Annotated in this window: 65 protein-coding genes and 2 tRNA genes; 47 read left to right on the plus strand and 20 right to left on the minus strand. The window is 39.8% G+C overall.

Going from position 1 to position 92,364, the window contains the following annotated elements:
• Positions 1-227: 227 nt before the first annotated feature.
• The 6 genes from MXE38_RS01910 (at position 228) to MXE38_RS01935 (ending at position 11,667) form a co-directional block, all read left to right on the plus strand.
• Positions 228-1,670 (plus strand): hypothetical protein, encoded by a 1,443-nt coding sequence (locus tag MXE38_RS01910; RefSeq protein WP_246910557.1) that lies wholly within the window; start codon positions 228-230, stop codon positions 1,668-1,670.
• A gap of 35 nt (positions 1,671-1,705) precedes the next feature.
• The gene (gene prmA, locus MXE38_RS01915) at positions 1,706-2,587 is read left to right on the plus strand and encodes a 50S ribosomal protein L11 methyltransferase (RefSeq protein WP_246910560.1); all 882 of its coding nucleotides are present in this window, start codon (positions 1,706-1,708) and stop codon (positions 2,585-2,587) included.
• Positions 2,588-2,837: 250 nt separating this feature from the next.
• Positions 2,838-5,129, plus strand: coding sequence for a hypothetical protein (locus tag MXE38_RS01920; RefSeq protein ID WP_246910563.1), 2,292 nt, complete (start codon positions 2,838-2,840; stop codon positions 5,127-5,129).
• 328 nt (positions 5,130-5,457) lie between these two features.
• Positions 5,458-6,801, plus strand: coding sequence for an ATP-binding protein (locus tag MXE38_RS01925; protein WP_246910566.1), 1,344 nt, complete (start codon positions 5,458-5,460; stop codon positions 6,799-6,801).
• A 94-nt stretch (positions 6,802-6,895) separates the two neighbouring features.
• On the plus strand, positions 6,896-9,103 hold the full coding sequence (locus tag MXE38_RS01930; RefSeq protein ID WP_246910569.1) for a DEAD/DEAH box helicase: 2,208 nt from the start codon (positions 6,896-6,898) through the stop codon (positions 9,101-9,103).
• 101 nt (positions 9,104-9,204) lie between these two features.
• Entirely contained in the window at positions 9,205-11,667 is a 2,463-nt protein-coding gene (locus MXE38_RS01935) for a DHH family phosphoesterase (RefSeq protein WP_246910571.1), read from the plus strand.
• Between the two features lie 67 nt (positions 11,668-11,734).
• Here MXE38_RS01935 and ppgK read toward each other — a convergent pair whose 3' ends face one another.
• A complete protein-coding gene (ppgK, locus tag MXE38_RS01940; protein ID WP_246910574.1) occupies positions 11,735-12,490 on the minus strand; it encodes a polyphosphate--glucose phosphotransferase in 756 nt (251 codons plus the stop codon).
• Between the two features lie 413 nt (positions 12,491-12,903).
• Here ppgK and MXE38_RS01945 point away from each other — a divergent pair, with 413 nt between their 5' ends.
• The 10 genes from MXE38_RS01945 to MXE38_RS01990 all read left to right on the plus strand — a co-directional run bounded on the left by MXE38_RS01945 (position 12,904) and on the right by MXE38_RS01990 (position 27,816).
• Positions 12,904-14,520 (plus strand): NAD(P)H-hydrate dehydratase, encoded by a 1,617-nt coding sequence (locus tag MXE38_RS01945; RefSeq protein ID WP_246910576.1) that lies wholly within the window; start codon positions 12,904-12,906, stop codon positions 14,518-14,520.
• A gap of 236 nt (positions 14,521-14,756) precedes the next feature.
• A complete protein-coding gene (tsaE, locus tag MXE38_RS01950; RefSeq protein ID WP_246910578.1) occupies positions 14,757-15,245 on the plus strand; it encodes a tRNA (adenosine(37)-N6)-threonylcarbamoyltransferase complex ATPase subunit type 1 TsaE in 489 nt (162 codons plus the stop codon).
• 403 nt (positions 15,246-15,648) lie between these two features.
• Positions 15,649-17,268: an N-acetylmuramoyl-L-alanine amidase gene (locus MXE38_RS01955; protein ID WP_246910580.1), complete on the plus strand. Its 1,620-nt coding sequence runs from the start codon at positions 15,649-15,651 to the stop codon at positions 17,266-17,268.
• A 234-nt stretch (positions 17,269-17,502) separates the two neighbouring features.
• Positions 17,503-20,256 (plus strand): DNA mismatch repair endonuclease MutL, encoded by a 2,754-nt coding sequence (mutL, locus tag MXE38_RS01960; protein ID WP_246910583.1) that lies wholly within the window; start codon positions 17,503-17,505, stop codon positions 20,254-20,256.
• A gap of 75 nt (positions 20,257-20,331) precedes the next feature.
• The gene (gene miaA / locus MXE38_RS01965) at positions 20,332-21,309 is read left to right on the plus strand and encodes a tRNA (adenosine(37)-N6)-dimethylallyltransferase MiaA (RefSeq protein WP_246910585.1); all 978 of its coding nucleotides are present in this window, start codon (positions 20,332-20,334) and stop codon (positions 21,307-21,309) included.
• 62 nt (positions 21,310-21,371) lie between these two features.
• Entirely contained in the window at positions 21,372-21,869 is a 498-nt protein-coding gene (locus MXE38_RS01970; RefSeq protein WP_246910587.1) for a hypothetical protein, read from the plus strand.
• 43 nt (positions 21,870-21,912) lie between these two features.
• The gene (hflX, locus tag MXE38_RS01975; protein WP_246910590.1) at positions 21,913-23,262 is read left to right on the plus strand and encodes a ribosome rescue GTPase HflX; all 1,350 of its coding nucleotides are present in this window, start codon (positions 21,913-21,915) and stop codon (positions 23,260-23,262) included.
• Between the two features lie 425 nt (positions 23,263-23,687).
• The gene (gene hflK / locus MXE38_RS01980; RefSeq protein ID WP_246910592.1) at positions 23,688-24,965 is read left to right on the plus strand and encodes an FtsH protease activity modulator HflK; all 1,278 of its coding nucleotides are present in this window, start codon (positions 23,688-23,690) and stop codon (positions 24,963-24,965) included.
• A gap of 2 nt (positions 24,966-24,967) precedes the next feature.
• Positions 24,968-26,044 (plus strand): protease modulator HflC, encoded by a 1,077-nt coding sequence (gene hflC, locus MXE38_RS01985; RefSeq protein WP_246910594.1) that lies wholly within the window; start codon positions 24,968-24,970, stop codon positions 26,042-26,044.
• Between the two features lie 473 nt (positions 26,045-26,517).
• Positions 26,518-27,816 (plus strand): adenylosuccinate synthase, encoded by a 1,299-nt coding sequence (locus tag MXE38_RS01990; RefSeq protein ID WP_246910596.1) that lies wholly within the window; start codon positions 26,518-26,520, stop codon positions 27,814-27,816.
• Between the two features lie 244 nt (positions 27,817-28,060).
• On the opposite strand, the gene MXE38_RS01995 is transcribed toward MXE38_RS01990, so the two are convergent.
• Positions 28,061-29,050 (minus strand): polyprenyl synthetase family protein, encoded by a 990-nt coding sequence (locus MXE38_RS01995; RefSeq protein WP_246910598.1) that lies wholly within the window; start codon positions 29,048-29,050, stop codon positions 28,061-28,063.
• Positions 29,051-29,673: 623 nt separating this feature from the next.
• On the opposite strand from MXE38_RS01995, the gene rplU reads away from it, so the two are divergent.
• The 4 genes from rplU (at position 29,674) to MXE38_RS02015 (ending at position 32,509) form a co-directional block, all read left to right on the plus strand.
• Positions 29,674-29,985: a 50S ribosomal protein L21 gene (gene rplU, locus MXE38_RS02000; RefSeq protein WP_246910600.1), complete on the plus strand. Its 312-nt coding sequence runs from the start codon at positions 29,674-29,676 to the stop codon at positions 29,983-29,985.
• A gap of 12 nt (positions 29,986-29,997) precedes the next feature.
• Positions 29,998-30,264, plus strand: coding sequence for a 50S ribosomal protein L27 (rpmA, locus tag MXE38_RS02005; protein WP_246910602.1), 267 nt, complete (start codon positions 29,998-30,000; stop codon positions 30,262-30,264).
• A gap of 162 nt (positions 30,265-30,426) precedes the next feature.
• Positions 30,427-31,626 carry an Obg family GTPase CgtA gene (gene cgtA / locus MXE38_RS02010; RefSeq protein ID WP_246910604.1) on the plus strand — a complete coding sequence of 400 codons (1,200 nt, stop codon included), beginning with the start codon at positions 30,427-30,429 and terminating at the stop codon, positions 31,624-31,626.
• A 142-nt stretch (positions 31,627-31,768) separates the two neighbouring features.
• Positions 31,769-32,509 carry a dihydrofolate reductase gene (locus MXE38_RS02015; RefSeq protein WP_246910606.1) on the plus strand — a complete coding sequence of 247 codons (741 nt, stop codon included), beginning with the start codon at positions 31,769-31,771 and terminating at the stop codon, positions 32,507-32,509.
• 172 nt (positions 32,510-32,681) lie between these two features.
• On the opposite strand, the gene MXE38_RS02020 is transcribed toward MXE38_RS02015, so the two are convergent.
• Positions 32,682-33,524, minus strand: coding sequence for a symmetrical bis(5'-nucleosyl)-tetraphosphatase (locus MXE38_RS02020; RefSeq protein ID WP_246910608.1), 843 nt, complete (start codon positions 33,522-33,524; stop codon positions 32,682-32,684).
• A gap of 532 nt (positions 33,525-34,056) precedes the next feature.
• Here MXE38_RS02020 and dnaG point away from each other — a divergent pair.
• Both dnaG and MXE38_RS02030 read left to right on the plus strand, forming a co-directional pair.
• Complete coding sequence (dnaG, locus tag MXE38_RS02025; protein ID WP_246910612.1) at positions 34,057-36,891, plus strand: DNA primase; 2,835 nt, start codon at positions 34,057-34,059, stop codon at positions 36,889-36,891.
• A gap of 144 nt (positions 36,892-37,035) precedes the next feature.
• Positions 37,036-37,112 (plus strand) — tRNA-Ile (locus MXE38_RS02030).
• A gap of 108 nt (positions 37,113-37,220) precedes the next feature.
• On the opposite strand, the gene MXE38_RS02035 is transcribed toward MXE38_RS02030, so the two are convergent.
• Positions 37,221-37,739 carry a YMGG-like glycine zipper-containing protein gene (locus tag MXE38_RS02035; RefSeq protein ID WP_246910615.1) on the minus strand — a complete coding sequence of 173 codons (519 nt, stop codon included), beginning with the start codon at positions 37,737-37,739 and terminating at the stop codon, positions 37,221-37,223.
• Between the two features lie 156 nt (positions 37,740-37,895).
• On the opposite strand from MXE38_RS02035, the gene rlmD reads away from it, so the two are divergent.
• Both rlmD and MXE38_RS02045 read left to right on the plus strand, forming a co-directional pair.
• Complete coding sequence (rlmD, locus tag MXE38_RS02040) at positions 37,896-39,353, plus strand: 23S rRNA (uracil(1939)-C(5))-methyltransferase RlmD (RefSeq protein WP_246910617.1); 1,458 nt, start codon at positions 37,896-37,898, stop codon at positions 39,351-39,353.
• A gap of 220 nt (positions 39,354-39,573) precedes the next feature.
• On the plus strand, positions 39,574-40,080 hold the full coding sequence (locus MXE38_RS02045) for a nitroreductase family protein (RefSeq protein ID WP_246910620.1): 507 nt from the start codon (positions 39,574-39,576) through the stop codon (positions 40,078-40,080).
• Between the two features lie 79 nt (positions 40,081-40,159).
• Here the strand turns inward: MXE38_RS02045 and pyrI are convergent, their stop codons facing one another.
• Positions 40,160-40,657: an aspartate carbamoyltransferase regulatory subunit gene (gene pyrI / locus MXE38_RS02050; protein ID WP_246910623.1), complete on the minus strand. Its 498-nt coding sequence runs from the start codon at positions 40,655-40,657 to the stop codon at positions 40,160-40,162.
• A gap of 1 nt (position 40,658) precedes the next feature.
• Positions 40,659-41,585 carry an aspartate carbamoyltransferase gene (pyrB, locus tag MXE38_RS02055; protein WP_246910626.1) on the minus strand — a complete coding sequence of 309 codons (927 nt, stop codon included), beginning with the start codon at positions 41,583-41,585 and terminating at the stop codon, positions 40,659-40,661.
• Positions 41,586-41,859: 274 nt separating this feature from the next.
• On the opposite strand from pyrB, the gene MXE38_RS02060 reads away from it, so the two are divergent.
• The 5 genes from MXE38_RS02060 (at position 41,860) to rimI (ending at position 46,654) form a co-directional block, all read left to right on the plus strand.
• Positions 41,860-41,935, plus strand: a tRNA-Trp gene (locus tag MXE38_RS02060).
• A 433-nt stretch (positions 41,936-42,368) separates the two neighbouring features.
• Positions 42,369-43,355, plus strand: a complete 987-nt coding sequence (locus MXE38_RS02065) for an MBL fold metallo-hydrolase (RefSeq protein WP_246910628.1) — start codon at positions 42,369-42,371, stop codon at positions 43,353-43,355.
• 86 nt (positions 43,356-43,441) lie between these two features.
• A complete protein-coding gene (locus MXE38_RS02070; RefSeq protein ID WP_246910630.1) occupies positions 43,442-43,822 on the plus strand; it encodes a VOC family protein in 381 nt (126 codons plus the stop codon).
• Positions 43,823-43,994: 172 nt separating this feature from the next.
• Positions 43,995-46,100 (plus strand): hypothetical protein, encoded by a 2,106-nt coding sequence (locus tag MXE38_RS02075; protein ID WP_246910710.1) that lies wholly within the window; start codon positions 43,995-43,997, stop codon positions 46,098-46,100.
• 32 nt (positions 46,101-46,132) lie between these two features.
• Positions 46,133-46,654, plus strand: a complete 522-nt coding sequence (rimI, locus tag MXE38_RS02080) for a ribosomal protein S18-alanine N-acetyltransferase (protein ID WP_246910632.1) — start codon at positions 46,133-46,135, stop codon at positions 46,652-46,654.
• Between the two features lie 204 nt (positions 46,655-46,858).
• Here rimI and MXE38_RS02085 read toward each other — a convergent pair whose 3' ends face one another.
• From MXE38_RS02085 to MXE38_RS02095, 3 genes are all read right to left on the minus strand, one after another.
• Positions 46,859-47,437: a hypothetical protein gene (locus tag MXE38_RS02085; RefSeq protein WP_246910634.1), complete on the minus strand. Its 579-nt coding sequence runs from the start codon at positions 47,435-47,437 to the stop codon at positions 46,859-46,861.
• A gap of 15 nt (positions 47,438-47,452) precedes the next feature.
• A complete protein-coding gene (locus tag MXE38_RS02090; RefSeq protein ID WP_246910636.1) occupies positions 47,453-47,950 on the minus strand; it encodes a hypothetical protein in 498 nt (165 codons plus the stop codon).
• A gap of 177 nt (positions 47,951-48,127) precedes the next feature.
• The gene (locus MXE38_RS02095; RefSeq protein WP_246910638.1) at positions 48,128-51,940 is read right to left on the minus strand and encodes a vWA domain-containing protein; all 3,813 of its coding nucleotides are present in this window, start codon (positions 51,938-51,940) and stop codon (positions 48,128-48,130) included.
• Positions 51,941-52,447: 507 nt separating this feature from the next.
• Here MXE38_RS02095 and MXE38_RS02100 point away from each other — a divergent pair.
• Both MXE38_RS02100 and MXE38_RS02105 read left to right on the plus strand, forming a co-directional pair.
• Positions 52,448-54,517 (plus strand): DUF3413 domain-containing protein, encoded by a 2,070-nt coding sequence (locus MXE38_RS02100; RefSeq protein WP_246910640.1) that lies wholly within the window; start codon positions 52,448-52,450, stop codon positions 54,515-54,517.
• Between the two features lie 22 nt (positions 54,518-54,539).
• Positions 54,540-55,370, plus strand: a complete 831-nt coding sequence (locus MXE38_RS02105) for a tetratricopeptide repeat protein (protein ID WP_246910643.1) — start codon at positions 54,540-54,542, stop codon at positions 55,368-55,370.
• A 185-nt stretch (positions 55,371-55,555) separates the two neighbouring features.
• Here MXE38_RS02105 and MXE38_RS02110 read toward each other — a convergent pair whose 3' ends face one another.
• The gene (locus tag MXE38_RS02110) at positions 55,556-57,355 is read right to left on the minus strand and encodes an AI-2E family transporter (RefSeq protein WP_246910646.1); all 1,800 of its coding nucleotides are present in this window, start codon (positions 57,353-57,355) and stop codon (positions 55,556-55,558) included.
• Positions 57,356-57,831: 476 nt separating this feature from the next.
• On the opposite strand from MXE38_RS02110, the gene MXE38_RS02115 reads away from it, so the two are divergent.
• Positions 57,832-59,331, plus strand: coding sequence for a M48 family metalloprotease (locus tag MXE38_RS02115; RefSeq protein ID WP_246910649.1), 1,500 nt, complete (start codon positions 57,832-57,834; stop codon positions 59,329-59,331).
• 68 nt (positions 59,332-59,399) lie between these two features.
• Here MXE38_RS02115 and MXE38_RS02120 read toward each other — a convergent pair whose 3' ends face one another.
• The gene (locus MXE38_RS02120) at positions 59,400-61,091 is read right to left on the minus strand and encodes a DUF2066 domain-containing protein (RefSeq protein WP_246910652.1); all 1,692 of its coding nucleotides are present in this window, start codon (positions 61,089-61,091) and stop codon (positions 59,400-59,402) included.
• A gap of 358 nt (positions 61,092-61,449) precedes the next feature.
• On the opposite strand from MXE38_RS02120, the gene purM reads away from it, so the two are divergent.
• From purM to MXE38_RS02135, 3 genes are all read left to right on the plus strand, one after another.
• On the plus strand, positions 61,450-62,508 hold the full coding sequence (purM, locus tag MXE38_RS02125; RefSeq protein ID WP_246910655.1) for a phosphoribosylformylglycinamidine cyclo-ligase: 1,059 nt from the start codon (positions 61,450-61,452) through the stop codon (positions 62,506-62,508).
• A gap of 116 nt (positions 62,509-62,624) precedes the next feature.
• Positions 62,625-63,086, plus strand: coding sequence for a hypothetical protein (locus tag MXE38_RS02130; protein WP_246910657.1), 462 nt, complete (start codon positions 62,625-62,627; stop codon positions 63,084-63,086).
• A gap of 77 nt (positions 63,087-63,163) precedes the next feature.
• Positions 63,164-63,988, plus strand: coding sequence for a hypothetical protein (locus tag MXE38_RS02135; protein WP_246910660.1), 825 nt, complete (start codon positions 63,164-63,166; stop codon positions 63,986-63,988).
• Between the two features lie 58 nt (positions 63,989-64,046).
• On the opposite strand, the gene MXE38_RS02140 is transcribed toward MXE38_RS02135, so the two are convergent.
• The 3 genes from MXE38_RS02140 to dnaQ form a co-directional block, all read right to left on the minus strand.
• On the minus strand, positions 64,047-65,315 hold the full coding sequence (locus tag MXE38_RS02140; RefSeq protein WP_246910663.1) for a sugar ABC transporter substrate-binding protein: 1,269 nt from the start codon (positions 65,313-65,315) through the stop codon (positions 64,047-64,049).
• Between the two features lie 398 nt (positions 65,316-65,713).
• Entirely contained in the window at positions 65,714-66,307 is a 594-nt protein-coding gene (gene gmhA / locus MXE38_RS02145; protein WP_246910706.1) for a D-sedoheptulose 7-phosphate isomerase, read from the minus strand.
• A gap of 36 nt (positions 66,308-66,343) precedes the next feature.
• Complete coding sequence (dnaQ, locus tag MXE38_RS02150; RefSeq protein ID WP_246910665.1) at positions 66,344-67,267, minus strand: DNA polymerase III subunit epsilon; 924 nt, start codon at positions 67,265-67,267, stop codon at positions 66,344-66,346.
• Between the two features lie 885 nt (positions 67,268-68,152).
• On the opposite strand from dnaQ, the gene rnhA reads away from it, so the two are divergent.
• Together rnhA and MXE38_RS02160 are read left to right on the plus strand one after the other, a co-directional pair.
• Positions 68,153-68,617, plus strand: coding sequence for a ribonuclease HI (gene rnhA / locus MXE38_RS02155; RefSeq protein WP_246910667.1), 465 nt, complete (start codon positions 68,153-68,155; stop codon positions 68,615-68,617).
• 522 nt (positions 68,618-69,139) lie between these two features.
• Positions 69,140-70,240, plus strand: a complete 1,101-nt coding sequence (locus MXE38_RS02160; RefSeq protein ID WP_246910669.1) for a lytic transglycosylase domain-containing protein — start codon at positions 69,140-69,142, stop codon at positions 70,238-70,240.
• Positions 70,241-70,298: 58 nt separating this feature from the next.
• Here MXE38_RS02160 and MXE38_RS02165 read toward each other — a convergent pair whose 3' ends face one another.
• The 3 genes from MXE38_RS02165 to MXE38_RS02175 form a co-directional block, all read right to left on the minus strand.
• Entirely contained in the window at positions 70,299-71,318 is a 1,020-nt protein-coding gene (locus tag MXE38_RS02165; protein WP_246910671.1) for a LysR family transcriptional regulator, read from the minus strand.
• 314 nt (positions 71,319-71,632) lie between these two features.
• Positions 71,633-73,798: an NAD-dependent DNA ligase LigA gene (gene ligA / locus MXE38_RS02170; RefSeq protein ID WP_246910673.1), complete on the minus strand. Its 2,166-nt coding sequence runs from the start codon at positions 73,796-73,798 to the stop codon at positions 71,633-71,635.
• Positions 73,799-74,052: 254 nt separating this feature from the next.
• Positions 74,053-74,949, minus strand: a complete 897-nt coding sequence (locus MXE38_RS02175) for a cell division protein ZipA C-terminal FtsZ-binding domain-containing protein (protein WP_246910674.1) — start codon at positions 74,947-74,949, stop codon at positions 74,053-74,055.
• A gap of 564 nt (positions 74,950-75,513) precedes the next feature.
• On the opposite strand from MXE38_RS02175, the gene cysZ reads away from it, so the two are divergent.
• From cysZ to MXE38_RS02195, 4 genes are all read left to right on the plus strand, one after another.
• Entirely contained in the window at positions 75,514-76,302 is a 789-nt protein-coding gene (cysZ, locus tag MXE38_RS02180; protein WP_246910676.1) for a sulfate transporter CysZ, read from the plus strand.
• A gap of 99 nt (positions 76,303-76,401) precedes the next feature.
• Complete coding sequence (locus tag MXE38_RS02185; protein ID WP_246910679.1) at positions 76,402-78,183, plus strand: putative PEP-binding protein; 1,782 nt, start codon at positions 76,402-76,404, stop codon at positions 78,181-78,183.
• A gap of 152 nt (positions 78,184-78,335) precedes the next feature.
• On the plus strand, positions 78,336-78,872 hold the full coding sequence (locus MXE38_RS02190; RefSeq protein WP_246910682.1) for a glucose PTS transporter subunit IIA: 537 nt from the start codon (positions 78,336-78,338) through the stop codon (positions 78,870-78,872).
• A 289-nt stretch (positions 78,873-79,161) separates the two neighbouring features.
• The gene (locus MXE38_RS02195) at positions 79,162-79,356 is read left to right on the plus strand and encodes a hypothetical protein (RefSeq protein WP_246910685.1); all 195 of its coding nucleotides are present in this window, start codon (positions 79,162-79,164) and stop codon (positions 79,354-79,356) included.
• 94 nt (positions 79,357-79,450) lie between these two features.
• On the opposite strand, the gene pntB is transcribed toward MXE38_RS02195, so the two are convergent.
• Together pntB and MXE38_RS02205 are read right to left on the minus strand one after the other, a co-directional pair.
• Complete coding sequence (gene pntB, locus MXE38_RS02200; protein WP_246910687.1) at positions 79,451-80,956, minus strand: Re/Si-specific NAD(P)(+) transhydrogenase subunit beta; 1,506 nt, start codon at positions 80,954-80,956, stop codon at positions 79,451-79,453.
• A gap of 20 nt (positions 80,957-80,976) precedes the next feature.
• Complete coding sequence (locus tag MXE38_RS02205; protein ID WP_246910689.1) at positions 80,977-82,515, minus strand: Re/Si-specific NAD(P)(+) transhydrogenase subunit alpha; 1,539 nt, start codon at positions 82,513-82,515, stop codon at positions 80,977-80,979.
• Between the two features lie 805 nt (positions 82,516-83,320).
• Between MXE38_RS02205 and queA the strand changes: the two genes are divergently transcribed.
• The 5 genes from queA (at position 83,321) to secF (ending at position 89,456) form a co-directional block, all read left to right on the plus strand.
• Complete coding sequence (queA, locus tag MXE38_RS02210) at positions 83,321-84,421, plus strand: tRNA preQ1(34) S-adenosylmethionine ribosyltransferase-isomerase QueA (protein WP_246910709.1); 1,101 nt, start codon at positions 83,321-83,323, stop codon at positions 84,419-84,421.
• A 38-nt stretch (positions 84,422-84,459) separates the two neighbouring features.
• The gene (gene tgt, locus MXE38_RS02215; protein ID WP_246910691.1) at positions 84,460-85,575 is read left to right on the plus strand and encodes a tRNA guanosine(34) transglycosylase Tgt; all 1,116 of its coding nucleotides are present in this window, start codon (positions 84,460-84,462) and stop codon (positions 85,573-85,575) included.
• A gap of 514 nt (positions 85,576-86,089) precedes the next feature.
• Complete coding sequence (gene yajC, locus MXE38_RS02220; protein ID WP_246910693.1) at positions 86,090-86,422, plus strand: preprotein translocase subunit YajC; 333 nt, start codon at positions 86,090-86,092, stop codon at positions 86,420-86,422.
• A gap of 197 nt (positions 86,423-86,619) precedes the next feature.
• On the plus strand, positions 86,620-88,500 hold the full coding sequence (gene secD / locus MXE38_RS02225) for a protein translocase subunit SecD (RefSeq protein ID WP_246910695.1): 1,881 nt from the start codon (positions 86,620-86,622) through the stop codon (positions 88,498-88,500).
• An 11-nt stretch (positions 88,501-88,511) separates the two neighbouring features.
• Positions 88,512-89,456 carry a protein translocase subunit SecF gene (gene secF, locus MXE38_RS02230; protein ID WP_246910698.1) on the plus strand — a complete coding sequence of 315 codons (945 nt, stop codon included), beginning with the start codon at positions 88,512-88,514 and terminating at the stop codon, positions 89,454-89,456.
• Positions 89,457-89,544: 88 nt separating this feature from the next.
• Here the strand turns inward: secF and smpB are convergent, their stop codons facing one another.
• Positions 89,545-90,021 carry an SsrA-binding protein SmpB gene (gene smpB, locus MXE38_RS02235; protein WP_246910700.1) on the minus strand — a complete coding sequence of 159 codons (477 nt, stop codon included), beginning with the start codon at positions 90,019-90,021 and terminating at the stop codon, positions 89,545-89,547.
• Positions 90,022-90,444: 423 nt separating this feature from the next.
• On the opposite strand from smpB, the gene MXE38_RS02240 reads away from it, so the two are divergent.
• Positions 90,445-92,211, plus strand: coding sequence for a methyl-accepting chemotaxis protein (locus tag MXE38_RS02240; protein ID WP_246910703.1), 1,767 nt, complete (start codon positions 90,445-90,447; stop codon positions 92,209-92,211).
• Positions 92,212-92,364 lie beyond the last annotated feature (153 nt).

Consider the following 92,364-nt stretch of genomic DNA (forward strand, 5'->3'; position numbering starts at 1 on the left):
AGAAGTGAAATGTAGTCACGCCGATGGTAGTGCAACGTACGATTGTGCGAGAGTAGGTCATCGCCAGGCTTAATTTTTCTAAGACAAGGCCCCTTGAGAAAAACTCAAGGGGCCTTGTTGCATTTGTGCATCCTACTTTTTAGACTGGTATAATCGTAGAGCACGTGTCAGTAGGACATTAGGGCTTATTAGATATCTTAAACACCTAATGATTAGGGATCAGCATAGTGGGCATTTTTCAACCATACAATTACAAACAGCGTAGTATTTTGATTTTACTACCGCTTATGTTGTTAGCTATTTGTACTTGGGCTCTTAATCCCATTAATACTCCTGAGTTAGCTCTTAATCAAAGAGATGTATTGCTATTAGCTGCACGTATCTTCTTTCCTGGTCTCTTTGCTATTGCCGTAGCTTTAGTAGTTCCTACTTTTGATCGTCTATTTCAGCTAACCACTGTTACTATAGTTTATGTGTTATCACTATTGCTGACTTTGTCGAGCAATATAAGTGTGATTAACAGTCCTATTATTTGTGTGTTGTCAGCCGTATCTACCTTACTTGCCATGCTGCCATACTCATCTTTTGAGCAAGATAGATTTGCAGGTCAATCAAGACGTTTATTTTTAACTTTATTCTTTGTAGTCTTATTGCCTGTTGTGACGCTGTTAGCTTTATCAGTAATTGTTAAGCAGTTTAATATTTTTATCTTATATACCTTAGAAGATAAATTTGGAGAGGGGCTTCTAAGTGTTATTTATGTTCCTATGTACTTGATGCTGCAATCTGTTGGTTTGCATGATTTGGTAGGACATTTAATTACTTTCAATTATAAAAACAACATGGTAACAGCTTTTGTTAATACTATTATTGTATGTAACATTTTTGCTCTACCTGCTACCATTTTCTTTCGCTCTTTATTTACCAAGAAGCACATTAATCTCTTTTTAACTTTGTTAGTAGTAGTGTGTATTCTTACCAGCTCTATAGGAGCATGTGTATCACTGATCTTATTGCTGTTAGTGATATTTTATCCAGGAGCCTTTGGTGCACTGCTCATTACTAGCATGTCTTGTTTTTTACTGTCTTATTATTTGCATATCCCAGCTATTACCTCAGTAGAAAACCTCTATTTACCTGATGTTAACTTTAATAGCACTAGAGAGTTTTTCACTGAGGGAAATCATAACTTTGGAATGCTTGCTGCTTTTGCTGTTATTGTTCCTTGTATTATCATTGAATTGTCTATGGTATTAAGTAGAGAGAACCTGCTTGATAAGAAAAGAAAGATTCGCTCTATTAATAGAGGCTATACTATCAATGCTAATAGTTCCCCAGAGTTAACTTTATTGGCTTTCCTACGCGCCTTAGGTGGTATTAGTAATATTGTTGATGTTGAGGAAGATGGCAGCTGGATTTATATTCAAGTAATTAATAATGATCAAGTGTCATTTACAGCTCTTAACACCTTAGGCATTAAAAAATTGCTAGTGGACAATGTTAATAATCTTTATTTATGTGATGTTGGAGATCAAAGCCATTTTCTTCATCAAAGATTAAGTAAATTCATTGAAAATAGCTTTACTGTAAGTGAAAAAGAAGTAGCTTTAAGTACCCCATTTAATATTGAGCCAATGCCTTATGCCAAGAAAGCTCAAAACAAAGATTAAATTATTTTTAGGTATTTTTAAATTCAGAGGTGGTCATGAACGACAATCAGGCATGGAAGCAGGTAACTTTGATAGCCAATGGTGATAAGGCCGAGGAAATCTCAGATATTCTGTTTTTCTTGGACGCCGTTTCTGTTACTTATCAGGACGCTAAAGATGATCCTATTTTAGAGCCTTTGCCTGGAGAGCAGCGCGTATGGCCTAATACCAAGGTAATAGGTTTATTTGAAAAAGGCACTGATACTGCCCCTGTAGTGTCCTATTTACAGCACCTTTATGGCGATAACTTCCCTATTGTTGCTCATGATTTAGAGGATCAAGATTGGGTAAGAGCTTGGATGGATAATTTCAAGCCTATTAAGTGCGGTAAGAATTTATGGATCACTCCTTCTTGGTGTGAGACCCAAGATGGTATCAATGTGATTTTAGACCCTGGTTTAGCTTTTGGTACTGGTACCCATCCTACTACTTTCTTATGTTTAGGCTTCCTTGATTCTTTAGAGAATTTATCCGAAAAGGAAGTACTTGATTATGGTTGCGGCTCAGGCATTTTAGCTATTAGTGCTTTAAAGTTAGGTGCTAAAAAGGCTTATGGTGTAGATATTGATCCTCAGGCATTAATTGCCAGTAAGGATAACGCTCAGCGTAATCAAGTTGAGGACAAGCTTGAGTTATTTGATGGTGCAAGTAAGCAGATACCACAATGCTCTATTGTAGTAGCTAATATCTTAGCTGGCCCATTAGCTCAATTAGAGCCAAATATTGCTGCTTTGTGTCAGAGCCAAGGTAAGTTAGCTTTATCTGGTATTTTAGAGTCACAAGCTCAAGAGGTTATTGATGCTTACTCTAAAGACTTTGATATTGAGTATACCAAGGTAAAAGAAGGCTGGGTTTTAATTGTAGCTACTAGAAAATAGCCCTAATAATAATTAATTCCTTGAAAAAGCGAGATAGCTCTTTGTTGTCTCGCTTTTTTGTTGCTAAGCTATAAAACCTAAGTCCAGTAAAGATAAGTAGTAGCCACAAGAGGCCCTCTTAACTGTTTACCCACTAGATTTGTTAAAGCTTAGTTAACATAAGATAGATAGCCGCCTGCCATCTCATGTTTATATGTTTTGTTTGCTATCTACGCTGATTATTAACTGCAGTCTAAAGGAAAGGAAGTAATTGAAAGTTCGCATTCTCGTGCTTAATAGCGATAGTTTAGCCGCACTTAGTGTTACTGATGAGCGCCTTAGTCATGGTTTTAAACATCATACTAATATTAACTCTATTACAGACTTCATCTTAAGTTCTAAATTCAACACTTTACTAAGTTTGCCTGCCGATTTAAGTCAGCACATTAACTTGCAAGATGAAGTGTTTAGCAATTGTGAGTTTTACTCAATAGACAATGAGGCTAACTTTGATTGTGCTTATGTAAAAGAGCACTTTGATGTGATTTTCTTCTTTTTACATGACAATCTAGAGGCTAATTTACGCTTAAATGAATCAGTACTTAATTTATTAAGTGATCCTAAGGGCCCAGACTTTTTTATCTTTAATTTACAGATAAGCAAGACAACTTGGGAGGCCTATCAATTAGAGCCTTATAATTATCAATATCGTGCTTTCAATTATTTTTTCCAGCAAGTACTGCCTTTAGCTAAGTTGGTTACTATTAGTAATAACCAAGAGCAGTACGCCAATAAAGAGCAGTATCTTAAGTTTTATCATCAGCTTAATTTAGCTGAGCCTAATTTTCATGAAACTTTGAATGCTTATTCTTTATTCAAGCCTATAAAAACAGCGCAAAGCTTAATAAATAGTCTCAAGGTGTTAACTGAGCATAAGAACTTCCATCCGCACAATATTGTATTAAACTCAGCTTTATTTAATCACCATCTTGTTTTTGGTATGTCTCCTTATGGGGCTAAGTTATTAAAACAAGTGCATGATTTATTTCCGCAGGCTAATTTAATCTTAGTGTTAGATAAGAGCTTTTACTCTTATATCAATAGCTTTAAAAAGTTACCATCCGAGCTCTTGGCTAAATCTAGTATCAGTGGTAGTGCTTTGTCTTACCAGCTTGGTAATAGTGCTGTTGCTTATTTAAATGAGGTAGTTGCCAATTTAATTAAGGTTGAGCTATTTAAAGAGCAAGATAATTTGCCGCCTTTTCCTGAGTCTTTAGATGGTTCTTTCTATGACCATGATCTAAACGAGAGCTTAAAAGAATATTCCAGCTTACTGCAACAAGCTTTTATCTGTGTGGACTATAGTGATTTTGCTAAGCTCAATGCAGATTTAGTAATTTCCGATAACTGCTATGCCTTAAGAGTAGCTTTAGCTCATGGTATTGCTTGTTTGCCTCTTAGTAATGATATTGATCAGTCTTTGGAGGTAAGTTATGAGGATTTTGCTATTTTTGATGCTAGCAAATTAGATTTCTTGGATTTGTTGTTGCCTCAAGCATCAATGTTTTATCCTAAGCTTAAAGAACAGGGCTTAATGAATTATTGTCCTGCCGTTGGGCATTATGGTGCACAAAATAACCATGCTTTGTTAGAGCAAGGATTAATTCCCAGCTTGTCTTTAACTAAGGTGTTATCCTCTAGTTTAAGTAAAGAGCTAGAGCTAATAGATCCTGTTAGCCCTATGGATGAGAGCTTAAATGAACTTAAGCATCACAGTAGCGTGTTGATAAGTAAATTAGCTGAATTTATAGAGAGTAAAGCTGAGCAAGATAGTGCGCTTAATAAGGTAGCTCAGCTATCAAACTATACCAATAGTCAGCGCTATCAATTGCAATGGCAGTTTTTACAATATTTATCAAGCAAGCGTAATAGTTTAAAAATATTAAGCTTTGGCTGTTCAAGAGGTCAGGAGCTTTGTGATTTAACCTGCTTGTTTGAAGATCAGCTTATTACTGGTGTTGATGTTAATTATGATGTATTAGCTGCTGCCAAACAGTTGCAAAGCAATCTTAAAACCTTGGCTCCCCAAGAGCCTCAAGGATATACCAAAGTATCTTATTTAGGGAGCTCAGCCTATTGGCGCTTAATGCACTCTAGTCAGCTGGAGTTAAGTGAGCAATTTGATATTGTTTGTGCCATGACTGTTTTATGCCGTCATCCTGAGACCGTAGGTATTGCCAACAGTAGTGAGGTTTATCCTTTTGAGGACTTTAACAAGCTGTTAACTATTATTGATAGCTTGGTAAAACAAGATGGTTTGCTATGTCTTTATAATGCTAACTATCGTCTTGAGGATAGTGCTTTATCTGACAAATATGTCAAAGTCTTTCCTTGTAATAGTGAGGAGCTTGATAACATGCCAAATCACTTAAAAGCATTATATGAAAGTAGTTCTTTGAGCGAAAAGATTGGTTATGTCAGCAAATTTGCCCCTAATGGGGAGCCTTTAAATGCCAGTGAGTTAGCTTCCATAGGAACTATTTTCTTAAAGGTCTCTTTGTAATTAATGGTCAAATATGTGAGAAACCTAGCAAAGTGAGCTTACAAGTACCTTTATACCTAGGTTCTTAAAGGGCATTGAAAAAAATATACCTAAAAAAATAGGCTATAATGTTAGACCCCCTAAGCATTTTGCTATAGGGGCTACATTACTTTTACTAAAGCATAGTGTATTAACATTATCTTTAATGAGTGCGCAAACAACCTAAAAGATCCTTTATATAATTTATCAAAGTGCTTTTGGGTATTTATAAGAACCATAGGTTTAGCAAAAAGTTTCATCTATATTTCATCATGGTGAACTTGGTTAACAGTCTTTAGGAGAGCTGAGAATGGCCAAAATTAGACCTCGTGAACGTGCAGCAATTATTCAATCATTGCGAGCTGGTGTTACTCCGAGAGTAGGTTTGGAGCATATTCAGGTAGGACGTGTTAATGAAGTAAAGGCTATGATTGAAGAGCTAGAGCGTGTTTGCTCTGGCGGTAGTACTTTTAAAGTGGTAGTAGGTGACTTTGGTGCTGGTAAAAGCTTCTTTTTACAGTTGGTACGCTATTTAGCCTTAGAAAAGGGCATGGTAGTAGTTAATGCCGATTTAGCCCCAGATCGTCGTTTACAGGCCTCAAGCGGTCAAGCTCGCTCTTTATATCAAGAATTAATGCGTAATATGGCTACCCGTGCTCATCCAGAGGGTAATGCCATTGTTTCAGTAGTAGAAAAGTTTATTACTACTCAAATTGCAGCAGCTCAAGAAAGCGGCGAGAGCGTTGAAAATGTCATTAAGAAGAAGCTCTATTCTTTATCAGAGCTAGTTGATGGCTTTGACTTTGCCGAAGTAATTGCTAAGTATTACCAAGGCTATGAAACTGGTAATGAAGACTTAAAGCAAGCTGCTATTCGTTATTTACGTGGTGAATACGCCACTAGAGTTGAGGCTCGCCAAGAGCTAGGCGTACGTGGCATTGTAACTGATAGCTCTATTTATGATCATTTAAAGCTCATGTCACGTTTTGTCTGCCATGCTGGTTATAAGGGCTTATTGGTTAACTTAGATGAAATGGTTAACCTTTATAAGTTACCATCAGCTCGCTCACGTAGCGCCAATTATGAGCAGATCTTACGTATCTTAAATGACTGCTTACAAGGTAGTGCTGAGAATATTGGCTTTATGCTAGGTGGTACTACTGACTTCTTATGCGACACCCGTAAGGGCTTATACAGTTATGAGGCCTTACGCTCACGTTTGGCAGAAAACACCTTTGCTCAGATAGCTAATGTAGTTGATTATCATGGCCCTGTATTAAAGTTGGCCAACCTCTCACCTGAGGAACTATTTGTACTCTTGTGCAATATTAGAAAGGTATTTGCTAACGGTGATGAGAGTAAGTATTTACTTCCAGATGAGGCTCTAACTGCTTTCTTACGTCATTGCTCGCAAAACATTGGTGAGGCTTACTTTAGAACTCCTCGTAACACTATTAAAGCCTTTGTGGACTTATTATCAGTATTAGAGCAAAACCCTGAAATTAAGTGGCAGTCACTTATCAGTAATATTAAGCTTGATAATGAGGTTGATCCTACTTTGGTTACCTTGCCAAATGATACTAAGGATCAAAATACTAGCTTATCATCGCTATCCAATCAGGATGATGATGAATTAGTAACCTTCCAACTTTAGCCTAATATAATTTAAGCTTTAGTCCTTAAATAGCAGAGGTAAAACTCTGCTATTAGTGATGGGTATTGTTGTTTGCTAATAAGAGGCTGTTGATATGGCAGAGGATTATCTAAAGCTCTTAGATCCTTTGATTTGTCGTTGGATTGGTCGTCAAGGATGGCGTGATTTACACCCTATCCAAAAAGCGGCTATTAAGCCAATTTTAGAGCATAAAGACGACGTTATTATCTCCGCATCAACAGCAGCAGGTAAAACTGAGGCTGCCTTTTTGCCTGTTCTAAGCTATATCAAGCGTAATGAACATCAATTAAAAGGTGTATCAGTTTTATATATTAGTCCGCTTAAAGCTCTGATTAATGATCAAGCTCGTCGCCTTATGGATATGGCCGAAGTAGTTGGCGTTAAGATTACTCCATGGCATGGTGATGTAGCTGTTAATAAAAAAGCTAATTTACTGAAAAACCCTTCTGGTATTGTCCTCATTACTCCTGAGTCTTTAGAGTCTTTGTTAATTAATCAAAAGGCTATCTTTCAGGAGGCTTTTAAGGATTTAAGCTACATTGTCATTGATGAGTTCCACGCTTTAATGGGTAAAGAGCGTGGTTATCAGTTGCAGTCTCAATTGCATAGAATTGAGAATCTTATTGTTAAGAGTCCAGTTCGCATTGCAATTTCCGCAACCTTTTCTAATGATATTGGCTCTGTTGCTTCTTATTTGCGTGCTAATAACGCTAAGATTAATTGCCAGATTGTTACCTCTTCTGCGCAAACTACTACTGCTTTAGCGGTAAAAATACTAGGCTATAACATCCCTAAAACTATGGATGAAGAGCCTCGTATTATTGCTCCTATTATGCATAGCGAAGCTATTGTGAAGGTGGCTCAAGATATCTATCGTTTATTAAGAGGTAAGAATAATTTAGTATTTACTAACTCTAGATCTGATACTGAGCAGCTAGCTAATAACTTAAGAGAGCTTTGCCATAAAAACATGGTGCCAGAGGAATTTTTCCCTCATCATGGTTCTTTATCAAAGGAATTGCGTGAAACTTTAGAGCATAGACTACAAGATGGTCGTCTGCCTACTACAGCTATTTGTACTTCTACTTTAGAGCTGGGTATTGATATTTCAGATGTGCAGTCTATTGCTCAATTTGCTCCACCGACTACAGTAGCCTCATTACGTCAGCGCTTAGGTAGATCTGGTCGTCGTGATGGTCGGGCGGTATTACGCTTATTTATTCCAGAGTATGATGCATCCATTAACCGTTTATCCTCCATGCTTTGTGAGGACACAGTATTAAGTGCAGCGACCATTAATTTACTGCTAAAACGTTGGTACGAGCCGCCATTAGCTCAAGAGTATGCTTTTTCTACTTTAATTCAGCAAACTCTATCGGTTATTGCCTCTTATGGTAGTGCCTCGGCTAAAAACCTTTATGAGCTTTTATGTAAAACTGGCCCATTTAGCATGACTACTCCTAGCATGTATGCCCAGTTACTAAGATCATTAGGTATGTCAGACTTGATTATCCAAATGCAAGATGGCACTTTAACCTTGGGCCTTGAGGGCGAGCGCTTAGTTTCCAATTACGAGTTCTTTGCTGCTTTTAATAATAATCGTGATTATAGAATTGACCATGATGGTAAAACCATTGGTCGTATCCCTCTGCTTAGCTCTTTGCAAGAAGATGAGACTTTCTTATTTGCAGGTAAAGCATGGAAAGTAGTTTATTTTAATGAGCAAAAACGAGTAATTGGCGTTAAGCCATCTCAAACTAAAACTAGTGGCTTGCCTTTATCTGGTGTAGGTGGTTTAGTGCATGATGCTATTCGTGAAGAAATGTATCGTATTTACCTATCAGGTGAGGTACCACCTTGCTTAGATAAACAAGCTATGGCTAATTTTGAGCAAGGCAGAAAGTATTTCTTTAACTATCATCTTGATGAGCAAGTGATGGTTAATGGCCCCTCTGGAGTGGCGCTTTTCCCTTGGAAGGGTGATCGCATTTTAGATACTTTGGTGTTGCTATTAAATAAGCAGTCCATTGGGGCTAATCGTTCTGGCTCTCATATTGAGCTGGAGTATGCTAGTTTAGATAACCTTAAAACAGCAGTAAACAATATCTTAATGGCAGGCGACATTGAGCCTCAAGAGCTTCTAAAAAAGGTCAAGAACCTTGATTGGGAGAAGTTTAACTGCTATTTACCGTTGGAGCTTAAGTACATTACTTATGCTCATACTCATTTAAATATTGCAGGAGCTCTAGAGTTTTTAGGGCGCTTAAAGCAAGAACTGTAAGCAAAGTTAATTACTTTTTTCATTCTTATAAGCTAAAGATATTCTTTAGGTTAAATTAATGATTTATATGTAATCACCATAATATTCTCAAGAGGACAGCCATGAAAATCATTAGACGCTCTAATGTAGATGACTCCCACTTAAACGCACTAGTGGCCGATCCTATTTTGCGTCAAATCTTGGCTCGTCGTGGAGTTAAGAATAATGATGATTTAGAGGTCAGCCTAAAAAGCATTTTTCCTCCTGATCGTTTGTTAGATATAGGAAAAGCTAGCAGTATTATTGCAGATGCCATTATTAATAAGAAAAGGGTTCTTATTGCTGGCGATTATGATATCGATGGCATGACTGGAACTGCTCTGGGGGTCAGATGCTTAAAAGCTTTTGGCTTAGATGAGCATTTGATTACTTATTATGTGCCATCTCGTTATGCTGACGGCTATGGCCTTAACATTAAAATTGTTGAGCGTGCTATAGCTTCTAAAGTTGATCTCATTGTTACTGTAGATAATGGCATTACCGCCTTTGATGCGGTAGATTTTGCTAAGCTCAATGGTATTAGTGTAGTAATTACTGATCACCATGAAGTGCAAGATCGCTTGCCTAATGCTGACGCTGTAGTTGACCCTAAGCGTAAGGGCGATACTTTTCAGTCAAAAAATCTTTGCGGCGCAGCTGTATTGTTTTATGTCATGTCAGCTACCCGTTCTCGCTTAATTGAACGTGGTTATTATCAATGTATTAAAGATTCACCTAGCATGGGCCAATTTCTAGATTTAGTAACTCTAGGAACTATTGGTGATGTGATGTCCTTTGATACCAATAATAGGCGCTTAATTAAGGCAGGTCTTAAGCGTATTAGTAAAGGAAGAACCATTCCTGGCATTCAGGCTTTACTCAGCTACCTTAAGATTGATCCTACCAAGATTAGAGTAAAGAACATTTCCCATGAGCTTTGCCCTCGTTTTAATGCCGCTACCAGAATTAAGATTGCACAAAACCCTGCAATCTTAAATTTGACCAATGACGATTACAATTTGGCTATGCTTTTTGCTCGCCAGTTGGACTTATGTAATAAGCGTCGTGCCGATCATGAAAAGATCATGTTAGCTCGAGCTTTTGAGCTTTATAAAGAAGAAAGATTACAATCTGAGCAACAATTAGCCCAAAGTAGCCAGGCCCAGGTAGATTTACAAGCTTTAGAAACTGCCTCAAAAGAAGCCAATAAAATTAACTCTAATGAGGCCTTAGTATTCTCTGATGAGGAGGATATAGCCGATGCGTACAATCAATTTGACCAGGTTCTTACCAATAGTGGCCATAATAATGATGATGCAGGTATTGTTTTATACGATGAAAGCTTCTTAAAGGGTGTCTCTGGCTTAGTTGCTAACCGTATGAAGGAGCGCTATAACAAACCATGTATTATCTTTAGCTCTGATAATAATAATATTGATGATAGCAATATTAATCTTATGGGGGTAATTGACAACAATGGTTCCCTGACCCCACCAGAGCTTGTAGATGAACATGGTTACAAGGCTACTTTGGACAGTCAAGCTGACCAATCAGTAAATCAAGTCAGCTCCAAAGACCAGCCTAACTCCCAAGATCCTGCCACTTCCCAAGAGCAAGCTGTGTCAAAAGACCCAGCCTTATCTATTAGTTCCAAGGATAGTGGTGAGCTGGGTGCTAATAGCGCTAGCGACAGCACCAGTGCTGGTGCAGGCGCAAGCGCTGGTGCCATTGCCAGTGCGGGCGCTATTGAGAAGGATAGTGCACTTACTCAGGAAACAAACGATGAGTTTGATTTTTTAGAGGATGGTGGTGATAGTGCTATTATTGGCAGCACAAATGAGCAATCTCAAGCTAGTGCCAATAAGAAAAAGATCAAAAAAGGCATTACTGTAGTTAGCAGTGCTAAGCTTGTTTCTGCCGCATCAGGGCCAAGTATGGTTAATGCTGATCAGGTAGAAAGCGAGCAAGATGTTGAGTACTTAGATGAGGGGGATATACCTTTAGTTGGCTCTGCCCGCTCTGTTAATGGCATTGATCTGATGAAGGTCTTTGAATATATCAAGAGTAAAGAGCCTAAGATCTTTGTAGCCTGTGGCGGACATGCTGTTGCAGCAGGTGCTACTATTAAATATCGAGATTTAGCTCGCTTTAAGACCTTATTTAGTCAAGGATGTGCTCACGCTTATCATAAGGCTGAGGAAGAAGAGGCCATTGTTAGTGAGTGTCAATTGCCTGATGCCTATTTATGCTTAGATTTTGCCCGTGACTTAGAGTATTTTGGCCCTTGGGGTAAGGACTTTGAGGAACCTATTTTTGATGGTGAATTTTTAGTAGATCAGGTCACCATTATTAAAAATAGACATCTTAAGGTGTTATTACGTACTAAGGACAATACTGTGGTGGAGGGTATTAAGTTTAGAGCTAACGCTAAAGAGCGCACCATGATACCTAATATCAAGGTCAAAGTTGTTTATACCTTGGGTATAGATCGTTTCTTTGCTAATGAGCGCTTAGTATTGCAAATTAGTAATATTGAGCCTGTTTAAGAACATTAAGGCTGTTAACATTTCATGCTAACAGCCTGATTTTTAATAGACAGGAAAACTAAATTAACTAAGCTTTCTTTTCTTTAAGACGACGCTCACAGTATAAAGCAGCGCCAATAATACCAGCTAAGTTGAGGGTTTCAGCTGGGATAACACGTGCTTGTTCTATCTTAATTTGATCAGAGAACTTTTCAAATTTCTTAGAAGCGCCACCACCTAAAATAAAGAGATCTGGCTGTACTAAGAATTCAATACGATTTAAGTATTCATTAAATCTCTTACCAAACTCCTTCCACTTGAGATCTAACTTTTCACGAGCAGCATCAGAGCAATAACGCTCAGCATCATCGCCATTGAGGATAATATGGCCCATTTCAAAGTTAGGAAGTAGTTCGCCCTTAAAGAACATAGCTGTGCCTAAGCCAGTGCCAATGGTAACAATTAACACTTTACCTTGTTCATTGCGACCAGCGCCAAAACACATTTCGGCAAGACCAGCTACATCAGCATCATTAGCGACAAAAACATCAGTGCCAAGCTCTTTTTGTAACAATTGTTCAACATGAACATTTACCCAGCTCTTATCAATATTGGCAGCAGTTAATACTTCGCCATTAATAACACGGGCTGGGAAGCCACAAGCAATAGGGCCTTTATAGCCAATGGTAGTAACTAATTCTTTAATAGTATCGGCTACAGCTTGAGGAGTAGATGGTTGAGGAGTTTTAATACGAACACGTTCAGTTAGGAGTTTGCCTGTATTTGTATCTACAATTGCTCCCTTGATGCCACTGCCACCAATATCAACACCTAAAAGTTCCATAATTTAGTCTCTCAAGCAAACTTTTTAACACTATTATTGGTAGCTTGTAAAACTTTGTTTAACCTTAACTACCAGTTAATTTAAAAGACACTAGCTTGCACTAGCAATCTAGCTCTAACTACTAATTATATATGGCTAATATTAAATTTAAGGTTGCTCTTAAGGGCAATCGTGCTCTAAATCACAAAACTACCATAGCATAGGCATTAGCTGCCAATCATAGTTATGAAAAACAAGTTAAAATTTATAAAGTTGCACCAAAAAAGCTAGTAGATCTACTTTTAGGCTAGATCCTTGCAATAGTATTACCCCCTTAGGCCTTTATTTTTGTTTGCTAGAGCACAGATAGATCTAAGTGCTTTAGGATAGAATCTTAGCTTATCAAGCTAGATCGTAATTTTTGGAGTTGGTTTATGTCTTCTCTACCGCATCACATTTTTACCTCACAAGAGATCCGTATTATGGAGCAGGAGCATGCTGCGGCCAATAATGGTCATTGCTATGATCTTATGGAAAAGGCAGGCCGTTGCGTATTTGAAGAAATGCGTAAGGTCAACTCCAAACCAAAAATGGTGTATGTGCTAGTAGGTAAAGGCAACAATGGTGGTGATGGTTATATTGTTGCGGCCTATTTGCTTAAATACCATATTCCTTATCGCCTCTTTGCTATTGGAACCCCACGTAAAGAGTCTGAGGCCTTTGCTGCTTATTCTTTCTTTTTAAAGTTAGGGGGCAAAGTTGAGCACGAACTGCCAAATCTAGTCACCGAAGCTCAAAATGGTAACAATCCTGATATTGTTATTGATGCCTTATTAGGTACAGGTTTAGATAGCGCTCCTCGTGAGCCTTTTGGTCAGTGGATTGATTTTATTAACAGCACTAAGGCTTATAAAATCTCTATTGATGTCCCATCAGGTGTTAATGCTGATACTGGTTATGTTTATGACAATAGCGTGGTAGCCGATAAGACTATTTGTATGATGGGCTTAAAGTCAGGCTTGCTAACCTCTGATGCGGTTGATTTCGTAGGTGAAATTGAAGTTAATAAGTTAGGGGTCGATGTTAATTCCTATCATGGAAAGCATCTCTCCTCAGAGATTGATGGCTGCTCCTATTTAAAAACTTATTTAATCACTTATGAGGAAATTATTTCTGACTTGCCAGTGCGTGCTTTGTCATCTAATAAGGGTGATGCTGGTAAATTATTATTAATCGGTGGTTCCTTAGGTTATGGTGGCGCTATTAATATTTGTGGCCATGGCGCTTTAAGAGCGGGCGCTGGTTTAATTAAGGTGGCTACCGATAAAGCTAATGTTGCCTCACTAAACGCCTCTCGTCCTGAGCTTATGACCGTAGATTTTAATAATTTAGACGAGGTACAAGCTGCTATAGAGTGGACTGATGTAATTGCTATTGGCCCTGGATTGGGACTTAATGAGCATTCAGAACAGCTCTTAGATATGGCGCTCAATGCTGATAAGCCTACAGTGGTTGATGCTGATGCTCTAACTATTATGTCTAAAAGAGATCTTTGCTTCTCTAAACATACCATTTTAACTCCTCACCCAGGCGAGGCAGCTCGCTTACTTGGTTGTAGCATTAGCCAGATTAATGAAGATCGTTATAAAGCTGTTTACGAGTTACAAAAACGTTGTGGCGGTGTGGTGTTATTAAAGGGAGCTGGTACTTTAATTTGCGATGGTAAGAGAATCAATGTAGTTAAAGAGGGCTCTCCTGCACTTTCATCAGGCGGCATGGGTGATATCTTAACTGGTGTCATTGGCTCTTTAAAAGCTCAAGGCCTAACTTTAATGCAAGCTGCCAGTGCTGGCGCTTGTGTTCATGGTCGTTCAGGAAGTTTATCTGGTGAAAATTGTGGCGTTATTGGTACTTTAGCCTGCGATTTATTGCCTTATATTCGCTATTTAGTAAATAAGCGTCCAGGATTAGCTGATTGTCATTATGAAAAGGTAGTATCACTAGCTGAGCGTGCCTCCTACATGCTTGCACAAAGCAAAGTGATGAGTTAAACCGCACCTCTTCGTGCCCATCCAAGCCCATCAGGGCTTGGCTTGGCAAGCATGGTAAGAGCCTGCCATGCCCTGCCATGCCCATCCTAGACAAGGCTAGATTGCCTTGGCAGCGCCAATGGCAAGGGTAGGTACCAAACCTGCTTACTTTTATAGACCATAATGGTAGCGAAATTCCGATTTAAACTTCATAAGCTTATAATAATCATTAGTTATTCGATGTTTATAAGGACAATATGCATAATCAAGTAACATTTACTTTAGCTGATGAAGAGGCAACCATTAACTTGGGAGCTAAGTTAGCAAACTTTTTACTTACTGCTTTAAATAAAGTTGAACAACGAGCTCTAAGTGTCAATTTAGAAGGTGACTTGGGTGCAGGTAAAACAACTTTAAGTCGTGGTCTCTTGCACTCATTAGGTTATGTAGGCACAGTTAAATCTCCTACCTATACTTTAGTAGAAAGCTATCAAGTGCCAGACCATAATCTTGAAGTATTTCATTTTGACTTGTATCGCCTCCTTGATCCTGAGGAGCTTGAGTTTATGGGCATTAGAGATTATTTTGCGAAAAAGGCTATTTGTTTAATTGAATGGCCTGATCGTGGTTTTGGTCTGTTGCCAGAGCCTGATTTAAAAATCACTATTTGCCATCAAAGTGAAGGTCGCCTGGTTACAATCAGCTCACAGATTTTTACTAAAGAGGAGCTAGACGCTTTAGTTTAGTTAAGTCTAGTAAGATTAAGATAGTTTGCTCAATTTAGGTAAGGCAAACTATCTTATTTGTCAAAATTTGAGAAAATCTCTTAAAATTAAAAATATATAATCAGTTAAGTTTTCTGTAATATTTGGGCTTTGATCAATCAAAAGTTGTGGCAACTATAGCTCATCTAATATTCTCATGATAGCTTTATTGTGGTTTTAACTAGCTATCTTTTCCAAAATTTTTATTACTTATTTTCACTGATGTAGCAAACCTGTTAGGGTAATACATTACATGGTTTTGGTTTTCTTACTAGTACGACACATAATCAATGCTAGTATATTAATTTGGTAAGGTTGGTTCATGGTATCAGCTCTTGTGCGCTTAATGCCCTTGGTAATGGGGCTGCTAGTGCTCCTTGGTTTTATGTCTACGGCTCAAGCTGATAACATCTTGAGAATACGAGCCTTCTCTAATGCTGATAAATCTCGTGTAGTATTAGATTTAGACTATAAGCCAAAATACTCCACTGCTTATGCAGATAAGGGCGATAGCTTTATTATCCGCCTTAATGATGTAACTAACTATAAAAGTGCACCTAATGCTCTTAGTATTGAAAAACGCTCGGTAATTAAGGGCTTTTCTAAAAATTTAAGTGGCAATGATGTGCGTTACATCTTTTCTTTAGCAGGAGCTGGCACCCCTAATGTTTTTGTTTTAGAGCCTATGAATGGCCAAAACTATCGCTTAGTAGTGGATTTTCCTCATACGGCCTCTGATCGTAATCCAAGCTCTAATGAAGAGGTAAAAGTTTTAAGTCAAAAAGATGCCTCTAAATTGGTAGGAACAGGTCAAGGTGCAGGTTTGCCTCCTGTTAATGTAATTACCATTGATGATGCTGATGCAGCGGAAAATTCGCTCTTAAATTCTTTGTCCTCTGTGGGATCAGATGGTATTAGAACTATGACTCCTGAGCAGGTTCAAACCTATCAGGAGCGTATTGAGCAAATTAATGCGCAAAAAGAGGCTCAAGCTGCTTTAGCTAATAAGAATAAAAATAACCAAACAACAGCTAAGCGTCCAGCCCAAGTAGAAGAGGAAGTGTTAGATACTCAAGCTCCACCGCCTCCTTTAACTCCTGTGGTACTCCCAACAGCTAATCCTTATGTGATTGCTATTGATGCTGGCCATGGTGGTAAGGATCCTGGTGCTATTGGTAAACGTGGCGTAAAAGAGAAAAATGTTACTTTAGCTGTGGCTACTCAATTAGCTAAATATGTAAATTCTAATCCTCGCTTTAAGGGCACCTTAATTCGCTCTAAAGATGTGTTTGTGGATTTAGATAAGCGCTCTGAAATCGCCCGCTCCCATAAGGCTGATATTTTAATTTCCATTCATGCTGACTCAGTAGCCTCTGGAAGCTCTGCTCGTGGCGCTTCGGTGTGGGTACTGTCTAATAATCGTGCTCAAAGAGAAAATAGCAAGGTGTTAAAAGGCGATAAGGGCCAGTTACTCTCAGGTGTATCAGAGGTCTTATCCTCTACAGATAAACAAAACCCTTATTTAGCAGCTACTATCTTATCGATGAGCTCTGATAATACCCGCTCTGAGGGTTATAACATGGGCCAAGAGATTTTAAATAAATTAGGCAAATTTACTAAATTACATAAAAAAGAGCCTATTCATGCCTCCTTGGCGGTACTAAAGTCACCTGATATTCCTTCTTTATTGATTGAAACAGGCTTTTTGTCCAATCCTTATGAAGAAATTCAGTTAAATCAGCCTAATTATCAAAAGCAGATTGCTTATTCTATCTATCAAGGCATTGTCGCATATTACGAAAAATATACTATTCAGCATATAAAGAGCCGCTATGAAAGTGCTATTCGTACAGGTGCAGCTAAGGTAGTAATTCACGAAGTGCAAAAAGGCGAGTCCTTATCGGTTATTGCTCAAAAATATAAAAAGACTGTTTCGTCCATTAAGCAGCATAACAGGCTTACTAGTGACAATATCCGTATTGGTCAAAAGTTAGTGATTCAATAGTAATTGCTAATACTAAGATAATTACCTCCAAGGCTCAGCAACTCACTGGGCCTTGTTGCTTTATAGCCAGAGAGCCCACCAAGCCCCGTCCAGGACAAGCATGACTTGTCCTGGGCGGTGCGAGGCTAAATCCATCTTAGCTAAGCTAAGATGAACTTAGGCAAAGCAAAGCTTAGGCAAAGCAAAGCTTTGCTCTTGAGAGTTTTAACATATGGGGCTCACAAGGAGAGCTTTATGTCTATTAAACGTTTATCTGTACAACTAGCAAATCAAATTGCAGCTGGCGAGGTAGTAGAGCGTCCTGCATCTGTTGTTAAAGAGTTGGTGGAAAATGCTGTAGATGCTAAAGCAAGCTCCATTATTGTGGAAATTAAAAATGCTGGTAAGCAGCTTATCAAGGTTACTGATAATGGCCACGGTATAGTAAAAGATGACTTACCTTTAGCGCTAGCTCCTCACGCTACCTCTAAAATAGCCTCCTTAGAGGACTTAGAGGCTATTATTACCTTAGGCTTTAGAGGTGAAGCTTTAGCCTCAATAGCATCAGTATCGCAATTAAGCTTAACGTCTAACACCAAAGATCAAGAGCATGGCTATCAAGTTTGTGTATCTGGTGCTGAGCAGCATCCTGTGATTGTTCCTGCCGCTCATGGCGTAGGTACTACCATAGAGGTTAAAGAGCTGTTTTTTAATACCCCAGCTCGCCGTCGCTTTTTAAAATCAGACAAAACTGAATTTAGTCATATTAAAGAGCTATTAGTACGCTTAGCTTTAGTTAATTTTGCTATCGAATTTAAGTTTATTAGCGATGGTAAAGTGGTATTTCAGGTACCAGCTCAAAATAAAAGTGCGCTACCAGATCGTATTAATAAATTATTAGGTAGTGAGTTTAAAGGGGCTAGTTGGGCTTTAGACAATACTGATCCTAATTTTATTAAAGCCTACCAAGCTCATATTAGTACTGAGTATCAGCCTTTTTACCTTAATCATGATTGCGATCCAAGTAAGATTAATGATCCTTTAGGAAGCAGCATTTTAAGTATTCATGGCATCTTACTTAAGCCTCAATCCTTTAGTAAAAGCAGTCCCGATAAGCTACTGACTTTTTTAAATGGTCGCTGTATTTCAGATAAAACCATTAATCATGCTTTAAGAGAGGCTTATTTAAACGCAGTTCAGCAAGATTTGGATTTTAAGCCAGCTATTAGAGGCGTGCTCTTTATGGAGTGCGATCCTTATAGTGTGGATGTTAATGTTCATCCTCGCAAAGATGAGGTGAGATTCCATAATCCTAATTTAATTCATGACTGCATTGTGGCCAATATTAAGGCTGTGATGGAGCTTCAACATGTTAATAAAGCCAATATAGCCTCAGGCACACTGGATATTGATTACACCAAGCTCTCAGACCCAGCTCCCGAGCCAGACCCAAGCACCAGCTTGGGCCAGGGCCAGGCCACTGGCCAGGGTCAGGCCCCTGGCCAAGCCCTTAGCCAGAGCCTGGGCCCAGATGCTTTTACTAAAGCGCAGGAGATAGATTTAGAGCTAGAGCCTGAGCTTGGTCCTGAGCAGGAGCAAGATTTAGAGCTGGAGGTTGAGCAAGATTCAGAGCTTAAGGCAGAGGACTTAAATACTACTGCTCTTGGTCATTATGCTTTTAATGCTGTGCAAACAAGCCCTGTAAATACAGCTATGGCTTTTGATCAGGGACACTATGGTAGTCAAAGACTTGGTTTAGACTATAGAAAGGACTTTACTAATAGTATTGCTCAATATTTACAAGCTACTAAGTATCAGACTAATAAGTTAGCAGGGCATGGCTATGGCAAGCTAGTAGACTTAGCCTCCTTACCTAGTGAGTCTCAAGAGCAAGAGCGCTGTGATAGTGCTAAAAAGCTAGTATCCTCTCATAGTGTGGTTGATTTTGCTTTATCTAAGCAACGCCAAGAGCCCTTATCCTTAGATAAGGTCTTACTAAGACAAGAGAGCCTGCGCCATCAAACCAATCTATCTGCCACTCATATAAACCATGATGAGCCCTCTAATAGTACTGATCATGTTAGTAGCGATGATTTAAGCGAAGCTCAAGGCCCTAGCCTTGCGCAGACCCCAGGCCCTAGCCAGGGCCGGGGCCGGGGCCTGGGCACAGACCATGGCCTGGGCCTTAGCCTGGGCACAGGGCAAGAGATAGAGCCTATCTCTAGTAGGCTACAAAGGGCAAAGGAGGGTGCTCCTGGGGATACCAGGGCGGCTAACAACATAGCGCTGATGGGGGCGGGCGCTAGTTTAGTAACGGGTACTAGCCCTTGGGCCGAGCAGGGCCTAAAAGAAATAGGCGTGCCTGTGGCTATGCCTATGGCTGGGCCTAAAGTTGAGGTAGGGGAAGTTGAGAGCTCATTTGTAGTTGAGGATATCAAATGTGAGTTTTTATCCTTGGTAACTGCTGATGTTCTTTTAATCAGTGTTGATCAGCGCTATTTTATGATTAGGGGCAGTGAACTTAATTATGAAATACTTAAGCGTAATTACCTTAATGAAGTTTTACAAAAGCAGGTTGATAGTTATCATTTAGAGCTGCCTTTTGCTCTTAAATGTGATGTTAATTTAGTAAAAGCCTGTAAGCAAAAAGAAGTGATAGCAGCAGCTAAGCGTTGTGGCTTTGTCCTTAAGTCTCAAGGTTCACGCTCTTGTGTGGAGCTGAGTGCTATTCCTAATATTATTGTAAAAAGTAATTTAGCTAAGATTGCGCTTGAGGCTTTAAGCTTGATTTGTCTTGCTTGTGAGGCCATTAATGAAGAGGGCAAAGCTCCTGAGCAGTTAGCAACTTTGCTCTCACGCTCTAAAAGCATGTCAGTAAATACCTCTTTAGATGGTGTGCAATTAATTGCTAAGCTCAATAAAGCCAGTGTTATTACGAACTTAATAAAGTATCATCATGCAAAAGAGCTTAATTTGCTATCTTTGGCCGTCAGTTTACTAAGAAGCTAATTCTTGCGCTAAACTATGAGATTTTTATAATGTACGGCACTATCTTTTGGCTCAAGAATATTAAGAGGATATTCCATGTTTGACGCTGTAGTGATTTTAGGCCCAACAGCATCGGGTAAAAGCGCCCTGTCTTTAGAGTTGGCTCGTAATTATAATTGTGAGATTATTTCTCTAGACTCTGCTTTAATCTACAAAGGCATGGACATTGGTAGCGCTAAGCCTAGTAAAGAGGAACTTAGTGTTTGTCCTCACCATTTGATTGATATTTGCGATCCTGCACAAAGCTACAGTGCGGCTAATTTTAGAGAAGACACTATCAGGCTGATTAATGAGATTAAACAGCGTGGAGCCTTACCTATTATTTGCGGCGGTACTATGATGTACTATAAGGCTTTAGTAGAGGGATTATCACCACTACCTAGTTCTACAGCAGAGGTCAGAGCCAAGGTTCAAAAGATAGCTGATGACAAGGGGTGGCCATATGTACACTCTTTGTTAAAAGATATTGACCCTGTTCAATATGAAAAGTTAGCGCCTAATGATAAGCAACGAGTAGCACGTGCCTTAGAGGTTTACTTTATGACAGGTAAGGCTATGAGTTCATTCTTTGGTGATAATAAAGACCAATGCCCGTTCAATCTTTTCGAAATTGTTTTGCTACCTCAGGATAATGATCGTAGTGCTTTGCGCGTCATGATTAAAGAGCGCTTTGAAAAGATGCTAGAGCAAGGTTTAGTAGATGAGGTACAAAAGCTCTTAGATAGAAAAGACCTCACTGATGATATGCCTGCTATGCGTGCAGTAGGTTATAGACAAGTTGCCATGTATTTACGTGGTGAAGTTAGTTATGAGCAAATGATTGAACTTAGTGTTATTGCCACAGCCCGCTTAGCCAAGCATCAAATGACTTGGCTTAGAGGTGGTCTTAAGGAAAATAACCATAGCGATAAGATAGTACGTCATTGTTTGGCTATTGAGGATAGTAACAAAACACAAAAGATGTTAGATCTTATTGCTCAAGAACAGTCATTTACCGTATTTAAGCAAGTTTAGTTGCTATAATTTTAGTTAAGGCACTTGGTCAGAGCTTTATTCTTTAGTAATGGTGGACCTATATGTCAGATACTTTCACTAAGAAAAATCAGGCCCAACTTTTAAAGCAAGAGACCTTTATTGTTTCGTCTTTACAATTGAATGAACAAGAAAATGCTATTCAAGATAGGGTTATATTAGCTAAATATATAGCAGATATTGAACTTGCTTTAATGTCAGAGGAGCAAGCCCTTTTTAATAAAAGAAAGGAAATTACTCCTGTTAATTTAGTTAACTCTTTGCAAGAGCTGATTGTAGACTGTCAAGAAATAGCGGTCATGGCTACTACTATGGCTCCCTTATGGAGCTTTGATAGAATCAAGTTTTTCTTGTTATCACTTGAAGAAATATTAGTTTTTGGCGATGCAAGTTTTAAACAAAATGGTGTATTTTTAAAGAAAATTATTTTAGCAGCGCAAGAGCGTTTTGATATGGCGGCCCTTGCCGATCTATTTTCTGGTGAGTGCCAATCATTGTTACGTTATTTGTTGAATCAAGTAAGTAACAAAAACAAAAAATGATGCTGGGAAGCATTAATCATTCTTTTATAGGAAAAAATAATTTATGGCAGAAAAGGAGTTTGAGCCTTTAGGCCCAACTATTTTAGTGCATGTGGAGTTACCACAAGCCAAAAACCAAGAAGATTTAGAAGAACTCCATCGCCTCGCCGAATCGGCAGGATCTAATATTTGTGATGCTATAGTCTGTCGTAGAGATGGCATTGAGCCTCGTACTTATATTGGATCAGGAAAAGTTACTGAGGTAGCAGATGCAGTTAAAGCACATGATGCTAAGGTAGTAATTTTTAATAGTCCTTTAACTCCAGCTCAAGAGCGTAATTTAGAAAAAGAGATTGGAGTAAGAGTGATGGATAGAGTTGCTCTTATTTTGGTTATCTTTGCTATGCGTGCTCGTACTTATGAGGGTAAGTTACAAGTTGAGTTAGCGCAATTGCGTTATGAGCAGGCCCGCTTAGTTCGTGGTTGGACTCACTTGGAGCGTCAAAAAGGTGGTTTTGGCCTTAGAGGTGGTCCTGGTGAAACTCAGATTGAGCTTGATCGTCGTGCTTTACGTGAGCGTATTAGTGCGATTAAAGAGGACTTGGAGGTTGTAGCCCGTCGCCGTGAGCAAAACCGACAAGAGCGTAAAAAGAATGCTGTACCTGTAGTTTCTTTTGTAGGCTACACCAATGCTGGTAAGTCAACTTTATTCAATCGTCTTACTAGCTCTAAAGTCTATGCAGCTGATCAGCTCTTTGCTACTTTGGATCCAACCTTGCGTAATATGGTGTTACCAACAGTAGGTAAAGTAGTATTTGCTGATACTGTAGGTTTTATTCGCCATTTGCCTCATGAATTAGTAGCTGCCTTTAGAGCTACTTTAGAAGAGACTATTCAATCAGATTTGCTCTTACATATTATTGATATTGCTGATCCTCGTATTGAAGACAATATTGAGGCGGTAAATGCAGTATTGGAGCAAATTAAAGCTGATCAAGTGCCAACTTTATTGGTATTTAACAAGTCAGATTTGAAGGACGATGTTGCTATTGGTATTGTCCGAGACGAGACTAATAAGCCTATTAGAGTTAATGTCTCAGCTAAAAATGGCTTAGGCCTAGATGATCTCTTAGCTGCTGTTAGTGAGTTACTAACTTTAGATCAATGTGAATTTGAGCTTAAGTTAGGTCACCAAGACGGTAAGTTAAGAGCAGCTTTATATGAGCTTAAAGCTCTAGAGGTTAAAGGCTATGATGAGCAGGGGCATGAATTGGTATCAGTTAAGCTCAAGCCATCAGATGCCGCTCGTATTGAAAAGCTCTCCTCAGGTCGCTTAAGTGCTTGTTTAATTAATCATCAAGGCACCCTTCCTTGGGTTCAAGAGGAAAGCTTTGACTTTGATGATATAGATTAGCCCAAAGCCAAAGCTCAAGACCCGTGCCCTGGCCTTGCCATGGCAATGGCCTGGGCTTGGGCTTGAGCCTTAGCTGATATTAGGCCCAATATCAGCTAGTGAGTGCTAGCTAAAAAAGCGCAAAGTTTAAAATTTTTGTCACTTAAAACAAGATTGTGATGCTAGTAATAGGATAAGCAGGTTTTATTTAAGTAGAATAAGCCCATTGTTTTGCTGAAAATACTAATTTTTCATGCAAAAATTAGTCTGCTAAGTCTAATTTAAGTGATTAGCGTTTAAAATTAACGATTAGCTTTCCAATAGAGCGCAATACAAGTTTTTTTTATTACGGCGTTTCGTTCCTATTTAGGTTAAATCAAAGCTTAGGTTTTGGTGTTAGCTTTAGTTAGGGCAGTGAGTGTTGCATGTTAGAAAACAATTCAAATATGGGATGGAATCCTCCAAGTCAGGGTCCTGATGGTTCAAAGGATTCTCGCCCACAAAATCAAGATCGCGATCCTTTGGGTGGCGAAAACCAAAATGACAATCCGTGGACCCGTCCTCGTCGTAACAACGAGAACGATGTTGGCCAATTCTTTAAGAAAGCTGAAAAGATTTTGTCCAATAAAAAAGGCGGCATGGGTGGCATGGGCGGTAATTTCAAGCCTAAAAATGGTGTTAAGGGCGTATTAACAGCAGTAGTGGCTGTTATGCTTGGTATTGCTATTTTTAATGGCTTTTATACCGTAAAAGAAGCTGAGCGTGGTGTAGTATTACGCTTTGGTAAGTTCTATGAGGTAGTAGATCCTGGTTTACAATGGAAAATTCCTGGTATTGACCAAGTTACTACTGTGGATATTGAGCAGGTTCGTTCTATTCAGTCCTCAGGCGCTATGCTTACTGAGGATGAGAACGTAGTAATTGTTGAAATGGATGTTCAATATCGTATTAGCGATCCTTTCCAATACTTATACTCTGTGACCAGCCCAGATAATTCCTTAATGGAAGCTACTGATAGTGCTTTACGCTATGTAGTAGGTCATACCTTAATGGATGATATCTTAACCTCAGGTCGTGAGCGTGTACGTCAAGATACACGTGAGTTGTTAATTTCCATTATTGAGCCATACAAAATGGGTCTAAGCATTGTGGATGTTAACTTCTTGCCTGCTCGTGCCCCTGATGAGGTTAAAGAAGCATTTGATGATGCTATTGCTGCTCAAGAGGACGAGCAACGCTTTAAGCGTGAAGCTGAGGCCTATGCTAATGAGGTTTTACCTCGTGCAGAAGGTCAAGTACAGCGTATTCGCCAACAAGCAGAGGCTTATCGCTCTCGTGTGGTCTTAGATGCCCAAGGTGAGGTAGCTCGTTTCGAGCAAATTCTACCTGAGTATGCTGCTGCCCCTGAGATCACTCGTACTCGTATTTATCTTGAGACTATGCAAGATGTATTAGGAAATTCCTCTAAGATTATTTTAGATACTCCAGAGGGATCTAATCCTGTTTTATACTTGCCTATGCCTCAAGGTAGTGGTGCTCCTACAAACAATAATGCTAAGGCCAGCACTCCTACACAAGTACCAGCTTATAGCGCACCAAGCACTTCAAGCTCTAGCACCCCATATTATTCATCTAACTCACAAAATAGTTCTAACACTACCACAACAGGTCGACGCAATGCAGATCGTCAAGTAGGTTATAGCTATTCCCAAGGAGGTAGATAATAATGCGTAGTTCTTCATTTAACTTAGCGATTACTGGCTTATTAATCGCTGGATTTTTAGCCTTTAACTCAGTATTTGTAATCTCTGAGGGTAATGTTGGTATCGTAACTCGTTTCGGTAAGGTATTACGTAATTCTGATTCTGAGTTAGCCGTATCTACTCCTGGCTTACACTTTAAAATTCCATTTATCGATAAAGTACGTGTCTTAGATGCTCGTATCCAAACTTTATCAGCTCGTGCCGATCGTTTCGTTACTGCTGAAAAGAAGGACTTAATTATCGATTCATATGTAAAGTGGCGTATTAGCGACCCATCAACTTTCTATTTGACCACTGCAGGTGGCAACATCATGCAGGCAGAAGAGTTATTACGCCGTCGTATTAATAACTCCTTACGTAGTCAGATTGGTCGTTTAACCATTCACGAGATTGTGTCTGGTCAAGAAAAGGCTGGTAGCTATGGTGAAATGGATAGTTCCTTTGACAGCGTCACTGATAAAAAGGACTTAGGTAAAACCTTAGCTACCCAAGTTACTAATGACGATACTTTAAAGGTAGACTCAGACAAGCTTAGCGACACTGCTAATGATGATGAAAATATTATTAGTAGCTCTAAGCGTGATCAAGTTATGCAAAATGCTTTGCGTGACTTAGGTAAGGGCTCTAATGAACTTGGTATTCAAATCGTTGATGTGCGTATCAAGCAAATTAACTTACCACCTGAGGTTTCCAACTCCATTTATCAGCGTATGAGAGCTGAGCGTGATGCAGTAGCTAAATTACACCGCTCTCAAGGCCGTCGTGAGGCTGAGACTATTAAGGCTCAAGCCGATCGTGAGGTAGCAGTTAAGATTGCAACTGCTGAGCGTGAAGCACGTCGCCTCATGGGTGAGGGTGATGCTGAGGCTACCCGTATTTATGCTGATGCCTATGGTCAAAATGCTGAGCTCTTTGATTTCTTACGCTCTATGGACGCTTACAAAAAGTCCATGTCTAAGGGTAATGATGTCTTAGTGCTTAAGCCAGATAGCGAGTTCTTCCGCTACTTTACTGACCCTAGCAATGCCAAATACAAGTAAAAGCTAGCTTTTATTAAACAAAAAGGCCGTATCGTTAAGATACGGCTTTTTTATTAACAATAGTGCGTTATTAAAAGGCAAGGGCTGTTAATTTTAGTGCGCAGCTAATCAAGCTTTGGCTAAACTATTAGCTTTTTGTAAATTTTAGGTGCAATTTGTTATAAGGAGCTTTGAAAAATTTTATTTATCAGCATACAATAAATAAAGCGTTTTGTTTGGTGAAAAAAACAAAGCGCTTTTTTTGTGCATATAGCTGACATAAGGAAGGGCCTGAAAGCTTGTCGTATTTAGACTTTTCCTTATGTCAGCTTAAAGCGTTAATACTAGTTCTACCTTACTTAAAGAGCCTGACAAATAGGCTAAACTAGGCTAGAATTAAAGTGTTTGCGTTGCGCAAATCAATAGGGTTTACATTAACTATTAAATAGTTAAGTAAAACTTTTTGTTTTCTTAATACCACCGAGAAAAATAACATGCCTAACAATGTTGTAGTACTTGGCACCCAATGGGGTGATGAGGGAAAGGGTAAGATCGCTGATTTGCTAACTAGCACTGCTGATATTGTAGTGAGAAGCCAAGGCGGTAACAATGCAGGTCATACCTTAGTGGTTGGCGACAAGAAAGTAGTTGTTCGCTTAGTTCCATCAGGCATTTTACACTCTTCTAGCCTGTGCTTAATTGGTTCAGGTGTAGTTGTTTCTCCTGATGCTTTATTTGGTGAAATTGAGGAGCTTAAGGCTTCTGGTATCACTGATGCTGAGCAGCGCATCAAGATTTCTGCTGGTTCTTCTTTATTATTACCAGTACACGTAGCTATTGATAAGGCCTCCGAGCTTAAGCGTGGCAAGAATGCTATTGGTACCACTGGTCGTGGTATTGGCCCTTGCTATGAGGATAAGGTAGCACGTCGTGGCTTACGTATTGGTGACCTCTATGATATGGAGGTATTTAAAGAGAAGTTAGCTGCCTTACTTGAGTACCGTAATTTTGCTCTTAAGAATTACTATGGTGCCCCTGAGGTTTCTTATGATGAAATCTTATCCCAAGTAATGGCTGTTCGTGACCGTCTCTTAGCCATGGTTGCTGACGTTTCTGCTATCTTAACTGAGGCTCGTGCTAACAATAAGAAGGTTTTATTTGAGGGTGCTCAAGGTACTTTCCTTGATATTGATTATGGTACTTACCCATTCGTAACCTCATCTAATACTGTAGCTGGCGGTTGCTGCACTGGTTCTGGCGCTGGTCCTCGTCACATTGAGTACGTATTAGGTATTTGCAAGGCCTATACTACTCGTGTAGGTGGCGGTCCATTCCCAACTGAGTTATTTGATGATATTGGTGAGGGTATTCGTGCTCGTGGTGCTGAGTTCGGTGCTGTTACTGGCCGTCCACGTCGTGTAGGTTGGTATGATGCTGTTGCTATGCGTCGTGCGGTAGCCATTAACTCCTTAAGTGGCTTAGCTCTCATGAAGATTGACGTTTTAGACGGCATGGATGAGCTTAAGATTTGTACCAAGTATCAATTAGCTGACGGTACTATTAGTGATTTACCTCCATTAGCTGCTTATGAGTATGCTAAGGTAACTCCAATTTACGAGACTATGCCAGGCTGGAGTGAGTCTACTGTTGGCATCACTAAGTTTGAGGATTTACCTGTTAACGCTCAAAACTATATTCGCCGCTTAGAAGAGTTAGCTACTATTCCTGTAGCCATTATCTCTACTGGCCCTGAGCGTGATCAAACCATTATGCTCAATGATCCAATGGCTTAATCAGATTTAAAATTCCAAATCGTTCTAAAAACAGGCGGCAAAAGACCCACATCTTTTACCGCCTATTTTTTTCCAAAAAGACCCCATCGTCCCCAGCACCTGCGCCAGCGCAGGCGTTGCCTGCACTGTGCCTACGCTGTGCGCAGGCTCTGGCGCATGTGGCGCTGGGCACAGCCCCAGTCTCTTGCTAAAAATAAGGCCCAAGCTTTTGATAGCTTGAGCCTTATTTTTTAGCTTTAATGCTTTAGTGAGCTCTATCTACAGCCTTGTGGCAGATGTAAATTAAGCTTTCTTTATAGCTAGAATCGCTGAGCACCTTGAGACAATCAATGGCTCTATCGGCTGCTTTCATGGCCTCTTGCTCGCAAATTTGCAAGGCATTGGTACGCTCAATAGCGGCTTTTACACCTGATAAATTAACCTCTTCAATGTCTTTTAATAATTGCTTACGCTCTTCATCGCTGTGGCAATTATTAATAGCAACTAAGACTGGTAAAGTAATACGATGATCGGCTAAATCAGTACCAGGGTCTTTGCCTAAAGCTTGAGCATCTGCGCTATAGTCAAGCATGTCATCTTTGATTTGGAAGGCAATACCTAGTTGGCGACCATATTCACGTAAAGGCTCAATTAAATTATTGTCCTCTTTAATAAAGATGGCAGGGGCTGAGGCTGCTAGCTCAAAGAGTACACCTGTTTTGGCATAAATGGTTTTGTAGTAGGTGTCTAAAGACAGATTGATATCGCCTTCGTTCTCGAGCTGATAAAGCTCTCCTACCACCAGCTGACTTAAGGTGTGGTTAAGGGCAATAATAATGTCAAAGTCGTGTGCTTTTTCTAATAAATTGAAGCAACGGGTAAACATATAATCGCCAGCTAAGACAGCAGCATGGTTACCATCAGTTTCATTTAAAGTTGGCTTGCCACGACGTAAAGGGGCCTTATCAATTACATCATCATGAATTAAAGTTGCTGCATGTAAGGTTTCAATGGCCGCACCAATATGACAGACCTTATCTAAATGTAGTTCTTTATTAAAGTGAGGTAATGCATAAGCGCTAAATAAAGTAATACGAGGTCTAACTCGCTTACCACCAGCATTGATCACATATTGGCACATAGCATTTACATGTGTTTCCAAGTGGTGATCAGTGTAAGTTGCGTTTAATAATTCCTCAACCCTATCTAGGCTTGGGCAGTCTAATTTGTTGCTCGCCTGAGAGTGTGCCGCCATACAACAATCCTTGAGAGTATATGGCACGTTTTTGAGCGCTGCCATCTCTAAATAAAACTATGAAATTTTAGTAGCCAAAAGATAGCTACTAGTCCTTGTACATCTAAATATGACGTTGAAAAAGTCTATATATTTTAGCATGTCTAGTATAAGTTTAACGGATCGCTCTTGCTTTGCTTTGGCTTTTAGGCTGCAATTTGTTTGCAACTGACAAATTACTGACTTGACTTATTAAATATTCAAACTTTGAACTAATACCATAGAAAAATAAATTTACTTATGCTATAATTTTGCGGTTTTGAAAGTCGATATATTTGACTTTTTATATACTGAGTGTGTAAAATATGCGCTCACTATATTTGACCTAACAAAAGGCCCTGATTCCATGCGAGTCAAGTTCTTGGTCGAAAGGCTAGATGGTTTGAGATTATTAAAAAACCATTAAACAACCTACGTTAAGCCTCTTAAAGCTTCGTTAAGAGGGTGCTCTTAAAGCTTTAACTTACAGAGTGTTTCGTCTTGGTTGCCATCCATTTACTTTACGTTTGGATGTACCTTTGTTAGTGATTGATGAATTGATTTGAGCGGGAGCACAAACTCCTGCGTTCAAACGGAGTTTGAGCATGTACGCAGTTATTTTTTGCGGTGGCAAACAGCACAAGGTCAGCGAGGGTGAAAAGCTTCGTGTTGATCTTTTAAACAAGGAAGCCGGCAGCACTGTCGAGTTAGACAAAGTGCTCTTAATTTCTGATGGCACCAACGTTAAGGTTGGCGCTCCATACATTGACGGTGCTAAGGTTACCGCCACTGTATTAGGCGAGGTTGCAGGCGAGAAGATTAAGATCGTTAAGTTCCGTCGTCGTAAGCACCATCAGAAGGTTACTGGCCACCGTCAGTGGTTTACCGAATTACAGATTACCGGTATTACCGGTTAGGAGTAAGAATCCATGGCACACAAGAAAGCCGGTGGTTCCGTTCGTAACGGTCGCGATTCCCAGGCCCAACGTCTTGGTGTAAAGCGTTATGCAGGTGAGTTAGTTAATGCAGGCAGCATCATTGTTCGTCAGCGTGGCACTCACTTCCACCCAGGTGCAAACGTAGGTATCGGCAAGGACGACACCTTATTTGCTAAGAAGACTGGTAAGGTTTCTTTCGTAACTCGTGGTCCTAAGGGTCGCAAGTACGTAACCATCATCGCTGAAGACGCTGCTTAGTCTTTATTGATGGTTAGCTCAAAGTTAATTTTGAGTAGAAACTGACAAAAGGCCTGCATCACCTCAAGGTGGCGCGGGCCTTTTGCGTATCATAGGCTTATGCTTATGAGCACGATTTGGAAGCTTTAAGCTCTCATTTTTTTCCAGAATCGAGGTTTTATCATGAAGTTTGTTGATGAGGCTACCATTCGCGTGGAAGCTGGTGACGGCGGCAATGGAGTCGTAAGCTTCCGTCGTGAAAAATATATCCCTAAGGGCGGCCCAGATGGTGGTGATGGTGGTGATGGCGGCAATGTATTTATGATTGCTGACAATAACCTTAATACCTTAGTTGACTATAAGTTCACTAAATTCTACAAAGCTGAGCGTGGTCAAAATGGTATGTCATCTGACTGTACTGGAGCCAAGGGCGCTGACATTATTTTAAAAGTGCCAGTAGGTACTCGTATTACTGATAAAGAGACTGGTGAGGTTTTAGGTGATCTTAGACATGAGGGTGACCTATTACGTGTAGCTAAAGGCGGTCACCATGGCTTTGGTAATACCCATTTTAAGAGCTCTACTAATCGTGCTCCTCGCCAAAAAACCAATGGTACTCCAGGTGAGAGACGTATTTTAGAGTTAGAGTTACTCTTAGTAGCTGACGTAGGTCTTTTAGGCCTGCCAAATGCTGGTAAATCTACTTTTATTCGCTCAGTCTCAGCAGCTCGTCCTAAGGTAGCTGATTATCCTTTCACTACTTTAGTACCTAATTTAGGTGTAGTTAAAACAGGTGATGGCGAAAGCTTTGTAATTGCTGATGTGCCAGGCTTAATTGAAGGCGCTGCTCAGGGTGCTGGTTTAGGCCACCGTTTCTTACGCCATTTAGAGCGCTGTCGTGTGCTTCTCCACTTAGTGGATGCTATGCCTGTAGATGGCTCTGATCCTGTAGAGAACGCCAAGGTTATTGAAAAAGAGCTCCAAGAATATGCTCATGACCTTTATGAAAAGCCACGTTGGTTAGTGGTTAATAAGGTTGACCTTTTAGAAGGTGGTGAGCAAGAGGCTCAAGAGTTAATTGAAAAGATCTCTAACTCTTTAGAAACTAAGCCAGAGCGTACCTTTATTATTTCAGCTTTACAAAAGCAGTACACTAATGAACTTACTCATGCCCTACAACAATTAGTAGATGAAGTTAAGCAAGCAGAGTTAGATGCTGAAAATAATAAGGATAAGAATGCCGCTGATGACTTCGTATGGACTGAGGGTGCTAAGCACCTTAAGGATCCAGTAAATGGAGCCTCTTTAGACGGCATGGATGACGATTTTGATGACTTCTATGATGATGAGGATGATGGCGTAGAAATCGTCTATCAGAAGTAAGTCCTAATAAGATCGCAATCTAAAATTTTTCAAAGTGCTAAGCATATTATGGATGTGCTTAGCACTTATATTTTTTTTGCATGCTTATAATTTATTTTTAGCCTGAAATTTTGTTGCGGGCACTTTAAGCCTAGGAGCTAGCGTGACTAATCAAGTAACTGAACCACCAAAGAATGTATTTCGCTTTTTACCAGCTAAAGACTGTACTTTATCCATGGTAGTAGCCATGGGTCTTGATAGAGCCATTGGCGAGCGTGGTACTATGCCTTGGTATTTACCAGCCGATCTTAAGCACTTCAAACAAGTTACTCTTCAAAGCTGTGTCATTATGGGAAGACGTACTTTTGAGTCTATTGGTCGTCCTTTGCCTATGCGCCGCAATATTGTGATTACCTCCAGCGCCCAATTAAAGGAACGCAATGATATTGAAGTAGCCTCTTCTTTTCAAGAAGCTCTATCCATGGCCAAAGATAAGCTTAAAGCTGCCGAGCACTATGATAATTTAAACTCTGACGTGCCTGTAGTTGACTGCGAGTATAACAAGATCTTTATTATTGGCGGAGCTGCGCTGTTTGAAGAGGGGTTAAAGGTAGTTAATGAGCTGATTATTACTAAGATTAGAGCCTCCTTCCCTTGTGCTGACACTCATTTTCCTGACTTTAACCAATATGGTTATTTCATTTTGCAAGAGCAAAAGCCTTTTGTGAATGACTATAAAGCTTTTTATTTCTGTAAAGCTGAGCAACCAAGTGGTTTTGCCCAAGAGATACCAGAATTTGATGAAGAAGAGGTTTTGGTAGATGAGCAGGATAATTTGATGAAGGTGGATAATATCCACAATGGCTTAGCCTTTAGCTATTTAACCTACGAGCGCATCAGCTAAGCCACAGCAGCGCTGCGCTGTGCGTAGCTTAGCTGCGCTTAGCTACGCTTGCTTGCTTGCGCCTTATGGGCCAAGGCTTTAACCTTAGCCCAAAGGAGCAAGCTAGCATATGCGCTAGTGCGCAAGCTTGCATGCTAGTGCGTAAGCACTAGCTTTAGCTTAGCTTAGCTTGCTAGATAGAGGCATAGCCTACTGATTTTACTGAGAAGAAATGGTCATCCTCAAAGCGCCAAGCAGTTAAGCGATCGCCCCAAACACATCCAGTATCGAGAGCTCTAATGTTGGTGACATTACATTTGGCATTTAAAGCAGCCCAATGACCGAATACGAGCTTATAGGGCTTATTTTTATAAACTATAGGCTGGCTTAGTTTAAACCATGGGGTAAGTCCCTGATTGGTTACTAAATCAGGATTAACTGCGCTATTTTTATAGTCTAAAGAGCAATCTTTATAACACAGGCGCATTCTAGTAAAGGCATTAAGAGCAAAACGCCAGCGGGCTAATCCATTATTGGATAAATCATAATTACGAGGCTCTTCGCTATACATATTGCGCAATAAGATTAAGCGTCTTACAGGATCTCTAAATACTCTTTGAATTTCTTTAGACTCTTTGCGCGCTTGTTTAATATCCCATAAAGGAAAAATACCTGCGTGAGCTACAGCTAAAGCTTTAGTATCATGCAATTGTAACAGGCTAGATTTTAAGAAAAATTCGACTATCTCTTCTCTTAATTTGGACTTTAAGATCACTTCAAGATTGTCTTTAGCACGAGCCTTGCTAATGCCATAATGCACCGCTAAAAAGTTAATATCATGATTACCTAGTACTGATTTTACACACTTGCCTAGCTTTAAAATTTCTTGCATAGTTTCAACTGGTAGTGGGCCACGACCAATGAGATCACCAGTTAAAATTAAGTCATCCTTATTCTCATCAAACTTGATGAGCTCTAATAATCTCATAAGCTCATCATGGCAGCCATGAATATCTCCTATGCAGTAAGTGGCCATTAAGTGCTCCTTAAACGTCTTATCATTCAATCGATATTTTGCAAGACAACAATAAATTACTAGGCATATAGCCTGATAATTCTGTTTTGAACAAAAGATGTAATGCTATTGTTGCATACTTGAAAGAAAGTATGTTTAAGGCTGGATAACTTTTTTTGCCATTTATTAAAATTGAGCAGCACTTACACATTGGCTTTTATTATATAAATACGATAAATATCAGCAAAACCCAGAAAATGTTGTCTAAATTTTGCGATAAATAATTAAAGCCGATAGTCTTTTTGCTACATTATAGTGAAGCTAATAGCATTGATTATTACAGGGTATAAGCACATATGAACTTAGAAAAGCTTATATGCGCTTGCACTCTTGCGCTTGCAAGCTTGTAAGCCTGCACTCTTGCGCACACAGGCACTCTGCTGCGCTTGCACTTTTGCGCACTTGCGCTTGCAAGATTGCGCACTTGCGCACTGGCACTTTGATGCTCTTATGCTGTTGGTAAAGATTGGTAAAGTTTTAGGAAGGTCTGATTATGCCATATATAGTCAAAGGCTTTACGCAGGAGAAGCTTATTCCTGCTGTAGATTTGGTTAAGCTTATCAACCAATATGTGCCCCTTAAAAAATCAGGAGCTAATTGGACAGCGTGCTGCCCTTTTCATAACGAAAAGACTCCATCCTTTTTCGTCAGCCCTTCACGTAATATGTTTAATTGCTTTGGCTGTGGTGAACATGGTAATGCTCTTGATTTCATTATGAAATATAAGAACATTGACTTTGTTGAGGCCGTTGAAGAGCTTGCTCATTATGCGGGCATTGAAGTAGAGTATGAGAAGTCAAACGGCAACTTTGTCAAAGCAGCTAGTGATAAAAATAAGAAGTTATATGAGCTCATGGATAGGGCTGCTCATTTCTTTACCAAGCAATTAGAGCTCAACCCTGCGGCAAAAGATTACTTTATCAATCAGCGTGGTCTTAGCGAGGAATTAATAGTTAAAGCTCGTTTAGGGTTTGCTCCTGATAGTTGGGACTATGTAGAGAAAGTTTTAATTCGCTCTCCAGAGGAGTATCAGCTTTGTGTTGACTTGGGCTTACAAACTGATCGCTTTGAGGAGGGGAAACATATAAAGCGCTCTTTCTTTAGAGGGCGTGTGATGTTTCCTATTTTTGATAAAAAGGGCCGCATTATAGCTTTTGGTGGTCGTGTCTTTAATCATGATTTTGGCCCTAAATACTTAAACTCTCCTGAAAGTCCTATCTTTAGAAAGCGTACTGAGCTATTTGGCTTATATGAGACCTTACAGGCCCATCGTAACCGCCCTGAAAAAATAGTAGTGGTTGAGGGCTATATGGATGCTATTGCCTTACGCCAAGCAGGTTTTGACTATGTAGTGGCCACTTTAGGTACAGCTATTACTCAGGTACATTTAAAAACTTTATTTCGCTTTACTGATAAAGTCATTTGTTGTTTTGATGGCGATGAGGCAGGTAAGGCTGCTACCTGGAGAGCTATTAAAGCTATTACTCCTGTTATTGATGATCCTAAAAAGGAAATACGCTTTATTAATCTGCCAGCAGGACACGATCCTGACACTTTAATTCGTGCTGAGGGTAAACAGGCCTTTGAAAAAGAGATCCAAATGTCTGTAAGCTACTCAGAGTGTATTTTGCTCCATGAGTCTATACTGATGGATGTTAGTGAGCCTAGCTCCCGTATTAAATTTATCAATAGCATTTTGTCTATTGTTAAGGCCATGAAGAGTCCTCCTCTTCAAATTGTTACCTTACAAATGTTGGCAGACTATGTAGGTATGACTCTCTCTACTGTGCAAGACATGTTCAACAACGATGCTATTGAGGCTAATAATGAGTTTATGCAAGCTGACAATGGTGAGGACTATGTTGCGCCTAGTGCTAGCTCCTCTAGAGATAGTTATGTAACTAAAGGTCGTACCAATCTACCAAAATGGGCAAACAAGGGTTCATCCCCATCATCCAAAATGGTGTCCTTTACTAAGCATAACAGTAACTATCAGGCCCAACATGACTATATTGACGAGCCTCTAAACACCAACAACCCTCGCTATAACAACGCTAACGCTCTGCCCCCATCTTATGGTCAGGGCAGCCCAATGGGCCACCAAGCTGGAGCCATAAGCCCAGAAGGAGCCATGCCTCCAGGGGCTTTTCCTCCTGGAGGCGCTAATATGTTTCCTCCTTATGAGCAAGACTTTCAAGGTCCAGGCCCTGTACAAGGCCCAGGCCAAGGCGTTGGCTTTGGTATGGCCCAGGGCATGGGCCAGGGCATGAACCAATCTTTTGGCCAAGGCACGACCCCTGGTATGCCCCATAGTATGGGGTCAGGCATGGGCCCTGGCATGGCTTCTAATCCTGGCTTTAACCCTCAGTTATGGCCTAATGGGGGAGCTGTAGATAATATTAGTCAAGGCAACACTCCTTGGGGAACTCCTGATTACTCGCAAGATCGTAACTATACTCAAGGCCGTCAGCTTAGTCCTCAAGAAATTAACCAAGAGGCGGTGCGCTTGAGCATTGCTCGTAACCAAAATAGTCCTGCTGGTGAGTATATGTCGCTAGGCCCTAATGGTGCGCCTTTAAATGCAGGCAATCAAATGCGTACCCAGGAGTTTACGGGTGAGTATTTTGAAGGAGGACGTGGCCCTCAAGGTAATTTGATGTATCAAAGTGAAGTTGGCCATCTCTATGAGGATGGAGGTGCTCAGCTAGCTGCGCCTAATCAAGTTGATCTCTATGAGATGAACGGCCCTAGCTTTACTTTAAGTAGACAAGAGCGTCTTGAGTATAAAAGTGTAGTGGGACTTAACTTTACAGGTGCAGATTTAGACAGTGAGAGCTATCGCTTAATCAGTTTTATCTTGCAGTATCCAACTATTGTTGCCAATTACTACAATGTATTCATTATTGATGAGATGTTGGCCTTGGCCAAAGAGCTTAGGATAGTAGAGTATCCTTGCTTACAAAGATTATTAACTTTGATTAAGAGTAAGCCTACTATTACTTGTGCTGGTATTGTTGAAGAATATAGAGGCACTGACTTTGAACCTTTATTTAGCTTGTTGATGAACATTGATGTTATTCAAAGTCAAAGTTCAAGTCCTGATGCAGGAGAGCTCAATGCTCAGTCTAAGGCTGAGTATTTGGCCAATTACATTTTTTATACCTTATCTGAGCCTTTTAAAAATCGCATCGACTATTTGCACCAAGCTATGTACAGCGGTAGCGAGCTGTCCGATAAAATGCTTGAGGAGATTCGAGCCTTAAAAAAGGTAGTTAATATGATATCAGCTCAAAGCCTAGCTAAGAACATCAGCGTTAACCCTAAATAGCATTACTAGTCCTGACCAAAAGCTAAAAGCTAAAAGCTAAAAGCTACAAGCTTTTGGTCAGGGGCTAAAAGAGCTTTGGTAGAGGGCAAATATATGTGTTTTTTTGTTTACCTATAAGAACTTTCATTGTATAATGCGCCCTGCGGCCCATTAGCTCAGTTGGTTAGAGCAAGCGACTCATAATCGCTGGGTCTCCCGTTCGATCCGGGAATGGGCCACCATCATCTGATATCTTATCTTGCTACTTAATCTTGAGCCTAAAAAAAACAGGCTATCTTTTCAAGATTAAGCCTGTCTTTTCAAATTCCCTTATTGTTAGATCTCAATATTTAGAGTTTACAATCTTTGTGGGCATTCTTCTCAGCAGTTCTATAGCTGCCATCATAATAAACTTGTACTTGTACAGTATTGTTGTTTTGGTTGATTAAGCGAACCTTAGAGCCTTTTTTGTAATAACAGGAGAAAGGTTGATCAACTAAAATAAATCCTTGATTAGTATTAACGGTTAAGCGAGCTCCATCAGTAGTACGATCCATAACTTTGGAACCAACTCCCGATAAGAGAGCACCTATACCTGCACCAATTAAAGTGCCTTTAGTATTACCACCTATAATCTGACCTGCAGCAGCACCAATAGCACCACCTACAATAGCGCTATTTTGAGTATTGTAATGGTCAAGATCGATAGTAATGTATTCAACATCAGTGATTACACCTTCAGTAAAGTAAGATACTTTACCTGCCGTACTGGTAGGATTAGTACAACCTGAGGTGATTAAGCTACCAGCAAGCACAGATGCTAATAATGTGCTGGATAATAATCTTTTGGATTTGAAAAGGTTAAGCATAAATTCTCCCAAATTAATTGAGACCATATACTGAAGACAAAATAGGTTGTCTAATTTTATTTAGGCTTTTTCAGGCCTGACCCTAAAATAACATAGTAAACTTAGCATTTACTAAGATAAATCATTTTAGAGCTCTTTCATTACAAAGAATTAATTATGGCTGATACAGTAGAACTAATAGTAACAAAGCTTTCTAAAAAAGGTGAGGGCATTGCCTTTTATCAAGATTGGGAAGTCTATATTCCTCAAGTATTATTAGGTGAAAAACTCCAAGTAGAGTTAGGTGAGCCTTTTGTGCAAGGATCGGCACGCCGTCCTGGTAAAGTAGTGCAAATACTTGAGCCATCTGTTCATAGAGTTAGTTCTTATCCTTGCTCTAAATTTGGTCTTTGTGGCGGCTGCCAATATATGCATGTTAACTATCAAGAACAATTGAGAGTAAAACAAGCTGATATTGCTCAGGCGGTTAACAGCGCAGTAAACAGCGCCGTAAACAACAGCGCAAGCAGCGCTGCTAAAAACTCTGCCAAGTTAGTAAACCTCAGTGCAGAAGATATTCCTATGGAGGCTGTTGGGGCACAAAACTGTCGCTCTAAGAGTATTAGATATTTTGCTAATGATAATGAATTGGGATTAATTCAAGGTTTTTACGCCTCTCGTAGTCATGATTTGGTTGCTATTGAAAGTTGTTGCCAAGAGGTAGATGGCTTTGCCCCTTGTGCCAGTTCTTTAACTAAGTTGTTAGCCTCTAAGGGGGTTAAAGCACAGGACAGTGGAGCTGGCGCTATTAAGACTGAGTCTTTAGATCCTTTTTATGTCAAAGCCTTACAATTAAGAAAAGCTGATAATGAGCTCATGGCTTTATTAATTGTGACTGGTGCCATTGCTGATAAGCATAAGAGCGCATTAAAAACTTGGGCACAAGAGCAAGGTTTAGGTTCATTTTATGTAGGCTATAACAATCAAAGTGGTAATAGCCTTTATTGTGAACAAGTAGAGCTAATCTATGGTCAAGAGCTCTTAGTTAAGAACTTATTAGGGCTAAACTACTATTTTGGCCCTCAGACCTTTATGCAAGTTAATTATGATATGACACAAAAGCTCTATTCTGAGGCTATTGAGCATTGTTATAAGCATAAAGCGCCTGAGAATAAAGCAGATGAAGTAGCCTTGGATTTGTGCTGTGGTGTAGGTACCATGACCTTAGCCTTGGCCCAACACTTTAAACAAGTAATTGGTGTTGAGATTGTTGATAGTGCTATTGAGTTGGCTCAAAAGAATGCCCTGTTAAACAATATTAACAATGTTTCCTTCATTGCCGCTGATATCAACAAAGTGTTGCCAAGCTTATTAAATAGCGCACAAAGAGCCAAAGTTAAAGCTGTGATTGCAGATCCATCCAGAGCTGGTTTGGGTGCTGATTGTGCTCGCTTAATAGGTAAAATTCCTGGCCCTTGTGCTGTAAGTTTAATTTTCTGCTCTTTAACTGCCCTTAAAAGAGACTTGCCTATTTTATTAAAGGCTGGATTTACTATTACTAAGGTTAAAGGCTTTGATATGTTTGCCAATACTAATCATATTGAAACCTTGGTCTGTTTAACCAAAAGCAAGTAGTGTTGCTTTTAGTATAAAAAAGCTGGTGTAAGACTAAAGTGTGAAATTGGTCGTGTCTTTGCTTTAGTTTGTAAGCTAAGATAATGATTATTTTGGATCTAGTCTATTGGGTTAGATCATTCTCTTTAATTTGATTATATAGGAGCCGTCCGCTACTATAGCCATGCTATGCTTAAGTGTCATACTTGCGCCCAGCTTGCTATAAAGGCGGCAATTATTTATGAACACCAATGATCTTTTTGCTGACCGCTATTCGTGCCGTAAATTTGCCGATACTCCTTTAGAGGCTTCTATTATAGAAGAGTTATTGCAAGCAGCACGTAGCGCCCCATCGGCTTGTAATGCTCAACCTTATTTCTTTTATGTATTAGGCCCTGAGGCTATGAATAAGGTTGAAAGTCTGAGATCGTGGTATCAAGCTCCCGTTGTGATCTTAGGTTGCTTAGATACAGAAAATTATGGCTGGCAAAGAGCCAGTGATGGTGCGCTATTTAGCTCTTTTGATCTTGGTTTAGCTATGAGCCAATTAGTGTTAAAGGCAACTGAGTTCAATTTAGGCTCTTGTTATATTGCTTCTTTTGACCCAGATGAGCTAAGTAAGGTCTTAGATCTGCCTGAAAAGCATGTCCCTTATATTGCTGTAGCTTTAGGTCATGCCAGCATGGGCCCTAGCGATAATCACTATTTAAGACAAAGCCCTGATAAATTATTTAAAATTTTGCCTTAATTGGTTAACTGCAAAAACAAAAAGAGCTGTACTTAATCTTAAGACAGCTCTTTTTGTTTGGTCAGTAATAAACTAATTATTACTTAGCAACAGCTAAATTGTTGTGGCTTAATACAACCTTACGGGCAAAGACACGCTCGCAGTAGTGGCAGCGCATCATTACCTTGCCATCTTCTTTAAAGATACGGAAACGTGGGGTAGCACCCTCTTCTACATGGGTAATGCAGTTAGAGTTAGGGCACTTGAAAGCACCTTTAATCTCAGATGGTAAACGAAGCTTGTACTTATCTACTACCTTATAGTCCTTAATGGAATTTACAGTAGCATCTGGAGCTAAGATAGCTAATTGCTCAGTCTCAGATGGAGAGAAGGTAACATCAGAAATCTTAATGATATCTTTGAAGTGATCTTCCATCTCACGAGAGCGAAGGTTAAAGCCTACAGTAATTTGATTGTGCTTACCTAAGAAGTTAAATAAGCGCAAAATATTCATTGCTTGACCTGGAGCAATGTGGTCAATTACAGTGCCGTTAGCAATAGCCTCAACTAATAACTTATCGTTGGTGGTCTCGCTCATTTTAGATCTCCTTGTTTAAGACTAAGGCTAATAAGGCCTGACGGGCGTAGACACCGTTCTTGGCTTGCTGGAAGTAGTAGGCGTGAGGGGTATCGTCTACATCTAAGGTAATTTCATCAATACGTGGGAGTGGGTGCAAGATCTTCATGTTGCTCTTGGCCTCAGAGAGCATAGACTTGCTTAAGATGAACTTAGAACGTAAGTTTTGATACTCAGTCTCGTCAAAACGCTCTTTTTGCACACGAGTCATATAGAGGATATCAACCTCAGGAATAACTTCCTCAATAGTCTCGTGAACAGAGAATTGAACATTGTGTTTCTTTAAGTGCTTGAGAATGTACTCAGGCATAGCTAAAGACTCAGGAGATACTAAGTAAATATGTACATTGTTGTACATACATAAAGCTTCAGCTAAGGAGTGTACAGTACGACCGTACTTGAGGTCACCAACAAAGGCAATCTTAAGGTTATCAACCTTACCTTGAGTCTCGGTAATGGTTAATAAGTCAAGAATAGTCTGTGATGGGTGTTGGTTGGCACCGTCACCAGCATTAATTACTGGTACTGGAGAAATATCAGCAGCTAAACGAGCAGCACCTTCTTTAGGATGACGCATTACTAAAGCATCAGTATAAGAGGTGATAATACGAATAGAGTCTGTTAAAGTCTCACCCTTCTTTCCTAAAGAAGTGTTGGAGGCATCGGCAAAGCCAATTACTTTACCACCTAAACGCTGAATGGCGGTTTCAAAAGACAAACGAGTTCTAGTGGAGCCTTCAAAAAAAGTTACACCAATGAGTTTGCCAGCGAGCAAGTCATTACGTGGATTAGCTTTTAAAGAAAGAGCAGTTTCAAGGACATGGTCAATATGATCGCGAGAAAACTCTGAAATTGAGATGATATCTTTTTGGAAGAGGGGATTGGTCATGGATAGTTTCCCTACTGTTGACAGTTTAACAGTGCGGAAACAGGCAAGGTGGGTTCTCAAGAACATCATTATGCGCTGTTCCTGAAAAACTCATTATACAGAAATCAGAGTGAAAAAAATTAGCTACAACAAAAATAAAGTTATGATCGTGATCAAAAGCGCATAGATACGGTATTGATAGCTCAACTTGTTCACTAGTATTAAAGTTTTTTAAGAATTTTTTAAAAAACACTTTACACTCAATATAAAGTTGTGCATAATATGCGCACATTGCAGGAGCGTAGTTCTAATGGTAGAGCAGCGGTCTCCAAAACCGACGGTTGAGGGTTCGAGTCCTTCCGCTCCTGCCAATTAATAAATTGCCCCTTAATTGGGGTTTTTTCTTTTCTGGGCCATAGCAAATTAATTATTGCAATTAAGCTCATCTCTATTAAACCTCATTATCAGCTATAGCCCACACCTAATCACCTCACAAAAATCCTTATTGCTAATCAGCTCACTTTTTGCACGGCTCTTTTTGCTATTATTACAACAAGTTTTGCTGCCAAATCATTGGCTAATACTGGTCATAAGAACTAGGTTTAGCATAATAGTCATTTAAGAGTTAAGACCACAAGGCAAGCGCCAGGGCACAGCCTAACAGCTTGCCTCTGGCAAGCATCAGGGCACAGCCTAACGGCCTGCCTTTGGCAAGCATAAAGGCACAGTCCCAGCTCTTGCCTCTTACAAGAGCAGAGCTATGGCTTCTGTAAGTACTGGCACATTCTAAAAGGCGTGAATTTTATGAAGCTAACTTATCTTTATCACAGCGGTTTTTTACTTGAGTGTGAGAAGTGTTATGTAGTATTTGATTATTTTCTTGATGGCTATGATCTTAGTTCAAGCTTTTATGACAAGGGTGGCTTAGCCAGAGCCATTGGCCCTTTAGGTAGCGATCAATTAGTTGAGCAAGATGACATAGAAAAATTTGAAAGCTTAGAGATTTCTGCGCCTAATACTTCCAATCCAGGCACTTTAGGCTCTTTAATTGTGAATTTAGATAAGCCTTGTTATGTCTTAGCAAGCCATTTTCATAAAGATCATTTCTTGCCTTTTATTTTTAAGATCTTGGATTATGCCAAAGCAAGACGAGCACAAGAGAGTACTTTCCCTGAGGTAAAGCTCATTTTATCCAGTGATATCTTAAAATATCGTCGTAAAGTTTGTGCCCCTTATGTCAATGAGCTTACTTTTCTTGCCAAAGGTGAAAGCTATCAGGATGATTTAATTAAAATTAACGCCTATGGCTCCACTGATGTGGGCGGCTCTTTTGCTGTTCATGTGCCTGAACATAATTTTTCTTTATTTCATGCTGGCGATTTTAACTATTGGCATTGGCAAGAGGAAAGCACTCCTCAAGAAATAACTCAAGCTCATGACTTTTTCTTAAAAGAGTTAGCTTTTATTGAGCGTCACGAGTCTTATTTTGATGTCGTATTATTTCCTGTTGATCCTCGTATGCAAAAGAATATTGCCGCAGGTGCACAAGAATTTTTTGCCAAGATTAACTATCAGTTGCTAGTCCCTATGCATGTGATTGAAAAGCCACAAGAGGTACTCTCAGAGCTCAAATCAAATGAACTCTTTAGCTCCTGTCCTATTAGCTATGACCAAGAGGGTAAAGAGCGTATCTATAATCTTAGCTTGTCTAAGAGCGCCTCTAAAGAACAGTTGCAAGTGTGGCTCCCTCATAATAGTGGAGATTGTGCTCTTATTAACTTTGGTGCGTAAGATTAAAATAAGAGTAATTTTTTAGGTATAGGCTCAAATTAAAGTTAAAATTAAACAGCTTAACTTAGTTTTCTGAGGATTTTTTCATGAAGATTACAGCTCGTTTTGATCACTTCAATATTAATGTCACTGATCTTGACCGCTCTATTGCTTTTTACAAGGAAGCTTTAGGTTTAGAGGAAGTGCGTCGTAAGGAAGCCTCCGATGGTTCTTTTACTTTAGTTTATCTTGGTGATCAGCAAACTGGCTTTGCTCTTGAACTTACCTACTTAAAAGATCGTACTGAGCCTTATGAGCTTGGTGATAACGAGAGCCACTTATGTTTCCGTGTTAGCGAAGACTATGATCAAGTGCGTGAGTTCCATAGAGAAATGGGCTGCATTTGTTACGAAAATGAAAAGATGGGCTTGTACTTTATTCATGATCCTGATGATTACTGGATCGAGATCTTGCCTGTTAAAAAATAAGAGCTCAAGCTGTTATTAGTGATATGGCCAAGCCTTAGTCGTTTTATGAGTAGGGTTTGGTCTTATATGCCTTATCTGGTAGCGGATATAGGAAAGAGCGCCTTTATTGTATTCGTGTGCTTTCCTATGTCTGATATTGGCAATAATATGCCCTGATTAACTATTGCTCATTATGCGAAAAACTAATATTACCTGGAAAGTAAATCCATCGACAGTATTTGCTGTAGTGCCTGAAGATTACCTTGAGCAATCATCAGGGCCTGAAAGATTACCATCTATAGTCGAGACTGAGAGTAAGGTGGTGCCTGAAAATGATGCTAAGAGCGCAAATCTCAAGCAAAATCAGCCTACAGATGGCAAGCTAAATGAGCAAGCACTCCAGGTGCAGCGCAACAACATAGCATCCATTAAGAGCTTATTGGTCACAGAACAAAACAATTGTACTCGTAATCAAGCTCAGCTAAATGATGACATAGCCGCTTGCCAAGACAATATTAATGGCCTTAATCATGAAATTTATGATCTTGAGACCAAGCTCAACAGCTTACCAGCTCCAGGCCAGGCTCAAGGCCAAGGCCCTGCTATTGCTCAAGCTCCTAGCGCTGTACCAGAGGCTATGCCTATAGGAGTGGCAACTCAGGGTGTTACTAGTGTTCCTGGCGTTCCTGGTGCAGCACAAGTTATTGGTGCGCTACCAGAGACAAATAGCTCCAAGATAGCACTTGATGGCCGTCAGACTCAGTCTTCTGAGGTGGCTCCATTGTCTGTGCAGTCTTTAGGGGGCAATCAAGTTAATACTCAGCAACAAGCTGTAGCAGCGCCCGCCCCTAATATGGCTAATAGAAGCCAAAATGCGCCTAATAACGTATCTTATATATATGACAGGCAAGCTCAGGCTCAAGCCCAGGCTAATGCAGCTCGTACCATGAGTAATAATGCTCAAGGGCAGTGGTCAACTTCTAGCTTTGACCAATCTCAAGCTCAAGGGCTACCTCAGCGTCCAGGCAAGAATCAAAGCTATGGTCAGCAGCAGCGCCAGCGCTTGCGTCAGGCCCAGGGCCAAGGCCAAGCCCAAGGCTTTAGCCAAGGCCAGAGTCAGGGACAAGGTAGAGGTCAGGTCAGGGGCTATAGACAAGGTACAGTACCAATGTCTGCTAAGCCTCAATATGATCCTAGGTATGGTGAGATGGGAGCTCCTGAGGCCAATGGTACTCAATATGGGGCTATGGGCTCGCAAGGTGGCAATATGCCGCCATATGCTGTGCCTAATAGAGCTCAATATGGAACTCAAGGTTCTATGGGCGCACCTATGAATATGCCAATGGCCAATGGCCCTCAATATGGCGCTATGGGCCCACAAGGTGGTAACTGGCCGTACTATGGTGCTCCACAAGGAGCTCAAGCTCAATATGGTGCTATGGGCCCACAAAGTGGTAACTGGCCGCACTATGGTGCCCCACAAGGCCCTCAAGCTCAATATGGGGCTATGGGCCCACAAGGTGCTAATGGGCCACAGTATGGTGCTCCTCAGGGCCCTCAAGCTCAATATGGTGCTATGGGGCCACAAGGTGCTAATGGGCCACAGTATGGTGCTCCTCAGGGCCCTCAAGCTCAATATGGTGCTAACGGGCCACAGTATGGCGCTCCACAAGGCCCTCAAGCTCAATATGGTGCCATGGGCCCGCAAGGTAGTAATGGGCTACAGTATGGCGCTCCACAAGGGCCTCAATATGGAATGCCATATGATGCCTTTGATCCTGCCGCTAATGCCGCTCAAAGAGCCTGGGCTCAGCAAATGGCTATGGAACAGCAAATGGCTCTAGAGCAACAAATGGCCATGGAGCAACAACAAAGAGCTATGATGGCTATGGGACAGGGACAGCAGTTTAATTATATGAACATGCCTGTAGCTCCTAGACCTCATATGGGCGCTTTTTATGGCAATTATGTAGCTCCAAGTACGCAAGATCAGTATTGGGAACAGCCATTGCCTAATGGCTTAACTTATAGACCTGATGCTGATTTGTATATCATGATAGATCAGAGATTTGACTATCTTCATAATTTAATGAAAACACTCGCTGTTCGTGGTATTAGGATTATGCTATTCAATAACATGTGCCTATACGATAGGAATGACATTATTCTGCTTCCTTATCGCTTTGATCCTCTACCTAGCGATCATGTCTTTGTCTATGGTGCTGATAAGCAGTCATTATGGAAGTGGCTTAAAGCTGAATTTAGTTTTAGAAACATTAATTTAAGCGCTAAAGGCTAATTAATAGCAGATATTGAGGCTAAATAATAATTATGGGATCACGCCGTCACGCTCTAAAAGAAAAGCTTACCTGGGACATTATTAGTGAACCTTCAAAAGAGGTGGTTGAGCAGCTCATGCTTATTGAGGCTAGTGCTCATGATGATCCCTGGACTTATGATTCGCTCATGGAGTGTTTTACCGATAATTGCCGTTGTATAGGTCTTTATCTTAACAATGAGCTGATTGGCTTTTGCGTTATCTGCATTATCTTTGATGAAGCTGAGATTTATACCATTGGTATTTTAAAGAAATACCAGGGCTTAGGTTTTGGCCATAAGCTGTTATTAAAGAGCTTACAATTAAGCAAAGAGCTAGGGGCTAAAAACTGCTATTTAGAAGTTAGAGTTTCTAATGAAGTAGCCTTATATTTATACGATCTCTATGGCTTTCAAATTACAGGAATTCGCAAGAACTATTATGCCGCCACCTCAGAGCATCCTGCTGAGGATGCTTATACTATGGCTTGTAATCTTGAAGAGATCGATATGAACGATCCTTTTTTAAAGGTTTAAAAATAATAACCCCCAAAGGCCATTAGTAGCCTTTGGGGGATTTTCCCTCAAAAAACAGCTTCATAGACTTAGCTCAGCTAAGTGCACTTCATTGAGCTTGGTAGGGTCAATTGAGCAGCCATAATCAAAAGCTCGTTTAAAACTAACTTCCCTCCATGTCGTAATCTCCATCCAAGCTCAACTACTAAAACCTAAGTGTCTTAGCTATCTAAAAGGGTAGTTTGAGGATAAATAGAGCTTAGTGTAGTAGTATTTAGGCAAATCTTGATAAACCATTACCCTTCCTACCAAGACCTCCTTCATATTTAAAATATTCTCTACAATTTGACGAGAACCAGTACTAATTACCTTGCCTATTTTAGGTAAATTAAGGAATTTACCTTTAGGGGCCTGCAAGCAGCAGGAACTATTAAAAATGTTAGGAATAATGTCCCCTTCTTGAGGGTATTTGGCAGTTAATTGAAAGCTCTCTTTATTGATAAAGCTAGGTGGATTAAGAGCAGGGTTACTTAAAAAGGTAGTCCAATCTTTTTGATACTTAGAGATCGCATTTTGAATCACTGTAGGCTCAATATCATCAAGATTAATCTGTTGATCTACTAACATTTCAGGCAAGTTCTCTAAGCCTACTCTAGAGCAAAAAATGCCATTAGAAACGTAATAGTTGTAGATAGTTTTATAGGCCAGCATATTAGAAGCAATAATGTTCTTTTGTTCATCATTAGGAAAGATACGCATGGTTAATACGTAATGATGCAAGTAGCGTTTTTTAGTTACAGCCATAATCGACTCTCCTAATTAGTTCAATGAGCTTAATTTAGGGTCATTAGCTCCGCACTCACTCTTAGCAGCACTGCTCTCGCTCACCGCTGTGCTGCTCTTAGGGGCCACAAGACTGCTTTCAGGCACGGCAGTGCTAAGCTCAGTTATAGCTTGGCTGCTTTTAAGGTCTGCTAGTTCTTGTAAGTGATTAGGGCCGTTATAGATCATGGGCTCTAAATAAACCACATAGGCAGAGGTGGCAAAGCAAAAAACAAACAAGGTTAGTGACAGACCAATAATCTTATTCAGATGAGTCATACACAGATTGGTAAAGCGCTCAAAATGCTGTTTTAGCTTGCTAGGTGGTGGTGTTATTACTTGGTCGCAGCTTTCGTATACAGCTTGATAGTCAGATTGCTGAGCCATATTAGGCACCTGATTTTTAAGCTGATATCGTCTTAAACGTTCGTCTAAATCAAGATTGAGCTCTAATGGGTTTAGTGGGTGCTCAAGAAAAATAGTTGATAAGCTCATAATATGTTAGGTCAGCTTGCTAGGCTGCCTATATCCTCCATAGTGATTAAATACAGGTAATACAAACATGACATGGGCCAAGAATGGCCAAGGGCCATTCTGGCCTTGGCCCTGGCCCTAGCCTGCACTGCTATACGGGGCATTGCGGTGCAGGATAGGGTAGGGGCGGACGCTTGCTTAGTTATTGGCAAAGCGCTGGGCTATGAGGTGGGATAAAACCTCAGGTAGCTCGTGGTAGTCTTTTAAAGTGGTAATATCGGGGAAAATGCTTTTTATCAGGCCGATAATGTTGTCGTTAGTGAAAATACCTAAGCTATAAATTTCAACTTTTTGCTTTTTAGCTTGATTAAAGGCCTTAACGGTGTCCAAAGGGCTATCAGGCATACCATCAGTAATGAGAATGATGATTTTGCGTCTATACTCCTGATGCTTCATGCGTTGCAAAGCATAGTTAATAGCTAAAGCAGTAGGCGTGTAATAGCGTGGTATTTGTAAGAAGTACTTAGCCTGATCACTGGCCTTTTCATGTTCATAAAGCACTTGCAGATAAGGCTCATCAGGGGCAGCTCCAGGAAAGTAGGTAACCTCACAACTTACTTTATCGATGTTCTGTAAGCATAAAGCTATGTTTAAAGCGCTTTGGCAGGCAATATAGCCTGCGCTATCAGGATTAAACTTGAGTTCTTTATCAAAAAAGTTTTCTTTAGAACTCATGGAGCTAGAAACATCAATTAATAAATGAACCAAGGTATCAGTTTTAGCCACCATCTCTTTTTGCTTAAAGATCTTTTGCTCGCCCAGTTCAATAAACTGAGCTTTTCTCATATCAATCTTCTTGCCGTGAGAATTAGAAATTTCTTGCGCACTAAAATAAGCAATTAAACGCTCGCTTAGCAGTTCTCTTAACTTGCCAAGATTTTTAACTACATCAGCAATAAAATGCTTTTGCTCCTCTTTTAGTAAGCCATTGATAAAGGTCTTTACCTGTTGGTCACTTAGCCTATCGTAGATATGTTGCTTATTACGAAGCCAGCTAGCGCTATTAGAATCACGAGAGCGACTAAGGTTGCACAACAAGGCATTAAAGTCCTTTTCTCTTAAAGCATCAAAAGTGATTTTAGGTAAGGAACAATGCTGCTGTTGCGATGAGCTCTGGCTCTTGGAATTTACAGACTCCATAGAGTTATTAGTTTGAGGCAGAGCTTTGACCAAATCAGAGCGGTAGTTTTCTAAAAGATTGTTGGGACTACTTTTCTGATTAGGTTTAGAGGCAGTGTTTGGCTCACCATCAAAGAGCTCTTGGTAAGTATCAAAGTAATATTCTACTAAGGCATCAGTAAAGGAATTTTCAGCACGAGGATCTCTTAAATTGAGGCTATGACTTTCATAGTGGTTTAAGAGTGTTTTGTGGAAATTACACTGCTCTTGGTTATTGCTAAAAGCTATATTATTAATAAATCGGGTATAGCGCATGTAAAGAGAGTTGGCTCTCTTTTGCTCCATAGACAAGCGCTTATAACCTTGCTCTAACTCCTCTAGTGACTTTTGGCCAAAGGCACTAGTTTCACTAATAGGATTAGCCTGGATTGACCAGGAGGAGAGAGCCTGGGTGTTTCTAAAAAGCTCATCAATAAAGTGGCCATTAGCACTTTTAGCCATTTTATTTTGGTTGCTATTATGAGTAGCCTTACCACGGTAAACAAAATTGTGGTGCAAGCGATGATAGTTAGAAATAGGCACAAAAAAGTAGCGATCAACTACCATAGGTATGGTTTGTTGTTGATCGTTAAGGCCACATTGTAACCAAGCGCTAAGAGCAGCTAAGGTACGCTCATAGTAGTATTTAAGATACACCCGCCCCTTGCTATCTTTACAATACAACAAAGGATCAATAGTTAACTTTGGATCAATGTTGTACTCATCATAAAGATGGAGCTCTTTTAAAATAGCTTCTTTGCGCTGGTATTGAGCAGCTAAGCGCTGATGCATAAGCTTAAGTATGATTTCATCTTGGAAGCTATTAGGCTTAGATTTAAAGTGATAGCCAGAGTCTAAAGATAAAAGCTTGGTCTCATCAAAGCTTTGATCGTAGATAAAAGTAGGGATATAACAGTTACGCTCACTAATTGCCTCTAGAATATTGGCCACAATAACGGGATTATTTTTCTTAGAGTAATAGGTCTTTAAGTAGTTAAAGTCTTTTCTAAAAAGAGTGGTTAACTCTTTCATGTCATAGAAAGTAGTAGGAGCATTAATCTCGATAGCTCTTAACTTATTAATATATGCTAAGCGCTGGTTTTGAATGTTTACAAAAGCGTCAATATCCTCAGTACTTTGGTAAAAGTGAGGCAGGTTTACATAGCGCAAGAGCATGCGATAGCGCATAGGATTAGCTACTTGCATTAATAAAATGCGGGTGGCTAGTTCTAGCGATAAATTAGGCTTAATTAATCTCTCATAAATATCTTGCTCTTGAGGGGTAAGCTCTATTTCATTAGTTAAAACATTAAAATTATGCTTGATAAATTCCTGGCTATTAGAGTCAGTGTAAGTATCAGAATTAAGTCTTAAATGAAGTTGGTATAAGTTGATGGCCTTAAGTAGGCTTACTTTATCTTTATAAGGGCCATAAAGGGGATTAAATCTCGTATCCAGAGGAGCGCAATGATCTTTGGTGTGGTCAATGCACTTATCAGTGTCATTATTAGAGCCTTTACCCTTAAGCTTGGTATTTGCCTTTGTCTTTGCAGCAGAGCCAAGCCCATCTTTAGTGCTAGCACGGGTGCTAGCACTGGCGTTAGCGCCAGAGCAAGATGCAGTGCTTGAGTAAGATGCAGCGCTTGAGCTGGCGTTCAAGCAAGCGCAAGAGCCAGCGCTAGCTCGTGCGCTAGCGCTGGTACTTGAGTTTTGCTCGTCTAGGTTAAGCAATGTTTGTAGCTGGTCTGTGAAGCTGGCAAGCGGAAAATTCTGGTTGTAAATGCGCTCACGTTTAGCTGTGCTTTTGCATAAAAAAGAGGCTTCTTGCAAATTACCTACAGCATTATTAGATAGCTCATGGCTTTGGTTGATATCATCAAGAGAGGTACATTGCACCATGTACTTAAGATTAACGATATCGTCGTTATATTCAGGGATGGAAGGGGCAATAAATTCAGGAATAAATTGCTCGTTGACCTCACTTTCACTAAGGTTAAGACCTGATTTTGCAATGAGACTTTCACAAGAACAAATATCTAAAGCTTCTTTTTGTGGGCCTAAGGTAGGAGCGCTAAATGATTGTCCATACAGCTTAGCTAAGGCTTTAGCATTATTGAGATCAAAGGTGCTATTAGTATTATTGGCTAGTACAAAGCGCTCAAAATTAGGTACAAAGAAGTTTTCGGTAGCAAAAAGCTCATAAATATCACTTACAAGCTGATAAATACCATTAGTATCAGCTTGTGCCACCACATCATGAGTAAAGTCCTCTAAGAGCGCTACTTTTTCAGGATTGATTAAACAGCTTAGTTCTTCCTTTAGCAGTAAAGCTAATTCATCAGCATTGCTATAGTGCAGGCTATAAGCTTGAGTTTGGACAATTAAATACAAAATAATAAGCTTAATTTTGCTCTTAGGGGCTTGCTTAAAATGTTGCTCCCATTGCTTGCAATATATGCATTGGTTAACAAAGTTTAAATTCTCAAAAGCTCCGATATAGTTTTTTCCCATCAGATATTCAATGCGGCAGTCTTCTAAGGCATTAACCATTTCTTGCAAAATAGGATTAGTAATGGTGCCAAATACTTTGAAGTCACTATAGTGAATATGTCCTGCCTCATGTGTCATCAGGCCATATAACAAGCGCTCTGATATGCCATCAAGCTGCTCTAATCGTGGTAAAACAATGGTATCTTGGGTGCTATAAGCTAAGTTGGAGGCAAATTTAACATTTACTCCCAGTTTACGAGCATAGTTAGAGGCAATTTCTTCAATAGTTTTTAAATAAGACATAGCTGCACCATTAAAGCCACTTTAGTATTAATAACTTAAAAGTAGGCTTGTAAATGCATCAAACAAGCCTCTACTCTTTTTTCTATCTGGCCATTGTAAAAAGGAGGTGGGAGCAGGACTGGGAGCACGCTATGGTTAGTATTAAAAGTATAGGTATGAAATTGGCGAGCGCAGCCTGATGTAATAAGGCTTGGTAGGTGTTTTTATAAAAAAATGTCTAGTAGATCACGTTTTGCTTAATTGGATGATTTTTAGCTTAAATAAGCGCAAATCAAAGGTTAACTAGCTTATGTGCTAAAGCAGATATATAGAATAGTATGAATATTAGTCTTAGGAACTAAGTAAGGTTTAGACACTATCTAAATTGTTCAACGTATGACCTGTGTCAGCTTGCTAAGCTTAGCTATTAGATTAATTGTGCTAAAATTCATGCAAAGAACACTTACAGCTAGGTAAGGCTGTAGTTTGGTTTTGCTTATCAAAATAGAGCAAAGGTATTTGCTTGCTATGGCCGTACAATTAAACCCATTTAAACGTTTCTCCTATAGAGAGCAGGTCTCACGTTCGCTTTCTTGGGGGCATTACTTTATCTTTATCAATATACTGCTAAGCTGTTTTTTAGGCTTTGGCTATGTATATGCCGCCCCACCATCACCAAACTTTTTAAGTTTTGTTTACCTGGTTTTGACCTGCTTGGGCCACATGAGTTTTTTAACTATTGTGGTCTTTTTGGTGATCTTCTTTCCCCTGGCTTTTATTGGCAATTTTAGATATTACCGAGTATTGGCAGTAATTTTAGCTGTGGTCTGCCATGCTGTAGTCTTGTTTGATCTCAAGATTTATTTAATGGTTAAAGTGCACTTGAGTTATACGGCCATTAACCTCATTTTGCGCGAGTTAAATTTTGATACAGGACTAAATTACAATTTCCTCTTCATAGCTGTGCCTATTGTTGCTGGTCTTGAGTATGCTTTTGCCAAGATTACTACTCATTCTTTGTATAAGGCCCATCATCCAAAATTAGTAAAATCTATTTTATTAATTCTTGGTGCTTGTTTTATTAGCTCGCATTTAATACATATTTGGGCTGATGCTTACAAGTATGACCGTATTACTTTATTACGCTCAACCTTCCCTGCTCATTATCCAATGACTGCTAAGTCATTTTTGAGCTCTCACGGTTGGCTTAGTGAAGACGAGCTTAATTACGAATCTGTTACCAAAGGCGAGTACATTCGCTATCCATTATCAGCTATTAATATTGATGATAGTGCTAAAGCTCAGAACTTATTAGTTATTACTATCAATCGCTTTTCTTATGGCGATATGAGTAGTGAAAATACTCCTAAATTGTTAGCTCTTAAAGATGAGGGTCAAAGTTTCGAGGAGCATTATTTACTCTATCCTAATGAGCTTGATAATGTGTTTTCTTTAAATTATGGCTTGCCGCTGCAATACCGTCGTGCCTTGTTCTCATCTAATATCTTGCCTGTTACTGTAGATGAAATGTATCGCCAAGATTATGTACGACGTATTTTAGTTAGTGACAAGCAAGGCTTAGAAGCTCTTAGCCCTAATGATGATACGGCTAATCCTTTAGTAAAGAAAAACGCTTATTATCGTAATTTGCTGAACAACTCTACCTTGAGAGCTCCACAATTAAGCGTTAATCATAATGCTAAAGAGATGTTTATTAATGCTTTAGAGCAGATCCATTCTTATAGCGTGCAAGATCCAAGGCCATTTGCTATGACTTTGGTAGTAAATGACTTGCGTAAAGAGGAGTCTTTCTTCCAAGATTGTTTACCTGTTAAAGATAATGTCTTAACTGAGGAAACTTTAACTACTAAAGATGAGCTTTTGCATGATATTAATGTGATTGACCCTGTAATCTTGCCCAAGGAACAAGAGCCAAAAGTGCTTAAAGATACTAATAAGCACCTAAGCTCTAACGATGCTATTGTTGATCGTTATGGCGCTTGGTTTGAAAATGCTCAATGTCAGCTTCCTGCTTATTCAGAGGATAATTACTTATTTGCAGGCGATGCACAAATTCGCTCTATGCTTATTTATGAGCATAATCTACGCTATGTAGATGCCATGTTAGGAACCTTTATTGAGGCTTTAGAGGATAGTGGGCTGTTAAAAAATACCACTGTAGTGATAACCTCAACCGAGGGTAATAGCTTACTTAAGAGTGGTAATCAGCGCTTTGATCGGGTAGTACAACATGTACCAATGATCGTGCTGTGGCCAGATGAGCAAAGAAAGGCTCGCAATAACGAGATCTTATCTTCTCATATTGATATTTTTGCTACTGTAGCTCAGGATGTAGTAAGTATTACTACTCCTTCTGGTAACTATACTTTAGGCTTAAATTTAAAGAATTTAGGTGAAAGAGAGTTCTTGATAGTAGATAACTCTCAAATGCTGATTTTAGTGGGTAAAGATGATAATGTAATCTATTCTCAAGATGGCGAGTCTTATGTAGAAAGTCATAGCGAGCGTTTGCAAGTACGGCCAAATTTAGAGAATTTGATTGAGGCTACCCGCGATCTTAACCGTTTCTTACGATAGTAATATAGGATTTAAACTAAAAATGTATTTAACTCAGGAAAACTTTGAGCAGACTTTAAAGTCCTCCATGCAAAAGCCATTATTTTGCTTATTCTTCGACCAAGACCCATCTTGTGATAGTGCTAAAACAGCTTTAACCTCTGCTATTTCTGATACTAATGAGTATGTGTCTTTAGTCATGTGCGATCTGCAAGATCGCATGGTGCAAGTTTTTGCTAGTCAAATACAATTACGTACTGTTCCTACCTTAGTAGTTATTGATCAGGGTATGCCTGCTGCTCTGTTAGAGGGTCAGGATATCATCACTAATTTACAAGATACTTTAAATCAATTTATTCCAAGTGCAGGCGATCTTTTAATGAGAGAGGCACTACAAGCTGAGGCTTCTGGTGATTTATCAGTAGCTGTAGCTAAAGCTAGTGAGGCCTTTAATCTTGATAACTCTAATTTAAGCTATCGCTTTATTTATGCTCGTATGCTCATTGGCGTTAAGAATACTAAGGCTGCCCATGAGTTATTAGATAATTTAGGTCGTGAGGAGAAACAATCTCCAGAGTACCAGCAGTTAATTTCTGCTCTTACCTTAGCAGAGCAGGCTCAAAACTCTCCAGAGCTTTTAGAGTTACAAGCTAAGTTTGAGCAAGATGACTCTGATGAAAATGCGGTAGCCTATGCTATTGCCCTTGCTGATGCTGGTAAGAAAGAAGAGGCTTTAAATATTCTCTTTGCTAAGCTTAAGATTAGTTTAGCTAAAGAAGAGGTTAAAAAGACCTTTATGGATATTTTAAGCACCATGGATGGCGATCCAAACCAAAGCGCCTTCCGTCGTAAGCTCTATACCATTATGTATTAATAGGCTAAAACTTTGCTAAAAAGAAGCCCGTATTACTTATTAAGTATTACGGGCTTTTATTTTTCTTACCAGCGCCCGCTCCAGCGCTAGCTTAGAAGCTAGCACAGGCTCAGGCGCTAGGCTAGCGCTGGCGCTTGCGCCTCAGCTGCGCCCAGAGGCGCTGCTTTTAGGGCTTAGACCTTGCGCTAAATTCTTTGTTCGTCTGGGTGGCTGGGCTCGGCATTTGGCCAACCTACAATCAGAGTTTTAACAAAGGTTGCTAAAGGAATAGCAAAGAATACGCCCCAAAAGCCCCATAAATTACCAAAGATTAAAATAGCAGCCAAGATAGAAAAAGCATCTAAATTCATGGCTTTAGAAAAGAGCATAGGGGTTAGGACATTACTGTCTAATAGTTGAATAATGGTGTAGATGATTAGTACCCAAATTAAAGTGCTAGAAAAGCCAAATTGGAAGATAGCAACCATCACTACAGGTACAGCAATAATCACAGCACCTACATAAGGTATCACTACTGATAAGCCTACACCTACGCCTAATAACAGAGCGTAATTCATATCCAAAAGCATAAAGGCTAAAGTATTAGCTATAGCAATAATGGTAATATGCATGAGCTTGCCTCTAATGTAGCCTGCAATTTGAGCATGCATGCTTGGCCAGAACTTTCTCATTAATTGTTGATTATTAGGCAAAATAAAGATCTTAGCTCTATTTTGTAGTAGTTCTTTGTTATAGAGCATTAAGAAAGTAAAAATAGGCACAATCAGAGCATAGACTAACCAAGTAAAGGCATTAACTACTGATGGCATTAATTGAGTGCGCATCACATCGGCCATTTTATTAGTAGCAGCCACACGAGCAGATCGAACACTATTTTTAATCAAATTTAAAGTTAACATGCTAGGCAGAGGCTCAGGCATACTTAGCACTACATCATAGAGTTGTTTAGCCAGGCGATTATCAAAATCGTTGGCTGTCATAGTAAATTGATTAACATCATTGCTATCTAAGCTAATATTGCCTGCACCATTAATCAAAGTAATATGGTAGTCAGGGCCTTCATTTGAGTCTTTATCGCTAGATGCTGTTGAAGTCTGTTCTTTCTTTTTAGCCTGTTCAATTTCAGCAGCTACCATGGCAGCATTAGCTACAGCCTTAACCATTTGCTCATTAGAGTTCAAATTATGGCTATTATTGTCATTATTAGTAGGGGCTATATAAACAATAGTAGTCTCTCTTTTGGTATTGGCACTTTGTTTATCATCCTCATCCCCATCCCCTGCTTTAGCCTCAGCGATAATCTCAACTGTAGCTCCAGCTTCAGCTTTATCCTCAGCCTTGTCCTTACCTATTTGGCTATCACTCTTGTTACTAGCTAAAGCATCGCCTGCTACGCTGCCTGCGGCACTGCTAGTGGCGTTGCTAGCAGGGTTACCTGCAGCGCTGCCTGCGGCGCTGCTAGCTGAGCGGGCGCTATTAGCACTTTCTAAATGTTTGGGATCGTTTTGAGCTAAGGCACCGCCAAGAGAGCCAGTGGCTAATGGTTTATTAATCTTAGGACTGATATTACTCTCATCAAAGACTAGCTCTTTATTGGAGCTGACAGGGGTTGCACCTGTTACTTCATTATGGTTTTTGCTTTTATGTGAGCCATCATCCATGCTAAAAGCCACAATAGAGTTATAAAACTCAGCACCTTGCTTAACTACATTTGGTACTAACCAAATAGTGGTTAAAGTTAGCAAGGAGCTAAAAACCAGCATAACAATGATAGAGCCTATTTTTCTAGAAAGAGCAAAGCGATTTTGCATGGCTACTACAGGCCAGTCTAAGCAAAAGGCAAAGCACAGCGCTACCACAATAGGGCCTACTAGCCACATAAAGTAGTAAACAATAATAAAACTAACAATTAAAACAAGAGCAAACTCAATCGTTCCAGGTTGGGAAAAGTGTCGCTGATACCAGCGTTGTAATAGAGTGAACATGCCTAATGAGAGTTCCTGGCTCTAAAAATTACAGCTTTTGTATAAAAAACTAATGATAAATGAAACAAAATAGCGAATGATAGTCTATCTTACTAACAGCAATATTAATAGTACTTGCTGTAAAAACGGCTTAAATAAAGCCATCTTTAAGCTATCTATCTATATAGCTAGTACAGATCAAAGACTGGTAAAGCTTGTAAGCAGGGCCATAGGCCCATGGAGTCATAGCCCATAGGGACTTAGGGGCCGTTGAGCTCTATGGCCTATGGACTATAGCCTTTGGCCATCTGGCCATTTGGCTCTATGGCCATAGCTTGTCATCTTTAAGAGCTTAGTATGTTAGGTGCTGTCTTGTGGCTAAATTATGATTGCTATTATTAAGGGGCGTGCCCCATTAGGGCTGTTGTTGATTTTGCTAAGAAAAAGCTTTGTATAATTAAGACAATGTCTTTGCTTTTAGGCCAGGTGGTGGATTTATGCACAAAGCACTAAGAACATTTAAATCTCTTAAGCTTAAAGTAGTTGCCTTGAGTGTGGCTAGTTGTTTGGGCTTAAGCTCTATTGCTACTAATGCTTATGCCAATTCATATGAGGATATTATGATTCCTCAACTAGGCACAGCTGGTGTAAGAGGTATTAGTGTGCCTAAAGAAATGGCTCTTGGTGATTTCTTTATGCGCAGTGCTAGAGCTTATTTACCTGTTTTAGATGATCCTGTGCTTAATGAGTATGTGACTACTTTAGGTAATAAACTCCTCTCTCATGCTGATAATGTAAACTTTCCTTTTACCTTCTTCGTCGTAAAAGATAGCACTTTAAATGCTTCTGCCTTTTTAGGTGGTAAGGTAGCTATTCATACGGGCTTATTTAAATATGCACAAACTGAAGATGAGTTTGCCTCAGTTATTGCTCATGAAATTTCTCATGTTACTCAAAGACATATTGCCCGCTTTGTAGAAAGTATGGTGGTAGCTAATCAATTGTCCATGGCAGGTCTAATAGGTGCAGTAGTGATGTCTATTGTTAATCCTGCTATAGGTATGGCCGCTGTTTCCACTACCATGGGAGCTCAATTACAAAGCCGTATTAATTTTACGAGAGATAATGAATATGAGGCCGATCGTATCGGCATAGCCCTTTTGTATAAAGCAGGTATGAATCCTTATGGCGCTGTGGATATGTTCAAGCGCCTGCTCTCACAACAGGGTAATATTAATCCTGTATTTACGCTGCTCATAGATCACCCTTTATCTGAGATTCGTGTTGCTGAGGCCCAAACACGTGCTAGCCAATATCCAAGTAGAAAGAATTCCACTAATCCTGATTATGATATGGCTCAGGCTAGAATTTTAGTGCGTTATGAGGGCTTGAGTACCAAGGCTGATTATGAGCAATTATTAGAGGTCTTAAAGCAAAACCTTGATAAGAAGAGCTCTGTTTATATTAACTATGCCTTAGCTTTAGTAAGTTTTGAGTTGGAGCAATATCAAAATGCTTTAGCTTATTTAGATAAATTGCCTAGCACTCTTAACCATAGCTTATTTGTTTTAGACTTAAAAACTGATATCGATTTAAAGCGGGGCCACGCCTCAGCTGCTATTGATCGCTTGCTTGGTCAATATCGCATTATGCCTAACAACCAAGTAGTAGTGGTCAATTTAGCTAGTGCTTATAATGAGACAGCTCAATTTGATAAGGCCATCAAATTGCTAAACAATTATCTTAACAAAAAGCCTAATGATGTCTTAGCTTTAAGTCTGCTTGAGTATGCCCAAAGTAAAACTAGAGACAAATGCGCTGCTATGCAAACCAGAGGTGAAATTTATGCGCTTAGTGCTGCGTATCAGCAGTCTATTAGCTTATATTCTCAAGCTTTAAGAGAATGCTCGGATATGCTGACCCGTGAACGCATTAAAGCTCGAGTCTCGCAAATTTCGGTACAACGTGCTTTTGATGAGTCTTTAATTAATAAATAAGCAAAAGGGGAGTGAGTATATGCTCACTCCCCTTTTGTTAAGCTGTTAGCTTGAGGCTGTAGGCTTTATTACAAGGTACGACCTTGGATTGCAGGGGCATTACGATTAGGTAAGCCTTCGCCTTGGCCAACATCACGAGCATCTTTGATATTGATGCTATAGGCTGGAGTTACATTGTCTGGGTTGATTTGAGAGTTAGGGCGAGCCTTATTGGCAGGGCCTAAATTGCTCATATGTGGTGGACGAATATACTCATTGCCTGTAAAGCTAAAGATCCAAGGAGAAATATACTGGAACTCACCTGAGTGACGCATAGTACCAGAGAGATTATCGGCACTGGAGTTAGTAGCAACTTCCATTACTAACATATTATTGTCATAACCAACAATGCGAATATCGCCATCAAAGCCATAAGTTACAAAGGCTTGTCTAATATGTTGTAAATCTTGGAGGCTCTTAACATTAGCAATACGTAAGCGTACAAAACCCTCACCAGGGCCTAACATATCGATATCTACATTGTTTTGACGTAAGGCTGATGGAGTCTCTTTTTCCTCTAGATTAGATTGATAGGTCATTAGCGCACGTGCAATATCGCCCGCACCTAAGGATGCTACCTCATCCATTAATCCAGAAATAGAAGACTGGGCTATATTTTCTCCATAGCGATTAAATAAATTCCACTTAAAAGTCATGCCGCTTTCATTAGGAACGCTACTAATGGCTGCGCTAATAAAGAAGTCTGCACCATAGCGCTCTGAGGCCTTGGTTAGCACTTCATCCTCATGATCAAGAATAGTAGTGACCTTAACCTTATTCATTTCCTCTAAGTCAAAAATAGGGAACATGAGGCGGTATTTGTAATCTGGAGTAGCTGCCATAATAGCCTGAGCAAAGCTAGAGAGATTTTGACCACTAACTACACTCATATTAGTGCCATTGCTTTGGCCATCCAAGCCTACCATCCATACTAATACAGGATTAGATAGACCTTGCCAGGAGGCGGCACCTTGTTTCTTTAAAATAGCCTCAGCCATAGGAAGGCTAAAACGTAAGACTAAATTACCATCAGCATCTGAGGTAAAGCTACGTAAAGCAGGTGCAATCTCATCAATAGTTAGATTGCTAATTTGTCCCATGCCTAAAGTAATACCACTTTCTAAGCTCTTAAAGCCATCTAAAACAGCATTATCAAAAGTAGTTAAAATTGGAACACTGACCTCTTGAATACGCTCAGTAGCATAGCCGCCATTTAATACGCCTAAGGTCTCAGCATTTTCAGGGCCCAAATTGTTAGCATTAGCTGCATTGGCATTAGGTGCACTTTGGTTTTCAAAAGTAAACCCAGGCTGGCTATTGTTCATCTGCTCATTAGAGTTAACAGGTGTAAAAGCGCCACGGCCATAACTGTCATTAGTAGCAGGATAAAGCTGGTCTTTTACATAAGAGCGATTATTGAGCTCTGCCTGACTTGGCTGAGCAATCTGCTCCATTACAGGTGCCTGAGCTGCCTTGGCAGTCTGGGCAGGCTGTGCCTGAGCCTGAGGCTGAGCCTGAGCAGGGGCGGGCGCTTGAGTGGCAGATTGTGGCTGTGCTTTTTGAGGCTGCTGGGCCATCTCAATGGTGTAGTTGGCTTGCTCTTGATTGATTAAATTGTCAGAAGTAATTTGATAATTAGTAGGTTGAGCACTTGCTGCAGCGCAAGAGCCAAGCACTAGAGTAAGTGAACTGGCAAGTAGTGTTAACTTATAGTTAAGCATATTAGTGCTTCCTTAATTATTCTCATAAGATAAAAGGTGCTCTATGAGGTCGCTGTAGGGATCAAGTAAACTAATCTAATTACTTGTTTGCAGGCCATAGTGCAAGGCAAGTAAACAATGCTATATGAGCTAATAATAGCATACGAGTAAATTCAACTTTGAATTTTAGGCAATTACAATGCCATTATTATCATGACTTACAGTCCATAATTGCTTTTGAGATTTAAAGATATCAATTTAAAAAGCATTTTTGCTGTTTTTATGTTAAAAAAGCCGATAAGTTTGGCAACTTATGTCTCTATATTGCAATATATCTTGTATAATTAGCCATCAATTTTTTCTTGATGTATTTGAGGCAATGAACATGGCAACCAATTTAACCTACAAAGATGCTGGTGTAGATATTGATGCTGGTGAGGAGTTAGTAGAGCGTATTAAAGGCCCTGTTAAGCGCACAACCCGTCCTGAGGTTATTGGCGGCTTAGGTGGCTTTGGTGCATTAACTCGTATTCCAAAGGGATATACTGAGCCAGTTTTAGTATCAGGAACCGATGGTGTAGGTACTAAGTTACGTCTAGCAATTGATTTAGAGCGCCACAATACTGTGGGTCAAGATCTAGTTGCAATGTGCGTAAATGATTTGATTGTACAAGGTGCTGAGCCACTTTTATTCTTAGATTACTATGCAACAGGTAAGCTTAATGTAGACGTTGCTGCTTCTGTAGTAACTGGTATTGCTAATGGCTGTGAAATGGCTGGCTGCGCTTTAGTAGGTGGTGAGACCGCTGAAATGCCAGGCATGTACGAAGTTGGTGATTACGATTTAGCTGGTTTTAGCGTAGGTGTAGTAGAAGCCTCTAAGATCATCGACGGTTCCAAGGTAAAGGCAGGTGACACTATTGTTGCTATCGCCTCTAGCGGCCCTCACTCTAATGGCTACTCCTTAATTCGTCACATTTTAAAGGTAGCTGAGGTTAAGCCAAATGAGGACAAGTTACCTTCTGGCAAGTCTGTAGCTGATGCAGTTATGGAGCCAACCAGAATCTATGTTAAGCCTTTATTAGAGTTATTAAAGCAAGTAGACGTTCACGCAATGGCTCATATTACTGGTGGTGGTTTCTGGGAGAACATCCCACGTGTATTACCAGCTGATGCTGTTGCTACTATTGATGCTTCTACTTGGCAGTGGCCTGAGATTTTTGAGTTCTTAAAGAACAAGGGCAATGTTTCTACTTACGAAATGTACCGTACCTTTAACTGTGGTGTAGGTATGTTTGTAGTAGTTGATGCCGCTGAGGCCGACAAGTGCGTTGAAGTCTTAAAGGCTCAAGGTGAGAATGCTTGGATTGCTGGTAAGATTGAGACCAAGCCATGCTCTGACGCTAAGCAAGTAAATATCTTAAACATGCAAGACTAAAGAAATTTCCTTATAGTTTTGTATAGTTAGATAAGGGCACAGTCTAGATTAGATTGTGCCTTTATTGTTTGTATATGTGCTATATATACATATAAGAACTTTTAGGAGGTGATCTTATGGCCAAGAACTATAGAAATATCTCTAATACAGCCGAGTTAACCATGGCTTTATATGAAGATGCTCAAGACCTTAAAATTACAGGATCATTAGCTCCTAGTATTTATTACGGCTGTAAAAGTTTTGCACGATTAGTAGTTTGTATTATTCTGCTTTTTATTTCTTTATTTGCTTCTATGTACTATCCTTCCATTATGGTGCCATCAGCCATTATTTGTGGAGGATTGATTGCCTTATTTTGCTTGCCTTTAATCTTTTTATCTCTTGCCCATATTTCAGTTCGTATGGTTAATCGTATCCGTTGTCGCTACAAGACCGTGTCTTATGATGGTGGTACGCAAACTTTAATCATGCAAGCAACTAATCAATATAATGGTACACCTCGTGATTTTCCTACTAAAAGACCATTTATTAAAAAGGGCAAAAGCAAAGGCAAAGATAATCCTTATTCTCGTATCTAAAAATAAGTTTGAGCTAAGAAAATTTAGAGACAATAGGGATAAGATTTTGTAAGGCCTTGTCTCTTGAGGGAAGAATTATGCTATTTAAGCGCTCAGACACCAGCAAAAACAGCACCACCACCAGCCCTAGCGCTGGCAGCACTGGCAGCACTGGCTGTGCCAGTGCCAGCTCAGGCTGCGCCAGCGTCAGCACTAGCGACGCTAGTTGTGCTAGTAGCGAGCACTGCCACCAAAAGGCCAAGGGTAAGAAACAGCAGTCTAAGACTAGTAAAGATAAGTCTTGTAATAGTAGTGCCTTAGCTAAAGATCGACTGAGCGCTTTAATAAAAAACGATTTGCAAGATGAGCGGGAGCCTGAGAGTGTTGCTGAGCGCTTAAAGGCTGTGCTCAAGGACTCTCCTAGAGCTCGTGCAGAGCAAGAGGCAAAACTGATGGAGCCATCGGTCCAGTCAGATGGGGCTGGGGCTGATACTGAGGCCTGTGCTGGGGCTAGTGATAGTGATGAGCCTAAGTTTTATGCGCCAGTAGTGGTTTATACCGTAGAGGAGCTTGCCCAGGCACAAAAAGATAGGGCTGAGCGCATTGTTGTTAAAGGTGAGCTTGCTGAAAAACTAAAAGTGGCTTTAAAAGGCTTGCGCTCTATTGGAGCTGGTTCCTTAAATACTTTAGCTTTATGTCTAAGCGGAGCAGCTTTGCTGGCACCTTTTACAGGTGGTGTATCTTTAGGTGCGGCAGGTACTGCTATGGGTACATTAGGAGCGGCTTTAACAGCAACAGCTATTGCTGCTATTTCAGCTATTGGCTTGGCCTTAGTTATTGCTGTGTTTAAGGGCTATGATGAGGTGAAGCTTGGCGGTGGCGGTGTAGAGTTGGTAATCAAAAAGCATAAGGACAAAAAATAGGCCAAAAGACAAAATCTTTTGGCCTGTTGTGAAAATTAAGCTTTAATGAATGAATTAATTAGAGACCGATTTGCATCTCAGCATTAACTTGGGCATCTTTTAATACGCTGTCAATATCCTCACCACCTAAAACACGCTGTAAAGCTTCGGTAGAAATGCTTTCAATAGCATAGGTGTGTGGGCCATAGCTAATAGCTGGAATTTGGTTATTCCATTTAGCAAAATCAGAGTAAATCTTTTGACCGCCAAAGAACTCATCTTTTACATCGTAGTTAGAGATCTTAGAGCTATCCTTTAAGGAATTTACTAAAGAAATACGAGTTACTAAGTCGTTTAATAAGGACTCATCGCTAGCAAAGGTCTCTTTTAAGAAGTCCATAGCAACATCGGCATTCTTAGAATAGCCATTTACGTACCATTGAGAACCACCTAAGTTAGAGTAATGGGTAGCATTATCAACGGTAGAGAGTTTTGGTAGTGGAGCAATCCTCCACTTACCTGATTGCTCCTTGTTAGCCTGAATAGAAGGGGTGATCCAGCAGCCTTGAACTACACTAGCTACAGTGCCCTGTTGGAAAGTAGCTAATAACTGATTCCAACCATTGTAGTAAGTAACTAAATCAGCATCCTGCAGCTTCTTAAGAATAGTTAAGCCTTCCTTAAGAGCAGCATTATTAGTTACTAATACCTTAGAGCCGTCGGCATTGGTATACCAAGAAGAAGCAGATTGCATCATGACACGCACAATGCCTAAATCGCTTGGATCATAACCAAGTAAGTATGCGCCAGTCTTTTCTTTTACTTTCTTACCCATCTCAATGAACTGATCCCAAGTAATGTCTTGGAAATCATCAAGGGTATAACCAGCCTGCTCAAAGAGATCCATTCTTAAGAAAGTAGCTGTTACGCCTGAGTCAAATGGCACGCCATAGTGCTTGCCATTATAGCTAGAGGCAGCAGTCTTATAATCTGCAAAGTTAGACACATCAATAGTGCCATCCAAGCTCTTTAAAAAGCCCTCATAGCCAATAAGGAAGTTTTGAACACGGTAGTCTTCAATTAAAACTACGTCAGGTAGGGTACGAGTGTTATTAGCACCTAAAGAAGCATTTAGCTTTTGAATAATATCAGGCTGGGCAATTGATTCTACTTTTACTTTAACACCTGGGTGTTTAGCCTCGTAGCGCTCAGCAGCCATACGAGCAGCAGGTACGTTGAAGTGATCATCCCAACACCAAACTTTAATTTGAGTGTCAGCCATAGCGGCAGTAGCGCCTAATAATAAAGTGGAGCCTAATAAGGCAGTAAATGCGGACTTTAGTTTCATAGAAAATTAACAGTACTTATATGCCATTGCACAACATACAAGCACTTCCTCCTGTGACAAGTTGCAAAATATTATTTGCATTATAAGGCACTTATTATACTGTGCTCGTGATCTTTGCAATTTGACCAATAATAATGCGATTAAGTTCGCAATTTTGCGTGATCGTTTGCGCACAGCGCCACCTTGTAGCGTTGTGTGGACAGTAATGGGCAGTGCCAGAGCTGCGCTGGCACAGCGCTGACGCATTGCTGGCACAGCGCTGATGCATTGCTGGTGCAGCGCTGGGGGCACGGCAGTGCTACAGAGGGGCAAAAGTCCCTATTAAGGAGCAAGAGCTGTAACTGTAGTGGTGGGCTTGCTCCTTAGGAATAGGGGTGGGCGATAAGAGGCGGGGTGCTTTAGCGGCCTAAAGATGGATCGGTGATGAGGTTTTCGATACCACGAATAAAGATATGAATAATCATGGTATGAATTTCCTGAATACGATCGGCATAGCCATCATGAGGTACGATTAAAGGAATGTCGCATAGGTCTTTGAGCTTGCCGCCATCTTTGCCTAGTAAGCAAATGCTCTTAATGCCTTTTTCTTTGCACACACGACAGGCTTCAATAATATTTTGGGAGTTGCCTGAGGTGGAAATACCTAAAAAGACATCACCCTTAAAAGCAGCGCCTTCTAAGAAGCGAGAGAAAATAAAGTCAAAACCATAATCATTGCCTACACAGGTAATATGGCAAGGATCGCAAATGGAAATTGCTGCTAATGATGGACGGTTTAAGCGATAGCGTCCAGTAAGCTCTTCGGCAAAATGCATGGCATCGCACATACTGCCACCATTGCCAGCGCTAATTACTTTACCGCCATTGCTAATGGATGTAGCCATCATATCAATAGCTTGTTCAATTTTTTCCTTAGTATCAGGGGCTTGTAAGTAGTTAGCCAATACTTGCTGAGCTTCTTTTAAATCATCTAGTACGTTAAATGACAGCATATCCATAGCATGTTTCCTCAAGTCTTTAGCAAAAAATTAAGCCTTGCCTTGCACTCTATTAACCCAATGTTGATAGGCAAAAGCATCTTCTTTTTGAATTTTAGCCAAGGCTTCTTGTTCTTGATCGCTTAATAAAGAACCAATTAAAGATTCTTTTTGTTCTTTAAGACGGTTTTGATATTCCTTTTTACCCTCTTCTTTACCCTTTTCTAAAAAAGGCATATTAAATTGAGGGCCCCAATTACTACCAGCTACAGCCCCACCGTCTTCATTGCTGGCAATTTTAGTTTTTTGGGCTAAATTAAAAATAGTATCGACGTGCTGAGCGTGACGGGCTCTTTCCACACTCATTACTTTAAGCTTACAACCATTTGGTCGCTTCCACTCACTAATATGGCCTGTAGAGTGATCAATGGTTAATTTAAAGTCAGTTTGACCTCCAGTCATGGCCAAATAGACTTCGGCTAACAATTGAGCGTCCAATAGCGCACCGTGTTGTACACGGTGTTTGTTGCTCACACCGAAAATATTACACAAATTATCTAAGTTAACTTGGTGGCCTGGATGTAAAGTCATTGCCACTGACACAGTATCAGTTACAGTAGCGATGTCCTTAGTGGTTTCATGGAGGCCTAGTAAAGCAAACTCTTTATCCATAAAGGAGGTATCGAACTTTGCGTTATGAATCAAGAGTTCAGAGCCACGAATAAAATCGATAAACTGTAAATATACATCCTTAAATGTAGGCTTATCTTTAAGATCATCCCAAGTCATACCATGCACCTTGGTAGCTTCCTCATCAATAGGACGCTCAGGGTTTAGGTAAAGTTGTAGATATCGGCCAGTAATTTTGCGATCAATAATTTCTACACAGCCAATTTCAATAATACGGTGATCTCCAGGAGTGCCGTCGTCGGACTTACCTGTAGTTTCAGTATCTAATGCTACTTGTCTTTTCATGAAAATTCGTGCGTCTAAATGGAAAAAAGATAACCAAGCCTGTAATAAAGCAGGTGAGTATTAGTAATAATACTACGTATAGTTAATGTTAGCTGAAAGTATCTAAAAGCCCAAATGATACTATTTTTAGTTAGCTTATGCTAATTTCATGCGTCATTTTTAACAAAAAACCCATATTTTGTTGATTATTTATTATCAGTTGAGCGAATTTTAGAGGGTCAAACAGTGATATTTAAGGGGATTTGGTTCTTGTTGCTTACGGCTACTAAATAGCAGGTTAATCAAATAGTTGAGCCAAGGTATTTATTAAAGCTATTTAAGTAAAACATTAAATAAATTGAGATAGCTATTATTACGGGCTTTGCAAATAATTACACTTGTATACTAGTAATGGTAAAAGTGCCTTTAAATTGCGATTTACTAACAATTGAATGCTAATAAGAATCCCATAAATAAGCCAATCTGATTATTGAGATATTATTTATCAATATTAATTTTATGATAATCGCTAAATAATTGAGAGCTAGATCTCATAATTTGCGGTATCAGAAAAGCGTAAAAATAGCATAAAATCGGTATTTGCTATCATATTATAGATATTACTGGTATACAAGATTTTTATATGATAAAATGGCTTGTATAAAGGCTTTTGCTAGGATTTATAGTTGCAAAAGATTCATGTTAAATTAGCTGGTTTTGCTCATATTTAATATGGTTTTGATATAATTACCGTGCTCTTTAGCAACATTAGCTTAAGGTTTAAAAATTTAATAGTAGGCCATTAAGTTAGTAGAGCTCCAAACAATATTACTGAGAGACTTGCTGTGAGACACATACACAGCTTAACTATTAACAACTGGATTAATTATTTGTCTTGGAGTGCTTGTGAAAGAAGTATTCGTTTATACAGATGGTTCTTGTTTAGGCAATCCTGGCCCTGGTGGCTATGGTGTCGTCCTAAAATACAAGCAATATACTAAGGAGTTGTCTCAAGGCTATCAACATACGACTAACAATCGTATGGAACTCATGGCTGTGATTAGCGCCTTACAATGTCTTTTAGAGCCTTGCCTGTTACATATTACTACTGATAGTAAATATGTAAAAAATGGCATTGAGTCATGGATTGCACTCTGGAAGAAAAACGGCTGGGTCACAAAGAGTAAAGAGCCTGTGAAAAATGCTGACTTATGGAAGAGCTTAGATAAATTATGCTCTGTTCATGACATCAAATGGCATTGGGTTAAAGGTCATAGTGGTCATCAAGAAAATGAGCGCTGTGATGAGTTAGCTCGTAACGCTGCTTCAGGTAAATATGGAGCTTTGCGTAACGAAGACACTCAACCTTGATACTCAACTACTGCTAGTCTCATATTTTTGATTGCGTATAAGATACGCCATATGTGTTGTAGTAATGAATATGCAAGTTAGGATCACTTGCACAAGATAGATTTCTGGACAAATGAAAGTTTTTTGCCCTATCTAAGCTTATCCTGTGAATACAGGCTAACAATGAGGGTCAAAGATTTTTCGCTCTAGCTAATTTACGTCTATATGCCGCCAAGCAGAGGTGAAATTAACTAGAGCCACTAAGGTTAGCTTATTACGAAATTACGAAATAAACTTATACCTTTCATTTAGATAAGGGGTTGGTAAAAAAGTTTCGTAACTGTAAGAATTTATTTTTCTTATAGGCAACTGCCCTAAAAGTGGTCACTTAGGTACGCTACAGGTCAGTTTAAACATAGCTAACTTACAACAGCAGCACCTCAATGAATAATTTAGCTTAGGTTATCGAACTTTTAAGCAGATAGTGCTCTGTTTTAGCCTTTTTTCCTGATGGTAAAAAAGAGGCTCTAGCGTGTTTAACAAATGGCATTTATGCCAAGCGAATATGGAATGATTAAGAAGACCTTTACTGTTTTACTTAGCTCATTTTTAGTTTTATCTTTGTTAGTAGGCTGTTCTAGTGAATCAGTCACTGAGAATAAGAACTTAGCCTCTGGCCCTATTGGCAATGCTGTTCTTGATAGTAAGACTCATGATAGCTCCAAGGTAAAGCTAGCCATTGAAGATCTCTATTACAATCCTAATAAGAATTATGGTTCTTTATGGAATAGTGATCTCTTCAATGAGAAGCGTTTTAAGCTCAATATTAAGCTTAATAAAGAAGAGCAAAAAGAAGCTAAGCTATTAGCACGTTCCTTTGAATCTCATATGGAGCGTGGCAAGGTATTTATGCACTATTTATTAACTGAGTTAAAAGAGCGTAACTTACCTGCTGAATTAGCTGCTGTTCCTTTAGTAGAAAGCGGCTTTAAGACTCGTGCTCGTTCCCATGCTAATGCTCATGGCCCTTGGCAATTCACCCGTCAAACTGGTAAAAGCTTTGGCTTATCAGTAACCGACCAGTATGATGAGTTTTATGACTTTGTAGCTTCTACCGAGGCCTCATTAACTTATTTAGAGCATTTATATAATGCTTTAGGTAAAGACTGGGAGTTAGCCTTAGTTGGTTATAATCAGGGTGAATTTGGTGTTAAGAAGTTAATTCGTCGTGCTAAGGCAGGCGGTGTTAAGAATATTAATGCTCAAACTGTTGCTTTAAGCCGTACTGCTCGTACTTATTTAAAGCGTTTTAAGGCTTATGCCGCTATTTTACAGCACCCAGAAGCTTTCGGTGTTGAGCATCCTGCGGTAGATAATCGTGTTGCTTTTAAGCGCATTCCTACTAAGGGTCGTGTTAACTCCATGAGTGAGGCTGCCAAGCTTGCAGGTGTCGACCTTAAGACCTTAAAGCACTTAAATGCTGGTTATTTAACTGATTCTTTAAATAGCTCCAAGCCTCATGGTTTATTAGTACCAATGGAGAATGCTTTACGTTTTGAGCGAGCTATTGGTTTAAAGAGCATTGATCCTAACAATTTCGATTTAGCTACTGCCCATATCGAAACTTACCAGGTTAAGCTTTAAAGAAAAAAAGTTTAGAAAAAAAGCTCTCTAATGAAAATTAGGGAGCTTTTTTAGTTTTTTACAGTGGAATATGGTGTTTGTGGTAGCTTAGCTCTTTATCATTGAGCTTATCGCTAGAGTCTTGATAAGAAATGAGATCGTCTTTAGCTTGTTCTAAAGAGGCCTTTTTCTGACCTAATTCCATAATGATAGTGCACAGTTCCATGAGCTCTTCTTGGCTAAAATTCTTACGAGCAAAGCAGCTTAATGGTCTCTTAATAGCCTTGCCCTGACTGATAACTTCATATCTAAAGAGCTTATTGTGAGTGCTTAAATCACCTCTTAATAAGGAGCGATCAACAATTAAGGCACTATTAGGTTGTTGCAGTATCAACTTACGACCGTCTTGAATATTGGTAGTAGTTTGACAGTTGAGGTTGTTTTGGTTGAACAGTGTGGCTAAGTATTGTTGCTCTTCAAGCAAATGCTCCTCTTCACACACTAAGATCAATTTAAACTTACTAAGCTCCTCAACATCAATTTTTAGTTTGCTATAACTATAAGAAGGTATTTCTATACTCTTAGGAATTTCGGCATACACCTTAGTAGCAAACAGCCTAGTCTTGCTAAAAGATTCAGTGGCATTAAGTCTATTTTCATAAGAGATAAAAGCATTAAGGCAACCTGTACCAAAAAGCTCATAAAGCTCATCATGACTGCCGTAGAGAATACTTAGATCATAACCAGTACGATTTAATACTTGTTCTTTAAGCTTTTCAGGCAATTCTTTATTATCCATAGAGCTTAGTAGGCCCAGTCTTAAAGTAGAGCCTAAATTGTGATAAACCCTTTGTACTTGTTTGGATAAATCATCAATTTCTTTGACTAAGGATAAAGAGCGCTCATAAAGTAACCTGCCAGCAGGACTAATAGTAAAAGTGCGGCCATTTCTATTGAGTAAGGTTACCTCTAGCTCTTTTTCAAGAGCTTTAATTTGTTGCGACAGTGCTGATTGAGTAATAAAGCACTCACTAGCAGCTTCGGTAAAGCTATGCTTTTCAACTAAGGTAATAAAGTAGCGTAATTGCTGAATCTGCATAATAATGACATTGTTCTCTGAAGCTTGTGTAAGACTGTAAAGCTAAGTTAACACACAGCCTATCTATCTAGTAGAGTGTTTCTGATATTTGTGATCAACTTAGATAAAAAATACCCCTCTATACATAGCCATCAATAGGCATGATAAGGCAAGCCTAAAGCACAAGCCCTAAGGCTTGCTCTAGAACCCAGGCTCAGGCCCAGCCCCTGGCCAAGGCCTGAGAGCTGGCCCTGGCCATGGCCTTGGCTAGGCCCGAGCACTAGGCCATGGGCCTAGTAGGCACATGGCTAGGGCTAGGGGGTAAGAGGTTCTTATTAGCTAAGAGTAATGTTGTACTGTCCTAAAAGCTCAATAAACTCAGCTTCACTATAGACTTGAATGCCTAGTTCTTGGGCTTTGGTAAGCTTGGAACCTGCCTCGGTGCCCGCTACAACAGCATAAGTCTTTTTGGATACTGAGCCAGAAACTTTTGCTCCTAGCCCCTCTAAAAGCTCTTTTGCTTGATCTCTTTTTAAAGTGCTTAAAGTACCAGTTAAAACAAAAGTTTTGCCTAAGAATGGCTTAGTATCCTCAGACATCTCAGATACTTGCTCACAAGCTTGCAGATCAAGTTTAGCTTCAGTTAAGAGGCGCTCAATTACTGTTCTATTATGTTCTTCTTTGAAGAAATCAATAATATGAGTAGCAGCTACTCCACCAATGTTGTTAATCGAGGTGAGCTTTTCAAAAGAGGCCTGCATCAGCTCATCAATTGTTTTGAAGTTAGCAGCTAAAATCTTAGCAGTAGTGGCACCTACATCGCGAATACCTAAAGCATAAATGAAGCGATTTAAAGGACGCTGACGTGACTTATCGATATTGGCAATAATCTTTTTAGCTACTACTTTACCTAAGAGGCGTACCTTACCCTCTTCTTCTTTTTCATTGGTAGTATCAATGATGAGCTTAGATAAAGTTTCTTCTGATAAGCTGTATAAATCAGCAATATTGTGAATCATTTGGCTGCTAACCATAGCCTCAACAATACGCTCACCCAGGCCATCAATGTCCATAGCGGCACGCTCTACATAGTGCTCAATAGCTTGGCATTGTTGTTTTGGACACACTAGTCCGCCTGTACAACGATAGGCCACCTCGCCATCTTCTCTTTCTAAAGCTGAGCCACACTCTGGGCAAACTTTAGGGAAGACTACTTCTTGTTCGCTGCCATCACGCTTTTCTTTAACCACGCCTGAGATTTGAGGAATTACATCACCTGCACGACGAACAATGACAGTATCGCCTACTTTAATATCAAGACGCTTAAGCTCTTCTTCATTGTGTAAGGTACAGTTAGAAATAGTAGTACCACCTACATAAACAGGCTGTAGGCGGGCTACTGGGGTGATTTTGCCCGTACGTCCTACCTGAAAATCAACATTTAAGAGCTTAGTCATGGCCTCCTCAGGAGGAAACTTATAAGCAATAGCCCAGCGTGGTGCTTTAGCGGTAAATCCTAGCTCCTCTTGGGTAGCTATATCATTAACCTTAAGCACAGTACCATCAATATCATAGTTTAAGCTAGGACGTAAGGCTCCTAAGCTTTCATAGAAGGATCTTAGGCCGCTAATGCCTTTAACTACCTTAATATGCTCATTAACTGGCAAGCCTAAGCTCTTGAGAAATTGCAAACGTCCATATTGGCTATCAGGTAAATGATCACTATCGTTCTCAAAATCACATTGGCCAATATAGTAGGCATTAAAGGTTAAAGGACGAAGTGCGGTAATGCGAGAGTCTTGTTGTCGTAAAGAGCCAGCTGCTGCATTACGTGGATTGGCAAATACTTTCTGTCCCTTAGCCTTAGCCTCTTCATTCCATTTTTTAAAGCCATCACGAGGCATGAAAACCTCGCCTCTAACATCCAAATAGTCAGGAATGGACTGAGCGGCAAAAGAGGCATCAATCATATGGACCATGTCATCTTTCATGACATGTAAGGTAAGAGGAATGGCCTTAATGGTTTTAGCATTGGCGGTAATATCTTCACCAGTAGTGCCATCACCACGAGTTGCGGCTTTAACTAAAACGCCTTTTTCATAAATTAAAGAAATAGCTAAGCCATCAAGCTTAGGCTCGGCACAATATTCAACTTCGCTACCAGTGGCCTCTAACATGCGCTTATTAAAGTCAACTAGCTCCTCGTCATCAAAAATATCGCCCAGGCTCATTAGGGGCACTTTATGGGCTACAGGGGCAAAACTAGTATTGATAGCGTCACCTACACGTCTGGTAGGGGAGTCGGCATCTTTAAACTCACTATAGAGCTCAATGGCCTCTAACTCACGGTATAAGCGATCATACTCAACATCAGGAACGATAGGATTATCAAGTACATAATAGGCTCGAGCGTAACGATTTAAAGTATCAATTAACTCACGATAGTGTTCGTAACTTAGATCATCTGGCTGTTGAGCAAGTGAAGCAAAAAGATCACTCATAACATTACATCCGCAAAAATGATTAATCTTACAACATAGCTAAATCAAGCCAACCCTACAAGGCAGCTGCACTATGTCGAGTAATATAAAAAAAGCACTGTGATAGTGCTTTAGAAAAATAACCCATAAGCATTACGCCTAGGCCCCAGCCCCTGGCTTGTAGCCATGCCAATGGCAGGCCAGACCAAAGTCTTGGCCTTGGCCAGGGCCTGGGCTAAAGCCCTGGCCTTGGGCCTTAGATAGCGCTGATAAAATTAGTGAATGGTATTTAAACCGCCATCATAATGCTGTAATTCAGCAGCAATCATATCTAATTGCTCTGAGCTTAGTGGATTACGATGCTGGTCTTGGATTTGTCCACCTAATTGATCAATAAAGATTTCAGTAGCCATACGCAAGGCCTTGAAATAAGCATAAGCTTTACCTTTTTCAGGTAAGGTCATGTAAAGAGCAATGGCTGAGGTTTGGAAATCTTTCATATTCTCTGGGAAGTAATAAGGTGCTTCCATAGAGCAAATTCTAAATACTTCGTTTTCTTTAGTATTAGAATTTTCATACACAAAATAAATCTTGAGATTATCCTTAATAAAGCCCTGAATAAAGCCTTTTTGATTGCAAATATCCTCAATATCCTCACCTAAGTAAGGATGGCCTGGAGCGGCAGAAACAATTAACTCATATACATTACGAGGCTCAACATTTTGAACAGGCTCTGAATTATTGTATTGAGAGCCATCATAAGCTACCTCTTCTACACCCATAGCGGCATCATTGGTGTTGCGAGGCTTATGATTAACGCTCACAGCAGCAGAGTTTTGTAATTGCTCGTAGCTGTCATCAAAGCCCTCAGGTAAAGACATATGACGGGTATTGTTAGTATAAGAGTTAGAACTTGGAGTAGATTTATTAATCTTGCCTACCGATATTTCAATATTATCCTCAAGATCATCATGGTCACTAAGCTCACTGGTAACAATACGCACTTTGCCTACATGTGATGACTTGCTAATTTCTTGATCACGAGCGTTATCTTTTTGTAGTTTGCGATTTTTTGGCTTACCTGAAAACCATAAGCCATGAATAATAAAGATGAAGATGCAGATTGCACCGACAATTAAAACGATAGAACTAGGATCGGTAAAAGCAGACATCAGCCACCTCAGGGAAATTAGAATACTTACCAAGTATATTCTGCATAGACATGCAACCTTATAAAGAACGGATATTACTTGGCAGGCAATAATATAAAAGCATAAGATTGCGCTTAATTTAGCGATTATTATCTCATTATACAATGAGCAAATACTTAGGTCAGCAAAGACAATTACTACTTAAGTCTATATGCTATTGCCAGTTCTTATTTTAAAGCTGGCGATCAATCTTGTATAAGATGCCTAACAACAGGGCACCCCAGGGCAAAGTGCAAAATGGCAAGGGGCAATGGGCAAGCTAGTAGCCATGCCTGCGCAGCAAATGCTCTGCAGCGCTTAGGGGTATAGTTAGGAGCAGCCTGGCAAAGCAAGGCAGCGCCTGACACAGCCTGACAGCACCTGGCAGAGCCTGGCGGTGTCAGGTGATGCTAGGTGGTGCCTGGTAGGGGGGCTTGAGAATTAATTTTACTTTTTTTAGTAAACTAAGTTGTAGCTAAACTATATAGTATAAGATTAAGGCCATAATGATTACTTATGCTAATAAGGCTTATCACCTAGGAGTTAATGATGATAAAAGATAGCGTAAATCAAACAATTTCACCATTTAGTGTCTTTGGCTATTTAGGATCGGGCTTAAATTTAGCCTTGTCTAAAGAGTGCCGTTTATTTGTCATTATTCCAATAGTAATCAATTTTGTAGTCTTGATTTTAGGTGGTTACTTAATGTTTCAAACTATCTATGGCATGCTACAAAATTATTTAGACATGTTGCCTCAGTGGTTAAGCTTTTTAAGCTATGTGATTTACGTTTTGCTATTAGCATCAGTGGGCTTTGTCTTTTGCTACATCTTTTCTACCATTGCTACCATTATTGCTTCACCTTTTTATGGACTTCTAGCTGAAAAAGCAGAAGGCTTGATTAGAGGTAATAGTGTTGCTTTGGATAATGGTGATTCTTTTGCTGATATAGTTAAAGATGTACCACGTATTATTAAGCGTGAGCTTCAAAAAATGGGCTTTTACTTGCCACGAGTATTAGTTTGTCTCATCATTTCCTTTATTCCTGTAGTGAATATTGTTGCTCCTATTTGTTGGTTCTTATTAGCTGCCTGGATGATGTCAGTTCAATATGTGGACTACGCTTATGACAACCATAAAATTTCTTTTGCCCAAATGCGTCACGATCTTTCACAACAACGTTTAGCTACATTCTCAATGGGCGCTATAATCTCATTAGCTATGACTATTCCATTATTAAATCTTCTTATTCCTCCAGCAGCTGTTTGTGCTGGTACTAAGTATTATGTAGAAATGGAAAAGCGCTACACTTTAGATGGTGCTTTACGTCAGTAGCATATTGCGATTTACTGAAAAGAAATTATACGGCTCAAATAAGTTTAATTATTTGGGCCGTAAGTTTGGTCTAAGGCTGACTTAAAAGGGGCTAATAAAATGTATACCATGTCAGGAGTTACTGTGTCAGAGGGTGTGAGCGAAGGCCGCGCCTTTGTTATTAGTCATGGTAATGAGGAGGATGTAGTAGACGTAGTAGCCTCTTTTAGCGCTAGCGAAGAGAGTATTAAGTACCGTCAAGCTAGCCGAGAATTTGCCAACAAGCTCAACAATGCTGCCTCGGGTACTGTACCTGATAAGGTAAGAGATCTCTTTGGTGCTGTGGCTTCATACATTACCAATGCTAACAATATTAAAGATATTGATAAGCTCATTTATGAGGGCCATACCGCTTTAGATGCAGCACAAAGTATCTTAATTCCTAAAATCAAGCGCTTTACTCAAAGCGCTCAAGTTTATGAGCCTGGCACTACTAATCAAGACTCAAACTATAAAGACACTGTTGATAATTTAACCTCTGGTGGGGCTTTGGATCAGCGCTCCCGTGAGGATTATGAAAATGATTGGGAAATGCAATTAGGTGCTAAAGAACTCCAATCTTTAATGCGTGACTTTATTAGTACTATTGGCTCTAAAAAAGAATTAACCTCTGATATGCCTCGCCTTAATGAGCCAAGCGTAATTATTGCCAGTGATCTTAGTCCTGCTAGATTTTTATCTTTGCATACAGAGCTGGTCAGGGCTGTTATTTTAGAGGGCGGACAAGCATCTAGTCACTTAAGTACTGTGCTTAGAGACTTGTGTATTCCTGCCATTTATGGGGTTAAAGGGGCACTGACCATTAGAAATGGTGAGCATGTTTTAGTTGATGCTAATCGTGGCTCTATTTTGGTCGAACCCCCTGTAGATACTGCTAAAGCCTTAATTGCACAACAAGATTTATTTGCCGACGACGATGATGGTGATGATGAGTGCTCTAATATTGGCGTAACTGTAGCAGGCTCTATGGGTGCTATAGGTGAGGTTGATCGTTTAGCTCGTTATTTTAACCACGGTTTAGGCTTATTGCGCTCAGAGTTTTTGTTCTTAAATCTGCATCACGAGCCTAGTGTTGATGAGATGGTAACTGCCTTTAGGTCTATTTTTGACAAAATACCTAAGAATGCTCCGCTTACTGCTCGCACTTTTGATTTTGCAGGAGATAAGCGCCCATTATTTACCTTAGATATGGATGAGGTAGGCCCACTTAGAAAATACGGTGCTCAGGTAGGTTCTCGTTTATTAAAAAATGAGCTACGTGCTTTATTGCTTGCTTCTCAAGGCCGTGAGATTTGTATAGTCTTCCCTTTAATTACTCGTATTAGTGAAGCTAAAGCTTTAAATGAATTGCTCGATCAGGTTAAACAAGAGTTACAACACGAAGGCGCTTCTATGGGAGAGGCTAAAGTTGCTTTAATGATTGAAACACCTGCTGCCGTGCTCTCAGCTCGTGCCTTTGCGGCATATGGTGATATGTTCTTAATTGGTACTAGCTCTTTAGCTGAGTATGCAGCTGCTCCTAGACCACCTGAGGATTACTTTACCCCAGCCCTTTCAAAAATGATTGCTATTGCCTGTAAAGGTGCCCATGATGAGGGCGTTACTGTTGGCTTGGCAGGTCGCTTTGCTATGCGTACTGAGCTATTGCCTTTTTACTTATCTTTAGGTGTTAGCTATATCACAACCGATGCAGCCTCTTTATCTAAAGTAAGAAAAGAGCTGCAAAGGCTTTATGATCGTGGACTTGAGCCTCATTTTGATTTGTCTTTATATCAACAAATTATGGATATAGCGTCAGCTCGAGATTTACAGCAATTGTTTAATGATAAGTTTTCATTGTAAAAAACAAGGCCTAGAGGGTAAGCTCTCTAGGCTTTTTTCTTGTTCTTATTCTTTGCTAAAGTTAGCGCTCTAGGCTTAAAATGGTAGTCAATAGTAGTATGGTAAATTATTACTATGAGTTTAGTGTTTTATGCAGGTTTAGGAGAGCTATTATGGGATTTTTATCTCAGTTATTTAAGCGAGCTAGCGTATCTGCTAGTGAAACCCCTGTAGACAATATCCAAGCTGATTTTTCTTTGTTTGCTCCTGTTTCAGGTACCTTGTTGCCTTTAGAGGAGGTTCCAGACATTGTAATTTCAGAAAAGGTAATGGGTGAGGGTGTTGCTGTCGTACCTGAGAGTGAAACTATAGTCGCTCCTTGTGATGGTGTTATTTCTCGACTTTTACCTACTAAAAATGCTTTTGCTGTCCGTATGGCTGAGGGCTTAGAAGTTTATGTAACATTTGGTGTCGAGTCTATGGAGCTTAAAGGCGAAGGCTTTGTTACCAAGGTTAATTTAGGCGATGAAGTAAAAAAGGGTGATCCTATTATTATTACTGACCCACGCTTGCTCTCTAACCGCTTAAAATCAACCATTACCTCCATGATAGTTATCAAGAGCTCAATTGATTTAGAGCGCGTGACTAATGCCTCGGGTAAATGCCTAGCAGGTCATACTCCAGTCTTATGGATCAGCTTAAAAAAATAGTAGCAGCGGCATAGTACCAAAATATACCGCAATTCCAACCTAAGCCCCATTCCTATGGGGCTTAAGTTTTGGACTGTCCTTATATGGGGTAAGCCCAAAGCGTATAGCAATAACTCCTGTTTTCTATCCCAAGGAACATTCATAGCGATGGTAAGGGTCATTGCGTGGCTATGGCAAGAGCCACTTTATAGCGATAGCTGAGGAATTTCATTGCGATGGCAAGGAGCATTGCGTGGCGATGGCAAGAGCTATGGGATAGGGGATAGGGGGAACTTTAGTGCTTGAAATTATGAGTGATACTAAGCAAAAGAAAAAAATTGATAATAGTGATGCCCAAACCAAAAGAAAAAGAGCAGCTAACAAGTACTCTAAGTTAACGGATCTTGAGATTGAGGCAAAAATAAGAGAGTTAGAGCAGCGTAATGCAGAGTTGGAAGCCGAGAGGATGGCATTGAAAAAATCAATACGCTCAATCAAATTTTAAGTGATACGAACTAAAAAAAGGGGCTAGCTTTTTTAAGCTAGCCCTCTTTTTTATCGTCCCAACAAGTTGGGATCACATCGTTAAGCTTGCGCTATTAGATGTTAGCTACGATATCTTCAACGGTCTTCTTTGCATCACCGAAGAGCATGAAAGAATTGTCCTTGAAGAATAATGGGTTTTGAACGCCTGCGTAACCAGCATTCATAGAACGCTTGAATACGACAACGTTGCGAGCCTTCCAAACCTCTAATACTGGCATACCAGCGATTGGGCTGTTTGGATTCTCTAAAGCAGCTGGGTTAACGGTATCGTTAGCGCCGATAACTAATACGGTATCAGTATTCTCGAAGTCGTCATTGATTTCGTCCATTTCAAATACGATATCGTAAGGAACCTTAGCCTCAGCTAATAATACGTTCATGTGACCTGGTAAACGGCCTGCTACTGGGTGAATAGCAAAGCGTACATTAATGCCACGCTCTTGTAACTTCTCAGTTAACTGAGCAACAGCTTGCTGGGCTTGAGATACAGCCATACCATAGCCTGGAGCGATGATAACAGAAGAAGAGTTCTTTAATAACTCAGCAACTTCGTTAGCCTTAAGCTCGTGGTACTCACCAACTTCCTCATCACCAGAAGCAGCAGCGCCTTCGTTGCCGAAGCCACCAGCGATAACAGAGATGAAGGAGCGGTTCATTGCCTTACACATGATGTAAGAAAGAATAGCACCAGAAGAACCTACTAATGCACCAGTAACGATTAAGAGGTCGTTAGAGAGCATGAAGCCAGAGGCAGCTGCAGCCCAACCAGAGTAGGAGTTGAGCATGGAGATAACAACTGGCATATCAGCACCACCGATAGCAGCCACTAAGTGGATACCAAAGGCAAATGCGATTAAGGTCATTAAGATTAATGGAAGTACTGGAGGTACATCAGCAGCCATGAACCAAATTAAGAGCGCTACGGAAATAATAATAGCGCCTAAATTTAAGAAGTGGCCACCTGGTAACATTAAAGGAGCAGACTTAAAGATTGCTAACTTGTAGGAGCCGTTGAGCTTACCGTAAGCAACAATAGAACCAGTGAAGGTAACTGCACCAATGAAGATACCTAAGAAGATCTCAATTAAGTGGGTGTTTAACTCACCAGCGCTCATAGCGTGCTCGCCACCCATGGTTGCAGCAGCCTGAGCAGCAGCATCCATTAAAGCAACGATAGTAGCTTGAGAAGCGTCAAGTGGGATAGTTACAGTGTCTGGAGCAACAGCGCCAAGCTCTAAGTAAGAGTTAAAGCCTACTAATACAGCAGCTAAACCTACGAAAGAGTGCATGAAGGCGATAAGCTCTGGCATCTGAGTCATAACAACACGACGTGCTACGTAGATACCAATACCTGCGCCTAAGCCCATTGCTAAAATGATAAGTAAGAAACCAGTTGCACTGTCTACCTGGGCAAAGGTGGCAACTAAGGCGATAGCCATACCAACCATACCAGATAAGCAGCCGTACTTAGCAGTTTCTTGCTTAGAAAGGCCTGCTAAGGCCATGATAAAGAGCAGTGCGGCCAAAATATAGGCCATATGTATAGGACCTGCTACCATTTCTTAATATCTCCTGATCCTTACTGCTGTTTCTTGAACATGGATAGCATACGACGTGTTACGGCGAAGCCACCAAAGATGTTGATGGAAGCAATGAGCACACCGATAAAGGCAAGTGCGCCAATAATGATGCTGCCAGAGCTGATCTGGAGCAAGGCACCAACAACGATAATACCTGAAATAGCGTTAGTAACAGCCATTAGAGGTGTATGTAAGGAATGAGTTACGTTCCAAACTACGTAGTAACCTACTACACATGAAAGTACGAATACAGTGAAGTGTGGTAAGAACTTTTCTGGAGCGTAAATACCAATTAAAGCAAAAGCCACAATCAAGAGACCTACTAAAGAAGCCTTGAAGCGTGGAGAAATTTGGCGTTGCTCAACCTTTTGTACTGGAGCCTCAGCAGCAGGAGCTGCAGGAGCTGCAGAAACGCTGATCTTTGGAGGTGGGAAGGTAATCTCACCATCCTTAGTAACAGACATATTACGTAAGATCACATCTTCAAAGTCGATGTTGATGTTGCCATCCTTGTTTGGAGATAAGATCTTAACTAAGTTTACTAAGTTAGTTGAGTAAAGCTGTGAAGACTGAGCTGGTAAGCGGCAAGCTAAATCAGAGTAACCAATGATCTTTACGCCGTTCTCGGTAGTAGTTACCTTGCCCTCTACAGTTAACTCACAGTTACCACCAGTAGCGGCAGCTAAGTCAACAATAACTGAGCCTGGCTTCATGCTCTCAACCATCTCCTTGGAGATTAAGCGTGGAGCAGCCTTACCTGGAATAGCAGCGGTAGTAATGATGATGTCTACATCCTTAGCCTGAGCTGCGAATAACTCCATCTCAGCCTTGATGAACTCATCAGACATTACCTTAGCGTAACCGTCGGATGAACCGCCATCTTCGTTAGCGAAGTTAAGCTTTAAGAACTCACCGCCCATGGACTTAATTTGATCGGCTACTTCTAAACGAGTATCGAAAGCACGAACAATAGCACCTAAGGAGTGAGCAGCACCAATAGCAGCAAGACCAGCTACGCCAGCACCGATAACTAATACCTTAGCTGGTGGAACCTTACCTGCGGCAGTTACCTGGCCAGTAAAGAAGCGACCGAAGTTGTGGGCAGCTTCAATAACAGCACGATAACCAGAAATATTGGCAGTTGAGGATAATGCGTCTAATGCCTGAGCACGAGAGATACGAGGTACCATGTCCATAGCAAGAACATTGACCTTCTTAGCATTAAGTTTCTCAACGAGTTCAGGGTTTTGAGCTGGGCGAATGAAGCTTACTAAGGTTTGGCCTTCCTTTAATAACTTGATTTCGTCATCAGTAGGAGCGTTAACCTTGAAAATAATGTCGCTTTGCCAAATTTCACGACCACGTAAAACCTTAGCACCAGCTGCGCTATATGCAGCGTCATCAAAGCTGGCGTCGGCACCTGCGTTTGCTTGAATTGCAACCTCAAAGCCCAACTTGATGAGCTTGGTTACGGTATCAGGAGTGGCGGCCACTCTTGTTTCGCCTTTCAAGCTCTCTTTTGGAATACCTATCAGCATGGCTTTTTCCTGTTAAATAAAATTTACTTATTTCTCACCACAGTCAATGACTCTGCAACAATGAGTATTTTTGTATCTGGCAAGAGGATTAATCCTGACATAATGCAACTTACTTAAGCAAGTATCAACATTTTTAACTGTACTTTTAGAGCAAGCACACAAAATAGCAAAAGACCTTTTATTGATAATCTTGATTTTAAGCACTCATAGCTCAACATGTTATTTTGGTTAAAAGCTGATAAATATGGCGTTTTATTGGGTGTATGGTAGGTGCAAAATGACGATAAAGTAAAAATTCACTTTTGTTTTTATTGTGTCTAGAAAATAGTGAGCTTTTACTTAGCAAAATCCTAATAAAGCCTTTATTTATCAGCTATTCAGTATGTTTTATATTAATTAAACATATTTATTAACTATCTTTAATAAATTAAACCAAATGGTACTTTCGTAATGAAAATCTGATAAAACTAGGAAAGAGCAATATAAGGTCAGCTTTTATATCTGTTAAAGGTGGGGCAAATTTTACCTTGGCAAAATCTTAATATTTAAATTATGAAATTTAACTCCAAATTAGTGCTCTTAGCTGAAACTTGGCAGTGAAAAAAGCTTAAATTATGAGCCATGGAACGCAGTCAATCATGCTAAAATAGCTAATTTTGTTGATTTTAAGCTCTTAAGAGTTTGCAAGATGTTTTTGGACTCTTGTGCTCTTGGTGTGGCAAGGAGCTTAAGTGCTTTAAGTCTAAGAGCTAATCAGTTAGATAGCTGAAAAAGACTTACTTAAGTTAAAAAAAGGGTGTCATCTTTGTTACGTAGTGATTTTAATTTTGATTTACCTCATGAGCTCATTGCTAACTTCCCTTCACCAGAGCGTACCGCTTGTCGCATGTTGTGTTTGGATGGCAATAGTGGAGCTTTAGAAGATAAGATTTTTATCGATTTAAAGCAGTATTTAAAGCCTGGTGATCTCTTAGTCTTTAATGATACTAAGGTTATTCCTGCTCGTATTTATGGCCAAAAAGATACTGGTGGCAAATGTGAGTTTTTAATTGAGCGTATCTTAAGTCCTACTCAAGCCCTTAGTCATATTAAAGCCTCTAAGTCACCTAAGGCTATGTCTACTATTTTAGTAGGTGATGAGCAAAACCCACACAAATACACTATTAAGGTATTAGGCCGTCAAGGTGCGCTGTTCCATATTGAAAGTACTGATGGGCATGAGATCTTATCCATTCTTAATGATATTGGTCATATCCCGTTACCTCCTTATATTGAAAGACCAGATGAGAATGTAGATCGTGATCGTTACCAGACTGTTTACTCTCGAGCTCCAGGTGCCGTAGCTGCTCCTACAGCAGGTTTACATTTTGATAATGCTCAGCTTGAAGATCTTAAAGCTTATGGCGTGGATATGGCTTTTGTCACCCTGCACGTAGGTGCTGGTACTTTCCAGCCTGTGCGTGAGGACGACATCCTAAATCACCATATGCACAGTGAATATGTGCAATTGTCCCAAGAGGTAGCAGATAAAGTAATTGCTACTCACCAAAGAGGGGGACGAGTGATTGCCGTAGGCACTACTGCGGTACGTTCTTTAGAAAGTGCTGCTACCAATGCTAAAAAGATGGGGCTTACTCAGGAGATTGCTCCTTTTTATGATGATACCTCCATCTTTATTTACCCAGGCTATAAGTATCAAGTAGTGGATGCTCTTATTACTAACTTCCACTTGCCTGAATCAACTTTAATTATGTTGGTTTGTGCTTTTGCTGGTTATAAAAATACCCTTGATGCTTATAAGCACGCTGTAGATCAAGGTTATAAGTTCTTTAGTTATGGCGATTGTATGTTTATTCAAAAGCGCACTAAAGAAATTGATCTGCCACCATCAGCTCTTAATGAGTAAGTTTTTATTAATATTTATTAACCAAGATTTGATTTTGCATGGAATTTAAGATTTTAGCCCGTGATGGCAAAGCCCGTCGTGGTGAACTTCATTTTGCTCGTGGTATTGTTCGTACTCCTGCCTTTATGCCTGTAGGTACTTTAGGTACTGTTAAAGGTATTCGTCCTGAGCAGGTTAGTGAGTTAGGTGCCGACATTTTATTAGGTAATACCTTTCACTTATGGTTACGTCCAGGTACTGAGGTTATTAAGGCTCATGGTGATTTGCATGATTTTATGCGTTGGGATAAGCCAATTTTAACTGACTCTGGTGGTTTCCAAGTATTCTCCTTAGCTGGCCTTAGAAAGGTTACTGAAGAGGGTGTTAAGTTCCAGCATCCTATCAATGGCTCTAAGCTCTTCTTATCTCCTGAAGTTTCCATGCAGGTTCAATATGATCTAGGCTCTGATATTGTGATGCAATTTGATGAGTGCATTGAGTTGCCTGCTGATCATAAGCGTATGCGAGAGGCTATGGAGTTGTCTTTACGCTGGGCTCGTCGTTGTAAAGATGAGTTTGAGCGCCTGGGCAATAAAAATGCCTTGTTTGGCATTATTCAAGGTGGTACTGATAAGGGTTTACGTGAGGCCTCATTAAAAGGCTTAACTGATATTGGTTTTCATGGTTATGCCATTGGTGGCTTAGCTGTAGGTGAGCCAAAGGATGTTATGTACAAGTCCTTAGCACACATCGCTCCTATTATGCCTGATGAAAAGCCTCGTTATTTAATGGGCGTTGGCCGTCCTGAGGATATTTTAGAGGGTGTATTAAATGGCGTTGATATGTTTGATTGCGTAATGCCTTCACGTAATGCTCGCAATGGTCATTTATTTACTTCCCAAGGTGTAGTAAAGATCCGTAATGCCAAATATAAGATGGATACCTCTCCATTGGATCCAAATTGCGATTGCTATACCTGCCGTAACTTCTCTAAGGCTTATTTACATCACTTAGATAAGTGTAATGAGATTTTAGGTGCACATTTAAATACCATTCATAATCTCCATTACTATGAGAAATTTATGGCTGATATTCGTCAGGCTATTTCTAATGGTACTTTAGAGCAATTTGCTATCGACTACTACAAAGCACAAGGTCTACCACCTCGCTTTTAGTGCTTGTTTTGTTTGCTCTGCTGGATAGGCATGCTATGCATAGCAGTCTATCCAGCTAGCATAACGTGCTATGTTTATACTAAGAAATAGCAAAGCATTATCTCGTATGATTAATAGGTCTTGATTAGCTGTTAGGCTTAATTAAAATAGATAGCTTATTACTTTATTTGTTTTGGTTAGCATAATAATTTAAAAAGCGCATATTTATCAAAAATGTGCGTGACTATATAATCAAGTCCTGATATTTTTTACATAATAATATTTAAGTGAGTAGGACATCGCTCACTTAAAGACTTTCGATAATAAGAAAGTTGTTCTTTGGCTCACTAATTAAGTGATCAAAGAAAGAAGTTCTCTTGACAAGAATTAGTTAACTTTTGGCAAAGAGAACCCTTCAGGCTTGCCTGTAGGAGGTGTCAGTCTATGCTGGTTAAGATATGTAGTTTAGTTAGCTTTACTCTTATCCTTAAGGCTTTTTTTATTCAATAATTCACTTTTTGTCATAGGTAACATCATGAACATCATTTCAGTTGCTCATGCTGCCGAAGGTGCTCCAGCTCCAGGCGGTGATATGAGTATGCTCATTATCCTTGTGGTCTGTATGGTCGCTGTATATTTCTTTGTTATGCGTCCAAACAATAAGAAGCGCAAGGAGATGCAAAACCTTTTAGACGGCTTAGCTGTTGGCGATGAGGTTTTAACCAATGGTGGTATCGCTGGTAAGGTTGTAAAGCTCCCAGAGAACAAGGACTACGTTATGATTGGCGTAGGTAAGGACGTTGTTCTTCAGATGAAGCGTAACTACATCGTTGCCGTTTTACCAAAGGGCACCATTGAGAGCATGTAATTGATTTGCGTGTCTGTTTTGTTTTAATTTTTAAACAAAATATCGCACCTTAGTCTTGTAATAAAGACTAAGGGCCTGTGCCCTATAAGCTTTAGTCTTATAGGGCAGAGCCTATAGCTACTGTGCTTTAAGCTTGAGTAGCTTGCTTACATGATCAAGGTTTTAGGGCCTTGACTATAGCTTGTTTGAGATGAATTGTGATTAATAAATTTCCTTGGTGGAAGAACTTAATGGTATTTGCCATTATTGCCATTGGTTTCTTCTACGCCATACCGAATTTGTATGGTGAAGATCCAGCCTTGCAAGTAACAGGAACAAATGGAAACCCTGTTTCTCAAGAAGTTGCCACTCAGGTGGAGAATCTTCTTGCTAGCAAAAACATTAAAGGTGTTTATGAGCTAGATGAGCAAGGACAGCTTCTGATCCGTTTTGATACTACTGAAACCCAGATTATGGCCAAAGATTTGGTGCAATCTTATTTGGGTGATCGCTATATTACTGCTTTAAACTTGGCTCCAGCCACTCCAGCTTTCATGCGTTCTTTAGGCATGAATCCATTGAAGTTAGGTCTTGATCTTCGTGGTGGCGTGCACTTCTTAATGGAAGTTGATATGGATGAGGCTATGAAGAAGATGAGAACTCAATTAGTTTCTGATCTTCGTAATGAGCTTCGTCAAAACAATATCCGTCTTTCAGGCGCTCGTGCCGAGGGCAATGATGTTGTTATTTCCTTTAGAGATGCTCAAAGCCGTGATGCTGCAGCCGACTTATTAAAGAAGAATCACCGTGATTTTGTATTCCAAAATTATGAGCGTGAGGGTTCTTATTTAGTTCGTGCTTCTATGACTGAGGCTCGTTTAAGCCAAATTAGAACTTCTGCTGTTGATCAAAACATCAATATTTTACGTAACCGTGTTAATGAGCTTGGTGTAGCTGAGCCTTTAATTCAAAGACAGGGTGCTGAGCGTGTAGTAGTTGAGTTGCCTGGCGTGCAAGATACTGCTCGTGCTAAGGAAATCTTAGGTGCAACTGCAACTTTAGAGTTCCGCTTAGTAGATTCTAATGCTGATGTTAATGCCGCTATGCAAGGTAGAGTTCCTCCAGGAGATGAACTGCACTACGATAAGAACGGCTATCCTGTAATCTTAGAAAAGCGCGTTATTTTAACTGGTGATCATATTGTTGATGCCTCCTCATCAACTGATGAAAATGGTCGTCCTCAAGTAAACATTTCTTTGGATGCTCGTGGCGGCTCTATTATGTCTGAGTTCACCAAAGATAATGTTGGCAAGGCAATGGCTACTAACTTTATTGAGTTTAAGGTAGTAGAGAATACTGATCCTAACGCTCCAAAGATTGGTCAGCCAGGTTATAAGCCAAAGTTTAAGAAAGTTGAGCAAGTTATTAACGTGGCTACTATTCAGTCTCGTTTAGGCTCTAACTTCCGTATTACTGGTATTGACTCAGCTCGTGAGGCTCATAATTTAGCCTTGTTATTACGTGCTGGTGCCTTGATTGCTCCTATTCAAATTGTTGAAGAGCGTACTATCGGTCCTTCTTTAGGTCAAGAAAACATCGATAACAGCTTACGTGCTATGCTCTACGGCTTTACCGCCTTAGGTGTATTCATGGTTATCTACTATAAGGCCTTTGGTCTAGTAGCTAACTTAGCTTTACTCTTTAACTTAGTATTAGTAGTAGGCGTAATGTCTATGGTTCCTGGTGCTACCATGACCTTGCCAGGTATGGCTGGTATTGTGCTGACTATTGGTATGGCTGTGGATGCTAACGTACTGATTTATGAACGTATTCGTGAAGAATTGCGGCAAGGACGATCGGTACAAGTTGCTATTAATGAAGGCTATGATAGAGCGTTCTCAACCATTGCCGACTCTAATATTACCTCCTTTATTACGGCCTTAATCCTCTTTATGGTTGGTACAGGTGCAGTAAAAGGCTTTGCTTTAGTATTAATGATTGGTCTAGCTTCCTCTATGTTTACCTCTGTAACAGCTTGTCGTGCTGTGGTAAATATTGTTTGGGGCGGTAAGACAAATCTTAAGAAGCTTAGCATTTAAGGGAGAACATAATGTTACAGTTTATTAAAGATACAACTGTTATCCCTTTTATGAAAATCAAGGGCTTGGTGGAGATACTATGCTTAGTCTTAGTTATAGCCTCCATTGGCTCTATGGTAGTAAAAGGTCTTAACTGGGGTTTAGACTTTACTGGCGGTATTGTGGTTGAAACTCACTACACCAAAGCTATGGATCTTGAAACGGTTCGTAAAGCTTATTCTCAAGAAGGTATTGAGGGTGTAGTTCAGCACTTTGGTTCTACTCGTGATGTTATGATTCGTGTAGCTCCAAAGGACGATTTAAATCAGCAATTTGTAACCACTAAGATTCAAGAGGCTTCTTACAAGCTCGATCCACAATCTTCTATTACTCGTTCTGAGTATGTAGGCCCTTCAGTTGGTGCTGAATTAGTTGAAAGTGGTATTGTAGCTATCGTAGTTTCTTTAGTAGCCATTTTGATTTATATCGCTTTCCGCTTTGAGTGGAGAATGGCTACAGGTGCAGTAATTTCGCTAGCTTATGACGTAATTGTAGTTATGGGCTGCTTTAGCTTCTGGCAGATTGAGTACGACTTAACTGTACTTGCTGCTGTGCTTACTGTGCTCGGTTACTCACTTAACGATAAGATCGTAGTATTCGATCGTATTCGTGAAAATGCTAGCCGTCTGCCTCACGATATGAGTATGGATCGCTTGTTTGATGTTTCTTTAACTCAAACTCTTTCCCGTACTATTATTACCTCTGGTACCACCATGATCACTGTTTTAGCCCTTTTATTCTTTGGCGGTGACATGATTTTTGGCTTCTCCTTAGCCTTAACCATTGGTATCGTGTTTGGTACTATTTCCTCTATTTATGTGGCTTCTACTTGGGCATTATTATTAAAGATTGAGCGTAAGAACTTAATCCCTAAGAAGGTTGAGCGTAAAGAAGAAGAATATGAGACTATGGACTAAGGTCTAGTCTTCCTTAGCTCCAATAAAAAATCCCAAGGTAGATAAACTATCTTGGGATTTTTTTGCGCTATAAGGATAGCAAACAAGATTAGGCTGATTTTTTCATCACGCGAGCTTTCTCACGCTGCCATTGGCGCTCTTTGAGGCTATCTCGCTTGTCATGTTCTTGCTTACCACGAGCTAGACCAATTTCAAGCTTAGCCCAAGAGCCCTTCCAATATAGACGTAAAGGCATAATAGTGTAGCCTTGACGTTGGGATTGGCCCATTAATTTATTGATCTCTTTGCGATTCATAAGTAGGGTACGTGTTCTGGTAGGATCACATACTACAAAGGCACAAGAGGTCTTTAAAGGATTAATAGTGGCACCAATTAAAAGAATTTGGCCATCTTTTACCATTACATAGGCCTCAGAAATATTAGCCTTGCCAGAGCGCAAGGATTTAACTTCCCAACCTTGTAAAGATAAGCCTGCCTCATAACGCTCTTCGATAAAGTAATCATGCTTCGCACGACGATTAACAGCGATTTCTGAACCGCCGCTAGTCTTTTTCTTAGCTGCCATTTTGATTTGTCTCTTAGAGCTATTAATAATTTAGAGTGTAATGTTGAGCAACATCTTATTACACAGCTAAAACCAAGATATCATATCATTTAGTGGCTTGTAGCAAAAGTTTTGTAATTTAAATTCTGATAGCTACAAAAAACCTCTATATATTTCACTTTTTTGCACTTTTATTGTTTATCTACCATATTTTTCTTAAAGATTTATTTTTTTGTTGCGATAAGCTGATAAGCTTAGGAAAATTTGAGCCTAATGTAAGTCACATATCATTGGTCAAAATGCTAATATACGTTGATCCAAATTAAGCAGGATAAGGACTACATCTTATTATAGTTGTTAGTAAGCAAGCTTTCCTAAGTTCAGCTATTGGCGCATGGCGTTGATTTTATTGCGGGTCTAAAGATCGGACTAAAAGGTTTTGTTATGAGTACAATTAAAGATAAAGAAAACCAAAATAAGGGATCTGACTTAAATGATGAGTCTACCCCAAAGACCCAAGTAAATCTTGATCGACCTCATTTGCCTTTCTTTAAAGCTTTATTTAGCTTTCATTTTGGCGGCATGTCCATTATTCATCGCCTTTATTTGTGCGTAGGCTTAACCTTTTTCTTATTCTTATTAGCAACATTAGTTGTTGTCTATATGACTAACCAAGTTAATGGTAGCCACGATCGCTCAGGTGTGCGTTCTGTGGTTAGAACCTCTAATTTGGTGGGCAATGATATTTTATCGGTAGAAGAATCGATACGTCAGCTGTTTGTCAAAAACTCAGATGAGAATTTAGCTATTAGCGAGCTGAAGAGTGCAGTAGGTTCTATGGATAAAAACCTTTCTGCCTTAAATGAAGAAATTAACAAGCTTAGTGATGAAACTGTAAAAAGCACTCTTAACAACAAATATTATGATAAGGCTCGTTCTTTAGTTTCTCAGCTTAGTCAAAGTGCTAATACTATTGCCAATGTATACCACATTGATCGTCAGCGTGCTGTGAAGTTGGCTTATGACCAGACATCTTTATATAGCATGCCTGCTCTTTATCAATTACGTAATTTAGTGACTTACTTAAATAATCGTAATTTAGCAGATCAGGCTATAGTCGATAAGATGATGCGCTATGTTGAGTACTGCTTATTCATTGGTTTGGGTATTGCTCTGTGCGTTATTGTTCTTACTAATATCACCATTCGTCACTCTTTAAGAAGAGATACAGGCATTTTACTACGCCGCTTGCAGTCTATGGCTCAGGGTGATTTAAGAGATAAAGTAGAGCTCAAAGCTCAAGATGAAATTGGCTCTATTGGCCGTTTGGTAGATCACGTAGTAGCCAATACTAATGGTACTTTAACAGTAGTAAAAAATGACATAGAAAAGCTCTATGATATGGTGCATACCAATTTACGTACTATTAATGCTACTAATGAGGCTATTTCTGTACAAAGAAATACTGCTCAAAGCGTAGCCAGCTCTACCTCAGAGATGGAAATTGCTGTTGAAAAGGTAACGGAATTTGCTAAATCTACCTTAGACGAGGTTAAGTCTGCTGAGGAAGCATCCGATACTTGTCGCCGTACCATGCAAGACAATATTACCACTACCCATACTTTATCTGATCGCCTAAGAGCTTCATCTGAGGCTATTAATAAGATTCATATGATGAGCTCTCAAATTAAGGCTATTGTGAAAACTATTGCTGATATTGCAGATCAGACCAACTTATTAGCTTTAAATGCCACCATTGAGTCAGCTCGTGCAGGCGAGTCAGGCCGTGGCTTTGCTATTGTGGCTGATGAAATTCGTGATTTGGCCATTAGAACAGCCAAGTCTACTAAGGAAGTAAGTAATACTATTAATCTTTTGGAAAATGCTGTAACCAATTCAGTTGATGTGATGGCTACTTGTGAGGGACAAATGAGTAATTCCCTACAACAAAGCTCCAGAGCCAATTCTTCCATTGAAGAGATTATGGGTATTATTGCTACCATTTCTGACATGTCAGAGCAAATTGTAATGTCTTGTCAGCAACAAACCAGTTCTGCCTCTGAAATTAACCAATCTATTGCTCATATTTCTAAGTTGGCTGAAGATAGCTATGAGCAAATGGCAGAGTTACAGACCAATATGGATGAGCTTAACAATTTAGCTACTAACCAATCTCAAGAGATTAGCAAATTCCAGCTTAGCGATAAGTAGTATTATCGAACTTTAGCAAAGGCTTATAGTAGTTACGCGTGAGAACATTATCAAGTTTAAAAACATTGATTTTATGGGATTTTATGTTTTCGAAATCGATAATTTTTAGGAAAAGTTTTGACGACCTAAAATTATGGATAAAGACTTGAAAAA

The sequence above is a fragment of the Anaerobiospirillum sp. NML120448 genome (genome assembly GCF_023050945.1).
In the GTDB taxonomy this organism is placed as follows: domain Bacteria; phylum Pseudomonadota; class Gammaproteobacteria; order Enterobacterales; family Succinivibrionaceae; genus Anaerobiospirillum.

What these genes read in the sequence shown, in the direction of transcription:
- prmA (WP_246910560.1), top strand. Translation starts at nt 1,706, where the DNA reads ATGAACGACAATCAGGCATGGAAGCAGGTAACTTTGATAGCCAATGGT.
- MXE38_RS01925 (WP_246910566.1), top strand. Translation starts at nt 5,458, where the DNA reads ATGGCCAAAATTAGACCTCGTGAACGTGCAGCAATTATTCAATCATTG.
- MXE38_RS01930 (WP_246910569.1), top strand. Translation starts at nt 6,896, where the DNA reads ATGGCAGAGGATTATCTAAAGCTCTTAGATCCTTTGATTTGTCGTTGG.
- MXE38_RS01935 (WP_246910571.1), top strand. Translation starts at nt 9,205, where the DNA reads ATGAAAATCATTAGACGCTCTAATGTAGATGACTCCCACTTAAACGCA.
- ppgK (WP_246910574.1), bottom strand. Translation starts at nt 12,490, where the DNA reads ATGGAACTTTTAGGTGTTGATATTGGTGGCAGTGGCATCAAGGGAGCA.
- MXE38_RS01945 (WP_246910576.1), top strand. Translation starts at nt 12,904, where the DNA reads ATGTCTTCTCTACCGCATCACATTTTTACCTCACAAGAGATCCGTATT.
- tsaE (WP_246910578.1), top strand. Translation starts at nt 14,757, where the DNA reads ATGCATAATCAAGTAACATTTACTTTAGCTGATGAAGAGGCAACCATT.
- MXE38_RS01955 (WP_246910580.1), top strand. Translation starts at nt 15,649, where the DNA reads ATGTCTACGGCTCAAGCTGATAACATCTTGAGAATACGAGCCTTCTCT.
- mutL (WP_246910583.1), top strand. Translation starts at nt 17,503, where the DNA reads ATGTCTATTAAACGTTTATCTGTACAACTAGCAAATCAAATTGCAGCT.
- miaA (WP_246910585.1), top strand. Translation starts at nt 20,332, where the DNA reads ATGTTTGACGCTGTAGTGATTTTAGGCCCAACAGCATCGGGTAAAAGC.
- MXE38_RS01970 (WP_246910587.1), top strand. Translation starts at nt 21,372, where the DNA reads ATGTCAGATACTTTCACTAAGAAAAATCAGGCCCAACTTTTAAAGCAA.
- hflX (WP_246910590.1), top strand. Translation starts at nt 21,913, where the DNA reads ATGGCAGAAAAGGAGTTTGAGCCTTTAGGCCCAACTATTTTAGTGCAT.
- hflK (WP_246910592.1), top strand. Translation starts at nt 23,688, where the DNA reads ATGGGATGGAATCCTCCAAGTCAGGGTCCTGATGGTTCAAAGGATTCT.
- hflC (WP_246910594.1), top strand. Translation starts at nt 24,968, where the DNA reads ATGCGTAGTTCTTCATTTAACTTAGCGATTACTGGCTTATTAATCGCT.
- MXE38_RS01990 (WP_246910596.1), top strand. Translation starts at nt 26,518, where the DNA reads ATGCCTAACAATGTTGTAGTACTTGGCACCCAATGGGGTGATGAGGGA.
- MXE38_RS01995 (WP_246910598.1), bottom strand. Translation starts at nt 29,050, where the DNA reads ATGGCGGCACACTCTCAGGCGAGCAACAAATTAGACTGCCCAAGCCTA.
- rplU (WP_246910600.1), top strand. Translation starts at nt 29,674, where the DNA reads ATGTACGCAGTTATTTTTTGCGGTGGCAAACAGCACAAGGTCAGCGAG.
- rpmA (WP_246910602.1), top strand. Translation starts at nt 29,998, where the DNA reads ATGGCACACAAGAAAGCCGGTGGTTCCGTTCGTAACGGTCGCGATTCC.
- cgtA (WP_246910604.1), top strand. Translation starts at nt 30,427, where the DNA reads ATGAAGTTTGTTGATGAGGCTACCATTCGCGTGGAAGCTGGTGACGGC.
- MXE38_RS02020 (WP_246910608.1), bottom strand. Translation starts at nt 33,524, where the DNA reads ATGGCCACTTACTGCATAGGAGATATTCATGGCTGCCATGATGAGCTT.
- dnaG (WP_246910612.1), top strand. Translation starts at nt 34,057, where the DNA reads ATGCCATATATAGTCAAAGGCTTTACGCAGGAGAAGCTTATTCCTGCT.
- MXE38_RS02035 (WP_246910615.1), bottom strand. Translation starts at nt 37,739, where the DNA reads ATGCTTAACCTTTTCAAATCCAAAAGATTATTATCCAGCACATTATTA.
- rlmD (WP_246910617.1), top strand. Translation starts at nt 37,896, where the DNA reads ATGGCTGATACAGTAGAACTAATAGTAACAAAGCTTTCTAAAAAAGGT.
- MXE38_RS02045 (WP_246910620.1), top strand. Translation starts at nt 39,574, where the DNA reads ATGAACACCAATGATCTTTTTGCTGACCGCTATTCGTGCCGTAAATTT.
- pyrI (WP_246910623.1), bottom strand. Translation starts at nt 40,657, where the DNA reads ATGAGCGAGACCACCAACGATAAGTTATTAGTTGAGGCTATTGCTAAC.
- pyrB (WP_246910626.1), bottom strand. Translation starts at nt 41,585, where the DNA reads ATGACCAATCCCCTCTTCCAAAAAGATATCATCTCAATTTCAGAGTTT.
- MXE38_RS02065 (WP_246910628.1), top strand. Translation starts at nt 42,369, where the DNA reads ATGAAGCTAACTTATCTTTATCACAGCGGTTTTTTACTTGAGTGTGAG.
- MXE38_RS02070 (WP_246910630.1), top strand. Translation starts at nt 43,442, where the DNA reads ATGAAGATTACAGCTCGTTTTGATCACTTCAATATTAATGTCACTGAT.
- MXE38_RS02075 (WP_246910710.1), top strand. Translation starts at nt 43,995, where the DNA reads ATGCGAAAAACTAATATTACCTGGAAAGTAAATCCATCGACAGTATTT.
- rimI (WP_246910632.1), top strand. Translation starts at nt 46,133, where the DNA reads ATGGGATCACGCCGTCACGCTCTAAAAGAAAAGCTTACCTGGGACATT.
- MXE38_RS02085 (WP_246910634.1), bottom strand. Translation starts at nt 47,437, where the DNA reads ATGGCTGTAACTAAAAAACGCTACTTGCATCATTACGTATTAACCATG.
- MXE38_RS02090 (WP_246910636.1), bottom strand. Translation starts at nt 47,950, where the DNA reads ATGAGCTTATCAACTATTTTTCTTGAGCACCCACTAAACCCATTAGAG.
- MXE38_RS02095 (WP_246910638.1), bottom strand. Translation starts at nt 51,940, where the DNA reads ATGTCTTATTTAAAAACTATTGAAGAAATTGCCTCTAACTATGCTCGT.
- MXE38_RS02100 (WP_246910640.1), top strand. Translation starts at nt 52,448, where the DNA reads ATGGCCGTACAATTAAACCCATTTAAACGTTTCTCCTATAGAGAGCAG.
- MXE38_RS02105 (WP_246910643.1), top strand. Translation starts at nt 54,540, where the DNA reads ATGTATTTAACTCAGGAAAACTTTGAGCAGACTTTAAAGTCCTCCATG.
- MXE38_RS02110 (WP_246910646.1), bottom strand. Translation starts at nt 57,355, where the DNA reads ATGTTCACTCTATTACAACGCTGGTATCAGCGACACTTTTCCCAACCT.
- MXE38_RS02115 (WP_246910649.1), top strand. Translation starts at nt 57,832, where the DNA reads ATGCACAAAGCACTAAGAACATTTAAATCTCTTAAGCTTAAAGTAGTT.
- MXE38_RS02120 (WP_246910652.1), bottom strand. Translation starts at nt 61,091, where the DNA reads ATGCTTAACTATAAGTTAACACTACTTGCCAGTTCACTTACTCTAGTG.
- purM (WP_246910655.1), top strand. Translation starts at nt 61,450, where the DNA reads ATGAACATGGCAACCAATTTAACCTACAAAGATGCTGGTGTAGATATT.
- MXE38_RS02130 (WP_246910657.1), top strand. Translation starts at nt 62,625, where the DNA reads ATGGCCAAGAACTATAGAAATATCTCTAATACAGCCGAGTTAACCATG.
- MXE38_RS02135 (WP_246910660.1), top strand. Translation starts at nt 63,164, where the DNA reads ATGCTATTTAAGCGCTCAGACACCAGCAAAAACAGCACCACCACCAGC.
- MXE38_RS02140 (WP_246910663.1), bottom strand. Translation starts at nt 65,315, where the DNA reads ATGAAACTAAAGTCCGCATTTACTGCCTTATTAGGCTCCACTTTATTA.
- gmhA (WP_246910706.1), bottom strand. Translation starts at nt 66,307, where the DNA reads ATGCTGTCATTTAACGTACTAGATGATTTAAAAGAAGCTCAGCAAGTA.
- dnaQ (WP_246910665.1), bottom strand. Translation starts at nt 67,267, where the DNA reads ATGAAAAGACAAGTAGCATTAGATACTGAAACTACAGGTAAGTCCGAC.
- MXE38_RS02160 (WP_246910669.1), top strand. Translation starts at nt 69,140, where the DNA reads ATGGCATTTATGCCAAGCGAATATGGAATGATTAAGAAGACCTTTACT.
- MXE38_RS02165 (WP_246910671.1), bottom strand. Translation starts at nt 71,318, where the DNA reads ATGCAGATTCAGCAATTACGCTACTTTATTACCTTAGTTGAAAAGCAT.
- ligA (WP_246910673.1), bottom strand. Translation starts at nt 73,798, where the DNA reads ATGAGTGATCTTTTTGCTTCACTTGCTCAACAGCCAGATGATCTAAGT.
- MXE38_RS02175 (WP_246910674.1), bottom strand. Translation starts at nt 74,949, where the DNA reads ATGTCTGCTTTTACCGATCCTAGTTCTATCGTTTTAATTGTCGGTGCA.
- cysZ (WP_246910676.1), top strand. Translation starts at nt 75,514, where the DNA reads ATGATGATAAAAGATAGCGTAAATCAAACAATTTCACCATTTAGTGTC.
- MXE38_RS02185 (WP_246910679.1), top strand. Translation starts at nt 76,402, where the DNA reads ATGTATACCATGTCAGGAGTTACTGTGTCAGAGGGTGTGAGCGAAGGC.
- MXE38_RS02190 (WP_246910682.1), top strand. Translation starts at nt 78,336, where the DNA reads ATGGGATTTTTATCTCAGTTATTTAAGCGAGCTAGCGTATCTGCTAGT.
- MXE38_RS02195 (WP_246910685.1), top strand. Translation starts at nt 79,162, where the DNA reads ATGAGTGATACTAAGCAAAAGAAAAAAATTGATAATAGTGATGCCCAA.
- pntB (WP_246910687.1), bottom strand. Translation starts at nt 80,956, where the DNA reads ATGGTAGCAGGTCCTATACATATGGCCTATATTTTGGCCGCACTGCTC.
- MXE38_RS02205 (WP_246910689.1), bottom strand. Translation starts at nt 82,515, where the DNA reads ATGCTGATAGGTATTCCAAAAGAGAGCTTGAAAGGCGAAACAAGAGTG.
- tgt (WP_246910691.1), top strand. Translation starts at nt 84,460, where the DNA reads ATGGAATTTAAGATTTTAGCCCGTGATGGCAAAGCCCGTCGTGGTGAA.
- yajC (WP_246910693.1), top strand. Translation starts at nt 86,090, where the DNA reads ATGAACATCATTTCAGTTGCTCATGCTGCCGAAGGTGCTCCAGCTCCA.
- secF (WP_246910698.1), top strand. Translation starts at nt 88,512, where the DNA reads ATGTTACAGTTTATTAAAGATACAACTGTTATCCCTTTTATGAAAATC.
- smpB (WP_246910700.1), bottom strand. Translation starts at nt 90,021, where the DNA reads ATGGCAGCTAAGAAAAAGACTAGCGGCGGTTCAGAAATCGCTGTTAAT.
- MXE38_RS02240 (WP_246910703.1), top strand. Translation starts at nt 90,445, where the DNA reads ATGAGTACAATTAAAGATAAAGAAAACCAAAATAAGGGATCTGACTTA.